The sequence below is a fragment of the Bradyrhizobium iriomotense genome, from assembly GCF_030160715.1.
Classification (GTDB): domain Bacteria; phylum Pseudomonadota; class Alphaproteobacteria; order Rhizobiales; family Xanthobacteraceae; genus Bradyrhizobium; species Bradyrhizobium iriomotense.
Genome location: NZ_BSOW01000016.1, coordinates 1 through 111,535, shown reverse-complemented (window position 1 = coordinate 111,535; position 111,535 = coordinate 1). Strand labels below are relative to the sequence as shown.

The following is a 111,535-nucleotide window of genomic DNA, read 5'->3' as shown; positions in this document are numbered from 1 at the left end:
CGTTGTCGGTCTCGTCCTCGCCGCCCTCGTCCTTGTCGTCCTCGCCTTCAGAGTCGTCGGCTTCGGTGACGTTGATGCCCATGTCCGAGAGCATGGACATGATGTCCTCGATCTGCTCGGGCGAGGTCTGGTCGGACGGCAAGACTTCGTTGAGCTGATCAAAGGTCACGAAGCCGCGCTTCTTGGCCTGCTTGATCATCTTCTTCACTGCCGCGTCGGACAGATCGAGCAACGGTGAGGGCGCGTCCTGGGAATCCTTCTCCGGAGCGTCCGCTGCCTTGTCGTCCTTTTCCTTGTCCTTCGCCTGCAGCGTCTTTGCCTTGGTGGCCATCCATTGCTCCTAAACGCGCTTCATACAGGCGGCTCGCATGGCGCCTGCCTGAATTCACTTGAACCTGTTTCGACGCTCTCGCTTCGTCAGCTCTCGACACGGAAAGGGCGGCGCAAACCTCTCTCGCCACCCCAGAACTTTCTCTCGCCGGAATTGCCTAACGCTTCGTGAGCCCCTTTGTCGCCGGCGAATGCAGGTAGAGTGCCAAACAGCGAATGCGCGGATTTATTCCTGACGCGTCTGTTATGCCTGCGGCCGCCTGTTGGCCAAAGTGCTACAAGACCGTTAAGCCTCGATTAACCCTGTTTCTGCCGCCAAACCTTGGATTTGGCGAGTCTTTTTGCGGTTCCGGCCCCGGCCGTCCGCATGATTCTTCGTCACACGCTCTTCTGAAACCGGCCCGACAGCTCGCCAAAACCCTCGATCAGGGCTTCGGTACCGTCGACCTCGGCCATCCTGGCCTTGACGTCACGCAGCCATGCCAAATTGGCCTCGCTGGGGTCTTCCCCCAAGGCCAGCTCGGCGTCCTTCAGCTCCCTAAGTAGTGAATGCCATTGCCGATGCAAGGCGACGAGCTGATTCCAGGTCGCAAGAACGTCATCCCGTGCCGCGCCCTCGCGCGCCCCGAACACCGCCTGGGTCGTGATGGCGCGCTCAACCCTTTGAAGTAGCGGGGAAAATCCGCCCCGATCGAGGTCGGCGCGCATCTTCTCGGCCTGCTCGGTCGGGTCCGGGCTGTGATGATGGTCGTTGGCGAAGGCCGCTATGATACCGGCGCGGAGCTTGTGGGCCTCGGGGTGGGCCAGCTCCAGCGCCGCCACCTCCTCCAGATGATCGTGCAGCAGCCAGGGGTGGTTGATCAGGCTTTGCAGGATCAGCGCCTCCCGGCGCGAGATGGCGCTGCGCTGTCCCCGCATGATCGGGCTTGCCGCAAGCTGCGGGCTCGCCGCCTGGTAGGGGCCGGAGGGGAGCGAGGTGGGAATCGGGCCGCCGCGGCGCCCAGGTGCGGCGAATCGATTCGGGCCGACCCCGCCGCGGGGCTGGAAGGTCCGGCCGGGTTGCGAGCGGAAATTGCCACGGCCGGCGAAACCGCCGCGGCCACCCCCTTCAGGTGCAAAGGTGCGCTGGAGGCGCTGGGCGAGGTCCTGGCGGTAATAACGGCGCACGACCTCGTCGCGGATGCCGTTGCTGAGCTCGTTGATGCGCGCTTCCAGCGCCGCGCGGCGCTCGGGCGTGACGAAGCTGCCGGCCTCTAACTCGCGCGACCAGATCACGTCCGCAAGCGGCCGTGCCGCCGCGATCACCTCCTCGACCGCGCCGCGGCCACCCGAGCGCACGAGATCGTCGGGGTCCTGCCCCTCCGGCAGCAACGCGAAGCGCAGGCTCTTTCCCGGAGCGAGGAAAGGCAAGGCAAGGTCAGCAGCACGATAAGCGGCCTTCTGGCCGGCCTTGTCGCCGTCGAAGCAGAGGATCGGCTCGTCCGCCATCTTCCAGAGCAGCGCGAGCTGGCTTTCGGTCAGCGCGGTACCGAGCGGCGCCACCGCACCGGCAAAGCCGGCGGTGACCATCGCAATGACGTCGACATAGCCTTCGACCACGATCAGCGCCGCGCCGTCATGCGTGGCTTTCCGCGCAGTGGCGTGGTTGTAGAGATTGTCGCCCTTGTGGAAGAGCGGCGTCTCCGGCGAGTTCAGGTACTTTGCCGGTACGTCCTTCTCCAGCGCCCGCCCGCCGAAGGCGATGACGCGGCCGCGCAAATCGGTGATCGGAAACATCACGCGATCGCGGAAGCGGTCATAGGGTACGGGGATGTCGTTGCCGGCGACCAGCAAGCCCGTCTCGATCATGTCCTCGACCGAGACGCCGAGCTTGCCGAGATGCTCCTTCAGCGCAAAACGATCGGGCGGCGGCGGCGCATAGCCGAGGCGGAACTGCAATTGCGTCGCCGGCGAGATCGCGCGATCGGCGAGATAGCCGCGTGCCTTGGCCCCGACGCGCGAGGCCAGCGTTTCCGCGAAAAACTTGGCCGCGAGCTCCATGACGTCGTGCAGCGACTTGCGCCGCTGCTCGTGCCGCGCCGCATCGGGCGTCACCGCAGGCAGCGGCAGCCCGGCCATGTTCGCGAGCCGCTCGACCGCTTCGGCAAACGGCAGGCCGTCGGTCTCCATCATGAAGTCGATGATGTCGCCGTGCTTGCCGGAGGAGAAGTCGTGGTAAAAGCCCTTCTGGTCGTTGACGTAGAAGGACGGCGTCTTCTCCTGCTGGAACGGCGAGAGCCCCTTCCACTCCCGCCCCGCCTTCTTCAGCTTCACGCGCTTGCCTACGACTTCGGAGACCGAAAGCCGGGCACGCAGCTCGTCGAGGAATTGGGGCGTGAAGCGCATACGGTGATTCTAGCGCGAACGATGTGAGTCGGGCGAAGGGTTAGGGATATAGGGACGCCCGGCCGGAAAGTCAGGTTTGTCGGGCTTATCCGAGTTATTCGACCTATTCACAGCCCTCACCCCATCGTCATTCCGGGGCGCGCGGCAGCGCGAGCCCGGAATGACGATGGCTGGAAAAGCGGCTTGAACAGCGCCCGGTTCCACGCTTCCATGGCGCCATGTTCAGGACGTTTCGCGGCGGCCAGAGCGGGGGCTGGCGCGTGACCTCGATGGCCCCCGTGAAGGGCGATCCCCTGCCATTCATGCCGGCGCTGTCGGTGAACGACAGCGAGGCCGTCGCGCTGCCGCTGGTGCCGTCGCGCAATTCCTGGCGGCTGGTCGGCGTCGCCAGCCATTTGCGCTACACCGAGCGCGCCGAGAAGCAGGAGCTCGTCGCCGTGCAGGCGGGGCTCGGCCGCGCCGAGGCGACTTGCGCGGCGCTGATCCCGATCCGCAAAACGCCCGCCTGGTGGGACCTGACGGCCGATGAGCGGCGCGCGATCTTCGAGGACAAATCGCACCATATCGCGAGCAGCCTGCGCTTCTTGCCGGCGATCGCGCGGCAGCTCTATCACTGCCGCGATCTCGGCGAGCCCTTCGATTTCCTGACCTGGTTCGAATTCGCGCCCGCTCACGCCTCGCTGTTCGAGGAGCTGGTCGCGATGCTGCGCACGACAGAAGAGTGGCGCTACGTCGAGCGCGAGGTCGACGTGCGCGTGGTCCGCGAGGTTTTGGCGGCCTAGTGCTCGAGGAATCGGCCTGACTCGATGCGCGGCAGCTCCGTGACCGGCCAGTTGTAGACGTAGGTCCAGGCCTTCTCGGTCGCGCCATCCGCAAGCGTGACGTCGACCAGCGCGCGCAGATATTCGGTCGGCTCGGGAAAGCCTTCGCCGCAGGCCTCGTACATGTCGAGCTCGCGCAAGAGCTCGTCGGGCGCGCGCAGGCGGAAGAGCTCACCGTGCACGATGTCGGACGCAACGTCCGACAGCAGGAGCCCCGGATAATGCTTCACGAGAACGAGCCGGCCGCAACAGGTCGCATCCCCAAGGAAATCCGCATGCGCCGCCAACAGCCGCGCCATCGGATGGTCGAAGCCGCGCATCAAGGTGCCGTAGACGAAAAGACGATCGGTGGTCATGGGGTGTCTATAGCCGTCAATCGTAGGGAACAACAGCGCCACACACTCGGTGTCGTCCCGGCGAAAGCCAGGACGACGATTGGGAGGGGCAGTGGGCCCAATAAACACCGTCATTGCGAGGAGCGTAGCGACGAAGCAATCCAGAGTCTTTCCGCGGAGACAGTCTGGATTGCTTCGCTTGCAATGACGAGGCGCGTTCGCTCACGCCACCTTCACCACCTCATCGCTGACGACCTCGAACTTCCTCAACTCCATCCGGCCGAAGCTCGTCGACAGCGCGACGTCGGCGGCATCGCGGCCCGTGGCCATCAGGATGCGGCCGATGCGCGGGACATTGTGGCGGGCATCGAAGGTGAGCCACTTGCCGGAGAGGTAGACCTGAAACCAGCCGGAAAAATCCATTGGGAACGGTTCGGGCGGAATGCCGATGTCGCCCATATAGCCGGTGCAGTAGCGCGCCGGAATGCCCATGCAGCGGCAGAAGGCGACCGCGAGATGCGCGAAATCGCGACAGACGCCGGAACGGCTTTCATAGACGTCGTGCGCGGACTTCATGTGATGGGCGTGTTCGTATCCGAAGGTGACGTGCCCATGCACGAACCCGGTGATCGCGCAAACGCGCTGCCAGCCAGGCTCAGTCTTGCCAAACAGCGACCAGGCGATGTCGGTGAGCTTGTCGGTCTCGCAGTAGCGGCTCGGCATCAGATAGAGCAGCAGCTCGTTGGGCAGCTGCTCGATCGGCAATTGCTGCGCTGAAGGCATCACCTCATCAGGCAGGCCGGTGTCGCGCACCAGCGCGCTGCCCTTGAGCGTGACGCCGCCCGCGGGCGCGACGAGACGGCCGCAGATATTGCCGAAGCTGTCGTGATAGAAGCGGATCGGCACGTCCGGCTCCGCCACCACCATCTCCCTGCCGACGATGTCGGCCTGACGCGAGGGGTGGATGTTGAGCATGATGACCATCGGCGTCGGCTGTGGCGCGGCGTAAGCGATTTCGAAGCCGACCTTGATGTCCATCTACAAAACCTCCGTCTCCAGCTTTTCGTCGTTCTCTTGGTCGTCCGAGACCACCTTGATGTTCACCTCCATGGCCTCGAACGCCTCGGCGGAACCGAGATAGACGCCATGCAGCGGGATCGCCTGGCGCGGTTCGCGCGCCACCGCGACGCGGATCAGGTCGCGCGTGCCGACGATGCCGTTGGTCGGATCGAACTCGATCCAGCCCGCGCTCGGCAGGTAAACCTGCACCCACGCGTGGGTCGAGCCGCCGCCGACATGGCGCGTCTCGAGATCCTCCGGCACGAAGATGTAGCCGGAGACGAATCGTGCGGCGATGCCGAGCCGGCGCAGCGCCTCGATCATGAACAGCGCATAATCGCGGCAGGTGCCGCCTCCGGTCTGCAGCGTGTCGAGCGGATGCTGCGTGCCCTGCTCGTGACGCTTGCGATATTTGAAGGCTTTGCGGATGCCGTGCGTCATGCCGCTCAGGATCTTGAACGTCGGCGTCGGCGCCTCCTCATCGAGGAAACTGCGCGCCCATTCCGACAGCTCGCCATCGGGATCGGTGTATTGCGGCGTGACGTAGTGCATGAGGTCGGGGAATTCCTCGTCGTCATAGACGAAGGGATAGAAATAGGCCGGATCGTCCGGCGTCAGCGCGAACTCCTCGACCGGATTGTGCTCGACGGTGACGTGCCAGTCGAACGTCAAGACCTCCGCGCGCTCGTCGAAATTCGCAATCGCGACCGAGTTGCCGAACACGTCGTGGATCCAGTGCAGCGACATCGGCTGGGGCGAGATGTGAAGACGGCTTTCGAGCACGCGCAGATCATGGCTGTCGCGCGGACGCAGCATGATGCGATGCTCGCCGAACGCCACCGGGCGGTTGTAGCGATATTCGGTCTTGTGATGAATCGTGAGCAGCGGCATCGTCAGGCAATCATGGTGATTCTGGACCGGCTAATCTATAGCGTTGGCTGCCCAATTTTAAGAGCAGAGTGCATTTTCCGTAGGCAATCAGGATGGTTTTAGAGGCGGCCGGCACGACGAATCGACTTCTCGGCAAAGGCGACATTTCGCCGGTGCATGAGACGAATGCAGCAGGAGGCGCCCCGTTTCTGCTCACTTGCGATCATTACGGGCGGGCGCTGCCGCATGCGCTTGGCGATCTCGGTGTCGCCGAGCGCGAGCTGACCCGGCACATCGCCTGGGACATCGGGATTGCCGGCGTCGCCGAGCGGCTCGCCGGGACGCTGGATGCGCATCTGATCGCGCAGCGCTATTCGCGGCTCGTGATCGACTGCAACCGCCCGCCGGGCGTTGGGAGCTCGATCCCCGTGATCTCGGAGGCGACAGCAATCCCGCGCAATGAGGGGATTTCCGCCGATGAGCGCGACGCCCGGCGCCGCGAGATCTTTGATCCCTATCACAACCGCATCAATGCGGTGATCGACGCGCGCGTTCACGCCCGGCGGCCAACGGTGCTGGTCGCGCTACACAGCTTCACGCCGGTCTATGCCGGCGTTGCGCGGCCCTGGCACATCGGCACGCTCTACCACCGCGACACCGTGCTGCCGCACCTGTTGCTGAAACATCTGCGCAGCGAAAGCGATCTCGTCGTCGGCGACAACGAGCCCTATGCGGTGAGCGACCTCACCGACTACACCATCCCCGTCCACGGCGAAGCCCGCGGCCTCCCGAACACCGGCATCGAGATCCGCCAGGATTTGATCACGGACCAATCCGGCCAGCAGCAATGGGCGGAACGGCTGGCGAGGATTTTTGGCGAGATCGAAACGGAGTTGAAGGCGGAGGGGCTGGCGTAGCCCTCACTTCGCCCGGGTCAACGCCAGCCAGATGCCGCCGCCGATCATGAAGCCGCCGGAGACGCGCGACATCATCCGCGTTCGGCGCGCCGAGAAGAATTTTCGCGCGCGGCCTGCGGCCGTGGCGTAGAGCGCGTCCGTCATCGCCGCGGTGACCATGAAGGTTGCGCCGAGCAGCGCGACCTGCGGGAAGTGGTCGCGGTTCATGTCCATGAACTGCGGAATGAAGGCGCCGAAGAACACCAGCACCTTGGGGTTCGACAGCAGCACCAGAAAGCCTTGCAGGAAGAAACCACCGCGCGGAGGCGCCGGCGGCTCGTCGACATTGACACCCTCGACCGGCGACCAGATCAGCTTGATGCCGAGCCAGATCAGATAGGCGGCGCCGGCAAAGCGCACCCAGTCGAACCAGTAGCCCATGGTCGCCATCAGCGAGGTCAGTCCGATCGCGACGACGCCGATCACGATCGCAAGACCGGCCTGCGCACCCGCGACATTGGTCAGCGCCGCCCGGGTTCCATGCCTCAGACCATTGGCAATGACGAGTGTCACGATCGGGCCAGGCAACAGCGCCAGCGCAATGCAGGCGGCGACGAAGGCGAGATAGGCTTGCAAGGACATCATGGGGGAGACTCGCTGAGGGAGTTGCGGGTTATTAATGCATGGCGGAGGCAGGAACGGAAGTCGGTTGAATGCAGCACATGCGCGCCTCAAACATCGGTGTCATACCCCGCGAAAGCGGGGTATCCAGTACGCCGCAGCCTTTCCGTATCCCACGACCGTCTCTGGAATACTGGAACACCCGCTTGCCGCCTACGCTACAGCTTCGGCGCGCCAAGACCGCACACCTCGGCGAAGCCTTGGCGTAGCCGGGTCGCGGGTGATGACGGCGGTGAGGGCGGCGCGATCGTGCCTCCCTCACCTTCCGTCCAGTGCTGCGACCACCCATCGCTTCATCTCCTGCGTTTGCAGAAACTCGATCGCCGCACGCTGCATTGTGCGCGCCTCACCCGCGCCCTGCACGACCGCAACCATGAGATCGCAGCGACGCGACAGGGCGATGCCGGTGGCCGCGTGGCGCGCGCCGTCGGGCATGTCGAGATCGTAGTGCCGGGCGCGTCCCTCCAGCTCGTCGACGCGCAACGGATCACCCGGAGCCGTCGCGGCGAAACGCGGGCTGATCAGGTCGAGATCGGCGACGCGATCGACCTCGTCGTCATCGGCAACGCCGCGGTCGCAATTGCAGAAGCCGAGCTTTGCGCGAACGTAGAGCTCGGCGCCGTCGCAGGCCCCATCGCAGCGGAACGCACGGCCCGCGGGCCAGCCGTCGCGCGGGAACGGCCAGGCGATCTCGCGCCAATGTGCGGACGTCTCCGCCGGCACTGGCGCGAGTTGATACGCGCCGACGCCCGATGCGCCGAGCGCCATCGCCGCAGCCACCATGGTCATAGCGCGCCGCATCGTCAGTTCTTCGGCAGGCCGGCGACGGCGCGCGCGGGTCCGGTCAGCTCCAGAATGTGCATTCCGGTGTTGGCGCGATCGACGATGTAGATGTAGCCGCGGTCATCGGTCTCGACGTTGTTGGTCTGGATCGCGACCTTGCAGCGCTCGCCGCCTTCGACGGGGATGCAGCGCTTGTCGGTCGCCGCCGTGATCGCCGGGATGAAATAGCCGACCTCCTTGGGGTGATAGGGATCGCGGATATCGAGCGCACGCACGCCGGCATTGAAGAAGGCGATGAAGGCCATCTTCTTGTAATAGACCGGCGCCATGCTCTCGTTCGACGAATGCGAGCCGAAGCGGCCGCCGCGCTGGCAGAACTGCCCGCTCGCCTCCGGCACCGTGTAGCTCGATATCATCATCGGCCGCGCTTCGGTGGTGACGTCGGCGAACCACACCATCTGCCGCGCCTCGCCGCATTCGTTCAGGATCGCCTCGTCGACGATCATCACGATGTCGCGGGTCTTGCCGTCCTTGTCCTCGGCAAACTCGGCGACGGGCATGTCGAGCATCGGAAACGTCGTATGCGCGCCGTTGAAGGCGGACATCGGCATGCGCGCGATTTCCGGATAGCGCAGGTTCTCCGGCGTCGGTTCCTTGCCGCCGCTCAAAAGCTTCTCGCGATCGACGATCTGCAAGATGCCGCCCTTGTTGGTGCCATAGCCGAAATAGACGCGGTTGCCCGTGGGCCCGGTCGAAATCGGCCCGTGCAATTCGGTCGGCACGGCGCCGGTCGCGCCAGGCTCCTGGCCGGGCAGGCCGAAGTCGCGGATCTTCTGCGGATGGGCGGGATCACTGAGATCATAGACCTGCGTCATGCGGCGCGTGCGCCAGTCCGGCGCACCCGAGACGAGATAGGCAATGCCGGTGTCGCATTCCCACCAGCTCTTGTGCGTGTCCTTCAAGCCGCCGATGCGCGTGACGAGTGCGGGATTGGCGGGGTCGGCGACGTTCCAGATCTCATGCGCCTCGCTGCCGAAGGTGCGCAGCATGTAGACGGCGTTGGCATCGCCCTTCGGCAACGACTTGCCGTCGCAGACCCGCACCATCTGCGCGCCGCCGGATTCATACTTGCCCTCCTGCCCCGGCAGGTGGCGCAGATACTTTGGATGCGCCGGGTCCGTGACGTCGACGATCGAAGTACCGTTCGGCTCGGCCTGCCCCGTCAAGGGATTGACGGGATTGGGCACGTCGTCGGTGCCGCCGTGATGGCCGATATAGGCGATCCAGCGATCGCCCTGGTGATGAATGGTCGGCTGATAGGCGCTGCGCGCCTGGAGGTCGTTGGTGCCGACCAGCTTCATGTTGGAAGCTTCGGGCGGCGCGCCGATTACCTGCTGCTTCTGGGCGTAAGCACTGCTGCAAGCAAGAAGGACGAGGTAGGCAGCAAGTTGGACGCGACGAGACATGTTTCCTCCCGGAACCAATCTCCGTTGGTTGAAGCGGGACGCTAACACAGCAAGAGGGCCAAAAACATGATGTCCAAGTCTTGGCAGTCATTCCCCATTGCGCAATGGGGGCGCACAAAGTGCGAACTATGGTGCGCAATTGCGCGCCTGAGAATCTCGAGATTCCGGATAACCCCTGCGCGGTTTCCGGAATGACGGAGCGGCTTGACATGCAACCATTTGGTTGCCTATTATCGCTGCCATGGATGAAGTCTTCAAAGCGCTCGCCGATGCGTCACGACGGTCGCTCCTGGACAGGCTTCACGCCAAAAACGGCCAGACGCTGAACGAACTCTGCGAGGGCCTGGAGATGACGCGCCAGGCCGTGACAAAGCACCTTGTCATTCTGGAAGAGGCCAACCTGGTCACGACCATCAGGCACGGCCGGGAGAAGCTGCACTACCTCAATCCCGTGCCGATCCACCAGATCGGGGAACGATGGATCAGGAAGTTCGAGCGCGGGAAACTTGCCGCGCTCAGCGAGTTGAAACGTCAACTGGAGAAGCGCGATGAGTAAACCGAGCTATGTCTACGTGACCTATATCGAGACCTCCGCCGAAAAGCTGTGGCAGGCCCTGACCGACGGCGCTTTCACCGAGCGCTACTGGTTCGGCCATCGCATCGCCTCCGACTGGGCGCCGGGCGCGCCCTACCGTTTCACCAACAATGGCAATCCGACGGTGGAGGGCGAGGTCATCACCTTCGATCCGACGCGGCGGCTCGCCTACAGCTGGCACAATCGCAAGCCCGAAGCCGCCGGCGAAGGGATCTCGCGCGTCACCTTCGATCTCGAACCGCGCGGCAAGGTGGTCAAGCTGACGGTCACGCATGACGAACTCGGCGAGGACGGCAAGACGCTGCGCGACATCTCCGGCGGCTGGCCGATGGTGCTGTCGAACCTGAAGAGCCTGCTCGAGACCGGCCGCACCATCGAGATCGTGCCGCCAGGCTATTCAAAGAAGGACGCCGCCTGATGCCGCGCCCCGAATTCGTCTCTGGGATTTGAGTGATGAACCTCGATCAGTTCAAGCCGCTCACGGTCTACACCATCTACATTGCATCCACGCCCGAGAAAGTGTGGGAGGCGCTGACCTCGGCGGAGTTCAGCCGAAAGTACTTCTCGGGCTTCGCGGTGGAAATGGAGCCGAAGCTCGGCGGCAGCTTCATCGTGCGGGCGCCGGACGGTTCGGAGCACATCCGTGGCGAAGTGTTCGAACATGATCCGCCAAACAGACTGACCGTGACCTGGAACGTCAATTGGCCGGACCTCGTCGAAAAGCTCGGCACCACACTCGTCACCTACGAGATCGAGCAGGCCGGCGAGGCCGTCCGGCTGACCATGAGCGAACGCCACGACCGACCCTTGAGCGATGACATCCTCTCCGGCGGACGTGCGGGCTGGCCCGCGATCCTCTCCGGCCTGAAGAGCCTGCTGGAGACGGGCAAGGCGCCACAGATCAAGATGGGCCCGCCGGCACAGATGCTCGCGGCGCTCAAGGCGATGGGCATTAGGGTGCCTTAATCTGGCTGTCGTCCCGGCGAAGGCCGGGACCCATAGCCACAGGATCAAGTTTGGCGAAGACTCGTCGTTCGATACTCCGACCGCTCGCAATCGAAGGATTCCGCGGTATGGGTCCCGGCCTTCGCCGGGACGACTCCGAGATTAAGGCACCGGCACCACGATGCGGCGATACAGATGCCACGTCGCGTGGCCAAGCACCGGCAGCGTCACGATCAGCCCCAGGAAGTACGGCAGCGCCGAGACGATCAGCAGCATCACGATGACCGCGGCCCAGCCGATCATCGGCAACGGGCTGGTGACTACGGCGCGCACGCTCGTCACCATCGCTGTGACGAAATCGACCTCGCGGTCGAGCAGCAGCGGAAACGACACCACCGTCAGCGAGAACAGGATCAGCGACAGCGCAGCGCCGACCGCGTTGCCGATCGCGAGGAACAGCAGGCCTTCATTGGTGGTGAGCACCATCGTCATGAATTCCTGCAGGCTCGAGAACGAAGCATGCAGGCCGAGCAGCAGCGCGATCAAGAGACGCACCTGGTACATCCAGACCACGAACACGAACAGGGTGACGAAGGCCATCCAGCCGATCTCGCCGCGCGAGCGTATCGTCGACCAGATCGCGCCAAAGGAGACGGGCTCACCTCGCTCGCGGCGCCGGCTGACTTCGTAAAGGCCGATCGCGACGAACGGTCCGATCAGCGCAAAGCCCGCCGCGAGCGGATAGACCAGATAGATCAGTCTGAAGGCGGTGAGGCAGAGCATGATGGCGATGCCGCCGGCGGCATAGAGCGCGCCGAAGCAAAGTCCGTAAAGCGGCAGCGCCTGGAAATCCCGCAAACCCTCGATCAGCGCTTCGGCGATGTCGTTCGCCACGACCGGACGCACGACAGGATCGACTTTGCCCGAGATCGACATGGCTTCCTCCCACGGGATCTCCTGCATTTCGCGCAGACGGCGTCGCCCACGCGTTGATCTGGGTCAATAGCAGCTCACAAATCGTCGCTGCGCCATGTTGCGAAAGCAACAGTCAGGCCCGCAAAGACCAGGGGTGAGCATCCCCTCGCCCGCAGTTCGCGCGCCGTAAGACCATCCGAGGACGAAGCATCAGGAACGCGACGCGAGCAGGAAGGCCACGACGAGATTTGCCATGAACAGGGCCGCGTCGATCACGAAGATCCTGAGCATCGGCCCCTTCAACACCGGCCAGTAGGCCACCCCGACGCGTCCTCCGCGCATCAGGACCGGAAGATTATAGGCGAACTGGCTGAAGTGGCAGGCGGCGAAGAACAGGAACAAAACGACCTGCGCTTCGATCGGCTGGAAGAAAGGCGGCCGAACGGCCAGAAGATAGAGCGAAAGAATTCCGATCGGCAGATTGATCCCACCCAGGAACGCTACGCTGGCGGCCAAGGTCGGCGCAATCGGGTTGCTGCGCTCTTCCCGCGGCAGCAATATCTTCAACGTATTGCGCTGGGCGATGCTGAACTGGATGAAAGCGCCGCCGAACCAGAGCGCGTTGAGCAGCAAGACGAAATCCGAAAGATGCATGGCTATTTTCCGTAGAAGGCCTCGCTACGCACGACAAGGCCGGCGTCATCGAAGTCCATGAATTCGCTGGCGCGCGTGTCGCCCAGTTGCCACCACACCGTCAGGCGCGCGATCGTGTCATCCCAGCTCCAATTCAGGATCTTCAGGTCGGCGCTTTTGATGCTGCCATAGGCTTTGCGCCAGTAGGCGCGGATGTTCTCGGCGCCGCTGACGATGGGGGAGTCGGTCAGTTTGAGCGCCAGAGGGCTACGCATCTGCGCATCGTCGGCGAAATGCGCAACGACCGCGTCGATATCGACCCTGCACCAGTTCGCGCACCATGCCGCGACAAACCGTTCGGCCGCGGCGCGATTCATTGCCTGTCCACTCATGACACGGGCCCTCCCCTGGCTCGCTGCCGGAAGAGTGGCAAAGCTGACCTTTCATGTCAACTATGTTGACTTGAAAAGCCGTCAGCTACTGTCGGCGATCGTCTCCATGACGGCCATCCATGCGGCCGCACCCGGCGCCCCGACGCGATCAAACGCCTCGCACATGACTTTGCGCTCGTAGTCGGAGGCCTTTTTCTCGATGCGTTGCCCCGCTTCCGTCAGGCGCAACAGTTTGGAGCGATGCTGCTCGGGCGACCGCCTCGACGTCAGGAGCTTGCGGTCCAGCAGCAGGTTGAGCGGCCGGTTCAAGGCCTGCTTGGAAATGCCGAGCGTCTCGATCAGCGTGCCGATCGCGATATCGGGCCGGCGGGCCACCACGTAGAGGATACGATGGTGCGGGCGCGACAGGCCCTGCTTCGCAAGATACTCGTCGGCCTGGAGCGTCATCCCGCGCCAGCCGTAATACATGAGCTCCAGCGCCGCATCCAGATCGTGCAGCTTCTCGAGTGAGGCGCGGTGAAGCCCCGCGGCGTGAGACGTCTTTGGCATCATCTGAATCTGACTGTGTCGAATTGACTTGATCCTACCGCACCGTCGCGAAAAACGTTCGCACCTCGCGCACAAACAGCTCCGGTTGCTCGAAGGCGGCAAAGTGGCCGCCCTTCTCCATCTCGGTCCAATGCGTGATGTTGTGAAAATTGGGCTCCATCCAGCGCCGCACCGGCGTGATGATCTCCTTGGGAAATACCGCAACGCCTGTCGGCACCTTGACGACCGGCGTCGTGCGGCGCGGGCCAAAGCTCTCCCAATAGAGCCGCGCCGAGGAGGTCGCCGTCTCCGTCGCCCAATAGAGCATGACGTTGTCGAGCAGCTCGTCCCTCGTGAAGATGTTTTCGGGATGGCCGTTGCAATCGGTCCAGGCCCAGAACTTTTCCAAAATCCAGGCCGCCTGCCCGCTCGGCGAATCCGTCAGGCCGTAGCCGAGCGTCTGCGGCCGCGTCGACTGCTGCTTGGAATAGCCGGAGTCGAGATCGACATAGTGCTTCAGCCCGGCGAGCGCCCGCTTCTCTTCCGCCGTCGGCTCGCCCTCGCCCTTCGGCGGCGAATTGAAGGCGAGCGTGATGTGGACGCCGGCGCAGTGCGCAGGATCCTGGGCGCCGAGCGAGGTCGTCACCGCCGAACCCCAATCGCCGCCTTGCGCGCCGTAACGCGCGTAACCGAGCCGATCCATCAGCTTGGCCCAGGTGGCAGCGATGCGGTCGACACCCCAACCGGTCGCTTTTGGTTTCGCCGAGAAGCCGAAGCCCGGCAGCGAAGGACAGATCACATGAAAGGCGTCAGTGGCCTTGCCGCCATGCGCGACGGGATCAACGAGCGGCGCAATCACCTTCTGAAATTCCACGATCGAGCCGGGCCAGCCATGGGTGATGATCAGCGGCAGCGCTGCAGGCTCTTTCGAGCGCGCATGGATGAAATGGATATCGAGCCCGTCGATCTCGGTGGTGAACTGATCGAAGCGATTGAGCTTCGCCTCGCGCGCCCGCCAGTCATATTCGTTGGCCCAATAGCCGCAGATCTCCTTGATCCATGTCAGCGGCGCGCCCTGGCTCCAGTCATCGACCAGCTCCGCCTCCGGCCAGCGCGTGCGCGCAAGGCGCGATTTGAGGTCGGTGAGGACGTCGTCGCCGATAGCGATGCGGAACGGCTTGATGGCGCTGGTCATCGGCGGCCTTCTCCTTCGTCATTCCACATTGCGCAATGGGGAATGACAACCTACCCAGTGAGTGCCGCCTTCACCAAACCACTCGCCTTGGCGAAATCCATCTGCCCGGCGTGCTTGGCCTTCAGCGCGGCGATCACCTTGCCCATGTCCTTCATGCCGGCGGCGCCGGTCTCGGCGATCACATCGGAAATCGCCTTCTTCACGTCGTCATCGGACATCTGCTTGGGCAGGTAGGCCGAGATCACGGCGATCTCGTCGCGCTCCTGCGCGGCGAGCTCGGCGCGGCCGCCCTTTTCATAGAGCTCGACCGCCTCCTGGCGCTGCTTGATCATCTTCTGGAGCACGCCAAGCAGCTCGGCATCGCTCAGCGGCGGCTTGCCGTTGCCGCGTGCCTCGATGTCGGCATTCTTGATGGTCGAATTGACCATGCGCAGCGTGCCGAGCTTGCGCTCGTCCTTGGCCTTCATGGCCTCTTTCACCGCAGCGTTGATGTCGTCGCGCATCATGGTCCTGATCCTCTTCAATCCGTGGCGTCTGATCTAAGCCGTTCGCGGGAAAGAGACCATACCGGACGTATTGCCGGATTAGTTCATTGTTTCCGCTTCGGCCGCCGAAATTGCCCAAAATTGCCAGTTTCAGGCCAGGAGCCCGAGGGGGCCTGTCAAATATGCAAAAACGCATGTGAATCCGCGCTTCTCCGCTTTGACGGCGGCGCCGCGCGGGACTATGTAGCGGGCTCATGACACAATCCGAAAACGATCCCGCCTGGCCGGACCATAAACCGACCGCGCTCCTGGTGCTTGCCGATGGCACGGTGCTCGAGGGCTTTGGCCTCGGCGCCGAAGGCCACGCCGTCGGCGAGGTCTGCTTCAACACCGCGATGACCGGCTACGAGGAGATTTTGACCGATCCCTCCTATGCCGGTCAGCTCATCACCTTCACCTTCCCGCATATCGGCAATGTCGGCACCAACGAGGAAGACATCGAGACGGTGAACATGGCCGCGACGCCCGGCGCGCGCGGCGTGATCCTGCGCACCGCCATCACCGATCCCTCGAACTACCGCGCCACCCGCCATCTCGACCAATGGCTGAAGGCACGCGGCATCATCGGCCTCTCCGGCATCGACACGCGCGCGCTGACCGCGCTGATCCGCACCAAGGGCATGCCGAACGCCGTGATCGCCCACGCGAAGGACGGCGAGTTCGATCTGCACGGGCTGAAGGAAGAGGCGCGCGAATGGCCCGGCCTCGAGGGCATGGACCTCGTGCCGATGGTCACCTCGGGCCAGCGCTTCACCTGGGACGAGACGCCCTGGGAATGGAACAAGGGTTTCGGCCACCAGGACAATCCTGCATTCAACGTCGTCGCCATCGACTACGGCATCAAGCGCAACATCCTGCGTCTGCTCGCCGGCGTCGGGTGCAAGGTGACGGTGGTGCCGGCGACGACGTCGGCCGACGACATCCTGGCGATGAAGCCCGACGGCGTGTTCCTGTCGAACGGTCCGGGCGATCCGGCCGCGACCGGCAAATATGCCGTGCCCGTCATCCAGCAGGTCATCAAATCCGGCACGCCGACATTCGGCATCTGCCTCGGCCACCAGATGCTCGGCCTCGCCGTCGGCGCGAAGACCAAGAAGATGCATCAGGGCCATCACGGCGCCAACCATCCCGTGAAGGACGAGACCACCGGCAAGGTCGAGATCACCTCAATGAACCACGGCTTTGCCGTGGACGAGAAGACGCTGCCGAAGGGCGCGACGCAGACCCATGTGTCGCTGTTCGACGGCTCCAATTGCGGCATCCAGCTCGACGGCAAGCCGGTGTTCTCGGTGCAGTACCACCCCGAGGCCTCGCCGGGCCCGCGCGACTCGCACTATCTGTTCCAGCGCTTTGCCGATCTGATGCGCGAGAGGAAGCGGGCGTAGGCTTTCGCGATCCTGCTTAACGAATTCGTCGTGCCCGGGCTTGTCCCGGGCATTTTTCGTCCCGTCATTCCGGGGCGCGCCAACGGGTCCGCGCGAAGCGCGGCCCGATGACAGGCTCCGCGCGAGCCCGGAATCCAATGAGCAGCGAGCGCTCGACGCTGCCGCGTCGCCCCGGAATGACGGGAAGGGCGCGATGAGGAACGTCAACTGACGTCGCTCGTTGAAGCCTGCTATCCTGATGCAGGAGAGCGCCATGTCCGTCGTCCACGACAATGCCGAGCCGCTTGCGATCGTCTTTGGGGATGACGGCCTCGTGCCGAACAATATCCTGCCGTTCCTGGTCTATCAGGGCGCGGTGAAGCTCGATTCCAGGCGTCCCGAAGAAACCATCGAAGACCTGTTCGCGGAGAACGGCTGGGGCGGCATGTGGCGCAACGGCGTCTACGATTATCTGCACTATCATTCGACCGTACATGAGGCGCTCGGCGTCGCGCGCGGCCACGCGCGGGTGTGCTTCGGCGGCGATCACGGCCGGGAACTCGACATCAAGGCGGGTGATGTCGCGATCCTTCCGGCCGGCACCGGACATCAACTCGTATCGGCAAGCCGCGATTTCTGCGTGATCGGCGCCTATCCACCGGGATCGAAGATGGAGGTCACGCGCCCGACGCCGGAGAATCACGCCAAGGCGCTGAAGACGATTCCGGCCGTGAAGCTACCGCCGAGCGATCCGGTGACCGGAAAGAATGGCGCGCTGATGCGACTGTGGCGACGCCACTAGAAATATTTGAATATAATGAGCAACTAAGATTTCTGAGGAGGCCCCCATGCCAACGACGTTCACGCCGCTGGCCTCGCTTGCGGGCGGGGTCCTGATCGGGCTTTCCGCGGTGATGCTGATGGCCGTCAGCGGCCGGATCGCCGGCGTCAGCGGCATCGCCGCGCGCCTGCTGCCGCCCTTCGGCGATAACGCAACTTCGGGCCGCTTCGCCTTCATCGCCGGGCTCGTCGCCGCGCCCGCGCTTGCGCGCATCGTCACCGGCGCGTTTCCACCGCAAGCCATCGAGACCGGCGGCGTGCTGCTGGCCGTCGCCGGCCTGCTGGTCGGCTTCGGCTCGGTGTGGGGCAATGGCTGCACCTCCGGGCACGGCGTCTGCGGCATATCGCGCCTATCGATCCGCTCGATTGTCGCCACCCTCGTCTTCATGACCACGGGCTTCGTGACGACCTTCGTCGTCCGGCATCTGGTGTGAGGCCAGCCATGTCCGTCCTGATTCAATTTGCCATCGGCCTGATATTCGGAGCCGGACTCTTGATCTCCGGCATGTCGAATCCCGCGAAGGTCCTCAATTTCCTCGATCTCGCCGCCATTCGCGCAGGATCCTGGGACCCGAGCCTGATGTTCGTGATGCTTGGTGCCGTCGCCACCGCTTTCATCGGCTTCCGCATGGTGCTGAAGCGGCAACGGCCGCTGCTCGGCGACACGTTCCATCTGCCGGCCAGCAACGATATCGATCCGCGCATCATTATCGGTCCGGCGATTTTCGGCGTCGGCTGGGGTCTTGCCGGCTTCTGTCCGGGCCCGGCCTTTGTGGCGCTCGGCTACGGCACCTTGGCTTCGGTCCTGTTCGTGATCGCGATGATGATCGGCATGGCCGCCGCCCGCGCGCTCGCGGAGCGGCAACCGACGCTAGCGACACCATCCTACGAGTAGCGGAGTTCCCAATGCCCTCCGCGGAGTGCGTCAGGCCGCGTTGCTGCCTTCCTGACGCGAGGCCTCGAACAGGAACCAGGTCCGCCGCTCGGTCTCGTCGATGAAAACTTCGAGCAGGCTTGCGCTGGCGACATCGCCGGCTTCGTCGCAGACCTCGTGGGCTTTGCGCATGGCGGTGGCGACGTGCTTGTTGTCCTGCATCAGTTCGCGCAGCATCTCGCGCGGCGGGACATAGTCCTCGTCATTGTCCTTGATGGTCTTGAGCTTTGCGACCTGGCCGATCGACTTCAGCGTGGCGCCGCCGATCTTGCGGACGCGCTCGGCGAGTTGGTCGGTGGTGGCGAAGATCGCATCCGACTGCTCGTCCAGCAGCAGGTGATAGTCGCGGAAGTGGCGGCCGCTGATGTGCCAGTGGAAATTCTTGGTCTTCATGTACAGCGCAAAGGCATCGGCAAGCAGCACGTTGAGCGCTTCCGAAACCTTGTCGACCGAGCCGGGCGCCAGATCGGTCGGGGTGTCGAGATCGGATGAGATCTTGTGGTTATCGGGCTTTTTGCTCACGGGAGACCTTCCTGTTAGGACGCGGACATTGACGGCGTGCCGTCGCACCCCTAACGCAGGCGCGCAGCGCCGGTTCCTACCCCGGAACCGCTTTGCCGGGACCTCTAAAGACCATGGACGATTGGATCGACTATTACGACTCCACGCACACGATCTATGTCAGCAAGCTGCATCGCGATTTGCACTTCCAGATCATCGCGCGGGACATCATCGGCTACATCTCCTCGCCCGACGCGACGGTGCTGGACTATGCCTGCGGCGAGGCGCTGTCGGCGAGCGAGGTGGCGAATGCCTGCGGCAAGCTGATCCTGGCGGAGCCCGCGCCGGGCGTGCGCGGCCGGCTGATCGCACGCTTTGCGCCGAACACCAAGATCCGCGTCCGCTCGCTCGAAGACGTGCGCAAAATGGCCGAGCAGTCCATCGACCTCGTAGTGATGAACTCGGTCGTCCAATACATGACGCCGGCGGAGCTGGACTCCGCGCTGATCGTGATCCGCCGGATCCTGAAACCCAAGGGCAAGCTCGTGCTCGGCGACATCCTGCGGCCGGAGGTCGGCATGTTCAGGGACGTGATGGCGCTGCTCAGCTTCGGCGCGCGTCATGGCTTCCTGAGGGATGCGCTGGTCGGACTGGTCTCGACCGCGCTGTCCGACTACCGGCACCTGCGCTCGCGCATCGGGCTCCAGCGCTACAGCGAGGACGAGATCACCGCCAAGCTCGCGGTGGCCGGATTTTCGGTGCAGCGCGCGCACACCAATATCGGCCACAACCGCTGGCGCATGACCTTCATCGCGCGCCCGCCCTTTGCGCGCGGTTAGGGTTAACGGGGAGTGGAGGTGGCCTGGTCGACTGCGATCGGTAATGATCCGGTCGGCCCGGTGGCGGAAGCGTCAACGCGAGAGCGGTGCATCGCTCTTTATCCTGGTTCAAATCCAGGCCGGGTCTCCACGCTTCGCCCCGATGGGGCTACGCGTGGCGCAGCCACGCTAGACCAGCGGGGCAAAGCGTGTCCGGCGTAGCTTGAGCAAAGCGAAAGCGTAGACGGACCGGATCTCCCACACGCAATCATCTCATCTTCAACCGACGTCAACCACTTCACATTCAGGCAGGAGCTGAAGCCGATCGGCATCCTTGGCTGCGGATTTGATCACGGCATCGAGCAGGCCCGGGAAGCGCGCCTCGAGATCTTCGCGGCGGAGCCTCGTCATCCGGCTAGTGCCGACAATGCGCGTCTGCGTCAGCCCGCATTCGCGCAGCTTGGCGAAGTGATAGGCTAGATTCGACTTGGCCCCGAGGCCGCTGAAGTCGCCGCAGCGCAGTTCGCTGCTGACACGTTCCTGCTGGGCGAGTTGATAGACGATCGCGAGCCGGATCGGATCGCTCAGGCAATCCAGAACCATCGGCAGCTCGATCTGCTCGCGGGTAGGGTGCAACGGGATGCGGCTCATGATCCGGATTATAGCGAGACGGGCCTAATGTTCAATAGTTCTTGAACCAATTGACATGGGCCCTTACGCCGATCAATAGTTCAATAAACATTGAACATCGGATTTTGGCGATGAGTATCCTCTGGCTGGCCCTTGCGGCCTTCGCTATCGGGACCGAGACCTTTGTCATTGCAGGGCTTTTGCCGGCAATCGCAGCGGACCTCGGGATTTCGGTCTCCGCCGCTGGCCAACTGGTGACGGCCTATGCCCTCACCTATGCCGTCGGATCTCCGATCCTGGCCGTGACACTGAACAACATCGACCGCCGCACCGTGCTGTCGCTGGCTTTGTCGACCTTCATCGCCGGCAATCTGGTCGCGGTCATAGCCTCCGGCTTTCCCCTGCTGCTCGCGTCGCGGATGCTGATGGCACTCGGCGCCGGCCTCTGCATGCCCACGGCACTCGGGGTCTCCGTTGCGGTTGCTTCACCCGAGCGTCGCGGACGCGCCGTGGCGCTGGTGACTTCGGGCCTTACGGTCGCGACCGTGATCGGCGTTCCCCTCGGCAATCTCATCGGCAGCGTCCTGAACTGGCGTGCGACCTTTGCCATGGTCGCCCTGCTCGGCGCCGTCGCACTTGCCGGCCTCCGGCTCGGCCTGCCGCGCGGCCTGCCGAAGAACACGGCCTCGCTTGGTGAGCGGCTGGCTGTGGCGCGGCATCGTAACGTCCTCGTCGCGCTGCTCATCACGATCTTGTGGGCGCTCGGCGGCTTTACGGTTTTCACCTATTTCGCCGTGCCCCTGCACGGCCTCGGCTTCAATGCCAACGACGTCAGCCTGGCGCTCCTGACCTTCGGCGTCGCGGCGGCCATCGGGAACATGACGGGCGGCCTGCTCGCCGACCGGCTCGGCACCATCGCCACCGCGGCGCTGGGCCTGGCCGGCATGGCCTCGGCGCTGATTCTCCATTCCCTGGTGTTGAAGATCATGCCGGACCATGCCCGCTATGCCGTGCTCGGCGCGATCTTCCTCTGGGGTATCTCGGGTTGGGCGTTCTATCCGGCCCAGGTCGCGAGCATCATCCGGATCGAGCCGCAGGCCTCGATGATCGCGCTCTCGCTCAATGCCTCGGCCATGTATCTCGGCTTCGCCTTGGGTGGCGCCCTGGGCGGGGCGGTGCTGACGGCGCTGAGCCCGACCGACCTCGGTTGGGTCGGTGGCGCCGGCGTATCGGCGGCACTTCTGGTGCACCTCGTCCGCGGCTGGCAGGGGCGGCCAAAACCCGTGAAAATTGCCGGTTGACGGGCATTTTTCGGGGTTTCGCCGCCCCGAAAACTGGTCTAAGACCCACCCGCGCGCGAGGGAAACCCGCGCACGCGCGTGATCCGCCAAAGTGTAGGCGGTTTGGCGCGAAGATCACGCGCCCGCTTAAAGTGGGAGCGCGATCGGACGCAAAACCGGGCGCCACTTTTGCTGATCGCGCTCCTGCTTAAGGGGACGCGCGGCAAGCGCGCCCTTTTTTTGTGCCCAAAATCCAGCCCGCGAGCGGTGATGCCTAAACGAACCGACATCTCGACCATCCTGATCATCGGCGCCGGTCCCATCGTGATCGGCCAGGCCTGCGAGTTCGACTATTCCGGCACGCAGGCCTGCAAGACGCTGAAGGAAGAGGGCTATCGCATCGTCCTCGTCAATTCCAACCCGGCCACCATCATGACCGACCCGGAATTGGCCGATGCGACCTATATCGAGCCGATCACGCCGGAGATCGTCGCCAAGATCATCGAGAAGGAACGGCACGTCATCCCCGGCGGCTTCGCACTGCTGCCGACCATGGGCGGCCAGACTGCGCTGAACTGCGCGCTGTCGCTGCGCCGCCAGGGCACGCTGGAAAAATTCGACGTCGAGATGATCGGCGCGACTGCCGATGCGATCGACAAGGCCGAGGACCGCCAGCTGTTCCGCAACGCGATGGAGAAGATCGGGCTGCAGACGCCGAAGTCGCGGCTCGCCAACGCATCCCAGTTGAAGAAGTCCTTCCGTGACAAATACCTCGCCGAACGCGAGAAGCTGTCCGGCGCGGCGCAGGAAGATCTCGACCGGCAATGGGCGCTCGGCGAGAACGAGCGTCGCAAGCGCTACCAGGAATATGCGCTGGGCCAGGCGATGATGGCGCTGTCCGAGATCGGACTGCCCGCGATCATCCGGCCCTCGTTCACGCTTGGAGGCACCGGCGGCGGCATTGCCTACAACAAGGAAGAGTTCCTCGACATCATCGAGCGCGGCCTCGATGCCTCGCCCACCAACGAAGTCCTGATCGAGGAATCCGTTCTCGGCTGGAAAGAGTTCGAGATGGAGGTGGTGCGCGACAAGAAGGACAATTGCATCATCGTCTGCTCGATCGAGAATTTCGATCCGATGGGCGTGCATACCGGCGACTCCATCACCGTGGCGCCGGCGCTGACGCTGACCGACAAGGAATACCAGATCATGCGCGACGCCTCGCTGGCGGTGCTGCGCGAGATCGGAGTCGAGACCGGCGGCTCGAACGTGCAGTTCGGCATCAACCCGGCTGACGGCCGCATGGTCGTGATCGAGATGAATCCACGTGTTTCTCGTTCGTCGGCATTAGCGTCGAAAGCGACGGGCTTCCCGATCGCCAAGGTCGCCGCCAAGCTTGCGATCGGCTACACGCTGGACGAGATCGCCAACGACATCACCGGCGGCGCGACGCCGGCCTCGTTCGAGCCGACCATCGACTACGTGGTGACCAAGATCCCGCGTTTCGCCTTCGAGAAATTCCCCGGCGCCTCCCACACGCTGACGACCTCGATGAAGTCGGTCGGCGAGGTCATGGCAATCGGCCGCACCTTCCAGGAAAGCCTGCAAAAGGCGTTGCGCGGGCTCGAGACCGGGCTGACCGGCCTCGACGAGATCGAGATCGAGGGGCTTGGCCAGGGCGACGACAAGAATGCGATCCGCGCCGCGCTCGGCACCCCGACGCCGAACCGTCTGCTCCAGGTCGCGCAGGCGATGCGGCTCGGCTGGTCCAACGAGGAGATCTTCAACTCCTGCAAGATCGACCCCTGGTTCCTCGCCGAGATGCGCTGCATCGTCGACATGGAGGACAAGGTCCGCAAGAGCGGACTGCCGCAAAACGCCTTCGGCATGCGCACGCTGAAGGCCATGGGCTTTTCGGACGCGCGGCTCGCGGTGCTTTCGGAGAGCACGGAAGCCGATGTGACGGCGAAGCGCCACGCGCTCGGCGTCCGCCCGGTGTTCAAGCGCATCGACACCTGCGCCGCCGAGTTCGCCTCGCCCACCGCCTATATGTATTCGACCTATGAGGCACCGTTCGCGGGCGCAGTTGCGGACGAAAGCGAGCCGTCGGATCGCAAGAAGGTCATCATCCTCGGCGGCGGTCCGAACCGCATCGGCCAGGGCATCGAGTTCGACTATTGCTGCTGTCACGCCTGCTTCGCGCTGCATGACGCCGGCTACGAATCCATCATGGTCAACTGCAACCCGGAGACGGTGTCGACCGACTACGACACCGCCGACCGGCTCTATTTCGAGCCGCTGACGGCCGAGGACGTGCTGGAGATCATCGCGACCGAACGCAGCAAGGGCACGCTGCATGGCGTGATCGTGCAGTTCGGTGGCCAGACCCCGCTGAAGCTCGCGCGTGCGCTGGAGGCCGCCGAAGTGCCGATCCTCGGCACCTCGCCCGACGCGATCGATCTCGCCGAAGACCGCGACCGCTTCAAGCGCGTGCTCGACAAGCTTCGTCTCAAGCAGCCGAAGAACGGCATTGCCTATTCGGTCGAGCAGGCGCGGCTCGTCTCCGCCGATCTCGGGCTGCCGCTGGTGGTGCGTCCGTCCTACGTGCTCGGCGGCCGCGCGATGCAGATCATCCGCGAGGAGAACCAGCTCAACGATTATCTGCTCGGCACGCTGCCGGAGCTCGTGCCCGCCGACGTCAAGGCGCGCTACCCCAACGACAAGACCGGGCAGATCAACACCGTGCTCGGCAAGAACCCGCTGCTGTTCGACCGCTATCTCTCTGACGCCACCGAAGTCGACGTCGACTGCCTCTGCGACGGCAAGGACGTCTTCATCGTCGGCATCATGGAGCACATCGAGGAAGCCGGCATCCACTCCGGCGACTCCGCCTGCTCGCTGCCGCCCTACTCGCTCGATGCCAAGACGATCGAGGAGTTGGAGCGGCAGACCCGCGAGCTCGCGCTCGGCCTCGACGTCGTCGGCCTGATGAATGTGCAGTACGCCATCAAGGACGGCGAGATCTACGTGCTCGAGGTCAATCCGCGCGCCTCGCGCACGGTGCCATTCGTCGCTAAGGTGATCGGCACGCCGGTCGCAAAGATTGCCGCCCGCATCATGGCCGGCGAGAAGCTCGCCGACTTCAAGCTGAAGAAGGCCCAGCTCAAGCATGTCGGCGTGAAGGAATCGGTATTCCCGTTCGCCCGCTTCCCCGGCGTCGACACGGTGCTCGGTCCGGAGATGCGCTCGACCGGCGAGGTCATGGGCATCGACCGCTCCTTCGAGGTCGCGTTCGCCAAGAGCCAACTCGGCGGCGGCACGCGGGTGCCGCGCAAGGGCACGGTGTTCGTCTCGGTGCGCGACAGCGACAAGAACCGCATCGCGGAGGCGGTGCGGCTGTTGCAATCCGTCGGCTTCAAGGTGCTGGCGACGTCGGGTACCCAGCGCTTCCTGACCGACCAGGGCATTCCGACCGAGAAGGTGAACAAGGTGCTGGAGGGCCGGCCGCACATCGTCGACGCCATCACCAATGGCGACATCCAGCTGGTCTTCAACACCACTGAAGGCCCGCAGGCGCTCGCCGACAGCCGTTCACTGCGGCGCGCGGCCCTCTTGCATAAAGTGCCGTATTACACCACTCTTTCCGGGGCCGTGGCGGCCGCGCAGGGCATCCGCGCTTATCTGGGCGGGGACCTTGAGGTTCGTACCCTGCAGAGCTACTTTTCGGAAACCTGATCGTTAGCGGCGGGCGAAGCCTCCGCTAAGTGATTGGCAATGAAGCCACAATGGCCGGAGGAACTGTCCGGCCATGTGGTTGTTCTGTTCCGGCGCCAGCCCCACATAACGTTCCGGTGGCTGCGTGTTCAGCCCCGGGATTACCGACGAATCAAGGTTGCATCGCCCTTTGTTTCCGAGGGCGCGCGACCCGAGAACGAGAGAAGAGATGGAAAAGGTTCCGATGACTTCGGCCGGATTTGCCGCGCTCGGGGAAGAATTGAAGCATCGCCAGTCCGTGGACCGTCCGCGGATCATCGAGCATATCGCCGAGGCGCGCTCGCACGGAGACCTGTCGGAGAACGCGGAATATCACGCCGCGAAGGAAGAGCAGTCCCACAATGAGGGCCGGATCGCCGAGCTTGAGGACAAGCTCGCGCGCGCCGATATCATCGACATCTCGAAACTGTCCGGCGATACCATCAAGTTCGGCGCCACCGTGACGCTGGTCGACGAGGACACCGAGAAGAAGACGGTGTGGCAGATCGTCGGCGAGGTCGAGGCCGACGCCAAGAAAGGCCGCATCTCCATCACCTCGCCGCTGGCCCGCGCGCTGATCGGCAAGAAGAAGGGCGCCTCCGTCGAGGTCAACACGCCCGGCGGCGCCAAGGCCTACGAGATCACCAAGGTCGAGTGGCGGTAATCCGTGCCGCAATAGCGAATGACGCAATAGCGAATGAAAAAGCCGCGCGGCAAGCGCGGCTTTTTTGTTTCCTTATCATTGCGCGATTGTGAACGGCTGCGATTGTGAACGACGACGTCCTCCGCCATGGTCTCCGGGCTGCATCAAGGGAGGACACGATGGACGTCGATCGTATCGCCGCGCAGAGCCAGCCCTATCTGCTCAGCCTGTTCCGCTTCATCACCGGACTTCTGCTGTTCCAGTTCGGCGTGGCAAAACTGTTCAAGTTTCCGCCCGTCGAGATGTTCGCCGACGTCACGCCGCTGTCGCTCTGGGGCATCGCCGGCATGATCGAGCTGGTGTTCGGCGGCCTGTTGATGCTGGGCCTGTTCACGCGCCTCGTCGCGTTCGTCCTGTCGGGCGAGATGGCTTTCGCCTATTTCATCGAGCATCTGCCGCACAGCTTCTTCCCGCTCGTCAATGAGGGGACGCTGGCGATCCTGTTCTGCTTTGCCTGCCTTTATCTTGCGGCCGCCGGCGGCGGCCCGGTCAGCGTGGACGCGATGCGGCGGGCTTGAGTAACACCACCGTCATTGCGCGCAATGACGGAGAAGACGGCAAGACCGGTAAGCGGGGAGAGGGAGAACTACCGCCGTCCCTTCACCTCGAGCGGCACGGCAGCCTCGAATTTCGAATTGTGCAGCACCAACGACGTCCGGACGTTGCGCACATGCGGGGCTGCGGTCAGGTGGGTGACGAAATCCTGGAACGTCGCCATGTCGGGTGCAACGCATTTCAGGATGAAGTCGACCTCGCCCGACAGCATCCAGCATTCGCGCACCAGGGGCTCGGCACGCACGAAGTCCTCGAAGGCGCGTAAGTCCGCCTCCGCCTGGCTCGACAAATGAACGGCGGCGAACACGGTGACGTCGAAGCCGAGCTTTCGCGAATCGAGCAGCCCGCGATAGCCGTGGATGTAGCCTTCCTCCTCCAGCGCCCGGACGCGGCGCAGGCAGGGCGGCGGTGAAATGCCGACGCGCTTGGCCAGCTCGACATTGGTGATTCGCCCGTCGGCCTGGATTTCGGCGAGAATTTTGAGATCGATCTCGTCTAGGTTCCGCGACACGTGATTGGAACTCCTGGCCTTATCGGCGGTATTGGGTGGCTTGGTCGCAATCCTCATAACCAGTCCCGCCAAGATGCGCAATTTTATTGCGCGTGCAGCGCAACGGTCTTTTGTTCCCGGGGGGAAAAATCCGCCGACATGGGCTGCAATTCTTGCATAGCTCGCAAGAAGGCTTAGATTAGCACTGACATTTCAGCGCCTCCGCGGCGCCTTCCCAGGCACTATCCGCGCCCGCGCTGCAACTCCCCCAAGAGAGAGGCACCGGTCCACATGCGCGCGCCCATCCATGCCAAGGTCGTCATCATCGGCTCCGGCCCCGCCGGCTACACCGCGGCGATCTATGCCGCGCGTGCGATGCTCGAGCCGATCCTGATCCAGGGCATCCAGCCGGGCGGCCAGCTCACCATCACCACCGACGTCGAGAACTATCCGGGCTTTGCCGACGTGATCCAGGGCCCCTGGCTGATGGAGCAGATGGAGAAGCAGGCGGTGCACATGGGCACCCAGATCAAGACCGATCTGGTCACCAAGCTCGAAACCGCGCAGCGGCCGTTCCGCCTCACCTGCGACAGCGGCGACGTCTACCTCGCCGACACCGTGATCCTCGCGACCGGTGCGCAGGCGCGCTGGCTCGGCATCCCCTCGGAAGAAACCTTCAAGGGCTTTGGCGTCTCGGCCTGTGCGACCTGTGACGGCTTCTTCTACCGCGGCAAGGAGGTCATCGTGGTCGGCGGCGGCAACACCGCGGTCGAGGAAGCGCTGTTCCTGACCAATTTCGCGAGCCAGGTCACGATCGTGCACCGCCGCGATCATTTCCGCGCCGAGCGCATCCTCCAGGACCGCCTGTTCAAGAACCCCAAGATCAAGGTGATCTGGGACAGCGCCATCGACGAAGTCTGCGGCGAGGCGAACCCCGGCAAGGTCACGCATGTTCGCCTGAAGAACGTCAAGACCGGCGCCCTCACCAACGTGAAGGCCGACGGCGTCTTCATCGCCATCGGGCACGCGCCGGCGACCGAGCTCGTGAAGGGCCAGGTGAAACTCAAACCGTCGGGCTATGTCGAGGTCGCCCCGAACTCGACCGCGACCTCGGTGCCCGGCCTGTTCGCGGCCGGCGACGTCGCCGACGAAACCTATCGCCAGGCCGTCACGGCCGCAGGCCTCGGCTGCATGGCAGCACTCGAAGCCGAACGTTTCTTGGCCCTGCGCGCCAGCGAGCGCGCGGCAGCGGAATAACGATCATGCCTCGAACACGCGACGGATTTACCGATATGGACTGGGACAAGCTGAAGGTGTTTCACGCGGCGGCGGAAGCGGGCAGCTTCACGCATGCGGGCGAGCAGCTCGGCCTGTCGCAGTCGGCCGTGTCACGCCAGGTCTCGGCGCTGGAGCAGGAGCTCTCGGTCTCGCTCTTTCACCGGCATGCCCGCGGCCTGATCCTCACCGAGCAGGGCGACCTCTTGTTCCGCACCGCGCATGACGTGTTCATGCAGCTCCAGGCGGCGCGCGCCAAATTGACCGACAGCCGCGAGCGGCCGAGCGGCGACCTCAAGATCACGACGCCGCCGGCGCTCGGCATCAACTGGCTGGTGCCGCGGCTCAACGAGTTCACCTCGCTGTATCCAGAGATCCGCATCTCCCTGATCGTCACCGACGAGGAGCTCGACCTGTCGATGCGCGAGGCCGACGTCGCGATCCGCACGCGCAAGCCGACCCAGCCGGATCTCATCCAGCGCAAGCTGTTCTCGATCGGCTTCCACGCCTATTGCTCGCCGGAATACATCAAGAGGTTCGGCACGCCGCGCACGCTCGACGAGCTCGACGCGCACCGCATCATCATGCTGAGCGACGCGCAGGTGCCTACGCATCTGCAAAACCGCAGCTGGTTGATCGAGGCCGGGCGCAACGGCTCCGGCGCGCGCGAGGCCTACTTCAAGGTCAACAACATCCTTGGCCTCGTACGCGCCTGTCAGCAGGGCCTCGGGATCGCGGCGCTGCCGGATTACCTCGTCGAAGAGAACAGTCGCCTCGTGCAGCTGTTCGGCGAATCGGACTCGATCCAGCTCGATACGTATTTCGTCTATCCCGAGGAGTTGAAGACGGTCGCGCGCGTGCAGGTGTTCCGCGACTTCGTGGTGAGCAAGGCGCAGCGTTGGCCGTCCTGATTTCCGCATGACTGACATGCGACCTCAGCTGTTGCTGCATGCACCTCGCCAAGCTCATAATGTTTGCACGCTGAGCCTTCGCGTTGCGCATTTGTCCCCCTCCTCCAGTGGCGCGGGAGTTCAGTAATCCCTCTTGGAAGGTGATTGTGTCGGCCTCACGTGGCCAATACCTAAGCCGGGCTCTTTCGGGCCCGGCTTTTTTTCTTGCCAATTTGGCCTTCGCTTTCCGCGTGTATTGACAGTTCCACATATCCCCCGCATCATTTGCACACCATGATCACGAATTCGTGCGCAATCTTCTCGAAGGCGATCGCCTCGAAAAAAGGCCCCCATCCGGGGCCCTCGGAGCTTTGTGCGCGCTAACGACTTCGTTATCGTTGCAATCCTCGAAAAACCCCGCCGTCTGGACGGGGTTTTTTCATGTGCCCTCCGTCTCAGGCGTCAACCGACAAGGAGATGGAACATGACAGACCTGAGACAACAATTGCAGGGCCTCTGGCTGCCTCTGGTGACGCCGTTTCGCGACGGCCGTCTCGACGAGCGCTCGCTGCGACAGCTCACGCGGCACTACGCGACCGAGGAGGCACGCAGCGTGGACGGCTTCATTCTGGGCGCAACCTCCGGCGAAGGCATGACGCTGAAGCCGGCAGAGCTCGAGCGCCTCGTCGCAATCGTGCGCGAGGAGCTCGCCGCGCACCGTCGCAGCATTCCGATCGTTCTCGGCCTCTCCGGTGCGGACACCGCGCGACTGAAGGAGAGCCTGGACGAGACCGCGGACTGGCCGATCGACGGCTATCTGATCGCGAGCCCCTACTATTTGCGGCCATCGCAGCGCGGCCTCTTGGCGCATTTCGAGGCGCTCGCCGATCACGCCGCCTGGCCGATCGTGCTCTACAACATTCCCTATCGCACTGGCGTCAATCTCACCAACCAGACGCTGCTCCGGCTCGCCGAGCATCCCAACATCGTCGGGCTGAAGGATTGCAGCGCGAGCCGCGAGCAATCGGTCGCGCTGCTCCGCGACAAGCCTGATCACTTTCGTGTGCTGACCGGCGAGGACGCGCACACCCATGAGGCGCTGAGCGATGGCGCCGATGGCGCGATCCTGCTCTCCGCCCACATCGAGACCGCAACCTTTGCCGCGATTCAAACCGAGCTGAAGCGCGGCAACGCCGACGCCGCGTCGGCGCGCTGGCAGGACGTCGCGGAGTTGACGCGGCTGCTGTTCGCCGAGCCGAGCCCGGCGCCGGCGAAGTACTGGCTGTGGCGATGCGGCCTCATCGACAGTCCCGAGGTGCGCCTGCCGATGGTCGAGATCGGAAGCGAGCTCGCCACTAGCCTCGATCGCGAGATCGCGCGACGGATGAAGGTCGCTGCGTAGCTCTTCGCCTCTCCCCGCGAAGAGCGGGGAGAGGGAGCGAGAGAGCGTGTTCGTGGTTAACCGCGCCTCAATCGCCTTCGCAGGCGCCGCATGGCGCATCCACGGCTCGTTTACGCATCGCGCCCTATCGTTTCCCGCAAGGACCAATCCATTGGGGGAAACCATGGGACATCGTACCCGGCCGACGGCCGCGAAAGACTTCGCGCCCGCCGATCTCATGCAAGGACTCTTGGTGATCTCGTCGTTCGGCTTCTGGGCCGTGATGCTCGGGCTGATGCCGGTGCTGCTGTTTCGCGTCTGGCTCGCGGGCTGACGCGAAGATGGTTAATCCGCGGTAGCGTCCGTGTTCGAATTGTGCGGGAACCCGCGAGGCGGATGTTAAAACGTTTCTAGTATCACTTGACGCCATAAGCGAAGAACTCGCGGGGGCGTTTTGTGAATACTCAGAATGAAATGGCGCCTGATTATCAGGCCGCCGAGCAGCAGGGCTTTACCACCGAGGACATCCTCTGGGCCGCCGGCATCTGGTCGGTGATCCTCACGATGTCACCGGTGATCGTGTTCTACATGCTGATGGTGGCGTAGCGCTGCTTCATTCCAGAAACGCAAAACGCGCGGGAACAGCCGCGCGCTTTTCGTACCAGGAAATGAACAATAAAAATTACGCAGCCTGCTTGTGCATTGCGCCGGATGCCGACGCCGTGCCACGGATCGCCTTGACCGAACGCTCGATCGCAGCCCACAGCCTCGCGATCTCCTGCGCGGCGCGGCTCTCCGCCTGATATTCCCGCGCGCCCTCGCCGTGGCTCAGCGCCATCAACAGATCCGAGCGGTTGGTGATCTGGCCGCCCCAGACCGGTGCGCGGAATTTGGCGAGCGCCTCGCGGGCGATGGTGACGATCGGGCTTTCGGCTTCGTCGCGGCGCGCGGGTGCGCCGTTGAGCACGACCGCGTAGGGCTTGCGCGCCGCGCGGCACATCTGGATGGTTTCCTGCACCGCGTTGACGTCGAACACGCCAGGCCGCGCCGGAATGACCACCATGGTTGCGTTCTTGATCGCGTCGTCGACCACGGCCGACAGGTTCGGCGGCGTGTCGATCAACACCCATTCATAGCCGTCGCGCTTGGCAGCGGCGACGATGCCGCTCACCGAGTTGACGGCCGCCTTGATCTGCGGCTCGTTGGTGCCACGCAGCTTGTGCCACAGCGTGAGCGAGCCCTGCGGATCCGCATCGACGAGCAGAACAGGCTTGGTCGCCTTGATCTGCGCGGCGAGATGAGCAGCAAGGGTACTCTTGCCCGAGCCGCCTTTACGCGATGCAAAAACAATAACGTTCATACCCTTGGCCTCCAGATTGACCCCAAGTACCGAAAATGAATCAGCGCGCTGATTCGTGAAAGAAAAATTTACCGGGAGTTGCGCCGCCGCCACGAAATAACAGTTCGTGTTGGCTTTTGAGTCACAGTGCATGCCGCGTCACGGACACGAACCGCATGAATAGCCGTTCGCGACGGTCAATCGTGCGTTTTCTGAGCAATCGTTCGGGAAAATGTGAAACGCAACCTGCCCGAGCAAATCGATTCCGGGCTCTTTTCCGGGCAGCAGGGCTGAAAATCTTGCAGCGTATCGCGGTGAGGGGTGAACAAAAGGAGTCCTGAGGAACATCGTCGTCCCCGGGGCGCGCTAAGCGCGAGCCGGGACCCATACCCCCAGGACTGTGTTTGGCGAAGAACTAGGCCGGGAATGACACCGAACAGCTAAGTATCGTCAGCCTTCGGCTTCTTCTTGGCCGACTTGCTGCTCGCCGTGGTCTTCTTCGCAGGCGGCTTGCTCGAGGTCTTCTTCTTCGCCACCGACTTGATGTTGACGGGCTGGCCGGCTGCCGCCTCGCCGGGTTCCGGCCCCTGGCGGAAGAACGCTGCGCACTGCGGCGAGAGCTGCGACTTCTTCTGGATCATGCAGGCGGTGATGGCATCGACGTTCGGAACGAACTCGCCGCACAGCCGCATCGCGTCGGGCGTGCAGGCCTGCTGCTGCTCCGGCGTGTAGGCGTGGCTGGTGGCGGGCTGGACGATAACGGCCAGAGCGATCGCGGACGCTGCGCCAGCCAAGAACTTCCGAAAGCGAAACGGCGGCATCGATCCCCCCAATCTTTCCGAGTCGGCGGGAATAGTGGGTGAAGGCTCAAGCGTTGGCAACCGAGCCGCGAGGCGAAAACCGCTGGCTGTGCGCTCCGGGCAACAGAAGGGTCAGCCCCGCACCAGGGCGCAGCGCCGGGTGGGGGCTCTCGCATTGGGAGTGTCCCATCGTGGAGACACCCTCTCCCCACCCCTCCCCCGCAGGCGGGGGAGGGAGCGCACCTTTCTTCGGGGTCAGCACGCAGACCTGATCTCCCGGGGCCGGCTCGAGGCTGTCGCGACGGCCAAACAAAAATTTCGAAAACAACCCCATGCAAAGGAGTCGACAAGACCGGCGCGGAGATTTTACGGATTTTACGAAATTAATTTGACACGTCGGGCAAATCAGGGGCATAACGCTATCGTCGAAAAGCGCGTGGGGTGGTCGGTGGATATCCCCGCGAGGTGAGGGCCGCATGGCCACGATGCCCGCGATCGCCTTCCTGCTGGCCAAGCTGTTGAACCTGCCGCGGCCGGCGTGGTCGTGCTGTTCGCGGCGATGCCGACCGGCGCGAACGCGTATATTTTTGCGGTTCAGTATCAGCGGCTGGTGAACCCGGTGTCGGGAGCGGTGGCACTGGGCACGCTGCTGGCCGCGGCGACGTTGCCGGTGGTGGTGCTGCTGGTGGCGGGGTTGAAGTAGCTCTCCCGCCCAATGAGTCACCTCATCGTGAAACTTGTGACTCGACACATGTTGTTCAGACTTCAGTAACCCAACGCCGCCACTCTTCTCATCAAGTATCGTTGCGTTGGAGTACCCCGACAGTGCTGGATTTTGACGAGCTGCGCGAGCTCGCAGCGGACGTTCGTGTTTTCGTTGATGTCGCCGAAGACAAGGCTGAGGCGCTCAGAGCCGTCATCGCGGCCTATGACGTGGTGCTGGCGATCTTCCCGTCCGGCGAGGATATGGGCCTGCACGTCATCAAGGGCAAAGAGATCCTGGATAAAATCGCCAAATCACGCACGCATGCGATCTACAGTCACACGGCCATCGCGGTTCCGGACCTGGAGCACGCAGAAGTGCTCAAGCACCTGACCGTTCCCGTCGAACAACGGATTGCGGCTTGATTGCAGGCAACGAGCTTGTCGGCCCGGCTATGGCCTTCACGACGTTCCCTCTTCAGTGCCCCAGCAAGGCGGCCGTCAAGCCGATCGCGATGAAGCCAAGGCCGATGATCGCCGTCGCGACCTCGGCGGCGTTCTCCACACCGAACAATTTGACGATGGCGGTCCCTACGGCACTCAGGACCATTTCGAAGATCGCGCTGAGCAAGGTGTCAAGCATAGCGGTTGGTCGCACCTGGCTTCGCCGGGGTTCAACGGCCGCAACCGTCTCACTTGGTTGAGGCCGGGCCCACTCATCCTGCGCTGCCTTGCCTCATGTCATGCACCGCTTCGCCGATGGTGCTTCCCGCGACAATCGCGGCGACGACAGGCCAACCAGCAGCCGCGATGAGGATAGCGCCGTAGCGCATGTCCTCGGACGAGCGCTGCACGCCGAGCATCGGGCAGGTCAACGCCAGATCAGCCAAAGCAGCGGCGCGAGGATGCAGAGGCTCAAGCCCACGCCGACCGATAACCGGCCGAACCTGTGCAGCAGCGAAAGCTGCGCGGGATCGATATTGGGCTGCAAATCCAGCCAGCGCCGAAAGCGCTCCAGCAGCCAGCCGATCAGATGAAAGAGGGCTTCGGCCAGCCGGACGACGAGTTCAAGGAGGAGTTCGAAGATGGGGCCGGCCAGATCATCGAGGATGAGGTCGAACAGGATCTCCATGCACATTCACCGAGCTGTCGGCCCATCCACCGGTCGTCGCTCGAACTTGACGTGGGGATTTCGGACGCAGGTCAACAGCAGCGGGCGCTTCACCTTTCGGGGAACACTCCGTGATGTCTGCTTGGATCATTGCCGCCGCTGCTACAGTTGGGTGGCACCGCCGCTGCCCAGTCTTCTCCTCGACAATCCCAGGTTATTTGCGCCTGAACACCTTTCTTTTGTAGCAGGCTTTTCTATTTGAAGTCGCGACAACCCGACTACGCGATTTTGAGAAGCAAGCTAAAGTCGAAACCAAGGCAGAGTGAGATAGACGCAAGCGATCATCGAGAGGACGGGAATGACCCAAATCCATCCCGGCCAAACGTATCGCGCCAGGCGTTCGGCGAACGATGCAGCAACGAGGGCGACGATCAGTGCCCCAAGCGCGGCCGTCGCGGCCCACCCGTACCAGTACATCGCTGGAGCGAGAAATCCCATCGCAGGGTCAGCAATGTCTCGCGAATGATGCGTGCCCGCGAGCACGATGCCGAGCGACGGGAAAACGGTGAAAAGAGCAAGGTCCTTTGCGAGTGCGACCACGTAGAGGACCGCGAACGTGGTCCCGAATGCGAATGCAAAGCGGCGGAACGGAGCCGATGATGTCATGAGCCGAAACCCATGATGTTGTTGGCGACGTGACCGCACAGAAAGCCCCACCAAATGATGAAGGCAAGTATCGAGGTGAGCGCCGTGCGCGTCTGAGGAGGTTCGTTGGCAAGCGGCGGTCGCCAGCAAACCCAGTAGGCGGGCAGCAACGCCAACCCGATTGCTACGAAATGCTCCTTGAGGTCGAAGAAGCCAAGGACATGCCAGTGACTCGCACGCTCCAATTCGGGCCTGACATCCACACGGAAAGTAAGGTAAATGATCCCGCCCAGCAGCGTGGAAACGGCATACAGGACCACCACGGCGTTGGCGAACGAGGCCGGCCGTATGGAACGAAAGCGGCCAAAGAACGAGCCGGGTCGCGCGTCCGCCGGTCCCCATGCCGCTAAAGTCTGGTGCGTTATCGCGCCAAGCAGCGCGACCGCGACCAAGCCGTGAATGATTAGAATACCTGTCGCCAGAACCTCACTCCTGTAAACAGCGGCATCCTGCTCACCTGAAGAGTTCCTCAGTCCCGAATGGCTCTGCCGACCACGGCCGGAAGCGATTGAGGGTGAATTTCGTCTTCTGGCCGGGTTCAACGTCCACCAGCACGTAGTTGTACTCCTCTTGCGGAGGCTGGCCCTTCCAGTAGAGGTCCTGCGGATAGTCAGCGGGCACCTTGATGCTGGTTCGCCCCGGCAGAATTGGGTCTTGTTCTGCGCCCCCACCGCCCAACATCAGATACCTTACCCCATCTACGTCGTAGATTTCCGTGGTGTGGACGTGCCCGTTCAATACGACCACCTCCATGTCCTTGGCATACGACGCAATCACCTTGTGCGGGTTATCGGGAGCCGGGATCGGGCCTAAGCCTGACCGCGCAAACACGGGATAATGGAAGACGATAAACGCCTTCCGAATGCCATTGGCCTTCGCCTCGTCCATCCACTTCTGAAGCTGGGTCATCTGCTCGGCATATTTTGGCCGATCAGCGTCCCACAGCGACGGCGAACGGTAATCGTACTTGCCACTCCAGAGATAGATGAAGCGGGTGCCCTTGAAGTCGAATTTGTAGATGAGGTTTTCCGGCGTGACGCCGAATTTCTTCAGATACGGCACAGCCGAAAGAACGCCCTCAATCTTTGGGTCGGCCCACACCTCATGATTGCCCACACTCATGAAAAAGCGCCCATCCAAGCCGGCTGCGCGCATCTCGTCATCCGGCGCGGGTAGCTTCCTCAACATCGTATCATTCACGCGCTTCCAGTATGGGCTGTCACTGACAGTCAAGCCCTGATTGCCCCACCAGACGGCGTCACCGCTATTGACCACGAATTTGGCGCGACCGGATTGAACGTCCTTCACGATTTCACGGGTCACCCATTCGCCCCCCTGAAGCCGGAACATCGTCCGATGCACGCCAGGAAGCAGTTTCAAGTCCTCAACGGATGCCTCAGTGACCCAACCTTTATCGACCGTCAGGGTCATCACTTCCGTCTTGGATGCGAACGGCATGACGACCTTGATCAGGTCCTTTGTGACCGGATCGAAGATCATCTTCACGTCCTTCGCTACGACGGCCTCGGCAACCTTTTCCGGCATGACCAACCCAAACATCTCGACGAAGAACTTGCTGAGGTCCGGTTGTCCCTCTTTCAACGGTAGGTACATCATCGGTCGGGTATCGCCGACCGCCGCGAATGAAAAGCCGCCCCCGGCGGGAACGGATGCTTGCGCGGTTGGTGTTTGCGCCTGCGCATTGGCAACCAGCGGCACGGAGAATGCCGGCAGCGCCGCAAGTGCGCTGAGAACAAGGCGACGACTTGGATCGTTAGGCCGGGAGTATGGCATGATGATCCCCGCTGATTGAGGGAGGGAATGCGCCAACGCACCGTTCGCGGCTCGTTGCCAGCATCAACGCTGTTTCTGTCACGCCCTTGATGCAAATCAACGCTGTTGCGTCCGCTGCCCACTTGGTGCCGCCAGCGCGCGGCGAATGACGCAGGGCGTCACGACGTTGGTTTCGGGGGAAATATGAGTGGTAGAGTTGGGTGGGCTTGAACCACTGACCCCCTGTTCCACCAGGCAGGCGCTCTAATCATCTGAGTTTCAAGTTGAATTCCGCGCGAGCCGCCTTTGGGTGCGGCCGGGAAAGGCCGATTGCGAGGGGGCGCTACCGCGTAGCGAGCACGGCCGATATCAGGAGATGGACCAACACCGGCCGTGATCGCATCACTCGATCACCTTGTTCGCAGTGGCAAGTATCGCGGCTGGAACACCGATGCCGAGTGCTTCGGCCGTCTTCAGGTTGATCGCGAACTATCGCGCTCAGGCGTCTTGGCCTTTTCACACAGCCAAGACCAAAAGCGGACTTCACAATTGCTGCACTCCGACTCACCTCATAAGCTACGAGAGCGTGCGAGCCAAGACGCGGGCAGGCGCTCCATCGCAACCTTCAATCGACAATGGGCAGAATAGAAACTCCACTCGTCGCCCCCCGAATTTGTGAAGGTTAGCTATTTGCTCCGAGATTAGGACGCCATCCTTGAGGAGCACACAGTGTACCGGAAATTGAAAATCCTTAGGACGCAGGTCATGAGGAAGATCCGGCGTTGCGGTGTCCACCGCGACCAACTTGACCTTCTGATCAACCAGCCATTGGGCGGCTTCAAGTGAAAGATATGGATGCCGATTCCACTCGGGCGTTCCCCAGCGTCCACTCCAGCCCGTGTCTATGGCGACGATATCGCCCGGTTCTATTCTCGGCTTCGCAGCAGCAAGATCGTCGACGCCGATCTCTTCGTTGACTGCTTTTTCGAGGCGAATGACGACCCCTTCGCCTATCATGCGCTCGAGTGGTATTTCGTCCATTCCTGGACCATCAATATAGAAGTGCCTCGGGGCATCAACGTGCGTGCCCATGTGTACGATTGTTTCCATGTAGGTGACATTCAGGGGCCGTTCCGGCATCTGCGCAAAATACGAAAATTTCGGCGGAGGAAACATTGCGGAACGTGGTACTGACGTTGAAAATGGGTGGGTGAGATCGACCCATTTTTCATCAGTTTTTTGAGTTGTCCTTGATGGAAGCTCCAACCAGCCGCGCCAACCAGTGCGACCTTTGATAGTAGGGCTTTCGCACATTTTCGTTCCCCGTTGATAATCATCAATCTCAACAATCATTGCATGAACGATCGCGTCGCATCTCTCCTTTGTTGACCGGAGCGCTCGTCAGCTGCCCTCACCTCGTCGCAGTCGATGGTTGTCATTCAGTGGACTTGCGGCCACGGGCCAACACTGGCTCATCACAAGCTCTTTCCTGGTAGCGACGGCCACCGCGGCATTCAAGCACGTTTGCCGGTTTGCATCCAGACAAGGACAGAGTCGCGGTGGGCCAGCACCGGACGTGATCGCATCACTCGATCACCTTGTTCGCAGTGGCGAGTATCGCGGCCCTCTCCCCTGCTTAAGCAATTTTTGTCTCGTGCCAATGAGTTGGTTGAAAGCGTTCGAAAGCAAGGCATCCTCAGATACGTCGAAGCTCGGTAACACCTATGGTCGCCTTTCATCGGCCTCGGCGTGCGCCCCGTCGTCGACCGGACGATCGAACTGCTCGCCCAGGCGGGATCGCCGTCGGCGCTCGGAATGAATCCGTTCCGCTTCGAGATCAAGGGCGAGAAGCTCGGCATCGTCGTGATGTGCGCTGGCGATGCCATCGCCTGCTCGGCCGCGCGATGCTACGATGACCGCACCCGGTTGAAATCGACCCGGCCTGTGGTTCACTACGCGCCGTTTCATGTCCCCCGAGTCCGCGATGCCCGACGATCCCCTCGCCTTCTACACGCGCCCTGCCGTCATGACCGATCCCGGTCCGGCGGCCGCCTTTGCGAGGCAGCCGGCCGACATCCCGGCCCTGTGCGGGCTCGTCCACGGCGTCCTGCTGCACCAGCATTGGGCGCGCGCCTATGGACAGCAGTTGACGCCGGAGCGCATCGAGACGGCCCATCTCCGCCGCGTTCGTGACCTGTGCGGGGCGATCCGGGCACTCGATCCTTCGCCGCTGACCGTCGCGCGTCCGCCCGAACGCCGCGTCGTCGGGGTCTGCCAGCATTTTACCGTGCTCGCCTGCGCTGCCCTCCGCGCCGCGGGCATCCCGGCTCGCGCCCGCTGCGGCTTCGGCACGTACTTCGAGCCCGGCAAGGGCGTCGACCATTGGATCGCCGAGTACTGGGACGGCCGCCGCTGGGTCGCCGCCGATTTTCAGATCGACGCCGTGCAGGCCGCGGCGCTCCATCCCGATTTCGACGTGCTGGACCAGCCGCGCGGAAAATTCCTGCGCGCCGGCGAAGCCTGGCGGGCCTGCCGCCGCGGCGAGCGCGATGCCAACGCCTTCGGCATCTTCGGCGAGGGCGGCTTCTGGTTCATCGCCCAAAACCTCATCCGCGACGTCGCGGCCCTCAACAACATGGAGATGCTGCCCTGGGACGTCTGGGGCGCCATGCCCAAGCCCGACGACGAGATCACCCCGGCGCTCTTCACCCTGTTCGACCACCTCGCCGAGCTGACCGCAGACCCGGACGCCGGTTTCACCGAGCTCCGCCACGCCTACGAAAAAGACATCCGCCTGCATGTCCCCGCTGAAGTGTTCAACGCCGTCCGCCGCCGCGTCGAGCCGGTGGTGGCGGGCGGCTGAGGAAACTCGGCGCGTGCCGACAGAAGCGCGCGCTTCACCTTTCGGGGATCGCTTCGTGATGACTTCTTAAATCATTGCTCGCGCTGGCACAGTTGGTGGGTACTGCCGCCACCTACGGCGTGTAGTCATTAAGCGACTGGCCGACTTATATCCGCTCAACCCCCAACAGTGGTGGAAGAGCGGACCTTGCCCGAGGTCGCAGAAGGACCATAAGCCGGCATCGCGACGGCGCGAGCGGGCTACGTTCTGTTGGCCGCTATGTCGATAACTCCAAATCGTCAGATGGTCCTGCGCCATCCGAATTGCCGGTATCGGAATGCTGTGATACAACTCTGAGCTGTCGGGATTGCATTTACGTCCATTTGGGAGGCACCTTATGAGATTCTCGTTAGGCTTCGCCGTGCCGTCAGTCGTCACCACCTTGGCAACTGTCTTGCTGTGCAGCACAAGCGGCACCGCAATGTCGCAACCCACACCAAGCTCCACGCTGCCCGCCGTCTCGGTGGAAGCGCCGAAGGCAAGACCAACTGCTGTGCCGCGGCAGGGGCCGACGACCGCGACATCCCACCACCGGACATCAGGCTCATCAACCGCTCAAACGCCGTCGTTCGCGCCGAATACAGTCTTGGGGAGGCTTGCCAAGCTGGAGAGAGAAGCCCGCAGCTGCAACGGTGGTTGCGAAACAAGTTTCAGGGTCGGCAACGCTCCCTGGGTTGGATGTAGCCTTGCCGGCCAGGGAGGGGTTGATGGGAGCATGTTCTCGCCAACGTGCACAGACACGCTCAGCTACAACACTTACGCGCAGTGCGTAGAGACCAAGGCTTTCCTTGGGGCGCAACCCAGAGAATCTCGGTGGATTTGCACCAGCCTGCTGGCCGGGGGCAAGTTGCCCGGCGAAAAGCAATTCGCCGAGCAATCGGGCCGCCGCTAGTCCACGCCGCCCGCTGGCTGTATCGGTGACATAGGATAGCATGGCTCGAACGTTTCGAGCCATGCGGAATGCCCGCTTCGGGTCATTCGCCTCGTTTTTCTGTAAGCCAATTACTTCTGATCTACCCCCAACTTCATGGGACATTCGCGAGTGAGCTAAACCAAAGCGCGATGAGATTGAGATCAATCGTCATCGCGCTTTAGGTTGTTGTTTGAGCATGATCTTTTCGGAAAACCGCTTCGCACTTTTCCGGATCATGCTCTAGCAGCCCGCAGCGAGCACGGCCGATGTCAGGCCGCGCCCGCCACACCGAGCGATGCATTCAGTTCTGCATCAGCTGCTTCGCGTTGTCGGGCGTGATCGCGGTGGTCGGCACGGTCACCACGGTCGCCACCTTGTCGGCGCAATCGAGCAGGATCGACTTCGCCATCTCGATCGCCTCCGGGCCTCCGGTCGGATAGGTGAAGGTTGCCGCCCACTCGCCTTCGGCAACCGCGCGGATGCCGCCGGCCGGCCCGGGCAGGCCATCCGTGCCAAGGATCTTCACCTGATCGAGCTTGCCGGCGCCCTTGGCCGCGAGGCGCGCACCGGCGGCCATCATGTCGTTGCTGGCATAGACGGCCTTGATGTTCGGATGAGCCTGGAGCATCGCGGCGAACGCCGTCTGCGCCTTGTCCGGCAGCCAGTCGGCGGCCTGCTCGGCGACGACCTGGACCTTTGGATTGTCCTTCACGCCGGACTTGAAGCCGTTGAGCCGTTCGACGGCGGGCGTCGAGCTCGGCAGGCCCTGCAGCACCGCCACTTCGCCGCCTTGCGGCAGCAGCTTGTCGGCGACGTATTTGCCGGCCTCCTCGGCGATCTTGAAATTATCGCCGCCGATGAACGCCGTATATTCCTTGCCGGCCTCGCCGACCGTCTTGCGGTCGAGCTCGATGACGGGAATGCCGGCCTTCATGGCGCGCGCGACGACCGGCGTCAGGGGCGCGGCCTCGAACGGCGAGATCAGGATCAGGTCCACCTTCTGGGTGATGAAATTGTCCATCTGCGAGGTCTGCGTGTTGACGTTGCCGGCGCCGTCGGCGATCTGCAGCTTGAATTGCGGCACCTTCTTCGCCGCAGCGGTGAGCTGGTCGTTGACGTGCTGGCGGTAGGGCTCGGCATTGTTGGCCTGCGAGAAGCCGATGACGAACTCCCCGGTCTTGCTGCACTCCTTGACCAGCGGTGCCGCCTGCGCTGCACCGGCAACGAGCGTCGCCGTGCCGGCGCCCAGCACCAGATTGGACCAGAACCTTGCTCTTGTAGATACGCGTCGCATGATTTCACTCCCCTGTTTGCCTACTTGCCTTGAACATTCCGCTGCTGATGAGCGGTCCCTTCCCGGCAGTCGCTGGTCACCGCCAGGTCTTCACGCCGCCCTCTTCACGTTGCCCTTGGGGGTCAACGACCCAATCCCTCGCGGCGACGAACGAGAGATTGAAGAACCGCGGCCACGACGATGATCGCGCCGGTCGCGAGCAGTTGCAGCGCGGCATTGATGTTGTTGAGCTGAAGGATGTTGGCCAGTGCGCCGAGCATGATCGCACCTGCGATCGTGCCGATCATCGAGCCGGCGCCGCCGAACAGGCTGGTGCCGCCGATCACCACCGCCGCGATCGCAGTCAGTTCATAACCCGTGCCGTCATTGGCGCTGCCGAAATTGAACTGGCCGGCGTGCACGATGCCGGCGATGGCCGACACCAGACCCGTGATCGCGTAGACCGAGATCTTGACCAGCGTGACCGGCACGCCGGAAAGCCGCGCCGCCCGCTCATTGCCGCCGACCGCGAAGACATAGCGGCCAAAGCGCGTGAAGTTCAGCACGAAGATGGCCACGATCGCGACGACGAGAAACACCAGCGTCGCGACCGGAACCGTGTTGTTGAAGAGCCGATCGCCCAGCACCGAGAAGATCGGCGGCGCAAGACCCGGACCATTGCCGTAGGAGATGTTGATGTACTGGTTGTTGGAGATCACCAGCGCCAGGCCGCGCGCGACCTGCAGGCCCGCCAGCGTCACGATGAAAGCCTCGAGGCGGAAGCGGGTCGAGATCGCGCCCTGCGTGCAGCCGAAAAGGGCGCCGCAGGTCATGACGAACAGCAGGGTCGGAACAAGTCCCCAGCCCCAGGTCGTCATGATGGTGGCGGTGAGCACGCTGCACAGGCTGAGCAGCGCGCCGACCGACAGATCGATGCCCGCGGTGATGATGACGAAGGTCATGCCGACGGCGATGATGCCGGTCTCGGAGATCGCCCGCACGATGTTCGCGATGTTGTCCGGCGCCAGGAACAGGATGGAGCCGTGCCGCCGCGGCGAGAAGATGACGCCGCCGATCGCGACGAGGATGAGGCCGATGACGCTCTGAAAGCGGACTGCGATGGCGAAGAAATCGAGACGGCGCCTCGGCGTGGACTGCACGGGTGTGGATTTCACGAGCGTTGCGGCGTCATTCATCGCTGTCGTCCTGACTGGATTCGGCTACCGCGAGGATGTCGTCCTCCGCGGCGCCGGCGGGAAACTCGGCTACCGTGCGCCCGCCCCTCAGCACGATGATGCGATCGCACAGGCCGATCAGCTCGGGCATTTCGCTAGAGGCGACGAGAATGCCGACGCCTTGCGCGGCGAGCTCGCGAATCCGGGCGTAGATTTCGCCCTTCGCGCCGACATCGACGCCGCGCGTCGGCTCGTCGAGCAGCAGCAGGCGCGGCTCGCCAAGCACCTCCTTGGCGAGCGCGACCTTCTGCTGGTTGCCGCCGGAGAGCGCGCCGACCGCAAGCTCCGGCCGCGGGGGCCGCACGTCGAAGGCCTTGATCGCCTGACGGGCGAGCCTTGCCTGGCGCACCTGCGACATCAGAAAGAACGGCGACACGCGCCGCAGCACCGAGGCGACGAGATTGCGTTCGACGCTGTCGCGCAGCATCAAGCCGGCGCCCCGGCGATCGTCGCTGACGAAGGCGACGCCGGCGCGGCGCGCCTCCGGGATCGAGGTCAGCCTCGCCGGCCGTTCCTCGACCTCGACGCGGCCCGACCAGGCGCCGGGACCGCCCGCGCCATAGAGCACCGAGAGCAGCTCGGTCCGTCCCGCGCCCATGAGGCCGGCGAGACCCACGACCTCGCCGGCGCGCACGTCGAGCGAGACCTCGCGCGGCGCACGCCAGCCGGCGCGCGGCCGGCGCGGACGCCAGGCGGCCCGCTCCAGATTCAGCACGCGGCGGCCGAATGCGCCGCTACGGCGCGGATAGAGCTCTGTCAGCGGCCGTCCGACGAGCAACGCCACGAGATCGGATTGCGGCGCGGTCGGCGGCGCCGTCCCTGCGATCCTGCCATCGCGCAGGACCGTCACGCGGTCGGCGACGCGCGGCACCTCTTCGAGCCGATGCGAGATATAGACGATGCCGACACCGCGCCTTGCGATCTCGCGCATCACATGAAACAGCCGCTGTACTTCCGCGGCAGTCAGTGCGGCCGTCGGCTCGTCCATCACGAGAATGCGCGAGGCGTAAGTGAGCGCCTTGGCGATCGCGACGATCTGCCGCCGACCGACCGACAATTCACCGACCGGCTGATCGACATCCACATCGAAGCCGATCTCATCAAGCCGAGCCCGCGCCGCGCGGCGCATCGCGCCGCCATCGAGCACGCCTGCCCGCGTCAATTCCCGGCCGAGGAACAGGTTGGCGGTCACATCGAGGCTCGGGACGAGATCGAGCTCCTGAAAGATCGTCGCGACGCCCGCGGCCTGCGCGGCGCGTGGATCGGTGAAGCGGACGGCGGCGCCGTCAATGCGGATCTCGCCCTGATCCGGCGCGATCACGCCGGAGAGAACATTCATCAGGGTCGACTTGCCCGCGCCGTTCTCGCCAAGCAGCGCGTGGATCTCCCCGCTCTCGAGATCGAAATCGACGCCGCGCAGCGCCTGTGCGCCGCCAAAGCTCTTGACGATGCCGCGCATGGCGAGCAGCGGGGTCTGGGAGCCCGTGTTCATTTCGGCCTCCCGCAGGATTCGCGCTCGATGATCGCAGCATCAAGTTGAATGGTGCGCCGTGCCCCCTCCGGCGCGGCGATCCGCTCCATGAGCAGGAAAGCGGCGCGCCGGCCGATCTCCGCGCAGGGCTGCGCCACCAGCGTCAGGCGCGGCTCGAAGCAATCGGCCCATTCGAAATCGTCGAAGCCGACGATCGAGATATCCTTCGGCACCCGCAATCCGCGCCTGTGGATCGCTTTCATGATGCCGATCGTTGCGAGATTGTTGCCGCCGACCATTGCGGTTGGCGGCTGATCGAGATCGAGGAGCCTTTCTGCCGCCTGCATCGCGCTGTTCGTCGTCGCACTGCCGGTGACGAGAAGACGTTCGTCGACCACGCCGCCGGCGGTGGCCAGGCCCTCGCGATAGCCGGCAATGCGCTCGAGCGTGGTCGCAAATCCGGGATTGCCGCCGACATAGCCGATGCGGTGATGACCGTGCGCTGCGACCCGCGCGACGAGATTGCGCATCGCCTCGCGGTTGTTGATGCCGACCTGATCGAAGGCCGGGTCGGGCATGCGATCCACCAGCACACAGGGCAGCCCGACCTCGCGCAGATAGGCGAGCGCGCGACGCCCGGGGTCGGGGCTCGGCGCGAGGATGATGCCGTCGACGCGCCGCTGATGCAGCGCCATGACGACGTCGAGCTCCCGGCCCGGGTCGTCCTCGGTGTCGGACAGAAACACCATCATGCCGAGGCGCGCGCACTCGGTCTCGATCGCACAGATGATGTCGCTGAAATAGGGATTGGAGATCGAGGAGATGGCGATGCCGACCGAGCGGGTCGAAGCGGCCTTCAGGCTCCGCGCCATGATGTTGGGGCGGTAGCTCAAGGAGGCGATCGCCGCCTCCACGGCGCGCGCCGTGTCCGGCGCAACCCGCCGCGTGCCGTTCACGACATGCGAAACGGTCGAGACCGAAACGCCCGCCTTGCGGGCCACATCGGCGATGGTCGCCACGTCCCCTCCCGTGCCTGGATTTTGTTCAGTGATCCAAGTTTTGCGGGATTATGGCATGCGAAAACGTTTGCGCAATCGTTTTTCTAAGTTTTTATCAAACGCCGCGCGATGGCTCGTTTGCTGCCGCGCACGTTGCTTTTAAGGGCGCAAGCCGCCGCGCAAGCGAACCCAGATCATTGATTTCGGATTTCGCTGGTACAGTTGGGTGGGCTCGAACCACCGACCTCCTGTTCCACAGACAGGCGCTCTAACCAACTGAGCTACAACTGCATTTTCGCGCATGCCGCCTTTGGGCCTGCCTGAGAGGCTTGAAGCGCCGAGGGGGCTGAACGGGCCGGAAACTAGGTGCAACGGCCCTGTTTGGCAAGGCCGCAGCGAAGCTAAAATCCGGCGTAAATCACCTTACTCCAAAACAAAACCCGGGCCCTCAGGCCCGGGTTTCTTATTCTTTGGGCATGATCTTATCGGAAAACCGCTGCACACTTCTCCGGATCATGCCTCGGGCCGATCGGCTCAGGCGGCAGGCTTGTAGAACTTGGCGGCGCCGGCCTTGATCGGCTCGACGGTCTCGTTCGCGACGCGCTGGCCGAGCTCGGCGAGCTCCTTGGCCTGGGCCTGGAAGGTCTCGAGCTGCTTGCGGCTGTGGGTGGTCCACAGCTCCATCGCCTCCGTCGGCGACTTCGAGCCGAGCAGCTCCTGGGCGAAGTCCAGGTGCGCGCTGGTGTTGGCCTTCATGAATTCCATGAGCTTGGCGGTGTACTCGCCGATGCCCTTGTTGGCAGAGGTGAACACCGCCTCGATGGTGCCGTTCTGGCTCTCGGCGGCATCCTTGAACTTGGCGTAGCTTTCGCGGGCCTGTGACACGCCCTTTTCAGCAAACGCACGCACCTGCTCCGGGACCTCGAACGGAATGATCGAGGCGGAGAATGGATCAGTCGCACCTGTCATGGTTATCCCTCACAATGGTCGAAGAATGAGTGAGCCGTCTGGCGCGCCCGCCAGCCAAGGTGGCGGGTACGATAGAGGTCGAAACGCTAAAAACGAGATGGCTCGCCCAGCGCCTCCGATATTCTACGGATATCATGTCAAGATTGTGCAGCGCAAAGCAATCTGAGCTGCGTCGCCGCAATTTAATCTCGGCGAGGACGTAGTTCCTGGCCGGGGAACCCTGGGGTTGCGAGCCCGACCGCGAACCACGACGACGGTCCGCCCCCTCTCCCGCGTGCGGGAGAGGGATGAGGAGAGGGTGCCTCCGCATCGGGAGTCTTTGAGCGGAGAGAGCCCCCACCCGCGCCTTCGGCGCGACCTCCCCCGCAAGCGGGAGAGGTCGAGCGAGCCCGCGGCCCCCGCAATGACATCCTCGAAGGGTTTCAATGCTTCGGCCTGGTCGCCTCCATCGCGGCGCGGCTGACGGTCTGGCCCATTTCGCTGGCCTGCTCGGCGAGCGCCTTCATCTGCGCCTGCACGTATTCGCCGTGCAGCCGCATGATCTCGGACAGATCCTTGGCGTGGATCAGCGACTGGGCGTAGTCGAGCGAGGCCTGCACGTTGGTCTCGGCGAACGAGAGCGCCTTGGTAGAGATGTCCTTGGCGCCGGCGCGCATGCTTTCGCCCCGCTCCTCGATCGAGCCGGCCGCAGCCTGGGCGCCGCCAAGGAATTTCTCGAACGCATCACGCGCCTGCTTGAAGCTCGTCTCCGCCATGGATCGCATCTCCTGCGGAATCTCAAAACGTTCATGGGCTGGTTCGCTCATGCTGCCACTCCTGTTGCTTTGGTCTTTCTTAAGCCTTGGCCGCCCTTCATTGGGCCGCCGTTTTTTTGGAAGCGCCGCCAGCGTCGCGGCGGATGGCCTGGTCGCTATGACACGGACACGGCGCGATGGCCCGCTTCCGTAACGCCCCACAGCCGATTGCCCACATGCAACGCACGGGCGGGCTTGCGGGTTCAGCAAGATTAAGGTTATCGCGGCTTATGGTCGCTCTGCGTGGCCGGCGGAAGTGGACCTGCCGGCGCGCGCAGGCGATACTAACCTTTTCTTAACGCTGCCGTTCCCGCGGCAAGGACGACGATCAAGAGTTGCGTGACCACGAGAACAAGCCGGTTGGATGAATAGTTCGGATTTCCAGTTGCGAGGCGTGGGCGATCCGCGGCTGGCCGTGCATGCGACCTCCGTCTTGCCGGCGTGGCTGTGGTCGATCGACGGCGCGCGCGTGGTCTGGGCCAATCCGGTCGGCGCAAAACTGTTCGGCGCGGCCAATGCCGTCGAGCTCGCCAAAAAGACCTTCGGGCCGGCCGATCCGCACCGCCGCCAGGTCGCGCAGCTCGGCCGCCGCCTGGTGCCCGGCGGCGCGGTGCGGCTGGAGCGGCTGCGCGGCTTTGGCAGCGCGCTCGGCACGCTGATGACCTGCGCCTGCGCGCGGCTCGAATTTCCCGACGGCAGCCAGGGCGTGCTGGTCGCTGCGATGTCGACGAGCGGCCGCGTCATGCCGCTGGTCGAGCGGCTCCGGCGCCTCGTCGAAGGCGCTGATGTGCCGATGGCGGCCTTCGCACCGGACGGCCTGTTCATCGGCGCGAGCGAGACCGCGCGCGTCCTGCTCGGCTTTCCCGATCTCACCGCGGCAGGCCTCGATCAGCTGCGTCGCGCTGCGCTCGCGCAAGGGCGGGCCGAGACGCCGCTCGGCATCGGCCACATGGTGCTGCAACGGGTTGGCCTCGGGGCCGATACCGGCCTCGTCGCGCTGTACGAGCCCGGCGCAGCGCAAGGCGCGCAGGAGCCGCGAGATATCGTACCGGAGACGACGTCCGAGCCGCCTGCCGTCGAGCCGCCCGCAACGCCGCCGCTGCCCGACTACGAGCAGCCGGCGCTGGTCAACGAGGCACCGGCCGAATTCGCGCTGTTCGACGCTTTTGCCGAGCCGCCCGAAGCCGAGGCGCCCACTGAGGAGGCGCCGGAGACGCCCGCAGCCGAAACTTCTGCGAGCAAAGAAGCGGTTGATAACCCGGCCGAAGACATTGTCTCGCCAAAAGCCGAGCCGATCAGCGCGGCGATGGACCAGCCGCCCCAACTTGCGGACGCGCCCGCCACGCCGCGCAATCAGCCGATGCGCTTCCTGTGGCAGATGGATACGGTCGGCCGCTTCGTGCTCGGCTCGGACGATTTCACCCGCCTGATGGGCGCGCACACTGCCGCCGGCTTCGGCCGCCTGTGGTCGGAGATCGCGCAAGAATATGCGCTCGATCCGGAGGGGCGCGTCGCCAAGGCCCTCGCCACGCGCGACACCTGGGCCGGCATCATCGTGAACTGGCCGGTCGATGGCGGCGAACGCCTGCCGGTCGAGCTCGCCGGCATTCCGATCTACGACCGGCTGCGCAATTTCGCGGGCTTCAAGGGCTTTGGCGTCTGCCGCGATCTCGACGGCCTCAACCGGCTCGCTGCCTTGCGGCGCTTCGAGCTGTTCACCGATCCGCCCACGCCGCAAAGCCTCTCGGCCGACACGATCGAGCCCGTCACGGAGCCGGAGCCCGAGCCGCCGCCGGCCGCATCCGACATTCCAGAGCCCATTGCCGAACAGCCCGAACCTTTCACCGACGCGAATTCACAACAAGCCGATTTGGATAAGCAAGTGGAAACGCCCCCCAACGTCGTGCCGTTCCGCCCGCTCGGCGACACGAAATCGCCGGTGCTGACGCCGGTCGAGAACTCCGCCTTCAACGAGCTCGCGCGGCAATTGTCCGAACGGCTCGAGCGCGAGCGGGACGCGGCCGCAGCCTCCGTCGAGCCGCAAGAGACAACGAAGGCGACCATCGAGGAGCCGCCTGCCCCGCCCGCAGAGGAAGCGCCGCGCGCGCAGGCCGAGTGGCTGACCGAGCCCGAGCCGCCGCCGCGCGGCGAACCCTTGCGCGACCGCGCGCTGCTCGATCTCGTGCCGACGGGTATCCTGATCTACCGGCTCGACCGCCTGCTCTACGCCAACCCCGCCTTCCTCGCGCGCGTCGGCCATGCCAGCCTGAATGCGCTGGAGGAAGCCGGCGGGCTGGACGCGCTCTACGTCGCGCCGGGCGTCTCCTCCGAAAGCAGCACGTCCGAGGCCGGCACGCCGGTGACGATCAGCACGACCGAAGACTCCGATGCGACCGACGCCCGCCTGCACACCATCACATGGGACGGCGACAGCGCGCATGCGCTGATCTGCGAGCTGCCGCAGGCAGCGCCCGTCGTCACCGAATCCGTCGTCGCTACGGAAGAGCCCGAGCCCGCGTTCGAGGAAGAGCCGGAGTATGAGGCCGGCCAGGCCAATGCGGAAGATCTCGCCGCGATCCTCGACACCACCGCCGAGGGCATCATCATGTTCGATGCCGAAGGCAACATCCACGCCTGCAACCGCAGCGCCGAGGCGCTGTTCGGCTATGACGGCGAGGCGCTGCTGCAGCAGAACCTCACTACGCTGTTCGCGCCGGAAAGCCAGCGCGTGGTCATCGACTATCTCGACAGCATCAGGGGCGGCAACATCGCGAGCCTGCTCGACCACGGCCGCGAAGTGCTGGGCCGCGAAAGCAAGGGCGGCGTCATTCCGCTCGCCATGATCATGGGCCGCACCCAGCCCGACGGCCCGAACTTCTTCGCCGTGTTCCGCGATCTCTCCCAGAGCAAGAAGGGCGAGAGCGAATTGAAGCAGGCACGGCGCCTCGCCGACGGCGCGGCGAGCGCCAAGGCCGACATGCTGGCGCGCATCAGCCACGAGATCCGCACCCCGCTCAACGCCATCATCGGCTTTGCCGAGGTGATGATCTCCGAGCGCTTCGGCTCGCTCGGCAACGAGCGCTACGGCGACTACATGAAGGACATCCGCGCCTCCGGCGAGCGCGTGATCGCGATCATCGCCGATCTCTCGGAGCTTTCGCGGATCGAGACCGGCAAGCTCGATCTCACCTTCGGCAATGTCAATCTCAACGATCTCGTCGAGGCGTGTGTGACGGTGATGCAGCCGCAGGCCAACCGCGAGCGCATCATCATCCGCACCTCGCTCGCGCATGCGCTGCCGCAGGTCTCGGCCGATGCCCGCGCGCTGCGGCAGATCACCATGAACCTGATCGGCAATTCGATCCGGCTCGCGAGCGCCGGCGGCCAGGTCATCGTCTCGACCGCGCTCACCGACCGCGGCGAGGTCGCACTTCGCATCCGCGACACCGGCCATGGCCTTTCCGAGAGGGAAGTCGCCGCCGCCATGGAGCCGTTCCGCACCCCGCCGCCCTCGGACGCCTCGGAAAGCGCCGGCCTCAGCCTGTCCCTGACGCGGGCGCTGGTCGAAGCCAACCGCGCCAGGTTCAACATCAAGAGCGCGGCGAACACCGGCACGCTGATCGAGGTCGTGTTCGCCCCGTCGCTGGCAAGGGCTTAACGCCAATAGCTTGAGTTGCATCGATCGGGCCGCGGGCTCGTTCAACCTCTCCCGCTTGCGGGGGAGGTCGCGCCGTAGGCGCGGGGGGCTCTCTCCACTTGAAGACTCCCGATGCGGAAACACCCTCTCCCCAACCCTCCCCCGCAAGCGGGGGAGGGAGCGCATCTCCTTCGTAGCAACAGCCGGACTCATCCTGCTTTACCGCGCCGGCACCGCCGCGCGCGGGATTGCCAGCGCGCGCCAGCGGCTGCCGACGAGCAGCGGGCCGAAGGCTATCGCAAACCCCGCGAACGCCGCGATCCAGCCGAATGCCGCAACATGCAGCAGCACCTCGCCATGCGCAGGCGAGACCGCCGCACAGACCCGCGCCAGCGCCGCCACGATGATCGCGGCGTAGATCGCTTGCGTCGCGACGGAGGCCGTCAGCGCCTGTCCGGTATGGCCGAGGCTTGCGCGCGTCATCACCGCGAGCGTCATCACACCGGCCGCCCCCGCCATCCAGGCGTGAATGCCCGCGCTTGCCGGCAGCGCGCCGAAGCTGGCTGCCGCATGTAAGAGGAAGCCGAGCGGCACGAAGGCGTAACCGATGTGCAGGATCAGCAGCAGCCGCTCGCGCGTGGTGCGGTCGCCCGCCCAGCGAACGAGGCGCACGATATGCAGCACGCCGGCGAGCGCCATAGCGATACCGGTGATCGCGCTCAGCGGGCTCGCGATCCAGCACAGCAGCGCCAGCGCGCTCAAGGCGATCACGCCGCCGTCGAAGCGGCCGAACGGCACCGGCAGGCGGCCGGGATTCATCTTCACCAGCCAGTTGCGCGTGAAGCTCGGAATGATGCGGCCACCGATCAGCGAGAGGAGCAGCACGACTACGCTGATGCCGATGCGGATGCTGTAGTCCGCGGCGCCCTCAAGATGCGCCTCCAGATGGAACGCGGCGTTGCCAGCGAGCAGCAGCGCCACCAGCATCACTACCGGCAAATTGCGCCAGTTCTTGCCCGCGGCGATCTCGCGCAAGGCGGCGGCGACGACCAGCGCCAGGAACGCGGCATCAATCGCAAGCGCAAAGCCCCAACCGAGCCCGGCCGAGCACGTCACCGCGATACGGCCCGCGAGCCACACGATCGCCAGTGCCGCGAGCGGCGTGCCCTGGATCGGCAGCCGCCCAGTCCAGTTCGGGATCGCCGTGAACAGAAATCCGGTGATGACCGCCGGCAGGAAGCCGTAGAGCATCTCATGCACATGCCAGTCGCGCGGCGCAAATGCGGAACTCAGCGACAGCTCGCCGTAGAAGAGCGGCAGCCAGACCAGGATCGAGATTGCGGCCTGGATCGCGGCCAGCAGGAAGAACGGGCGAAAGCTGTGCGCCAGCAGCGGCCAGCCTTGGTGGGTACGGGAACGGGCGCCAGCCATGTGACAAAAACTCCGGTTCGATCAGGCTTTGCACACAAAAATACCGGCACGGGGCGGCCGAGTTTTGCGCTAACGCAAATTGCCGGCCGAATGGCGTGCAATCACAAAATCCTGAAAAGTTCGCGCCATGGAGGCAGAATGGCCAAGGTCGACCCGTCGCTGGTTGCGCATTTGCCGCTGTTTGCCGGCTTCACGAACGAGGAGCTCGAGGAGATCCTGCGCGAGGCGCGCTCGTCGCGTCATCCGAAGAACAGTGCGGTCTTCGTGCAAGGCGAGGACGCCCATTCCTTCTTCCTGCTGCTGCACGGCCATGTCCGCGCCGCCAAGACCACGCCGACCGGCGAGCAGATCGTGGTGCGCTATGTGGCGCCCGGCGAGACCTTTGGCCTCGCGATGGCGATCGGGCTCACGCAATATCCGGCGACCGCCACCGCGGTGGACGACAGCGTCGTGCTGGCCTGGCCAACCGGTGCCTGGCCGCGGTTGGTACAAAAGTTTCCGGCCCTCGCGACCAACACGCTGCAAACGGTCGGCACGCGCTTGCAGGAGAGCCACACCCGCATGCTGGAAATGTCGACCCAACAGGTCGAGCAGCGCGTCGCCCATGCGCTGCTGCGGCTTGCCAAGCAATCCGGCAAGAAGCTCGACCACGGCATCGAGATCGATTTTCCGATCAGCCGCCAGGACATCGCGCAGATGACCGGCACCACGCTGCACACCGTGAGCCGCATCCTGAGCGGCTGGGAGAGCCAGGGCCTCGTCGAAAGCGGCCGCCAGCGCATCATCCTGCGCGAGCCGCACAAGATCTTTGTGCTGGCCGAGCAGAGCGCGGATAGCGGCTCGGCACGCTGATCACGCCGGAACGCTTTCGCACAGCGCGGCGAGGAATTTTGCGCGATCGATGCCATGCTCGCGGCAGGCATCGTCGACGGTGTGGAAGCAGGCGATCGGACAGCCGACGCACGCCATCCTGAACTCAAGGAACACGCGGATCGTATGTGGCGCCGAGCGCATGATGTCGTCGACGAGATCGTCAGATCGGAAGGGCATGAGGGACTCCGTTCCGATGAGAAGGTAGCGGCTTTGTCGAGATGCTCTTTGTCGAGGCGCAAGCTCGCGCCGGTTCCTCCGCCCTCATTCCAGGGGGCGCGTCAGCGCGAGCTCGCAATCGATCGTGCAGCGAGCTAAACGGAGCAATGGATTCCGGGCTCGCGCCAAGTGGCGCGCCCCGGAATGACGAGAGGTGAGTCACACCGCCCGGCTATGCAGCTGCTTGGCGGCGTCCAGATGCGCGTCGAAGGCGGCAGCGACGCTGCGGACGAGGAAGCGGGAATCCCCGGTGACCGCGAGCCGGTTGCCGTCGAGCCTGACCACGCCATCGGAGATCAGCGTCTTCAGCCGCGGCGCGGATTGCAGCATCGCATCGGCTCTCGCGCCATGCCGGGCGCAGATCGCGCCGAGATCAGCGCCGTAGTCGCACATGATGCGCTCGATGATGTCGGCGCGCAGCCGGTCGTCGCCGGTCAGCGCGTAGCCCTTGACGGTTGCGAGGCGGCCGGCCTCGATGGCCTTCGCATACGAGACGATCGAGACCTCGTTCTGGACATAGCCCTGCGGCACATGGCCGATGGCGCTGGCACCAAAGCCGAGCAGCACGTCGCTCACATCGGTCGTGTAGCCCTGGAAGTTGCGGCGCAGCGTCCGGCTCGCGAAGGCCAGCGCCATGGCATCGTCCGGCCGCGCGAAATGGTCGAGCCCGATCTGCACATAGCCGGCCTCCTTGAGCGCATTGGCGATCGCGCAGGCCTGGTCGTGACGCGCCGGGCCTGTGGGCAGAACGGCCTCGTCGATCTTGCGCTGGTGCTTCTTGAAGTTCGGCACATGGGCATAGCCGAACACCGAGAAGCGATCCGGCTCGAGCTCCAGGCTGCGCCGCACGGTGTCCAGACACGAGGCGATGGTCTGGTGCGGCAGCCCGTAGATCAGATCGAAATTGACGCCCTTGATGCCGGCGCGCCGCAAGTTCCGGGTAACGGCTGCGGTCTGCTCGAAACTCTGCACGCGGTTGATCGCAAGCTGAACGCGCGGATCAAAGCTTTGCACGCCGAGGCTCGCGCGGTTGACGCCGGCGAGCGCCAGCGCGTCGGTCATCTCCGGCGTCAGTGTCCGCGGATCGATCTCGATCGCGATCTCAGCCGACGGCAGCACGAAGAACGCCTGCCGGATCGCCGCCATCAATTCGGTGAAGGCCTCCGGCGCCATGATCGTCGGCGTGCCGCCACCGAAATGGATGTGCGCGACCTTGATGCGGCGGCCGATGGTGTCGGCCACCAGCTCGACCTCGCGGCACAGCGTCCGCTGATAGGCGGCGATCAGATCGTCGCGACGGGCGATCTGGGTATGACAGCCGCAATACCAGCACATCTTTCGGCAGAACGGCACGTGCAGATAGAGCGAGGTGCTGACATTGGTGGGAAGCCCGGCGAGCCATTGGCCGTAAGCCTCGGCGCCGACCGCGGGCGAGAAGTGCGGAGCAGTCGGGTAGCTCGTATAGCGCGGCAGACGTTCGTCGCCATAGCTCGCCGCGAGATCCGCTCTCATGTCCTGATTCAATCCTGGTTTTGGACGGGACGCGCGCCCCGCAAGTCCTTGGCTAGCCCGGATTTGGCCGGTCCACCTTGCGCTCGCTCAAAGTACAGCGGCAATCACCGATCCTGCTGCGGTAACCAACCTAAGGACTGCTCCGGAGGCAAATCAGGCGGAAGGTTGTCGCAGCACAAACTCCCTTGCACCAGGAAGCGCAGAGTGGGTCCCGTCATCAAGACCTTTTCAGATGAAGGATGCTTCCGATGTTAACCCGCAGAGCCGCATTGATCAGCGCCGCCGCGACCGCCCTCATGCTGGCGACACCCGCCTTTGCCGCCAATGATCTCAAGCTGCCGCGGCAGAAGGTCGAGCTGGTCGCGCCGCCCTTCGTGCACGCTCACGAGCAGGCCACGACGCAGGGCCCGAAGATCGTCGAGTTCACGATGACGATCCAGGAGAAGAAGGTCGTCATCGACGACAAGGGCACCACCTTCCAGGCCATGACCTTCAACGGCTCGATGCCCGGGCCGCTGATGGTCGTGCATGAAGGCGACTATGTCGAGCTGACGCTGGTCAACCCCGCGACCAACACCATGCCGCACAACATCGACTTCCATTCCGCGACCGGCGCGCTCGGCGGCGGCGAACTCACGCTGGTCAACCCGGGCGAGCAGGTCGTGCTGCGCTGGAAGGCGACCCGTACCGGCGTGTTCGTCTATCACTGCGCGCCCGGCGGCCCGATGATTCCCTGGCACGTCGTCTCCGGCATGAACGGCGCCGTGATGGTGCTGCCGCGCGACGGGCTGAACGACGGCAAGGGCCACGCGCTGAGATACGACAAGGTCTACTACATCGGCGAGCAGGACATGTATGTGCCGCGCGACGAGAAGGGCAACTTCAAGTCCTATGACTCGCCGGGCGAAGCCTACACCGACACCGAGGAGGTGAAGAAGAAGCTGATTCCCTCCCACGTCGTGTTCAACGGCAAGGTCGGCGCGCTCACCGGCAAGAACGCGCTGACTGCCAAAGTCGGTGAGAACGTGCTGATCGTGCACTCGCAGGCCAATCGCGATAGCCGGCCGCATCTGATCGGCGGCCATGGCGACTACGTCTGGGAGACCGGCAAGTTCTCCAATGCTCCGGAGACCGGGCTCGAGACCTGGTTCATCCGCGGCGGCTCGGCGGGAGCGGCGATGTACAAGTTCCTGCAGCCCGGCATCTACGCCTACGTCACGCATAATTTGATCGAGGCCGCCGACCTCGGCGCCACCGCCCACTTCAAGGTCGAAGGCAAATGGAACGACGACCTGATGACCCAGGTGAAGGCGCCTGCGGAAATCCCGGCCCCGACCAACTGATCGCGGCAAGGGGCCGGCGATCACCGGCCCCTTCTTCTTTCGGGGGTTACCATGCTGATTGCATTCAAACTCAAGCTGGCGCTCGCCTGCGTCGCCGGATTCGCAACGCCGCTGGCCGTTGCGCCTCTGGTCGGCGATGTCACGACGCGCGGCGCGCCGGGCGAACCGGCGATCGTCGAGATCGCCGCCGGCAGTTTCACCTACCGCGCCGCCGGCGATTTCACCCGCGCGGGGCACCAGGCGGAGGCGCCGTTGCGCAACATCCGCTTGGCAAGGCCGCTTGCGATCATGCAGCAGCAGGTGTCCTCCGCCGACTATCAGCTCTGCGTGCAGGACGGCGCGTGCCGGGCGCTCGACCGCGACGTCGTGGTCGCACCCGATCGCCCCGCGGTGCAGGTGAGCTGGCACGATACGCAAGCCTATGCCGGATGGCTGTCGCGCAAGACGGGCAGGACCTGGCGTCTGCCGAGCGATGAGGAATGGGCCTTTGCCGCCGGCAGCAAGTTCAGGGATGACGGATCGCCGGTCGATGCCGCCGATCCCTCAAGGCGCTGGATCAGCCGCTACGATCGCGAATCCGAGCGCGACCTCTCGGACACCGCGACTTATCCGTTCGGCAAGTTCGGCCTCAACGAGCACGGCGTGTCCGATTTCGCCGGCAATGTCTGGGAATGGACCTCGACCTGCTTCGTGCGCGAGCGGGTCGACGAGAACGGCAAGCCGGGCCGACAGACCACCAATTGCGGCGTGCGCATCGCCGAGGGCGCTCACCGTGCCTACGTCACCGACTTCATCCGCGACGCCCGCGCCGGCGGCTGTGCGCAAGGCGTCCCGCCCGCCAATCTCGGCTTTCGCCTGGTGCGCGAGCAGACGTCGTGGGTGGCGAGCGTGTCGCAGCGGTTGGGCAAGGGGTTAGCGGCGAGGTCGTAGCCGCGATCATCGCCGTGTAGCCCGGATGGAGCGAGATTGGGGCACGCTCGCACCATACCCTCGGTGTCATCGCCCGCGAAAGCGGGCGATCCAGTATTCCAAAGGCGGCGATAGGATACGGATAAGCCGCGGCGCACTGGATGCCCCGGTCAAGCCGGGGCATGACAGTCTCAGGCATGAAAACCGCGCGGCCCTGGACCATGCAAGCCGAGTCAGCGACGACACAAACAAAAGCGGCCGGAACATGCCCGGCCGTTTAGCTATTTCTTGAAGCGCCCGCTTACGTATTCTTCAGCGCAACACGAAACTCGGCTTCGGTCTTGGACTTGACCTCGTCGAGCGTGACGCCGTCGGCGAGCTCGATCAGGGCCATGCCGCCGTCGCCGTGCTTATCGATGGTGAAGACGGCGAGATCGGTGACGACCATGTCGACGACGCGCTCGCCGGTCAGCGGCAGGCTGCACGTCTTCAGGAGCTTGGCGCCATCCTTGGCGGAATGCTCCATCACCACCACGACGCGCTTGACACCGGCGACGAGATCCATCGCGCCGCCCATGCCCTTGACCATCTTGCCGGGGATCATCCAGTTGGCGAGGTCGCCGTTCTGGGCCACCTGCATGGCGCCGAGGATCGACAGGTCCATGTGGCCGCCGCGGATCATGCCGAAGGAATCCGCGCTCGAGAAATAGCTGGTCGAGGGCAGCTCGCTCACGGTCTGCTTGCCGGCGTTGATGAGGTCGGCGTCTTCCTCGCCCTCATAGGGGAACGGTCCCATGCCGAGCATGCCGTTCTCGCTCTGGAGGCTGACGTCCATGCCGTCGGGGATGTAGTTCGAGACCAGCGTCGGAATGCCGATGCCGAGGTTGACGTAGTAGCCGTCACGCAATTCCTTCGCGGCGCGCGCGGCCATCTGTTCACGGGTCCAGGCCATCGTTGTGCTCCTGTCGATTCTTTAGTGGCGCATGATCTGATCGGAAAACCGGTGTCCACTTTTCCGGATCATGCGCTCGGGCGCGGGCGCGTGTTGCGGAATTCGATGCGCTTCTTGGCCGTGCCGACCTCGACGATGCGCTTCACGAAAAGACCGGGCGTGTGGATGTGGTCGGGGTTGAGCTCGCCGGCCGGCACCAGATGCTCGACCTCGGCCACGGTGATCTTCGCGGCGGTCGCCATCATCGGGTTAAAGTTGCGCGCGGTCTTGCGGTAGATGAGGTTACCGGCGGTATCGCCCTTCCAGGCGTGGACGATGGCGAGGTCGGCGAACAGGCCGCGCTCCATCAGGTACTTCTGGCCGTCGAATTCCTTCACTTCCTTGCCTTCGGCGATCAGCGTGCCGACGCCGGTCTTGGTGTAGAAGGCCGGGATGCCCGCGCCGCCGGCGCGGATGCGCTCGGCGAGCGTGCCTTGCGGGTTGAATTCGAGTTCCAGCTCGCCCGCGAGGTACTGCTGGGCGAACAGCTTGTTCTCGCCGACATAGGAGGAGATCATCTTCTTGATCTGGCGGGTTTCCAGCAGGCGGCTGAGCCCGATGCCGTCGACGCCGGCATTGTTGGAGACCACCGTCAGGCCCTTGACGCCGGAGTCGCGGATCGCGTCGGACAGCGCCTCGGCGATGCCACAGAGGCCGAAACCGCCCGACATGATCATCATGCCGTCCTTGAGAATGCCATCGAGAGCCGACTTGGCGTCGGGATAGACCTTGTTCATGCGGGAAACCTTGGGTGTGAGGCGTTACGCCCGTTGTTGGCCGGGATTATTAGGCGAAATGGTCTTGAGCCGTCAATGATACGGGGTTTCGCCCGCCTGGGCCCGATGATAGAGCTGCCCACGCGGTGGGCATAACCGCCTCCCCGGCCTTGAAAGCGACAAGAAAACCCATCAAGTTGCGGAACTTGTGCGTGGGGCGCGTTTGGCTCCCGGTTGAGCACCCGACAACAACCCGATCAGGACATGCCATTGACGATGGCCCAAGGAATGAAGCGCCTGGGGACGCCGATTGCGGCGCTGCTCGGCATCGTGCTGATCGCCCTGGTCGCGACCTCCTGGCTGATCAACCGCGACGCGCTGCGCAAGGCGGTCGAGGGCCAGATCCGCGCCGTCACCGGGCTTGAGCTCAATGTCGCAGGGGCCATCGACATCTCGGTGCTGCCGGCGAGCTATGTCTCCTTCCATGACGTCAGCCTGAAGGGCCCCGGCGGGCACAGCGATCCGGCTCTGCATGTCGAGGTGCTCACCGCGAATTTGCGGCTGCTGCCGCTCCTGCTCCAGCGCTTCGAGATCGCCGATCTGATGCTGCTGCGGCCGCATATCCACGTCAGCCTCGAGGCCAATGGCGACAGCAACTGGACCCCCTTCATCCAGACCATCGCGCGCACCATGAAGCCGGGCGCCGACAACCAGGTGTCGTTTTCCGAGATCAGGGTCCAGGACGGCGTGCTCGACTTTGAGGACCTCGCCAGCCACGGCAGCGAAAAGTTCGAGGACATCGACCTCTCACTGGCCTGGCCCTCGATCTCGCGCTCCTTTGCCGCCACCGGGCAGTTCGACTGGCGCGGCGAGCGCGTCGACGGCTCGATCAGCTTCTCTGATTTCGTCGCAGCGCTGTCCGGCGACCGCTCGGGCCTGAAGGCGCGGATCACCAGCCCGCCGCTCAAGCTCGCCTTCGACGGCAGCGTCGCCAACCGCACCAGCCCGATGATGGAAGGCACGCTCACGATCGACAGCCCCTCTTTACGCAACGCGCTGCGCTGGGCCGGCCAGCCGCAGCCGGCCAGCGGCGGCTTCGGCCGCTTCGCGCTCAAGGCACGCGCCAACGTGGTGGGCGCGTCGATCGCGCTCACCAACGTCAATGTCGAGCTCGACGGCAACGTCGCCGAAGGCGTGATGACCTACGCCAACAACGGCCGGCAGACGCTCCAGGCAACGCTCGCCGCCGACGCGCTCGACTTCACGCCCTACATCTCGACCTTCCGCCTGCTGGCGAGCGGCGCGCGCGACTGGAACAGGCAGCTGTTCGACCTCAACGGTCTGTCGACCACCGATCTGGACATGCGCTTGTCGGCGGCGCGGTTGACGGTCGGGCCGTCGAAGCTCGGCCGCACCGCGATCGGCGCGAATTTGCGCAACGGCACGCTGGCGCTCTCGGTCGGCGAGGCGCAGGTCTATGGCGGCATTGCGAGGGGCTCGTTCGGCATCGCGCGCTCCGACACGGTCGCCGACGTCAAGGCGCAATTCCAGTTCACCGACGTCGATTTGCAGGCCTGCACGTCCGAGCTGTTCGGCATCAACAAGCTGTCCGGCCGCGGCAACATCAACGTGTCGCTGATCGCCTCCGGCTCGAGCCCGTTCGGCCTCGTGCAATCGCTCGACGGCACTGCCTCGGTGATCGGGCACGACGGCGCGATCTCCGGCTTCAACGCCGAGCAACTGTTGAAGCGGCTGGAGCGGCGGCCGCTGTCGGGCGGCGGCAATTTCCGCAACGGCTCGACGCCCTACAACAATCTCACGGTGGCGGTGAAATTCGCCGAGGGAATCGCGACCGCTGACGACATCCACATCGAGGGACCGACGGCGAAGATCACGCTGACCGGCACCGCCTCGGTGCCGACGCGCGAATACGACATGAAGGGCGTGGCGAGCCTGAACGGCACGAGCGGCTTCGAGCTGCCCTTCGTGGTGCAGGGGCCCTGGGACGATCCGCTGATCTTCCCCGATCCGGAAAGCCTGATCCGCCGCTCGCCGGCGTCAGCTCCGCTGCTCGAATCCGTGCGCAATCCCAAGACGCGCGACGCCGTGCGCTCGGTGCTCGAGCGCTTCACCGGCGCCAAGCCCGCCGCACCCGATGCCGCGCCGACGGCGGAGAACGCGAAGGAAGGCGCCAAGGACGGCGCCAAGGACGGCGCGAAATCCAATTAGCGTTGTGACTCCGACAGCCCATTCCTTCATTCCGGGGCCCGAGCAGAGCGAGGGAGCCCGGAATCCGTCGGACCCCAGGGTACGTGGGTGAATGGATTCTCAGATGCGCAATCGCGCATCGTAGCTCGCGACTTCGTCGCGCCCCGGAATGACGTTGCGTGAATCAGACGTCAGAGACACAGGGCGCGAATTGATGGCCGTGAATTGATGCGTCGATTGGATCGATGCGCGGCGTTAAGACTGTTCGCGACGAAATCCCCCTCGACCTAGGTCTGACAAGATGCCGCTAGATCGGGCCACGCCCATGCGCTAGTGTTTTAGCCAACCGGTTAAAACACCGGCGCTTTGAGGGAGAAAAACGTGAAATCAAGGGTTATTGGCGCACTATCACTCGCGGTCGCTGCGGTTGGGCTGTTTGCAGCCACTGCACCCGCGTTTGCCCAGCAGAAGACCATCACGGTCTGGTGGGGCAAGGGCTTCTATCGCTCCGAAGACGACGCGCTCATCGATACGATCAAGAAGTTTGAAGCCAAGACCGGCATCAAGGTCGAATTGTCGCAGTATGCGATCCAGGACATGATTCCGAAGACGGTGGCCGCGCTCGATGCCGGCACCGTGCCGGATGTCGCCTATTCCGATTCCTACGACGTGCAGGCGCAGGGCAAGTGGGCCTATGAGGGCAAGCTCGAAGATCTGTCCGACGTCATGGAGCCGATCAAGGACAGGTTCGCACCGAACACGCTGGAAGCCTCGATCCTCTACAACGACGTCGCCAAGAAGAAGGCCTATTACGGCTTTCCGCTGAAGCAGCAGAGCATGCACGTCCAGATCTGGGGCGACATGCTGGACAAGGCCGGCTTCAAGCAGAGCGACATCCCGACCGACTGGGAAGGCTATTGGTCGTTCTGGTGCGACAAGGTGCAGCCGGCGATCCGCAAAGCCACCGGCCAGCGCATCTATGCCGTGGGCCAGCCGATGGGCGTGGAATCCACCGACGCCTTCCAGTCGTTCTACACCTTCATGGACGCCTACCACGTCAAGCTGGTCGACGACGACGGCAAGCTGCTGGTCGACGATCCCAAGGTGCGCGAGAACCTCATCAAGGCGATGAAGGACTACACCGACACCTACATCAAGGGCTGCACGCCGCCCTCCTCCACGACCTGGAAGGATCCGGACAACAACGTCGCGTTCCACAACAAGACGATCGTGATGACCCACAACTTCACGATCTCGATCGCGGCGAAATGGTTCGAGGACTCCACCAACCAGAACCTGACGCCGGAACAGCGCGCGGCCGGCAAGAAGGCCTATGAGGAGGACATCATCACCGCGTCCTTCCCGAAGGCGCCGGATGGATCGACCATCCGCTACCGCTCCGACGTCAAGACCGGCTTGATCTTCACCGCGGCCAAGAACAAGGCGGAGGCCAAGCAGTTCATCAGCTTCCTGCTCCAGGAAGAGAACGTCCGCCCCTACATCGAGGGCGCGCTCGGGCGCTGGTTCCCGGTGACGAAGGAAAGCCAGGCGAGCCCGTTCTGGCAGGCTGACCGGCACCGCAAGGCGGTCTACAATCAGTTCATGGGCGGCACCGCGCCGTTCGACTTCACGAAGAACTGGAAGTTCACGATCCTGAACAACGAGAACGTCTGGGCCAAGGCGATGAACCGGGTGGTCAGCGAGAAGGTCCCGGTCGACAAGGCCGTCGACGAGCTCATCGCCCGTATCAAGCAGGTCGTGGGTTAAGTGATCCTCACCTCTCCCCGCTTCGCGGGGAGAGGTGCAAGAACAGCACCGGCCGCGTTTCGCGGCCGGCATCTCTTTCAAGAGTTCGAAAAGAGAAGAGTTCGAGAAGAATGGCGATCACGCTCTCTGGCGATCAATCGATAGCTTCGCCGCCTTTGTCGTCGCGGCTGACCCCGGCGCAGGTCTGGGGCATCGTGCTGCTCGCGCCCTATTTCCTGGTCTTCCTGGCCTTCGTCGTCTATCCCGTCTGCTACGGCCTGTGGCTGGCGCGCCACCCGGCAAGCTATGTCGCGCTCTACAACGACCCGATCTTCGCGCGCGCCGCGGTCAACACCCTGATCTTCCTGGTCATCGGCATCAACATCAAGATGCTGATCGCGCTGTTCCTGTCCGGCTTCTTCGCGCAGCAGCGCACCTGGATCAAATGGCTCTCGGTGATCTTCATCCTGCCCTGGGCGGTGCCGTCGATCCCGACCATCCTGTCGGTGCGGTTCATGCTCAATCCCGAATGGGGCATGGTCAATCATTTCATCTTCTCGCTCACCGGCGATGACGGCCCGAACTGGCTGAACGATCCGACCGTCGCGCTGACCATGGCGATCGGCGTGCACATCTGGAAATCGCTGCCGTTCTGGACGCTGATCCTGATCACCGGACGCCTCGCGATCTCGCACGATCTGTTCGAGGCGGCCGAGGTCGACGGCGCGAGCTGGTGGCAGAAATTCCGCTACATCACCTGGCCGTCGATGCAGACGCTCTACGTCACCTGCACGCTGCTCTCGATGATCTGGACGTTAGGGGACTTCAATAGCGTTTACCTGCTGACCGGCGGCGGCCCGGCCGACCTCACGCATGTGCTGTCGACGCTCGGCATCCGCTATCTCCGGCTCGACCAGCTCTCGCTCGCGATGGCTTCCATCGTCTGCGCCATGCCGTTCGTCCTGCCGCTCGTGTACTTCATGATGAAACGGTTGTCGCGATGAAGCTCCCTACCCTGCGCGAAGTCGCGACCGAAGCAAAGTTGCTGCTGATCGGCATTCCGGTGTTCATCTGGACGATGGTGCCGATCTATCACATGTTCCTGTTCGCGATCTCCCCGAAGGAGGACGCGTTCTCCGGAAAGCTGTGGCCGGACCACCCGACGCTGCACAACTTCTCGATCGTGTTCAACCAGCAGCACTATTTCCTGCGCGACTTCTACATCCAGTTCTGGAATTCGGTGGTGATCGCGGCGTCCGTCGGCGCGCTGACGCTGTTCATCGCGACCGCGGCGGCGTTCTCGATCTCGCGGCTCAAGGTGCCCGGCGGGCGCGTGGTGATGAATCTGGCGCTCTTCACCTACTTCATCCCGGCGGCCTTCCTCGCTGTGCCGATGTACCGGACCATGGGCAATTACGGCCTGCTCAACAATCACTGGTCGCTGATCCTGGCGATGGTGACGATCGCCAGCCCTTACGCGATCTGGGTGTTGAAGCAGGCCTCCGACAAGCTGCCGGTCGAGCTCGATGAAGCCGCGGTGATGGACGGCGCCACCACGCTGCAGATTTTCCGACTGGTCTATCTTCCCCTGATGATGCCCTCGCTGGTCGCGATCGGCACCTATGCGGTGCTGCTGGCATGGAACGAATATCTCTACGCGTTCCTGCTGCTGTCGAATGACAAAGAGATCACGCTTCCCGTCGCGCTCGGCAACTTCCTCGCCGCCGACGACTCGCCGTGGGAGCTGTTGATGACGACCGGCTTCATCTACGCGCTGCCGCCGGCCGCGATCTACTACGCCTTCCGCCGCTACATGGTGGGCGGGCTCACCGCAGGTGCGGTGAAGTCTTAACTATCCGCCGCGCGCTTCCTGCGATAGGCGACCAGGAGCGCGATCGTCGAGCCGATGAAATAGCCTGCGGTCGCGCCCGAAACGGCGCGGCCGACGATGATCGCGAGCGCGCGGTCGCTCGCATCGATCGCCGAGATCACGCCGACCGCATATTGCAAACCGAACACGATGAGATTGCGGACCAGCGGGAACACGCTGCCCGCCCGGATGATCTCGCCGCTCTTGTGGTCCACCTCGAACGGACGCGGCGTCAGGATGCCGGGCGGCAGCAGCGCCAGCGCCGCCGCGATCCAGGCAACCAAGGGCCACGCGCTGTCCTGATGCCCGAAGCCGATCCGCGAGATACCCCAGACGATGAACACCACCGGCACGATCAAGGCGCGCCAGATCGGCGTCGTGCGCGGCTGCATGGCCTTGATGCCCTGCCACACCAGAAAGGCGAGCAGCGCGAACACCCAGACCGGGGTGTGGATCACGATCTGATAGGCAAAGGTCATGATTGCTTCCTGCTCACAGCGGCGCCGCGCTCTCGCCTTGCGAGCTCGACAGTTTCGAGGCGAGCGAGGCAATGACGATGACAATGGCGATCAGGCCGATCACCAGCGTGCAGATGGCGTTGATCTCGGGCTTCACCCCGAGCCGCACCTCGGAATAGATCCGGATCGGCAGCGTCGCCGACCCGGGGCCGGTGGTGAAGCTCGCGATCACGAGATCGTCCAGCGACAGCGTGAACGCCAGCATCCAGCCGGCCACGATCGCGGGCGCGATCAGCGGCAGCGTAACCAAAAGGAAGGCGCGGACGGGATTGCAGCCGAGGTCCATCGCGGCCTCCTCGAGCGAGCGATCGAGCGAGCCGAGGCGCGACTGCACCACGACCGCGACGAAGCACATGGTGAGCGTGGTGTGCGCGATCGTCACCGTCCAGAAGCCGCGCTCCGCGTTCAGCGCCACGAACAGCAGCAGCAGCGACAGGCCCGTGATCACCTCGGGCATCACCAGCGGCGCATAGAGCATGCCCGAGAACAGCGTGCGGCCGCGAAATCCTTCGCCGCGCGACAGCGCCACCGCGGCCAGCGTTCCAAGCACGGTCGCGATGCTGGCGGAAGCGACAGCGACGCGCAGGCTCATCCAGGCGGCCTCGATCATGGCGCCGTCATTGAAGAACTCGCGATACCAGCGCAGCGACCAGCCGCCCCACACCGTCACCAGCCGCGAGGCATTGAAGGAATAGATGACGAGAATGAGGATCGGCAAGTAAAGGAACGCGAGCCCCAGCGCCAGCGAGGCGACGTTGAAGCGGGAGAGGCGAGCGAGCTTGCGCATCTCACCGCTCCTCCAATTGCCGGCGCTGGACCCGCTCGTAGAGCAGCAGCGGTGCGAGCAGCACGACCAGCAGGATGATGGCGGCCGCGGACGCGACCGGCCAGTCCTTGTTGGTGAAGAACTCGAGCCACAGCGTCTGGCCGATCATCAGCGAGTTGGAGCCGGCCAAGAGGTCCGGGATCACGAACTCGCCGACGATCGGAATGAAGCAGAGCAGCACACCGGCGCCGACGCCGGGCAGCGACAGCGGAAAGGTGACCAGCCAGAACACCGCCCCCGGCGGCGCGCCGAGATCGGCGGCCGCCTCCTCCAGCGCCGGCTCCATCTTGGCCAGCGTCGCATAGAGCGGCAGGATCATGAACGGCAGGTAGGAATAGACGATGCCGAGATACATCGCGCTGTCGGTGGAGAGCCACACCACCGGCTGGCTGACCAGATGCAAAGCGAGCAGGATTTTGTTCAAGAGCCCGTCATGCTGCAAGATGTTGATCCAGGCGTAGATGCGGATCAGGAACGAGGTCCAGAACGGCACGATCACCAGCACCATCGCCACCGCCTGCCAGCGCGTCGGCAGCCGCGCCATGCCATAGGCGATGGGGTAGCCGATCACGAGCAGGATCGCGGTCGCCGTGATCGCGACGGTGAGGCTTCTTACGTAGGCGAACACGTAGAGGTCGTCGGAGACCAGCAGCTTGAAATTGTCGATCGACAGTGCGCCGAAGGCGGCCTTGATCGCCGCCCATCCCGCCGTCAGGTCGAACACCGGCTCGTAGGGCGGCTGCGCGATCGCGGTCTGCGACAGGCTGATCTTCAGCACGAAGCCGAACGGCACCAGGAAGAACAGCGCCATCCAGAGGTAAGGCGCGATCGCGGCGAAGCGCGCGGGCCTTGCGAAGATGCGGCGCGCGCTCATTGCTCGAGCACCACACAATCATTGGACGTGAACCAGGCCACCACGCGCTGGTTCACGCCGTAGGCATCGGCGTCGCGGCGCACGGTATTCGCGATCGCGGACTGCACCGTGCCACCCGCATCGAGCTTCACCGTGTAGGTGGTGCTGCCGCCGAGATAGCAGACGTCGCTGACCGTGCCTTCCAGCCGGTTGATCGCAGGCCCCTGGTCCGCATGACCACCGGACTCACGGCGCGAAAGTTTGACCTTCTCGGGACGGATTGCGACCGACAATTTGGCCTTGCCGACCGGCACGCGAGGCTCGACGACCACGAGCGGACCGGCGTCGCGGGTCACAATGGTCAGGCGATGACCATCATACGATTGCAGCTCGCCTTCGAACAGATTGATGTCGCCGACGAACTGCGCGATCCAGCGCGAGCGCGGCGCCTCGTAGAGCTGGCGCGGGGTCGCGACCTGGACGAGCTTGCCGGCGTCCATCACGCCGATCCTGGTTGCCATCGTCATCGCCTCCTCCTGGTCGTGGGTGACGATGATGAAGGTCATGCCGAGCCGCCGCTGCAGCTCCATCAGCTCTGCTTGCGTGCTCTCGCGCAGCTTCTTGTCGAGCGCCGCCAGCGGCTCGTCGAGCAGGAGCAGCTGCGGGCGGCGCGCCAGTGCACGCGCCAGCGCGACGCGCTGCCGCTGACCGCCGGAGAGCTGGTCCGGCTTGCGCTTCTCCATCCCCTCCAGCTTCACCAGCGCGACCATCTCGGCCACGCGCGCGGCGATATCGCCACGCGCCATGCCGGCGCGCCTCAGGCCGAAAGCGATGTTGTCCCGCACCGACAGATGCGGAAACAGCGCGTAGCTCTGGAACATCATGTTGATGGGCCGCTCATGCGGCAATGCCTGCGCGATGTCGTTGCCGCCAAGCAGGATGCGCCCCTGGTCGGGCGCCTCGAAACCGGCCAGCATCCGGAGCAGCGTGGTCTTGCCGCAGCCGGAGGGACCGAGCAGCGCAAAGAACTCACCGGCCCCGATGTCGAGCGACACGCCGTCAACGGCGCGGAACGCGCCGAAATCCTTCACCGCGCCGTCAATGCGCAGCAGCGGCTGGTCCGCAGCCAAATGAGGCTTGGCCGCAGCGGCCACCTTGATCCCCTCGCGTTCGTCAGCCATGTTCCCTGCCGGCCCCAATGCCGCCGCACGCTAAAGCGCGATGAGATTAGGATGAATTGTCATCGCGCTTTAGGTTGTTGTTTGCGCATGATCTTTCCGGAAAACCGCTTCACACTTTTCCGGATCATGCTTTAGCGGCGGAACGCCGCCGGCTCAACCGGTTCGATGCCCATCATTCACACCGCATTCGCCATGAACGCGGCCAGTGCGTCGCGATCGCCGGGCGGCATGGTCAGGCCGAGCTTGGAGCGGCGCCACAGGATGTCGTCGGGGAAACGGGCCCATTCGGTCTGCATGAGGTAGCGCACCTCGGCTCCCGTCAATTCGGGACCGAAAGCCGGCCCCAGCTCGGCACGGCTCGTCGCCTCGCCCAGCACGGCCGGCAGCCGCGAGCCGTAGGCACCGACCAGGCGCTGCGCCTGCGCCTCGGAGAGAAAGCGCCAGCGGTCGCGCGCGGCATCGACTTCCGCCTCGAAGCCCTGCCAGGGAAAGTCCCCGCCCGGAAGCACCGCCGCCGCCGTCCAGGGCCGCGACATCGGATAGAACGGCGTCAGCCTGGTCACCGCGCGCTCCGCGCGCCACCGCGCGGTCGTGACGTCGCCACCGAACATCGTGAGCAGCGGCGCCTTGCGCCGCCGCGCATCGAACGCGAGCTCCCGCCGACGCCCCGCCTCGGGCGCCAGATTGACGCCCGATAGCGTCCGCACCACATCGACCGGCGCGACAGGCTCGCGGAAATAGCGACCGGCGGCCTCGCAGAGATAGGCCACGTCGGCCGCCGGCATGGCAACGATCGCGGGATCGCCCTTGAAGGCATGCGTGACGGTGCCGATCAGGGTGAAATCACGCTCGAAGGGGCTTGCGAAGATCAGCCGGCCATCGCTGTTCTGGAAGACGTAGACATTGTCGGACTCGAACAGCCGCGGCACGACGATCTGACTGATCTGCACGGCAGCGCCCGCGCGCGGTGGCGGCTGTCGGAGCACGGTCTCGGCAACGCTCACGCTCCATCCGCCGCTGGTGTTCGCCAGCGCGCGGGTCGTGACGACCCTGCGGTGGCCGCGATCGACGACGGCGAGCCGCCAGGTATTGGTGCGATCGGCCCGCACGCAGCGCGCGCCGGTACAGATCACCGCGCCACGCTCCGCCGCATCCAGCGCGGTGACGACTGTGAGCCTGGAATCATCGACGACGCAGTCCGAATACTCAAAGGCGGTGCCGAACGGCCGTTTCAGGGCATTGCCGACCGGATGATGCGTGATGTCGATGGTCGCGGAGGGCGGCAGGCCGCCGCGCCCTGCGAGGCGGTCGTAGAGCAGCAGGCCGGCGCGCAGCAGCCAGGGCGGACGTTCGTCGGAATGCGCGGGGATCACGAAGCGCATCGGGCGGACCAGATGCGGGGCAATCGCGAGCCACACCTTCCGCTCGGCCAGCGCCCGGCGCACGCGACGGAAGCCGCGACGCTCCAGCACCGAGAGATCGCCATGGATCAGGTGCGGCGTTGCCGAGGAGGCCCCACCACCGAGATCGCCCTGCTCGAACAGAATGACGCGAAGGCCGCGTCCGGCGGCGTCGCGCGCGATGCTGACGCCGTTCAGGCCACCGCCGATGATCGCGAGGTCGTAATCCGCCATGAAGCCGTCGTGAGCGAACGAAGCAGGGACTTCGCCATCACTAGCGCATGATCCGGAAAAGTGTGTAGCGATTTTCCGACGAGACTATGCGCAAACAGCCGACTGAAGCGCGATCAGCGCTTTAGCCGGTCTTGAGCGCAAGCTCGATCGTCTCGGCGCGGCCGATGAGGCGGGCATATTGCCCGATCGGCAAGGGCTTGCCGAGCAGATAGCCCTGCACGCCGTCGCAGCCCTCCTTGGCGAGGAAGGCGAGCTGCTCGATCGTCTCGACGCCTTCGGCGATGATCGACATTTCGAGGCCATGACCGAGATCGATCACGGCGCGCACGATCGCGGCCGATTGCGGATTACGGCCGAGATTGATCACGAAGGCGCGGTCGATCTTGATCTTGTCGAACGGGAACGCCTGGAGATAGCTCAGCGAGGAATAGCCGCTGCCGAAATCGTCCATCGAGATGCGCACGCCCAGCGCCTTCAGGCGGCGCAGCAGCGCGAGGCCGCGATCAAAATCCTCGATCAGCACGCCCTCGGTGATTTCGAGCTCGAGCCGGCCGGGGGAAAGCCCGGTCTCCAGCAGGATCGAGTGGACGAGGCCGACCACGTCGCCATGGGCAAACTGCGCCGGCGACAGGTTGACCGCAACCTGGAGCGGCTTGGCCCAGGAGGCTGCCTCGCCGCAGGCCTGGCGCAGGATCCACTCGCCCATCTCGACGATCAGGCCGCTCTCCTCCGCGATCGGAATGAACTCGGCCGGCGAGACCTGGCCGCGGACCGGATGCTGCCAGCGCGCCAGCGCCTCGAAGCCGATGATCTCGCTCTCGGCGACGGTGTGGCCGGCGACGCCCTGCGGCTGGAACGCGAGCGAGAGCTCGCCGTTCTTGATCGCCTTCGACAGATCCTGGTGCAGCACGCGGCGGTCGCGGATCTGCTGGTCCATCTCGGGCTGGTAGAGGCTGATCGTGCCGCGCGACTTCTGCTTGGCACGGAACAGCGCCGCCCCGGCATTGGCGAGCAGCGAGGCACCTTCCGCGCCGTTGTGCGGGAAGACCGACATGCCGGTGGTGACGCCGGCGCGCACCGCGCGGCCGTCGATCTGGAATTCCTGGGCAATGGCTTCACCAAGCTGGTGCGCCAGCGCCAGGCCTGCGTCCGGCTGCTTGCCGTCGATGATCAGGCCGAACTCGTCGCCGGACAGCCGCGCGACCACGCCGCCGCGGGCAGCGTTCTGGAGCCGCTGGGCGACTTCGACCAGGAGCTTGTCGCCGAGCGCATGGCCGAAGACGTCGTTGACCTCCTTCAGCCCGTCGAGATCGATGCAGAGCACGGCGAACTCCTCGTCAGTGCCCTCGCAGGCCTCGATCATCTGCGTCAGCGCCTGGAGGAAGGCGGCACGATTGGGTAGGTCGGTCAGGCCGTCGTGATAGGCCATGTGCGCCATGCGCGACTCGGTCTGGCGGCGGTCGGTGACGTCCTCGTGGGTCTTGATGAGATATTCCGGCTCGCCGGCATCGCTGAGCACGGTGGCGCGCCGGGTGAGGAACAGCCGCAGGCCATCCTTGGTCGAGATCGGATGCTCCTCGGTGATCATCCCCCGCTTCTTGATCGCGGCCTCGTCGCGCGCGATGATCAGCTTGGCCTCTTTGGCGTTGAAGATATCGGAGGCGGTGAGGCCCGTGGCATCCTCGCGCTTGCGGTTGAGGATCGCCTCCGCGCTGCGATTGGCAAGCAGATAGCGGCCGTCTTTGACCTGCTCCACGATCAGCGCGACCGGAATGTTGTCGACCACGAGCTCGAGGAATTTCTTGGTGCTCTCCAATTCCTCCGAGAGCGAGCGGCGATCGGTGACGTCATCGAACAGGGCGATGAGGAATTCGGGCTGGTTGTTCTCGTCGCGGGCGATCACGCGGACCGAGGACAGTATGCGGCTCTCCGCGCCCCGCTCGACCTTGATCTCGCTGCGGTACTGCCCCTCGGTCGACGCCAGCGCCGCGCGATCCGCCGCCGCGATGCTAGCCGCGGTGGCAGGGCGGAAGATCTCGTCGGCGCGCTTGCCGACGATGCGGTCGCGCGAGTAGCGCGAAAAGCGCTCGAAGGCGCGGTTGGCGAAGATGTAGCGGCCGTCCTCGATGTTCTTCGCGGCCACGCAGACCGGGACGTTGTCGAGCACCGATTCCAGGAACTGCTTGGTGGAGGCAAGCTGCCGCGACAGGGTGCGCTGCTCGCTGACGTCGAGATGCGTCGCCACCGAGCCGCCGTTCGGCAGCACGAAATATTTCACCAGGATGGCCCGCCCGTCGGGCAGCTCGGTGATCAGGCCGTTCGAGCTTGCGGCCTTCTCGTAGAACTCGTTGTCGCTCACCCCGAGCACGCCGCGGTCGCGACGAATCCTGAGGAGATCCGCTCCGCCCATGTCGGTCCAGAGATCCGACCGCGCCAGCCCGTAGATCTCGAGATAGCGGTCGTTGCAGAAGATGATCCGCGCTTGCGCATCGGTCATCACCACGCCCTGGTTCAGATTGTTCAGCGCCGACGAGACGAAGGCATTGCGCCTCAGCTGCGTGCGCCTGGCCCGTCGCAATGCCGAGTGGATCCACAGCACGATGGCCGCCAGGAACGAGCACACGGCGATGCCGCCGAGCAGCGCCTCCCAGACCAGATTGGGATCGAGCCTGCCGAGATAGCCCTGCGGGGCGAAATGGTCGGACAACGCAAAGGCGCGCGCGGGCGCAGCCGTGCAGGCCAGGCACACCAAGGCCTGCACAGATGTCGTGCCGCTCGCGTGCCAGTTCTTGTCAGCCATCAGCCACCCGCGATTTCAACTCCGGATTGTCTGGCCTCACGGGTTGGGATCGGGTAAACGCCTGTCAGCACGACAGAAAAATGTGATGCCAGATACGGCAATTGGCCTGACATGATAAATTCTTCCTTAACGGACAACCGCCTTGGGTGCGGTTTCCCGGGTCTCTCGGCCCTGCCGCTCACGGACCTGTCGCGCCACCATGGATAGAGTTGACTGCGTCGTCATCGGAGCGGGCGTGGTCGGGCTCGCGGTCGCACGGCGGCTCGCCCAGGCCGGGCGCGAGGTGATCGTGCTGGAAGCGGCGGAGGCCATCGGCACCGTCACCTCCTCGCGCAACAGCGAGGTGATCCATGCCGGGATCTACTACCGGGCCGGGAGCTGGATGGCGCGGCTGTGCGTCAGCGGCAAGCATGCGCTCTACCGCTACTGCGCCGAGCGCGACATCCCGCACAAAAATTGCGGCAAGCTGATCGTCGCGACCAATCCGAAAGAGACCGAGAAGCTGCAATCGATCAAGGCGCATGCCGAGGCCAATGGCGTGCTCGACATGCAGATGCTCGCGGGCGATGCCGCGCGCGCGCTGGAGCCGGCGCTGGCTTGCGATGCCGCGTTGCTCTCGCCGTCGACCGGCATCATCGACAGCCACGCCTACATGCTCTCGCTGCGCGGCGAGGCCGAAGCGGCTGGAGTTGCGTTCGCGTTTCACACGCCGCTGATCCGCGCCAAGGCGTCAGGCGGCATCATCGAAATCGATGCCGGCGGCGAGGCGCCGATGACGCTGCAATGCAGCCTGCTGGTCAACGCGGCAGGTCTTTCGGCGACGACGGTGGCGCGCAACATCGACGGCATGCCGCTCGACCGGATTCCGCCGGCCTATCTCGCCAAGGGCAACTATTTCAGCTGTAGCGCCAAGGCGCCGTTCTCGCGGCTGATCTATCCCGTGCCCGAGCCCGGCGGGCTCGGCGTACACCTGACGCTGGACATGGCGGGCCAGGCGCGCTTCGGCCCCGACGTGGAGTGGATCGAAACGATCGACTATGCCGTCGATCCCGCGCGCGCAGAGCGATTCTACCCGGCGATCCGCAGATACTGGCCGGACCTGCCTGATGGTGCGTTGATGCCGAGCTATGCGGGCATACGGCCGAAGATCGTCCCGCCGGCGGTAGCCACGCAGGATTTCCTGATGCAGGGCGAGCGCGACCACGGCGTGGACGGCCTGATCAATCTCTTCGGTATCGAATCGCCCGGCCTGACATCATCGCTTGCGATCGCCGACCATGTCGCCGAGCTCGCAAACATCTAGACGTCGTCGCGCGAAGTTAATCGCACAACGCTTCGCACCTCGACGCGGGATGAGCGCAACAGCTCTCATCCCTGCGCGAAGGGTGCGAGATCAGGCCAACGCTTGTACGGGGGTTATTAGTGGAGCGTGTCGTCAGCGCCGTGCTTCAACCGCTCGATCTGGTCCTTGACCATCAACTTCCGTCGCTTCAACTCAACAATTTGCAGGTCGTCTGTTGAAAGGTGCACAAGAGCTTCGTGCAATTCGTTTTCGAGAAGTTTGTGTTTCCGCTCCAATTCAACAAGATGTGCCTGAATTGTCATTCGAAACCTCCTCGGTAGGGTTGAACCTCAGAATTCGATCCGGACAAACAAGTCTACATCACCGATTCGTTCTGTCGATGGGTATCCGTGGTCGTACTGTCATTTTTGAAAATTCATATGTAATGAACCGTGAGTACGGAACTGCGACTGGAATTGTCCATGATTTCAATGCCGCTTCCGCGACGGCGCCGCGATCCACTCAAATATCTTGCGAGAGAACGTTGATAGAGGACCCAGATCGCTTGCGATCACGTCGCGCAAGGACGATACTTTCCACAGGCCTTCCACAGGCTTTCGCAACCTCATCGGGTTTTCCGGCTACCGCACATCATGACCAATGAAGACGAGCGCGAACTCGAATCCGAGCTCGCCCGGTTGCAGCAGGAACACCGAGATCTCGATGCGGCGATCGATGCATTGCATCAATCGCCCGCCCCCGACCTGTTGCGGTTACAGCGCCTGAAGAAACGCAAGCTGTTGTTGCGCGACCGTATCGCCTTCATCGAAGACCAGATCACGCCCGACATCATCGCCTGAGCGCCGCCGGCATGCCCAATGCGTTTTCCGCGCCCCGGATTCCTCTTGACTCAAAAAGAACAAAGAGAGAACATTCGGCCATCAACCGCTTCCGGGGAAATGCCATGTCCGCAGCCGCCTTCGACAACAGCCATTATGAGCAAGCCTGCGATCAGGCGATCGCGATGTGTGACGGCAATCTGCGCAGCACCATCAAGGCGCTGATCATGGCCAACGAATATCTGGAAGCGGAGCTCGAGGAGTTGCAGGCGGCAATTTCGGCCGGCTGCATTCCCGAGACGTCGCGCAACAAGATGCGGAGCACCTCCAGCGCCGCGTGAGCCAACGAGCACTCGGAGCCGATCATGTCCGATGTCACCTATTACGTTGCACTGCCTTTCCTCACCGACGAAGACGGATCGCCGGTCGCGGGCGCAGCGGAGGAATGCCAGACCTCGGCGGCAGCGCTGCGGCGCGCCGAGATCCTGGCGCACGGCGCCGGCCATATCGGCGCGATCGCGTTCAGCCGCAGCGGCGATCCCATGACCGGCGAGTTCGGCGACGCCAAGCTGCTACGCAAGTTCGGCAACGTGCCGGAGGACCTCAGCGCGCTGTAGGGTTAGCTGCTGAAGCCTAACTGCTGATCAGCCTGATCCGCGGCTCGTGCCGCCGCTGCGCCTTGCGCACGTACATGGCTGCGTCGGCTTCCTCCAGCGCGCGGCCTGCCTCGGCGTGAGAGCCGAGCAGAGCGACGCCGGCGGAGGCACCCGCATTCACGCGTTGGCCACGAAAGACAAAGGACAGATCGTCGATCGCCTGCTCGAAAGCCGCGGCCTTGGCCTTGGCATCGGTCTCGCTGAGATTCCACAACAAGAGCGCAAACTCGTCGCCACCGAGACGGCCGACTACGTCAGAGGCACGTACCTGTCGCGTCAGCGTGGCGGCAATCGCCTTGAGCACCTCGTCACCGGCGGCGTGACCAAAGCTGTCGTTGATGGGCTTCAGGCGATCGACGTCGAGCACGATCAGCGCGCCGCGGGCGGCGTAGCGCGTCATGTAGGCGATCGCGCGGTGCAGCTCGCGCTCGAAGCCGCGCCGGTTCGGGATGCCGAGCAGGAAGTCGGTATCGGCGGCAGCCTCGAGTTCGTCGATGCGCCGCTGGGCCTGGGCAAGCTTGGTGCGCAGGCTGCGGATGGTCGCCTTTGCCTCGTTCTTGGCATTGTTCTTGGCCCCGTCAGCGGTCGCGGCGGGCTGCTTGGCCGGCCGCCTCGCGCGGCTGGCCGCGGGTTTGGATCGGCTCCCGCTGCTTTTCCGGCCCTTTTTTGCCTTCGCAGCGATCGCCCTTTTTGGTTTCTTCATGGGCATCCTGCTCAATGAAGGCTTGCGGGGATTCACCAAGACAGGATAGTGCATTCCCTTCTCCTTGCCACCGCCTTGCGAGCCGCCGGCCGGAACCGTTAATCTGGCCTATGTTTCTGTATTCCCGAGCACAATTGACGTCATGACCGCGCCGATCGCCATCATCATGGGAAGCCAGTCGGATTGGGACACCATGCGGCATGCCGCCGATACGCTCACAGCGCTCGGCGTCGCCTGCGAAAGCCGCATCGTCTCGGCCCACCGCACTCCGGAACGGCTGTTTGCCTTTGCCAAGGGCGCCAAGGCCGAAGGCTTCAAGGTCATCATCGCCGGCGCCGGCGGTGCCGCGCATCTGCCCGGCATGACGGCGGCGCTGACGGAACTGCCGGTGTTCGGCGTGCCCGTCGAATCCAAGGCGCTCAGGGGCGTCGATTCGCTCCACTCGATCGTCCAGATGCCCGCCGGCATCCCGGTCGGCACGCTCGCCATCGGCAAGGCGGGCGCGATCAACGCGGCGCTCCTGGCCGCGGCCGTGCTGGCCCTGTCCGATCCGGCGCTGTCCGATCGCCTCGTGGCCTGGCGCAAGGCGCAGACCGACGCCGTGGCCGAGCGCCCGGAGGACAAGGCGTGACTGGCACCAAACGGGTGAAGCTGAAGCCCGGCGACACCATCGGAATCCTCGGCGGTGGACAATTGGGGCGGATGCTCGCGATGGCAGCGGCGCGGCTCGGCCTGCGCTGCCAGGTGTTCTCGCCCGACCCGGACTCACCCGCCTTCGATGTCGTGCTGAACGCGACCTGCGCGGAATATGCCGACGTCGAGGCGCTCGAGCTGTTCGCGAACGACGTCGACGTCATCACCTACGAGTTTGAGAACGTGCCGGCCGCAGCCGCGCTGGTGCTGGACGCACGCCGCCCCGTGCTGCCCAACCGCAAGATCCTCGAGACCACCCAGGACCGGCTCGCCGAGAAGGATTTTGTGACCCGGCTCGGGATCGGCACCGCCGCCTATGCCGACGTCACCTCGGTCGCCTCGTTGCGGGAGGCAATCGTCAGGATCGGCCTGCCTGCCGTGCTGAAGACGCGCCGCTTCGGCTATGACGGCAAGGGCCAGGCGATCATTCGCGAGGGCGACGACATCGCGAAAGTGTGGACCAGCCTCGAAACGAAAGCCGCGATCCTCGAAGCCTTTGTGCCGTTCGAGCGCGAGATCTCCGTGATCGCCGCGCGCTCGGCCGAAGGCCAGGTCGAATGCTTCGACGTCACCGAGAACGAGCACCGCGATCACATCCTCAAGGTCTCGCGCGCACCGGCAGCGATTCCGGACGCGCTTGCCGAAGAGGCGCGCAACGTCGCCGGCAAGATCGCCGACGCGCTCGATTATGTCGGCGTGCTGGCGGTCGAGATGTTCGTGCTCGCCAACGGCACGGGGCCGAAGGTGCTGGTGAACGAGATTGCGCCGCGCGTGCATAACTCCGGGCACTGGACGCTCGACGGCGCGTCCGTGTCTCAGTTCGAGCAGCACATCCGCGCCATCGCCGGCTGGCCGCTCGGCAAGCCGGTGCGGCACGGCGAGGTCGTCACCATGACCAATCTCATCGGTGAAGAGATCAACCGCTACCAGGAATGGCTGACCGTTCCGGGTGCAACCATCCACATCTACGGCAAGGGCACGCCGCGGCCGGGCCGCAAGATGGGCCACATCACCGAAGTGCTTCCGGCCCGCGACAAGTGAGGGGACCGCGGCGCTTCGCGATCCCCCACATGGATCACGCGGTCTTCACACCGGCGACGACGCCGGCCGGCTCTTCGCTGAGCCAACGATAGATCGCGCCGCCGAGCGCGCCGCCGATCAGCGGCGCAAGCCAGAACAGCCACAGTTGCGCGAGCGCCCAGCCGCCGACGAACAAGGCAGGCCCGGTGCTGCGCGCCGGGTTCACCGACGTGTTGGTGACGGGAATGCTGACGAGATGGATCATCACCAGCGCGAGCCCGATCGCGAGCGGCGCGAAACCCGCAGGCGCCCTTCCGTGCGTGGCGCCCATGATGATGAACAGGAACATCATGGTCATCACCACCTCGGTGATGAAGCACACCACCATGCCGTACTGGCCGGGCGAATGCGCACCATAGCCGTTCGACGCAAAGCCCTTGGTGACGTCGAAGCCCGGGGCGCCGCTGGCGATCACATAGAGCAGCGCGGCCGCGACGATCGCGCCGACGACCTGCGCCACGATATAGGGCAGGATCTGTCCGGTCGGGAACCGGCCGCCCGCGGCAAGACCGACCGTGACGGCCGGGTTGAGATGGCAACCCGAGATGTGGCCGATGGCGTAGGCCATGGTCACCACGCTGAGGCCGAATGCCAGGGACACGCCGAGCAGGCCGATCCCGACCTGCGGAAATCCGGCTGCGATCACCGCGCTGCCGCAACCTGCGAATGTGAGCCAAAAGGTGCCGATTGCCTCGGCGGCGTATTTTTTCATATCCATGGGCGTCTCCCCTGATTTCCAAGTTCTCCGGATCAAAGCTCCGGGAACGGCCCCGCCATTGGCGCCGAATCACCCAAATCGAGGCCGTACGAGGGCATTTTTGCCCCATTTAATGGCTTATCTTGGCCCGAAAGACCGCTTGCCCGGTGGACATCTCAGGTTTTGTCTGATACATCCGCGCGCTCAAGGTTAAGGGCTTGCGCTTTCTGCCATCCCCTTTGACTTACCAGAATTCAAATCCGATCCACTGAAGAGGATGCCGCGTGCAGGTTCTCGTTCGCGATAACAATGTCGATCAAGCCCTCAAGGCGCTGAAGAAGAAGATGCAGCGCGAGGGTATTTTCCGCGAGATGAAGCTCCGCGGTCACTACGAAAAGCCCTCCGAGAAGAAGGCTCGCGAAAAGGCCGAGGCCGTGCGCCGCGCGCGCAAGCTGGCCCGCAAGAAGCTGCAGCGCGAAGGCCTGCTGCCGATGAAGCCGAAGCCGGTGTTCGGCGCTGGCCCCGGTGGCGAGCGTGGCGCTGGCGGCCGTGGCGGCCCGGGTGCTGGTCCGCGCGGACCGCGCTGATCTTGCCGCGCTTGATTTTACCAGACTTGCAAGACTGAGTTTTCGATGACGCGGGCCCCGGGCCCGCGTTATTGTTTTGTGAGCGGTGCCTTTTCTGGGACGGGGCACTACCGATGCGGCACCAGCGCGAGCGAACCCGTAGATGGCTTCCCCTTTCCCCGAGCACAGCCCGGCACGGTCGTGCCGACCCTGGCGGCGCTCAATCACACTCTCACTGATCGCGATCGCACTGTCCGGCTGCTCGTTCGACCTGGGATCGCTGATGCCGGAGAAGGAGAAGCCGCAGGACGCGCCCAAGGCCGCTCCTGCGCCCGTCGAGAGCGCGGTCAGCGCCGGCAACGTCGCCGAGGCCCAGAGCCATACGGCAAAGGGCCAGGCGCTTGCGAAATCGGGAGAGACGGCGGCGGCGCTCGAAGAGTTCAACCGCGCGGTCGCGCTCGATCCCTACAATGCACAGGCGCTCTATGGACGCGCCCTGATCTATCAAGGCAACAACGAGCACGAGTTCGCGATCGCGGATTTCAGCGCGGCGAGCGGGCTCAATCCGCAGAAGCCGGAGCCGCTGCTCGGCCGCGCCATCAGCTATCTCGCGGTCGGCAAGGTCAAGGAAGCCGCAGCCGACCTCGACGAGGCCGCCGAGGCCGATCCGCACAATGCGCAGGTCTGGACCACGCGCGGGATCGCCTATGAGCGCCTCGGCGACAGGGCCAAGGCGGCGGCGTCCTACACAAAGGCGGTCGCGCTACGTCCACGCGACGATGCCGCCCGCAGCGGGCTTGCCCGCGTCGGTGGCTAAGAACGGGATCGCAGGCGCGAGCCGCGCTAAAGCGCGATGAGATTGGGATGAATCGTCATCGCGCTTTAGGTTATTGTTTGAGCATGATCTCCGCGCAAACGCGTCCCGCGTTTGTCGCGAGGGAAAACCGCTCCACACTTTTCCGGATCATGCTCCAGGTCAGTCCGGGGTGACGCCCTTCGGCAGGACCGCGTGGAACATCGACTTCATGCCTGACAGCATCTCGTCGGCGACATTGGTCTTTGCCTTCGGCATGGGGCCGGCCGCATCGGCCCGCAGGTCGAGCGGCGGCGCGACCACCACCGGGACCGGGATGTCGGCCGGTGGCGTCAGCCGATTCGCATCATCCGAGCCGACTGACGCGGTGTAGGGCGGATTCGACGTCGTCGGGGAGCCGTAGGCCTCGGGGCCTGGCGTCGACACCGTGATCGGCGGCGGCAGCGGCTGTATGGCCGGCGGAGCCGCAGTCACCAGGCGCGGAGCTTCGTGAACGCGCGGAGCCTCGGGCGCACGGGCCGCCTCCTGCGAGCCGGCCTCGGGCGACTTGCGCAGCCGCTCGATCGCGGCACGGGCGAGATCGTTGGCGTCAGGGGTGGCGGCATTCGACGCCGGAGCCTGAGTGGTCTCAGAGGCCGGCGCGGTGACGACCGGGGCACTGCCGGCCGGGGCAGGCGTTGCCTTGGCCATCGCCTTGCTGTCGCGGGAAGGCGTCGGCCGGCCGCGCGACGTGGCGGGAGCGGCGGCGGTCTCGGCGGGCGCAGTCTCGGCCGGCTTGGCCTCGGCCGGCTGGTCAGCAGCCTTGTCCGCAGGCTTCTCGGCCGCCGGCTTGTCCGTCACGGTCTTCTCGGAAATGCCCTTCTCGGAGACGCTCTTTTCGGAGACACCCTTGGCCTTCACTCCGGGCGCGGGGAGATTCGCGACCTCGGCAGGCTTGGCATCCTTCTTGGTCTGGGCAGGGGCGACCGCGGCGGCGGGAGTGTCGGGGGCCGGCCGAGCGTTGATGTAGTGATTAACGATGTACGCCCCGATGATCGTCGCGAGCACCGAGGGGAAGATATCCATGGAGATTTTAGTCAGGTATTTCAGCATTCCGGCCACTCCCCACACGATCTGATGCGGGAACTTTGAGGCAATAGTAAGGGGTTCAACTGCGACGGATCGGTGGCAATTGGCACAGCCGCCTTTACGGTTTCAGTTCAATCTCAAGGAACACGATCTCCGTTGCGGTTTCGTTAAGCACGTCGTGCGCGACACCGGCCTTGCGGAAGTAGGACTTGCCCGCCGCAAGCTGCGCCTTGGAGCGTTCCCCGCCGGGCGCCACGATGGTCATCTCGCCGGCCGTGACGGGAACGATCACATAGTCCATCCCGTGAATGTGATGGCCGGTCGCGCCGCCCGGCGGCAGCCGCCACTCGGTGACCCGGACCTCGTCGTTGTCGACCTGAACCTCGGATTTGGCGGCCAGCATTCCCATTCCCCCCCGCTACGGCACGAACACCATGAACACGTAGACGGCAAATACCACCATATGGACCAGCCCGAACAGAACGTTGGTCCTGCCGGTGCCGAAGGTCAGCATACTCAGCAAGAATGTCAGGAACATCAGCGCGGTGTTCGGGGGATTGAGGCCCAGCACGAGCGGCTGATCGAGCGCATAGGTGGCGAGCCCGACGGCCGGAATCGTCAGCCCGATGGTGGCGAGCGAGGAGCCGAGGGCCAGGTTAATGCTTTTCTGGAGATCGTTCTTGCGCGCCGCGGCGATCGCCGAGACCCCCTCCGGCATCAGGATCAGGAGCGCAACTAGGAGGCCGGCAAATGCCGGTGGAGCACCAATCATGGCCGCAACCGCGTCGACCACCAGCGAGAATTTCTTGGCGAGCAGAACGACGGCAAGGAGCGAGACCAGCAGCAGGACGACGCTGAGAACCAGCATCGTGCCTGACAGATGGCTTTCGCCGCCCTTCCCGTCATCAGCCTGATTGATGAAATAATCGCGGTGCAGCACGGTCTGCGTGTAGAGAAACACGCCATAGAGCACGATCGTCACGAGATCGACGAAGCCGAGCTGGAGCGTCGAATAGATCGGGCCCGGCGTCGTCAGCGTATAGTTGGGCATGATCAGCGTGATGGTCGCCAGCGCGATCAGCATGCTGAGATAGACGTTGGCGCCCGAGACCTGGAAACCCTGCTCGCGGTAGCGCAGGCCGCCGATGAAGACGCACAGGCCGACGAGCCCGTTGCAGACGATCATCACCACCGCAAACACGGTATCGCGCGCAAGCTCCGGCGCCGGCTTGTCGCCGAGCATGATGGTGGTGATCAGCGCGACCTCGATGATGGTCACCGCGAGCGTGAGCAGCAAGGTGCCGAACGGCTCGCCGATCCGCTCCGCAATCACCTCGGAATGGTGAACGGCAGCGAACACAGTTCCGAACAGGATCACCAGCAGGACGATCGCAAACACGTAGCCGCCGACGGACAGGGTGAAGCCGTACCCCGTCGCGGCGACGATCAAGAACAGCAGCACCGCCAGGGCCGGAAATAGCCATGACGACCGCGGCATCGGTCCGTGTGCGCTCATGCAGGCGATCCCTTCAAGCAAGCCCCACCGATTATGCGCGAGAAGATTGCGCCCGTCAGCCCTTAGCTGCCATCGATGAAATGCCGCGCAATCTCATGGGCTCCAAAGCTGTCGAGATTGTCGTGCCCTCCTCCGGGAACGCGAACGAGCTGCTTCGGCTGATGCGCGAGCGCAAAGAGCCGCTCGCCGAACGCGATCGGGATCACCGGATCCTCCGTGCCATGCATGAGGAGCAGCGGCGCCGTGACGCGCGCGATCCGCTCGTCCGAGCGAAACTGGTCGCGCATCAAGAGGCGCACCGGAACGAAGGGAAAGGCCGAGGCGGCGACGTCGACCGTCGACGTGTACGGCGCTTCCAGGATCAGCTTGCCAACCGGTTGCTCGGATGCGACGGCGACCGCCACGCCGGTCCCGAGCGAAAAGCCCCAGACGACAATCCGTTGCGCCGCATAACGCGCGGTCGTGAAGGCATAGGCGGCTGCGGCATCCCGCAGAATCCCCTCCTCGCTCGGCGCCCCGCTCGAGCCGGCATAACCGCGATAGGACAGCGCGACGAGGCCGGTGCCACCGGCCGTCACGGCCTTGAAGCGTCCGGCAAGGCCGGCGAGAAAATCGCCATTGCCGGGAAAATAGAGGATCACGGGACGTCCGGGCTTTGCCGGCACGTGCCAGATGATGACCTTCTCGCCGTCCGACGTGGTGAGCACGTGCTCTTCCGCCTCGGAAAGGCCTGCAGCATCCGGCAGCGTTCGACCAACCGGCGGGATCGGGAACAGCATGTCGCGCTGCCTCACATACAGCACGACGAGACCGGCGAGATAGCCGGCGGCGACGACGATGGCGATCCACTTCAGGAATGTCATGGGCTGCACAGCCGGTCCGCGGCTCAAGCCTTGCGACGGCTTCGCAGCAATTTCAGGACGTCGGAGCGGATGCTTGCCGGAATCTCGCGGCAAGCGCACGCAGCCCTGTGGGCCGCGTGCCATGTAATCCGCTGCGCCCGTGTCGCTTTGGGCGACATGCGATTGGACCGGTGCCATTCCTTGTTGATGGCCACGATCCGCTCCTTACCGCGTTGTTACATCGCCTTGACGATGTTCTCGGTGACCTTCTTGGCGTCGCCGAGCAGCATCATGGTGTTGTCGCGATAGAACAGCGGATTGTCGATGCCGGCGTAACCCGAAGCGAGCGAGCGCTTGATGAACATCACGGTGCCGGCCTTCCAAACCTGGAGCACCGGCATGCCGTAGATCGGCGAGGTCTTGTCCTCTTCGGCGGCGGGGTTGGTGACGTCGTTGGCGCCGATCACGAAGGCGATGTCGGCCTGCGCGAATTCGGAGTTGATGTCCTCAAGCTCGAACACCTCGTCATAGGGCACGTTGGCCTCGGCCAGCAGCACGTTCATGTGGCCGGGCATGCGGCCCGCGACCGGGTGGATGGCGTACTTCACCTCGACGCCTTCCTTCTTCAGCATGTCGGCCATTTCGCGCAGCGCGTGCTGCGCCTGTGCCACCGCCATGCCGTAGCCGGGCACGATGATGACCTTGGAGGCGTTCTTCATGATGAAGGCGGCATCGTCGGCCGAGCCGAGCTTCGCCGGCTTCTGCTCGCCGGTCGCCCCGCCCGCCGCCGCGGTCTCGCCGCCGAACCCGCCGAGAATGACCGAGATGAAGGACCGGTTCATCGCGTGGCACATGATGTAGGACAGGATCGCACCGGACGAGCCGACCAGCGCGCCGGTGATGATCAGCGCGGAGTTGCCGAGCGTGAAGCCGATGCCGGCCGCCGCCCATCCCGAATAGGAGTTCAGCATCGAGATCACGACCGGCATATCGGCGCCGCCGATCGGGATGATCATGAGCACGCCGAGCAGCAGCGCCAGGATGACGTTGAGCCAGAAGAACACCGGGCTGCCGGTGACGACGAGCCCGACGATGCAGGCGACCAGTGCGACTGCGAGCGAGATGTTGATGAGGTGCCGTGCCGGCAGGATGATCGGCGCACCGCTCATGCGGGCCGACAGCTTCAGGAACGCGATCACCGAGCCGGTGAAGGTCAGCGCGCCGATGGCGACGCCGAGCGACATTTCGACCAGGCTCTGGGTATGGATGTTGCCGGGGGTGCCGATGTCGAAGGCTTCCGGCGCATAGAACGCGCCAGCGGCGACCAGCACCGCGGCCATGCCGACCAGCGAGTGGAAGGCGGCGACCAGCTCCGGCATCGAGGTCATCGGCACGCGGCGCGCGATGACGGCGCCGATCGCGGCACCGATGGCGATGCCGACGATGACGAGCAGCCAGGCAAGGCCATCGGCCGGCGGATGGTTGGCAAGCGTGGTGGCGACCGCGATCGCCATGCCGATCATGCCGAACAGGTTGCCCTGGCGCGAAGACGCCGGGCTGGAAAGGCCGCGCAGCGACAGGATGAACAGCACACCCGCCACGAGATACAACAATGCAGACAGATTAGCGTTCATCTCAGGTCCCCATTCGCCTCTTCACCCCGAGGTGCCGCTTACTTCGCCTTCTTCTTGTACATCGCCAGCATGCGCTGGGTGACAAGGAAGCCCCCGAAGATATTGATGCAGGCAAAGATCAGCGCGATGAAGCCGAAGCCCCGGGCCCAGCCCGAGCCGCTCGACACGTTCGCGACGCCGCCCGCGAGCAGCGCGCCGACCACGATCACCGAGGAGATCGCGTTGGTGACCGACATCAGCGGCGTATGCAGCGCCGGCGTCACCGACCACACCACGAAATAGCCGACGAACACCGCCAGCACGAAAATCGACAGCCGGAAGATGAAGGGATCGACGACCTGTGCAACATGCTCCATGGCTTCTCTCCTCTAGGCCCAATTAAGCCGACTTGGGCTGGAAGTTCGGGTGAATGACGGCGCCGTCCTTGGTGAGGGCGGTTGCCTTCACGAGTTCGTCGTCCCAGTTCACGGCAAGCTTCTTCTCTTTCTTGTCGATCATGGTCTCGATGAAGGAGAACAGGTTGCGCGCATAGAGGCCGGAGGCCGACGCGGCGACGCGGCCGGCAACGTTGGTGTAGCCGACGATCTTGATGCCATCGAGATCGACGACCTCGCCCGGCTCGGCGCCCTCGACATTGCCGCCGCGCTCGACGGCGAGGTCGACCAGCACCGAACCCGGCTTCATCGACTTGACCATCTCGGCGCTGACGAGCTTCGGCGCAGGCCGGCCTGGGATCAGCGCTGTCGTGATCACGATGTCCTGCTTCTTGATGTGCTCGGCGGTGAGAGCGGCCTGCTTGGCTTGGTATTCCTTGGACATTTCCTTGGCGTAGCCGCCGGCGGTCTGCGCGTTCTTGAACTCCTCGTCCTCGACGGCGAGGAATTTGGCGCCGAGCGATTCGACCTGCTCCTTGGTGGCGGGGCGCACGTCGGTCGCGGTGACGATGGCGCCGAGACGGCGCGCGGTCGCGATCGCCTGGAGGCCGGCGACGCCGACGCCCATCACGAACACTTTTGCGGCGGGCACGGTGCCGGCCGCGGTCATCATCATCGGGAAAGCGCGGCCGAAGGCTTCGGCGCCCTCGATCACGGCACGGTAGCCGGCCAGGTTCGCCTGCGACGACAGCACGTCCATCACCTGCGCGCGCGTGATGCGCGGCATCAGTTCCATGGCGAAGGCGGCGATACCGGCATCGGCCATCGTCTTCAGCGCGGCATCATTGCCGTAGGGGTCCATGATGGCGACGACCAGCGCGCCCCGCTTGTACTGGCCAAGCTCGGACGCCTCGGGGCGCTTCACCTTGATGATGATGTCGGCGTCAGCGAGCGCATCGGCGCTGACGGTCGCGCCGGCGGCGGTATAGTCGGAATCGAGCAGACCCGACTTCACGCCGGCACCGGGCTCGACGGCGATCTCGGCGCCCAGAGCCTTGAACTTCTTCACCGTATCCGGCGAAGCGGCGACCCGCGGCTCGGACGGATCGATTTCCTTGGCAACGGCAATCTTCATGAGGCCTCCGGCGGCGCGGGACAGCGCGCATGCGAATTTAGCGTTACTCCCGCAACGTTGGATACCGGTTTTGGAACCGGCTTGTATGCAAATTTTCTAAGCAGCCGCCGTCGTTGGCGGTGCCGCCGACGGTGGATCAGGTCAGGAAGATCGCCATCAGGATGACGATGAGCGCGACCGCGGCCGTGCCGTACTTCACCAGCTTGATGAAGCCCTCATAGGTCTGCTCGTGGGCAACATAGTCGTTGCCGTCGGCGGTGGTGTACGCCACTTCGCTATGGTCAGCCATGGATGTCCCCAGTCGAAAGTCGAATTCCCGGCTGGCATTACCGCAATCCGCCCGGCAGGGCAACGGCACAGCTGCGCAGTTTTCCCGCAAATCGGCTGATTTGGAATCTCGATTGGCGGGGCACACGGTGCGCGGGCGGCCCGCCCACCCAAGCGATGACCGGAATCGGCGCGTCGCCGGCTACGATGAAACGGCAAGCCCCAGCGCGGTACGAATCGTTCCGATCGGCTCGATGTCGTCGGCACTGATGCGCTTCCGCACGCACTTGCCGTGCTTGTCCTTCACGGACACGTCGTCGAGGCCGGCGAGGAATCGGTGCGCGATGTGGAAACCAAGCGCGCGATAGACCTCGAACTGCTCCTCCGAGAAGAACTGGTCGCCCGTGGACTCGTGTGGAAAGCGCTCGTAGCGGCGTGCATAGTCGCGGACGTAGTCGTTCTCGTCGCCGGTGAGCGAGGACTTGATATAGACGAGATAACCCATGTCTCCCCCGCCATAGTCGATCGTGCCGATCGCGACGTGGGGGCCGACTGACGATTCGGGCGGCGGCGTCGGCGGCTTTCCGGCGTTGCAGGCCATCCAGCCCAGCGTAGAGGTCCGAATCGGCGACCATGGCAGGTCGATGATGATGCCAAGATCGATGCGCGCGTATCTCTGCAGCGTGACGAGCGAGGAGAGGTTCATCGGCGCATCGGCCTCGGCGTCGACGGCAATGATGATCCTGCAACGACGCCGCAACAGCTCGTAGACGCCGAGATTCTCGATGTGCCCTCCGTCCGTCAGATAGACGGCGTCGCTGTTCTCGTAGAGCCGGCCCGATATTTCCGACCAGAGATAGAACGGCGACGGCCGTCGCTGCACCTCGCCGTTGTTCTCCGCGTAGCGCGGATTCTTGAGCCAGAAGCCGAGACGCACGTTCAGCAAGGCGAGCGTCGGCGTCAGCGCCTTGATGGAATCCGATCCCATGTTGGACGAAGCGGCCGCGCCGGAGATCGCCAGTGCCGTCGCCAGATCGAGGCCGCGATCGCCGCTCTCGAATTTCAGCGTCGGCGCGTAGCCGGTCGCCTCGCTTCCCACCCACAATGGCGCGAACACGAAGAAATCGGCGTTGCGGCCCCTGCGGTTGGCGAAGTCGGAGCCCTGGATGTTCAATGCCGTGTTGATCAGGTGATAGGGAGCATGGAGCTTTCCATGGGCGCAGAGCGAGCTGAGCTTGAGCTCGTCCAGAGGTTCGAGGTCACGCCCCTGGTCGATGCTCGCGACGTTCCGGGCCGGTTTGTGGTGGACGTCCGTTTCCGGCGCGTGCTCGCTTCGCGGCAGCGGCTTGAACAGGAATGCCTTGCTCAGGCGATCCCGATAGAGACGATGCAGCGAATTGGCGTTCGGCGCGAGGCACCACGAGCCGCGGAACAGCAGGATCGCGAAAATGAGATACAGCGCGATCACCGACCAGCGCACGTTCGCGCCGAGCCAAAGCTTGACGGTATCGATGGTGCTGCCGAGGCCGAGCCAGCGAAGCGCCTGGGATAGGGTGCCGGCGGCCGAATTCACCCAGCCCGGCGCATGCTTGATCTGCCGCTGCTCGATCTGCCGCCCTTCGCGGTTTTTTCCGGTGTGTGTACGCTTCGTCGTCCGGTCTTTTATCTCGGCGCTCAGAGTTCCGGCGTCGGAATCGAATTGAAGCGTTCCGGTCAGGCGAGTCTTCGATCTCCTGACCGTGTCGATCTGGTCGAGCGAGGGCCATTCGGTCACCGCGTTCGGACAGAGGCGCTGCGGCAAGAGCTTGTCGTTGGTGATGCCCCAGAAGGTCAGATAGAGATAGGCGATCCAGATCAGCAGCGGCAACGCCGCGCCGGCGATCCAGATCGCCAGGTTGGCGGAGCGGGCCAGCGCGATCGCCAGCATGTCGGAGGTCCCCTTCCCCTTCAGCAAGTCCGCGAATTGCTGCCTGAACAGGGTGACGGCGGCGGCGATCGGCGCGGTAATCGCGGCCAGCGACTTCAGCCATGTCACGGCGACGCCTGCGACGTCGCCGAGCCCGGTATCCGAGGCTGCGTCCGCATTGTCGAACATTTCAGCGATCATGAACGGCTGAAACTCGAAGAAGGCGATCAGGAAGAGCAGCACGAGATAGGTCGCGGCGATCGTCGGCAAACGACTGAACAGCACCGCGGCTGTGCCGGTGTCCTGCTGCGTTCTCAGGCCGCGGAATTCCTGCAACCTGTTCGCCGGCAGGTACGATCGCCGGATCGCCCACCAGAAGAACATGACAAGCCCGGTGATGCTCGCCGTCAGCGTGAGGCCGAAATGATCGACCGGCACGAACCGCGCCAGATCGCAGATCAGCCCCAGCGTGAGCACGACTCCTGCGGCATAGGCCAGAAACTCACGGCGATCCCGTCTGATATCGTCAAACCCGTCGCCATATTGCCGCGAGGGCGCCCCGTAGCGGTACCGGCTGACGGCAAGGATCGCCAAGGCGAGAAGCAGGCCAACCGAGAAGAAGAAGCCGATCGTGTCGGAAAACCAATGCAGGCGGTCGCAGTCGTTGCTGACGGAAACGCCAAAGAAATTCGCGGCATAGAGCGCCGACCGGGCGGGGTTCGAGACGATGGTGATGACCGCCAGCAGCAGAACGATCGGCAGGGTAAGACCGACATTGGCCACGAGCCCACGGACCACGATCGCCAGTCCGGTCAAAAGATCGCGCACGCCGGCCGGAACGAGATAGTTCGAATAGTTGCGGATATGGCCGACCTCAGGCGTGTCGCTGACTTCGCCCGCCTTGAAGCTCTTCGCGCCGGGATTGGGTGGCTGGCCGAACACGAAGCGCTTTGCGACCGTCATTGTCGCCGTCAACGAGCTGCCGATATAACCTCCCCCCGAAACCGTGGAGAGATAGTCGATCCGCTTGATCACGTCGTGATGGTTCAGCGCCTGAAGCACGCCGAGACAGACCGCAGAGGAACGGATGCCGCCGCCGGAAAGCGCCAGCCCGACGACCTCGATGGTCTGCCCGGGCTTGAGCTGCGCCGTCTCGATCTGGCGGCCGGCCTCCCGACGCGTATTGATGGCCTCGATCTCGCTCTTGACGAGGGCGTTGTGTTTCTCGCCCCAAGGCCGGAAGTCGATCGCCCCCGTGCTCGGCGCGTGATCCTCGCCAGACGCATGCACATGCTCGGCCATGGCTGCATTCCCCGGGCGCCCAGCCTAGATCAATCAATAGTTGCAATATGAGGGGCGGGTGCCGCACAAGATTAGTCTTGCCGGTTTCGGCGAACGTTCAATCGCACGTAGCAGGACCTCCAGACCCGTCTCGAAGGTGGCCTGGACATGCGCCGGCGCGAAGCAAGGCGCCGCGGCCGCGAGGTGCTTCAAATTGGCGACAATGACCTCGTTCGGGACCGGATTCGCCGAGGACGGCCCCTTGGCGTCGCCCGCGGTCTCGTCCCAGCGCCGAGCCGGTGACGATCTCGCGAAAAAGTGTCGCAGCCGCAGCCGACCGCTTTGGCGCGATGTTCGGCTTCGTCGACGCCGCGGTGCCGGGCCGAACAGGTCTCGGCCGCGGCGCAGGCAAGCCAGACCGACGCCGCTTCAGCCCATCGCCTCCAGCTCGTCGATCATGCCGGCAATGACGGAAAGGCCGCCGTCCCAGAATTTGGGGTCCTTGGCATCGAGCCCGAAGGGGCGCAGCAGCTCCGAATAGTGCTTGGTGCCGCCGGCAGCGAGCATGTCGAGATAGCGCTCGGCGAAGCCCTCAGTGGCATTCTCGTAGACCGCGTAGAGCGAGTTCACGAGGCAGTCGCCGAAGGCATAGGCGTAGACATAGAACGGCGAATGGATGAAGTGCGGGATGTACATCCAGTAGTTCTCGTAGCCCGCCTTGATCTCGATCGCGGGCCCCAGGCTTTCGCTTTGCACCGAGAGCCAGATCTCGCCGAGCCGCGTCGCGGTGAGCTCGCCGTTCTTGCGCTCGGTATGGACGGCGCGCTCGAAGGAATAGAACGCGATCTGCCGCACCACGGTGTTGATCATGTCCTCGACCTTGCCGGCGAGCAGGGCCTGGCGCTGTTTTGCATTCTTGGTCTGCGCGAGCAGACGCTTGAACGTCAGCATCTCGCCGAACACGCTCGCGGTCTCGGCGAGCGTCAGCGGCGTCGGCGCCATCAGCGCGCCGTTCCTGGCCGCCAGCACCTGGTGCACGCCGTGGCCGAGCTCGTGCGCAAGCGTCATCACGTCGCGCGGCTTGCCCTGATAGTTCATCAGCACGTAAGGATGCGCCGACGGCGTGGTCGGATGCGAGAAGGCGCCCGGCGCCTTGCCGGGACGGACCGGCGCATCGATCCAGCGATCAGTGAAGAAGCGCTCGGCGATGTCGGCCATGTCAGGCGAGAAGCCGCGATAGGCCGTCAGCACCATATTCCTCGCCTCGGGCCACGCGATGGTGTCGGTCGCGGCAAAGGGCAGCGGCGCGTTGCGATCCCAATAAGCGAGCCGCTTCTTCTTGAACCAGCGCGCCTTCAGCGCGTAATAGCGATGCGACAGTCTTGGATAGGCCGCGCGCACCGAGGCGACCAGCGCATCCACCACCTCGCGCTCGACGCGGTTGTTCAGATGGCGGGAATCCGCGACGTCCTTGAAGCCGCGCCAACGGTCGGAGATGTCCTTGTCCTTGGCGAGCGTGTTGGTGATCAGCGCGAAGGTGCGCTCATTGGCCTTGAAGGTTTTTGCCAAGGCTTCCGCCGCGGTCTTGCGCTTCGCGCCGTCGCGGTCCTGCAAGAAATTCAGCGTCGGCTCGATCGCGAGCTCCTTGGCGCCGACCTTGAAGCGCAGGCCGGAGATGGTCTGGTCGAACAGCCTGTTCCAGGCCGAATAGCCGGTCTGCGCCTTTTCCAGGAAGAGCTGCTCGAGCTTGTCGTCGAGCTGATACGGCTTCTCCTTGCGCAGATCCTCGATCCAGGGGCGATAATGCGCGAGCTCGGCAGCCTGCATCGCGCGGGTCAAAATATCGTCATCGATCCGGTTGAGCTCGAGCGCGAAGAACAGAAGATGGGTGGAGGCAGCCGTCAGCCGTTCTGACACATCTCCGTAAAACTTTGAAATCTTGGGATCAACGCTGTCGCCGGCGTGGACGAGCCCGGCATAGGAGCCGAGCCGGCCGGCGAGATCGTCGATCGCCTCGTAACGCCGCACGGCCTCCGCGAGCCATTTTCCGCCATCTTCCTTTGCTGTCCCTGTCGCGAGCTTGCCCTTGTAGTCGGTCTCGAACGCGACGCAATCGGCATCCATCTTCTCGAGATCGCGCGCCACTTCCGGCGCGGTGATCCCGGAATAGAGATCGGCGAGGTTCCACTCCGGAAGCTTGCCGGCTTTGCTTGCGGCTTTGCCGGAGGGTTTTGCTTTGGCGGCGGCTTTCTTGGTGTTCGGCTTGCGGAGAACAGACGTGCTGAGAGCAGACTTGGAGCGCGAAGTCATTGTGCTGGAAACCTGTGTTCAACGTTCGCAATGGATGGGGGCAGCAAGGTTTAAGAGTGCGTTAATCGGCTTCGGCCAGAGTGCCCCGATTCGAGACAGATAGTTGTAGCGTGCGGGGAACACCATGGCTGCCAGTATTTTGATTGCCGATGACGACGCCGTCGCGCGCCGCCTGGTCGAGAACATGGTGCAGAAATGCGGCTATGAAACGATCATCGTCGATTCCGGCGATGCCGCGCTCGCCGCCCTCACCGCGCCTGACGCTCCCGCGGTCGACGCCGTCATCCTCGACCTCGTGATGCCCGGCCTCGACGGCATGGGCGTCCTGGCAAAGATTCGCGAGGCCGGCCTCAGCGTCCCCGTCATCGTACAGACCGCGCATGGCGGCATCGACAACGTGATCTCGGCCATGCGCGCTGGTGCCGCCGACTTCGTGGTCAAGCCGGTCGGCATGGAGCGGCTCCAGGTCTCCTTGCGCAATGCGCTCAACGCGTCCGCGCTCAAGGGCGAATTGCAGCGCATCCGGCACAGCCGCGAGGGCCGGCTGACGTTCTCGGACATCATCACGCGCAGCGACGCGATGGCGCATGTGATGCGCGCCGCTCAGAAAGCGGCGAATTCCTCGATTCCCGTCCTGATCGAAGGCGACTCCGGCGTCGGCAAGGAGATGTTCGCGCGCGCCATACATGGCAGCGGCGAGCGCAAGGCAAAGCCGTTCGTCGCGGTCAATTGCGGCGCGATCCCCGACAATCTCGTCGAGTCGATCCTGTTCGGCCATGAGAAGGGCGCCTTCACCGGCGCGACCGAGCGGCACGCCGGCAAGTTCGTCGAGGCCCATGGCGGCACGCTGTTTCTGGACGAGGTCAGCGAGTTGCCGCTGACCGCGCAAGTGAAGCTGCTGCGCGCGCTCCAGGAGGGCGCGGTCGAGGCCGTCGGCGGCCGCAAGCCGGTGAAGGTCGACGTCCGCATCATCTCCGCGACCAACCGCAAGCTGCTGGATCGGGTGAAGCAGGGCCACTTCCGCGAGGACCTGTTCTACCGCCTTCACGTGCTGCCGCTGACGGTCCCGGCGCTGCGCGCGCGGCGTGAGGACATTCCTCATCTCTTGCGGCATTTCCTGGCGCGGTTCGCCGCCGAGGAGAACCGCCCGATCACCGGCATCAGCGGCGAGGCGATGGCGCATCTCGCCACGCTGGACTGGCCCGGCAACATCCGCCAGCTCGAGAATGCGGTCTATCGCGCGGTGGTCATGAGCGAGGGCGACCAGCTTGGTCTCGACGATTTCCCGCTGCTCGCCGGGCAGGCGCATCAGGTGAGCGACGTTCCGACCGCGCCGCTGATCCTGGAGCCGGTCGCGCCCACGGTCCCCGCCATGATCTCAGGTAACGAGATACCGATCGCCCCGTTGCCTGCCGCCGGCTCGCTCGCGATGCTGACCAGCACCGGAGAAGTACGGCCTCTGGAGGAGATGGAGAACGAAATCATCCGCTTCGCGATCTCGCATTACCGCGGGCAGATGTCGGAGGTCGCGCGCCGCCTCAAAATTGGCCGCTCCACGCTCTACCGCAAACTCGACGAAGCCGGCGTCCACGGAGATGGCGGCAAAAGCGGTGAGGAGACGCACTGAGCCGGGACTGCGGAACGACATTCCCTTTATGGCCTAAACGGGGCGCAAGTCCTTCGCATTGCGGACGATTTGAACCGTGACCGGGAAGTGACAGACAAAGGGAAAAGCGCGTGGCAGAGGCGCACAATCCGTTGCCAAGAGGCTTCCTTGAAGTCAGTTTGTCGTGAGTTGTCCCGGGTGGCGCTGGCTGCAAAAACGGGGCCTGTATATCGTCTGCGTAAGAATCGTTGCGTGCAGGCGTGCAACTTTCGAGAAGCCGGCGCGATTGGCCGAAGCTGTTAGACGATAACGAATCTGTTCCGTGGGGGACGGTTCACCCGAGGGGTGTGACACGATGCGAGACTGTTTGAACAACCGTGCAGGCTTTGACCGCGTGCTGATGACGGTCGCGGCGACCTTCCTCACGGTGTCGGCCACATCGGCGCTGGCCCAGGACCAGGCGCGCAGCAGCGCCGCGGAGCTCGCGATCGAAGCCGCGATCCCGCGCCCCGAACCGGCCAACGTCCCGCCGCCGACCGCCGCCGACATCAAGCTCGACACCACCGCCACGGTGCAGGAGCCGGCCAAGGATGCGACCAGCAAGGAGCCCGTGAAGGCGGAAGCCTCACCCGCCCCCGAGAAGGTCGAGACCAAGCCTTCCGACGTCGCCACGACGCCCGCCACCGAGGCACCGAAGAGCGAGACGGCCAAGACCGAACCTGCAAAGATCGAACCCGCCAAGACTGAGCCCGCAAAGACCGAGGCTGCAACCGCGCCGGCCGCTGCAGCTCCCGCTGAGCCGCCGAAGGATGTCGCGAAGCAGCCGGCCACCGAGCCGGTGAAGGCCGCGAGCAACGTTCCCGCCGCCGACCAGCCGGTTGCCGACAAGATCAAGGACGCGCTCGGCGCCAAAACCTCGCGCTATTTCGATCGCAAGAACGAGCGCGCCGCCGTCGAGAAGTTTTACGGCGCACGCGACTTCGCGCCGGTCTGGACGCAAGGCGGCAGCCTTTCCGCTTCGGCCAAGGGCGTGATCGCACGGCTGAAGGATGCCGCATCCGACGGTCTCAACGCCGCCGACTATCCGGTGCCGGATTTCGCCGCGGCCACGACGCCCGATGCGCTCGCCGAAGCCGAGCTCAAGCTCACCGCCAGCATGCTGGACTATGCGCGTCAGGCGCAGAGCGGCCGCATGCACTGGTCGCAGGTCAGCGCCGATATCCTTTATCCCGAGCATCCGATCGACCCGAGCGAGGTGCTCGCCAAGATCACGACCGCGGCCGATGCGTCGGCGGCGCTCGACAGCTACAACCCACCGCAAAAGCTCTACAAGGAGCTGAAGGCGAAGCTCGCTCAGCTCCGCGGCCAGGGCGAAGGCCCGGTGATCGAGATCACCGACGGCCCGGCGCTGAAGTACACGCCCGCCAAAGGCAAGAAGCAGGCGGAAGTCGTGGTGCAGGATCCGCGCGTGCCGCAGCTCCGCGCCAAGCTCGGCATCGCCGAGAACGCCAGCGACGACCACTATGACGCCACGGTGGCGGAAGCCGTGCGGAAATTCCAGGACGGCGCCGAGATGAAGGTGACCGGCGTGCTCGACGCGCCGACCGTGAAGGCGCTGAACAGCCCGAAGCGCGACAAGCAGATCGACACCGTGCTCGTGAACATGGAGCGTTGGCGCTGGCTGCCGCGCGATCTCGGCGTGCCCTCGCTCGGCGATGCCTATGTCATCCTCAACATTCCCGACTACACGCTGAAGGTGATGCAGCGCGGCCAGCAGGTCTGGACCACGCGCGTGGTCACGGGCAAGCCGGGCACGCACGCCACCCCGCTGCTCAGCGAGACGATGAAGTACATCACGGTCAACCCGACCTGGAACGTGCCGCCGTCGATCGTCTACAACGAATATCTGCCGGCGCTGCAGCAGGACCCGACCGTGCTCCAGCGCATGGGGTTGCGCCTCGAGCAGAACCGCGACGGCTCCGTGCACATCTCGCAGCCGCCGGGTGAGGCCAACGCGCTCGGCCGCATCCGCTTCAACTTCCCGAACAAGTTCCTGGTCTATCAGCACGACACGCCGGACAAGCATCTGTTCGCCAGGGAAGACCGTGCCTTCAGCCATGGCTGCATGCGGGTGCAGAATCCGGATCAGTACGCCTCGGTGCTGCTCAACATCGCGATGCCGAACGAACACTACACGCCGGAGCGCGTCCGCAGCATGTACGGCTCGAGCGAGGTCGACCTGAAATTCCCCACCCCGATCCCGGTCAACATCACCTACCAGACCGCGTTCGTGGATGACGGCGGCAAGCTGCAATTCCGCAAGGATGTCTATGGCCGCGACGCGACCATGATCAACATCCTGAAGAACAGCCGCGGCAAGGACCTCGAGAACGTCGTCGCCCACTCCCAGCCGAGCTACTCGCGGCCGGCCACCACCCTGCCCTCCGGCGTTGCGGTGGCCAACAATGGCGGCGGCTTCTCGTCCGGCCCGTCGTTCTTCGAGCGGCTGTTCGGACCGCCGACCCCGCCGCCGGCTCCGATCGGCCGGCGCCAGCAGCGCGTCTTCACCCGCTGATCCCTTTCAGCCGCGCCCCTGCGAGCCCAGATTATTCAATGAAATCAGCGATCCCGTCCCCCGACGGGATCGCTTAACGTTAACCATTGTCCACCAGAGCCGCGGCGGAGGGCCTTTTTTCGCCACACTCGACCGGTTAGGTCTGCAGCTCTACTTGGGATTTCTCTTGGGGGCGGGAAGGTAAACCTCAAATTAACCTTCTCGCTTTAAGAAAGCGTTCATCCTCTTTCGCGCGCTAGCGGGGTTGGCGGGAGAGTCCATTTGAACGCTCGTCGACTGGGTGGGCTCATTCGTGCTGGCTGGTTTCGCACGCCAATTCAAAGTGCTGTCGTTGTCCCATGCGGGAGTGAAGGCCGGATCGCGGATCGGCCTGACCTCGCTGCTGTTGCTTGCCGGCGCCGGCTCCGTTCATGACGCGACCGCGCTGAACGAGACCCGCACCCTCTCCTTCCACCACACTCATTCCGGCGAAGACCTCACCGTCACCTTCAAGCGCGACGGGCGCTATGACGAGGCGGCGCTCAAGCAGCTCAATCATTATCTGCGCGACTGGCGCTCCCAGGACGAGACGGTCATGGACCGTCACCTCTTCGATATCCTCTGGGAAGTCTATCGCGACGTCGACGGCAAGCAGCCGATCCAGATCATCTCCTCCTACCGCTCCCCCGCCACCAACGCCATGCTCCGCCGCCGCTCCTCAGGGGTGGCCCGCTTCAGCCAGCACATGCTGGGCCATGCGATGGACTTCTACATTCCGGGCGTGCCACTGGAGCAGATCCGTTTCGCAGGGCTTCGCCTGCAACGCGGCGGTGTCGGCTTCTACCCGACCTCCGGCTCGCCTTTCGTGCATCTGGACACCGGCAGCATCCGGCACTGGCCGCGCATGACGCATGACCAGCTCGCCCGTGTCTTCCCGGACGGCCGCACCGTGCACCTGCCGACCGATGGCACGCCGCTGAAGGGCTATGAGCTCGCCAAGGCCGACATCGAGCGGCGCGGTAATGGCGATGACGCCGCGACGATCGGCAAGCCGGGCTTCCTGGCGGCGCTGTTCAAGGGCAAGTCGGCCCCCAGCAGCGACGAGGATGACGAGGGCGCACCGGCCGTTAGTGCGAAGCCGGCGGCGCCGACCGTGGTTGCGGCAGCCGCGCCTGCCAAGAACTCTGACAAGACCGCTGAAAAGTCCGCCGATCCGGTGCCGACGCCGCGCGCCAAGCCGCAAGTGGCAGCCGCGATCCAGCTCGCCGCGGCCGACATGCAGGTCGTGCAGCCGCCCAAGCCGAAGCCCGCTCCCGCCGCCGACAAATCGGCTGAGGCCAAACCGCAGACGCCCGCCGACATCATCAACGCCCGCGGCTTCTGGGATGATACGCCGACGGCTCCGCAGCAGGCGACGCCGGCCCAGGTCGCGGCGCTCAGGGCACGCCAGGCACTGGCCTCGGCGACCGATCCACAGGCAACCGCTAGCGTCTCCTCCTCGGCCTACCAGGCGCTGGCCTTTGCGCCGGCCGCCGCCTCGCCGGTCGACCGCGCCAACGTCGTCGCCGCCTCCGCGCCGATCCCGCGCACGGCCCGTCCCGGTGCCGCGACCCGTAGCCTTGCGCAGGCCACCGAGATCAACACCGTCGTCGCCAAAGGCGCGCAGGGCATGATCGCGACCTCGACGCGGCTCTCCGCCGCCAAGGGCGAGAGCATGTGGCTCAAGATCGTGATGCTGGCGCCGAGCGCCAGCCGCTCGATGTCGGTGACGCTGATGGGCGATATCGACATGACCGCGATGCGCGCCTATTTCGTCAAGCCGCAAGCGGTGATCGCGATGGGCTTCACCGACGATCCGATGCAGGGCATGTCCTGCGACAGCTTCTCGGGCTCGGCGACCACGAAGCTCGAGACCACGTCCTTCGTGGTCCGCACCGCGGCGCTGCGCTGATCGCGCCGGCTTAGTCGCTCCCAAGACTCCGCAACCTCCAGCGTCGTCCTGGCGAAGGCCAGGACGCATACCGCGCAATCTATCGATGACGCGCGGTGCCAATCCCAAACGACGATGACTGCCAGCCTTCGTTACAACTGCCCCCTGGGGTAATGGGCTCCGCCAGGACGACGTGCGGGGTCATCTCCGGCCGCGGCGGTCGAGATGATATGTGAGCGCCAGCGACAGGCAGACCGCGAGCGGCTGCTTCGCCAACGTGCCCGCCACCGGCAACAGCAGCGCACGGTTCTGCCGATATTCGAACTGGTCCGGAAAACGCTCGCGAAACGTTTCGACCAGCGTCGTCTTGCAGTTGAACAGCACGGCCGCATGCGTCTCGGAGTCCTTCACACGCCCGAGCCGGATCGTGCTGCCGCTTCCGCTTCGCTCCGTCAGATAGGACGGCTCGCCCCATTTCAACGTCTCGGTCAGCGGACCGACGTCATCATCCGCCCTGGCCGTTGCGAAGATCAGCTTGCGGACGTCGAGGAGGCGCCGGCGGACCGGCGGCGGAAACGCCTCGAAGGCCCGGCGCACCTCGCGCGGCAACGGCGACTCACTCACGGAGTCCTCCTGGAAGGATCGACGATCAGGCCGGCAGGCCGGCGCCGCGAAGGCCCGCCTCGTAGCGCTGACGATCAACCTCGCGCTTATAGTGCTGGGTGGAGAGATGATTGGCTACCGAAAATGCCGGCTCGCGCTTGAGAACCTCGGCTGCGTGAGCGCCGGCCGCAACCGCGTTGCCCATCTGCGCGAAGATCGCGGCGAGGAACGCGTGATGAGTATGATCGGGCCGCGTGATCCGCGAAAAGGCTTCGGCGGCTTCGGCGTATTTCTCGGCACAATAATAGGCACGCCCGAGATGGCTCCAGAAACGTTCGGGGTGATAGGGGTTGAGCCGCATCGCCTTCTTGATCCAGTCGATGCCTTCCTCCGGCCGGCCTAGCCAGGTCAAGAGCTCGCCCTGCTGCACCACCACGAGATCGTAGTTCGGGTTGAGCGTAAGCGCCCGCTCCTGATGGTAGGTCGCCTTGTCATGATCGTCGCGGTTCAGATTGAGCGCGGCGAGGATGCGGTGGACGTCACTGTCATTGTCGTCGAGCGCCAGCGCGGTCTCCAGCTCCGATGACACCTTTTGAAAGGTCGCGTCGCGATCGGCGCACCAGCTATAGACCCAGGTCTGGCCGAGGACGCAGGCCTTCCAGGCGTGCGCATGCGCATAACTCGCATCGAGTTCGAGCGCGCGGTCGAGCAGAACCTGCGCCCGCGCATTGTCGTCGCGATTGGAGCGGTGATGCAAGACCTTCGCGGCGAGCACGCATTCATAGGCCGCCATGTTGTCCGTCGGCTTCCGGTTCGCCCGATCGTGCGTGGCGGCCTCCACGCGGCCGGGCAATGTCGCGGCGATCGCGCGGGTCATCTCGTCCTGGATGGCGAAGATGTCCTTGAGCTCGCCGTCGTAGCGTTCGGCCCAGATATGCCGGTCGGTCTCCGCATCGATCAATTGCACGGTGACGCGGACGCGATCTCCCGCCTTTCGCACGCTTCCCTCGATGACATAATCGACAGCGAATTCGCGGCCGATATCCTGCACCTTTACCGCCTTGCCCTTGTACACGAAGGTCGAGTTGCGGGAGATCACCAGCAGGTCGTGGAAGCGTGAGAGCTCCGTAATGATGTCCTCGGTCAGGCCGTCCGCAAAGAACTCCTGCTCCGGATCACCGCTCATGTTGGCGAAGGGCAGCACCGCGATCGACGGCTTCTTCGACTTGCCGGCCGCCCTTGCCGTATCCTTGGTGCCGTCTGGCGCGGTTGCTGAACTCTCCTCCAGCCTGATCCGGTAGACGCGGATCGCACGGGCGATGTTCTTGACGTTCTGCTCGCCGATATCCTCGAAGAAAACGCCATCGAGCCGCTCACCGAGCTGGTCGCGCACCGCGCTCGAGATGCAAATGCCTCCGGGCTCGGCCAGCGCCTCCAACCGTGCCGCGACGTTCACTCCGTCGCCGAAAATATCGTTCTGGTCGACGATCACATCGCCCAGATTGATGCCGATGCGAAATTGGATCCATCGCGGCGGCGAGACGTCGGCATTGCGTCGCCCCATCCGGCTCTGAACCTCGGCAGCGCAGAGCACGGCGTCGACGACGCTATGGAATTCGACGAGCAAGCCGTCGCCGGTTGTCTTGATGATGCGGCCGCGATTCTTCGCGATGGCCGGATCGATGAGCTCGATCCGGTGGGCCTTGAGGCGCGCGAGCGTGCCAGCCTCGTCGACCTCCATGAGCCGACTAAAGCCGACCATATCAGCCGCGAGGACCGCAGCGAGCCTACGCTCTGGTCCAGGCACATCCATTGCTCGGTCCCTTTACCGAGCAGTCTAGCAGACGAGCGGATTTTGCCCAAGTTTGGGGGGCTGCAATTACGGGTATGCGCGCCAGGGTACTCCTACCGGCGCAGCCTGGGCCTCCTCGCCTCAGAGCATCCCCAGCGCCTGCATGTAGGTCTCGAGGATCGTTTCGGCCTCGGCGCGCTCGTTGGGGTCCTGCTTGCGCAGGCGCACGATGGTGCGCAGCGCCTTCACGTCAAAGCCATTGCCCTTGCTCTCGGCATAGACGTCGCGGATGTCGTCGGAGATCGCCTTCTTCTCTTCCTCCAGCCGCTCGATGCGCTCGATGATGGAGCGCAGTTGATCCTTGGCGAATTTCGTGGCGGGCGCTTCTTCGTTGACGGCGGTGGCAATGGCCATCTCGTACTCCTGATGGAACTGGCAAGGTGAGGTAACGCCGGCGCCCTCGCACCGCGCGTGCTGGCTTGACCCTTCAGGTTTGGCGGCCGTTCCGTCAAGGCAGCATCGCGCTCGTCCACAGCGCACCCACATCTTCGTGTCGCGGGGGCCAAAAACCGGTTGTGCTGCGAACGACGTTAGCCCCTCAAGGCGGGGCTCAATGTCCGGGATGGACCTTCTTCATGGCTTCGAGCTGCTCAGGCGTGGCCTTGCCCTGGTACTTCGACTTCCAGGTCTCATAGGGCATGCCGTAGACCGCCTCGCGGCTCTCGTCCTTGCTGAGCGGCACCCCTTGCGCGTCGGCGGCGTCCTTCAGCCAGTTCGACAGGCAATTGCGGCAGAAGCCGGCGAGATTCATCAGATCGATGTTCTGGACGTCGATCCGGGTCTTGAGATGCTCGACCAGGCGACGAAAGGCTGCCGCCTCGAGCTCTGTTCTGGTTTTGTCGTCGATTGCCAAGACGATGACCTCACTGTCCGGACTGCCGTTTACGGGACTAGGTAGGCCTTTGTCACAGATTTTGCCATATCCCGGTGCAAACGGGACCCTTGGGCGGTCCTCAGGCAGTTCCCGCGCCCTCTACGCCAAATCGTCAATGATCTGATATAGCTTCCCGCGACGATGATCGCCGAATCTCCCGCCTTCCAGCGCCTCTCCTCATGGCTCGTCCGCCTCGCCCCGGCGCTGGCGATCGCCTTGCTATGCCTGTCGACGAGCCCCGCCTCGGCCGACTTCCGCCTCTGCAACAACACCTCGAGCCGGGTCGGGATCGCGCTCGGCTACAAGGATGCCGAAGGGTGGACCACGGAGGGCTGGTGGAATATCTCGTCGCGCTCCTGCGAGACGCTGCTGCGGGGCACGCTGGTCGCCCGCTATTATTACATCTACGCGATCGACTATGACCGCGGCGGCGAATGGTCGGGCCAGGCCTTCATGTGCTCGCGGGACAAGGAATTCACCATCCGCGGCACCGAGGACTGCCTCGCCCGCGGCTACGACCGGACCGGCTATTTCGAGGTCGATACCGGCGAGCAGCGCGCCTGGACGGTGCAGCTCACCGACGCCAACGAACAGCCCTCGCAACAGCGGGTGCCTGGACTGCCGGGCCCGGTTGGCCCGGGTGGCGGCGTTCCGGGTTTGCCCAATAGCCCGCCGGGTGCTACGCCCCCGGGCTCGCCTGGCCTTGCGCCAGCCCCCCCGCCCCCGCCTGGAAATAAGCCATGAGGCGACTTCGCCGTATCAAGATTCTCGCGACCCTTGGACCTGCCTCCTCGGACCTCGCGACAATCCGCCGCCTGTTCGAGGCCGGTGCCGACATCTTCCGCATCAATATGAGCCACACCCCGCATGACAAGATGCGGGAGCTGGTGGCGACGATCCGCAACGTCGAGTCCAGCTACGGGCGGCCGATCGGCATCCTGGTCGATCTCCAGGGGCCGAAGCTCCGGCTCGGCTCGTTCGCCGAAGGGGCCGTGCAGCTCCAGAACGGCCAGACCTTCACGCTGGACTCCGACAAGGCGCCGGGCGACACGACCCGCGTCTACCTTCCGCATCCGGAGATCCTCGCCGCGCTCCGGCCCGGCCATGCGCTGTTGCTCGATGACGGCAAGGTGCGGCTGATCGCGGAGCAGACCTCGAAAGAGCATGCGGTGACGCGTGTCGTGGTCGGCGGCAAGATGTCCGACCGCAAGGGCGTCAGCCTGCCCGATACCGACCTGCCGGTCTCGGCGATGACCCAGAAGGACCGCGCCGACCTCGAGGCCGCCGCGACCACGGGCATCGACTGGATCGCGCTGTCCTTCGTGCAGCGCGCCGATGACGTGCTCGAAGCCAAGAAGATGATCCGCGGCCGTGCCGCCGTGATGGCCAAGATCGAGAAGCCGCAGGCGATCGATCGCCTCGCCGACATCATCGAGGCCTCCGACGCGCTGATGGTGGCGCGCGGCGATCTCGGCGTCGAGCTGCCGCTGGAGCGCGTGCCGAGCCTTCAGAAGCAGATGACGCGGATGGCGCGCCGCGCCGGCAAGCCGGTGGTGATCGCCACCCAGATGCTGGAATCGATGATCCAGTCGCCGGTGCCGACGCGCGCGGAAGTCTCCGACGTCGCGACCGCCGTCTATGAGGGCGCCGACGCCATCATGCTGTCGGCTGAATCGGCTGCCGGCAAGTTCCCGGTCGAGGCAGTCTCGACCATGAATCGGATCGGCGAGGAGGTCGAGCGCGACCCGACCTATCGCTCCGTGATCATGGCGCAGCGGCCGGACCCGGAGTCGACAGTCGGCGATGCGATCGCGGACGCCGCGCGCGTGATGGCCGAGACGCTCGACCTGCCGGCGCTGATCTGCTGGACCAGCTCCGGCTCGACCGCGATCCGCGTGGCGCGCGAACGTCCGAAGGCGCCGATCGTGGCGATCACGCCGAACATGACGACGGGGCGCAAGCTCGCGGTGGTCTGGGGCGTGCATTGCGTGGTGGCGGAAGACGCACGCGACCAGGACGACATGGTCAGCCGCGCCGGCCAGATCGCGTTCCGCGATGGCTTTGTCCGCGCCGGCCAGCGCGTCATCATCGTCGCCGGCGTTCCGCTCGGCATCCCCGGCACGACCAACATGGTGCGGATCGCGTCCGTCGGCCCCGAGGGCGACGCCAATATGTGAGGGGCGTTAAGCTCCCTCCAACGCCTTCGCCGGCAACACCGTCTGCTGCACCACGAGACCACGGGCGCGGGCATCCATGACGCCGACGGCACGCAGCGCCAGCAGCGTGACCGTCTGAACGGCGTCGCGCAGCTTGACCGGATCCTCGAGATTGTCGGGCGCGAGCGGCCCGACCAGCGCCTCGTGCAGCGCGCCGAGCAGCGCCGTTGCAGCAAGCGCAGTGTCCTGCGCCGGCAAATGGCCGGCCCGCACGGCGGCGTCGATCCGGGAAGCGATCTCACCCGCGATCTCGCGACGGCTCGCAAGCCGCGAAGCGCTGACATCGACGTCGACGGGCTCGGCCAGGATGCCCCAGGCGAGCTTGCGCTGGGACAGCGTGTGCACCGCAACCGTGGTGACGGCGGCCGCCAGCGCCGAGGACGGCCCCGGAGCGGCGTCGGCGGCCCGGCGGATCGCGGCGAGCTCGTCGCGCGACACTTCGGCGATCAGCTCGGAGATCAGGTCGGCTTTTGAAGGGAAATAGCGGTAGACCGTTCCCGCCGCGACGTTGGCCCTGACCGCGACCGGGGCGATCTGCACCGCCACCATGCCGCCTTCCGCTGCCGCCTCCCGCGCCGCCGCCAGAATGGCGCTGCGCCGGGCGGCTAGGCGTTTCACCACTTGATGGGTCCGCCGGTAAACCATGGCGCGCTTCCTGTCCCACGCGCCTGGCCGCGCGTTTCGGCCGAACGCTTCTTCACTGTTTTCGCTGCAAATCGCCCCGCAAGAACTGAACAACTATTCAGAGCAGATGACAAGACCTCAAATGTGCGAGGCTGATCTGCCGGCTCAGGACGAGGCAAGGGACAAGGTAAGGCCCGGCCGGGACGCCGGCAGCTCACGCCGATGAGCGACCGCACGGGCGACGATGAGCGCGGCAACGATCAGCGTCGCCGCAAGCCCGACGGGGATTTTCAGAAACGGGAAGCTCGCAAGCAGTGCGAGGACGAAGCCGAGCGCACAAGGCTCGTAAGCACGGAAGCCGTCATCGTATCCAGCGCCTAGAGCATGATCCGGAAAAGTGTGAATCGGTTTTCCGAAAAGATCATGCTCAAACAATAACCTAAAGCGCGATGATGATTCATCCCAATCTCATCGCGCTTTAAGCGCCAGGCGACATCGCGCGCAGTGGCTCAAATGAAAGAGCCCCGGAATCCCGGGGCTCTCTGAATTCACGTCGATCGTCCGAACTTACTTCAGGCTGGACGAGATCGAGCCGAACTTGGAGTTCAGCGAGGTGCCGAGGTTATTGACGACGGTGATGATGGCCAGCGCGATGCCGGCGGCGATCAGACCGTATTCAATAGCGGTGGCGCCGGATTCATCCTTCACAAAGCGCGCAACGAGGTTCTTCATAGTGTGCTCCAAAGTGTACACAAGGCTACAACTAGTCTGGTCTGACCGGCTTCCCAGCGCCCGTGCGACCATGGAACGGACCGTAGCGACAAAGACTTGCACCGCAGTTAATTCGCTCGCGGAAACCTGCAGCGGTTTGCGTGTATTCCGCGATGGTAAACCGAAATTGAAAACAATCGGTTAAATTGCCCGGAAACATGCTCGCCGCATCTGTGCCGGTTTACTCGAAGTTATGACCGTCATGATCCAATGCCGCCCGCAACGGCCGGCAGGATCAACGTCCGGCAGAACGACGAGGCGGAATGTCCATCTCCTCTACTTACAGCATGGCGATGCAGAGCCGCGCGCGAGTCCTGGTGCCGCTCTGCGTCGGCGCGGGCGCCTATCTCTGCTTCCTCTTCATCGGCGACACGCTGCTCCAGGATTCCGACTCGTTCTGGCAGATCAAGATCGGGCAATGGATCCTCGATCATCGCGCGCTGCCCTATACGGACATCTATTCATTCACGCGATCGGGCCAGCCCTGGATATCCACCTCGTGGCTGTCGCAAGTGCTGTTCGCGAGCTCCTATGCGCAATGGGGCTGGGCGGGACCGGTGATCCTCACGACGATTGCGATCGCGCTCACTGTCGCGATCTTCGTCTATCTGCTCGATGCGCATCTCGAGCTTCCGCGCTCGGTGCTGTTTGCGATGCTGGCGCTGCTGTTGTCGCTGCATCATCTGCTGGCGCGTCCGCACATCCTGGCGCTGCCCGTCATGGTGCTGTGGGCCGGCGTGTTGATGGCGGCCGCCGATCGCAGGAGCGCGCCGTCATGGCTCTGGCTGCCGTTGATGGCGTTGTGGGCGAACCTGCATGGCGGCTTCGTTCTGGGTCTGGCGTTGATTGGTCCGATCGCGCTCGAGGCGGTCGAGCATGCCGAGAAAGGACGACGGATTCAATTATTCCTGCGCTGGGTGCTGTTCGGCATCGCGGCGCTGATCGCAAGCTGCGCCACACCCTACGGCTGGAGGACGCTGTGGGGCGCGACCAACATCCTCAACCTCGGCGAACTGCTGACGGTGATCTTCGAGTGGATGCCGGCGAATTTCGCCTCGTTCTCAGCGTTCGAAGGCGCGCTGCTCGGCCTCATCGCCATCGGCTTCTATCGCGGCCTCGTGCTCTCGGCGCCGCGGATTTTCCTGATCCTGTTCCTGACCTGGAGCGCGCTCACGCATGTCAGGAGCATCGAGGCATTTGCGTTCCTGGTGCCGCTGGTGCTGGCAAAGCCGCTCGGCGGATTGTCACCACGCACTGAGCCGGACGCAGCAGGCGCCAACGGCTGGCCGGCCCGCTACGTCACCGCACTGGGCGCGCTGATGATCGTGGCAGCAAGCTGGACCTCGACTTCGATCTATATGGGACATCACCGCTTCACGTTCACGATGCTGCAGACGCCGGTCGCGGCGGTCGATGTGCTCGAGCAGCGCAAGGCGCAGCGCATCTTCAACGCCTACCAGTTCGGCGGCTATCTGATCTCGCGCGACGTCCCGGTCTTCGTCGATGGCCGCGCCGAGCTCTATGGCGAGAAATTCGTCATGGACTTCTTCAAGGCGACCGAGGGGAAGCAGCCCGAGATTCTGCCGCGCCTGCTCGACGAATATAAGATCGACGCGACGCTCTTGGTCGCCGATGCGCCGGGCCCGCAGATCCTCGATCACCTCAAGGGCTGGAAGCGGATCTATGCCGACGACATCGCGGTGATCCATGTGCGCGACAATGGGCAAGTGGCTGACGCACCCTCATCCGCGATATCGAAATGATCTCCCGATTCAGAGAGAACGCTATTTCCGCTGCCTCACGCGCGAACAGATGTACGAGGTCGAGCGGAGCCTTGGCGGCCTTCATGAGCCGCACGTCGGCGGGTAATTCTCCGACGAGATCGCCATAGGCGACCGACAAGCCGTCCACAAAAATGCGAAAGCCCGGATTGATGCCGGGCTTTTGCGAGAGCGGTTTGCCGGAATAGCCGGCCGTGGCACGTAGGCTTACGCCTGCGGCTGCGGCTCCAGGCCGGGATCCGGATCGGGCCGCGGGCGCGACTTGCCGGCCGGCGGCACCGCGGAAGCGCGCGGCGTGCTCGGCTCGAGCACGGACTCGCGGTTCGGCTTCTTGCCCTTGAGGAGATCGACGATCTCATCTCCCGTCAGCGTTTCGAACTCAAGCAGGCCCTTGGCCAGCGTCTCGAGGTCGGCATGCTTCTCGGTGAGAATGCGGGTCGCCTCCTTGTAGCCTTCCTCGACCAGACGCTTGATCTCGGAGTCGATCTTCTGGACCGTTGCTTCGGACGCGTTCTGCGTCCGCGACACCGACATGCCCAGGAAGACCTCGTCCTGGTTCTCGCCGTAGGAGACCGTGCCGAGCTCCTCCGACAGGCCCCAGCGCGTCACCATCATGCGGGCGAGGCGCGTGGCCTGCTCGATGTCGGAGGCGGCACCCGAGGTCACCTTCTCGCGGCCGAAGATCAGCTCTTCGGCAACGCGGCCGCCCATCATGATGGCAAGGCGCGAAGTCATCTGCTCCAGCGACATCGACAGCTTGTCGCGTTCGGGGAGCTGCATGACCATGCCGAGCGCGCGGCCGCGCGGAATGATGGTCGCCTTGTGGATCGGATCGGTCGCCGGCACGTTCAGGCCGACGATGGCGTGGCCGCCCTCGTGATAGGCCGTCAGCAGCTTCTCTTCCTCGGTCATGACGAGCGACTTGCGCTCGGCGCCCATCATCACCTTGTCCTTGGCTTCCTCGAACTCGGCCTGGGTCACCATCCGCTTGTTGCGGCGGGCGGCCGTCAGCGCCGCCTCGTTGACGAGGTTCATCAGGTCGGCGCCGGAGAAGCCGGGCGTGCCGCGCGCGATGGTCTTGAGGTTGATATCGGGGGCCAGCGGCACCTTGCGGACGTGAACCTTCAAAATCTGCTCGCGGCCGACGACGTCCGGGTTGGGCACCACGACCTGGCGGTCGAAGCGGCCGGGACGCAGCAGCGCGGGATCGAGCACGTCGGGACGGTTGGTCGCGGCGATCAGGATCACGCCCTCGTTCGCCTCGAAGCCGTCCATCTCGACCAGCAACTGGTTCAACGTCTGCTCGCGCTCGTCATTGCCGCCGCCGAGGCCGGCGCCGCGGTGACGGCCGACGGCGTCGATTTCGTCGATGAAGATGATGCAGGGCGCATTCTTCTTGGCCTGCTCGAACATGTCGCGGACGCGGGAGGCGCCGACGCCGACGAACATCTCGACGAAGTCGGAGCCGGAAATGGTGAAGAACGGCACGTTGGCTTCGCCCGCGACCGCGCGCGCGATCAGCGTCTTGCCGGTGCCGGGCGGGCCGACCAGGAGCACGCCACGCGGAATACGGCCGCCGAGCCGCTGGAATTTGCCGGGATCGCGCAGGAATTCGACGATCTCCTGGAGGTCCTGCTTGGCCTCGTCGACGCCGGCGACGTCCTCGAAGGTGACGCGGCCATGCGCCTCGGTCAGCATCTTGGCGCGCGACTTGCCAAAGCCCATCGCCTTGCCGGCGCCGCCCTGCATCTGGCGCGACAGGAAGATCCACACGCCGATCAGCGCGATGAAAGGCAGCCAGGAGACCAGCAGCGAGACGAACCACGGCACGTTGTCGCCCGGCGGCTTCGCCGTGATCTGGACCTTGCTGTCATAGAGGCGCTTCACCAGCGTCGGGTCGTTGGGCGCATAGGTCTGGAAGCTGGAGCCGTTGGTGAAGGTCCCGTGAATCTCCGGTCCCTGGATCACGACGTCGCGCACATTGCCCCGGTCGACCTCACTCAGGAGCTGCGAGAAGGCGATGTCCTGGGAGGAAGCGCGCTGGCCGGGATTCTGGAAGAGCGTGAACAACGCCAATAGCAGCAAGACAATGATGACCCAGAGGGCGAAATTGCGCAGATTGGCGTTCATCGATCTTCCTTCGTGGTCGCGCGGATCGCGGCCCTAATCCTTGGGCAAGCTAGAGAAAATCCCCAAGGAATCCTCTCGGTTGGACGCATACAATTTAGGTGCCGCCCCGGTCGCTGCCAAGGGAACGAGATGGGACTATTTATCCCATCTTAGCCCGATTCCCGCGCAAATAATGGCGGGGCAGTCTGGGTTTTTCCGGCCTGGTTAAGGTGTCCTGAGGGGACAAGGGCCGCGCGGCCGGTGTCATGATCCGCCCCTGATGCGCCGGGGCGGCGCCGGCTCGATCAGGATACGCCCCCGGGACAGGCTGATGAGGGCTCCCGCCAGCGTCTGCTTGACCTGAGGCCGACCGGTTCCGGCGGCGCGCCGGCCCGCGCCCGCGATGCCGCGGTCGAGGACCGCCAAGAGGGCCTCGACCTTGCCAAGTTCCGCCGGCCCCTCGTGCCCGACGGCGTCGATCGCCCGCATCAGGAGCCGCAAGCGCACCTCCTCCGGCAGTGTGGCGAAGGCCGAGGCTTCGAAGCTTCGCGCAGGCGCATCGGGCGGCAGGCGATCGCGATCCCTCAGCGCGAGGAAGCGCTCGGCGCCATTGGCCAGCACGTCGATGGCGGCATTGGCGCGGGCGAGCCGCGCCGCGAGCCGCGCCAGGTTGCGCGCGCTGCCGCCTTCGGCAGCAAGCTGCGGCAAAAGCGCCCGCAGCCGCGGGCGCGTGAAGACGGTGTCGCGGTTGGTCGGATCGTCAGCGAAAGCGATATTGGCGCGTTTCAAGGTCGCGATCAGCTGCGCCTTTGGCACGTCGAGCAGCGGACGCGCCAGCGCGATCCCGTCCCGCTCCGTGACGGGTGCCATCGCGGTCAGACCGGCGATGCCGCTGCCGCGCAACAACCGCATCAGCAAAGTCTCGGCCTGGTCGTCACGGGTGTGCGCGGTGAGGACATGGGTCGCTCCGCTCGCGCGCGCGGCCTGCGTCAGCAGGCGGTAGCGCGCGGCGCGCGCTGCGGCGGGAAGACCGGTCTTCGGCTTGGCGCCGGTCCAGCGCATCGTCCGATGCGGCAAATCGAGCGAACGCGCCAGGTGCTTGACGTCGCGCGCCTCGCGCGCCGCTTCCGGTCGCAGGCCATGATCGACGGTGACAGCGATGAGCTGCGGGCCGTGCGTGAGGCTCCTGCGCCAGCGCGCGGCAAGCCACATCAGCGCGACGGAATCCGGCCCGCCCGAAACAGCCAGCACGAGCGCCGGCGCGCGTCTCAGATCGGCGAAGAGCAGCTTCGCCTCACGCGCCGAGATCGGAGAATTGTCGTCGTCTGACATGACGCTGCCCGCAGGATGGCGCGCCTATTTAGCGCAGCGCCATCGGCATTGTCAGCGTTCAAAGAGGTGGAGCGGCTAGCACTTCACCCGCTTCTGCTCGCGATCGACGGCGGCTTTGACGCCGGCGGAAGCACGCGGATATTTGCGGCCCACCTCGCCGAATGCGGCGCAGGCGGCTTCCTTCTCCTTCAGCGCAGCCAGCGACTGGCCGAGCCGCAGCAGGGAGTCCGGCGCCTTTGCGGACTTGTCATACTTCGTGGTGACGGCGAGGAAGGCCTCTGCCGCATCACGATATTGCTGACGCTGGAAGTAGCTCTCGCCGAGCCAGTACTGGGCGTCGCCGAGCAAGGGATCGCTCGGATATTTCTGCGTGAAACTCTTCATGGTCTGCTCGGCCAGCGCATAGTCCTTGCGCTGCATGTAGCCGATGCCGAGGTCGAACTCGTCGCGCGGCGATTGCGAGGGCGGCTGGGTCGCCGGACCGCCGCCCGGCGCCGGATAACCGGGCTGCGCCGCAGGATAGCCGGGCTGCGCGGCCGGCGCGGCCGCTTGCGGATAGCGGCCGCCGGTATTGGAGAGATCG

111 protein-coding genes and 1 tRNA gene (1 of these 112 cut by a window edge) are annotated in these 111,535 nt (G+C 64.5%); 45 read left to right on the top strand and 67 right to left on the bottom strand.

Annotation, left to right across the window (positions count from 1 at the left end):
• Together rpoD and dnaG are read right to left on the bottom strand one after the other, a co-directional pair.
• A protein-coding gene (rpoD, locus tag QQL28_RS23170) for an RNA polymerase sigma factor RpoD (protein ID WP_284268958.1) crosses the window boundary here: on the bottom strand, window positions 1-331 show its 5' portion. The gene continues 1,829 nt to the left of window position 1, outside the view; the window shows 331 of its 2,160 coding nt (coding positions 1-331); its start codon is at window positions 329-331; its stop codon lies off the left edge, out of view.
• A gap of 377 nt (window positions 332-708) precedes the next feature.
• On the bottom strand, window positions 709-2,715 hold the full coding sequence (gene dnaG, locus QQL28_RS23165; protein ID WP_284268957.1) for a DNA primase: 2,007 nt from the start codon (window positions 2,713-2,715) through the stop codon (window positions 709-711).
• A 218-nt stretch (window positions 2,716-2,933) separates the two neighbouring features.
• Here dnaG and QQL28_RS23160 point away from each other — a divergent pair, with 218 nt between their 5' ends.
• Entirely contained in the window at window positions 2,934-3,497 is a 564-nt protein-coding gene (locus tag QQL28_RS23160) for a chlorite dismutase family protein (protein ID WP_284268956.1), read from the top strand.
• Here QQL28_RS23160 and QQL28_RS23155 read toward each other — a convergent pair.
• The 3 genes from QQL28_RS23155 to QQL28_RS23145 form a co-directional block, all read right to left on the bottom strand.
• Window positions 3,494-3,892, bottom strand: a complete 399-nt coding sequence (locus QQL28_RS23155) for a gamma-glutamylcyclotransferase family protein (RefSeq protein WP_284268955.1) — start codon at window positions 3,890-3,892, stop codon at window positions 3,494-3,496. The two genes, QQL28_RS23160 and QQL28_RS23155, sit on opposite strands and share 4 nt — an antisense overlap.
• A 201-nt stretch (window positions 3,893-4,093) precedes the next feature.
• Window positions 4,094-4,909 (bottom strand): transglutaminase-like domain-containing protein, encoded by an 816-nt coding sequence (locus QQL28_RS23150; RefSeq protein WP_284268954.1) that lies wholly within the window; start codon window positions 4,907-4,909, stop codon window positions 4,094-4,096.
• A complete protein-coding gene (locus QQL28_RS23145; protein WP_284268953.1) occupies window positions 4,910-5,821 on the bottom strand; it encodes a transglutaminase family protein in 912 nt (303 codons plus the stop codon).
• Window positions 5,822-5,913: 92 nt separating this feature from the next.
• On the opposite strand from QQL28_RS23145, the gene QQL28_RS23140 reads away from it, so the two are divergent.
• Window positions 5,914-6,717, top strand: coding sequence for an N-formylglutamate amidohydrolase (locus QQL28_RS23140; RefSeq protein WP_284268952.1), 804 nt, complete (start codon window positions 5,914-5,916; stop codon window positions 6,715-6,717).
• A gap of 3 nt (window positions 6,718-6,720) precedes the next feature.
• On the opposite strand, the gene QQL28_RS23135 is transcribed toward QQL28_RS23140, so the two are convergent.
• The 3 genes from QQL28_RS23135 to QQL28_RS23125 form a co-directional block, all read right to left on the bottom strand.
• Entirely contained in the window at window positions 6,721-7,341 is a 621-nt protein-coding gene (locus QQL28_RS23135; RefSeq protein WP_283039786.1) for a LysE family translocator, read from the bottom strand.
• A 294-nt stretch (window positions 7,342-7,635) separates the two neighbouring features.
• Window positions 7,636-8,178 (bottom strand): hypothetical protein, encoded by a 543-nt coding sequence (locus tag QQL28_RS23130; RefSeq protein ID WP_284268951.1) that lies wholly within the window; start codon window positions 8,176-8,178, stop codon window positions 7,636-7,638.
• A 2-nt stretch (window positions 8,179-8,180) separates the two neighbouring features.
• Window positions 8,181-9,626 carry an LVIVD repeat-containing protein gene (locus QQL28_RS23125; RefSeq protein WP_284268950.1) on the bottom strand — a complete coding sequence of 482 codons (1,446 nt, stop codon included), beginning with the start codon at window positions 9,624-9,626 and terminating at the stop codon, window positions 8,181-8,183.
• A 241-nt stretch (window positions 9,627-9,867) separates the two neighbouring features.
• On the opposite strand from QQL28_RS23125, the gene QQL28_RS23120 reads away from it, so the two are divergent.
• Genes QQL28_RS23120 through QQL28_RS23110 form a run of 3 tightly spaced genes read left to right on the top strand, consistent with a single transcriptional unit; the run spans window position 9,868 to window position 11,187 of the window.
• On the top strand, window positions 9,868-10,182 hold the full coding sequence (locus tag QQL28_RS23120) for an ArsR/SmtB family transcription factor (protein ID WP_212446487.1): 315 nt from the start codon (window positions 9,868-9,870) through the stop codon (window positions 10,180-10,182).
• Window positions 10,175-10,639, top strand: coding sequence for an SRPBCC family protein (locus QQL28_RS23115; RefSeq protein WP_284268949.1), 465 nt, complete (start codon window positions 10,175-10,177; stop codon window positions 10,637-10,639). Before QQL28_RS23120 ends, QQL28_RS23115 begins: the two co-directional genes overlap by 8 nt.
• Window positions 10,640-10,674: 35 nt before the next feature.
• Window positions 10,675-11,187, top strand: coding sequence for an SRPBCC family protein (locus QQL28_RS23110; protein WP_284268948.1), 513 nt, complete (start codon window positions 10,675-10,677; stop codon window positions 11,185-11,187).
• Window positions 11,188-11,328: 141 nt separating this feature from the next.
• Here QQL28_RS23110 and QQL28_RS23105 read toward each other — a convergent pair whose 3' ends face one another.
• From QQL28_RS23105 to QQL28_RS23080, 6 genes are all read right to left on the bottom strand, one after another.
• Window positions 11,329-12,102 (bottom strand): DUF2189 domain-containing protein, encoded by a 774-nt coding sequence (locus QQL28_RS23105; RefSeq protein WP_284268947.1) that lies wholly within the window; start codon window positions 12,100-12,102, stop codon window positions 11,329-11,331.
• A 189-nt stretch (window positions 12,103-12,291) separates the two neighbouring features.
• The gene (locus tag QQL28_RS23100; RefSeq protein WP_284268946.1) at window positions 12,292-12,735 is read right to left on the bottom strand and encodes a hypothetical protein; all 444 of its coding nucleotides are present in this window, start codon (window positions 12,733-12,735) and stop codon (window positions 12,292-12,294) included.
• 2 nt (window positions 12,736-12,737) lie between these two features.
• On the bottom strand, window positions 12,738-13,091 hold the full coding sequence (locus QQL28_RS23095; RefSeq protein WP_431309633.1) for a nuclear transport factor 2 family protein: 354 nt from the start codon (window positions 13,089-13,091) through the stop codon (window positions 12,738-12,740).
• A gap of 96 nt (window positions 13,092-13,187) precedes the next feature.
• Window positions 13,188-13,655 carry a MarR family winged helix-turn-helix transcriptional regulator gene (locus QQL28_RS23090; RefSeq protein ID WP_284268944.1) on the bottom strand — a complete coding sequence of 156 codons (468 nt, stop codon included), beginning with the start codon at window positions 13,653-13,655 and terminating at the stop codon, window positions 13,188-13,190.
• 34 nt (window positions 13,656-13,689) lie between these two features.
• Window positions 13,690-14,829, bottom strand: coding sequence for an epoxide hydrolase family protein (locus QQL28_RS23085; RefSeq protein ID WP_284268943.1), 1,140 nt, complete (start codon window positions 14,827-14,829; stop codon window positions 13,690-13,692).
• A gap of 50 nt (window positions 14,830-14,879) precedes the next feature.
• The gene (locus QQL28_RS23080) at window positions 14,880-15,335 is read right to left on the bottom strand and encodes a GatB/YqeY domain-containing protein (protein WP_284268942.1); all 456 of its coding nucleotides are present in this window, start codon (window positions 15,333-15,335) and stop codon (window positions 14,880-14,882) included.
• 233 nt (window positions 15,336-15,568) lie between these two features.
• Between QQL28_RS23080 and carA the strand changes: the two genes are divergently transcribed.
• The 4 genes from carA (at window position 15,569) to QQL28_RS23060 (ending at window position 18,473) form a co-directional block, all read left to right on the top strand.
• On the top strand, window positions 15,569-16,759 hold the full coding sequence (gene carA / locus QQL28_RS23075; RefSeq protein WP_284268941.1) for a glutamine-hydrolyzing carbamoyl-phosphate synthase small subunit: 1,191 nt from the start codon (window positions 15,569-15,571) through the stop codon (window positions 16,757-16,759).
• A 253-nt stretch (window positions 16,760-17,012) separates the two neighbouring features.
• Complete coding sequence (locus QQL28_RS23070) at window positions 17,013-17,540, top strand: cupin domain-containing protein (RefSeq protein WP_284268940.1); 528 nt, start codon at window positions 17,013-17,015, stop codon at window positions 17,538-17,540.
• A gap of 46 nt (window positions 17,541-17,586) precedes the next feature.
• Window positions 17,587-18,012 (top strand): YeeE/YedE family protein, encoded by a 426-nt coding sequence (locus tag QQL28_RS23065; protein WP_284268939.1) that lies wholly within the window; start codon window positions 17,587-17,589, stop codon window positions 18,010-18,012.
• Between the two features lie 8 nt (window positions 18,013-18,020).
• Window positions 18,021-18,473 carry a YeeE/YedE family protein gene (locus tag QQL28_RS23060; RefSeq protein ID WP_284268938.1) on the top strand — a complete coding sequence of 151 codons (453 nt, stop codon included), beginning with the start codon at window positions 18,021-18,023 and terminating at the stop codon, window positions 18,471-18,473.
• 30 nt (window positions 18,474-18,503) lie between these two features.
• On the opposite strand, the gene QQL28_RS23055 is transcribed toward QQL28_RS23060, so the two are convergent.
• A complete protein-coding gene (locus QQL28_RS23055) occupies window positions 18,504-19,034 on the bottom strand; it encodes a Dps family protein (protein ID WP_284268937.1) in 531 nt (176 codons plus the stop codon).
• A 113-nt stretch (window positions 19,035-19,147) separates the two neighbouring features.
• Between QQL28_RS23055 and QQL28_RS23050 the strand changes: the two genes are divergently transcribed.
• Window positions 19,148-19,852 (top strand): class I SAM-dependent methyltransferase, encoded by a 705-nt coding sequence (locus QQL28_RS23050; protein WP_284268936.1) that lies wholly within the window; start codon window positions 19,148-19,150, stop codon window positions 19,850-19,852.
• A gap of 258 nt (window positions 19,853-20,110) precedes the next feature.
• Here QQL28_RS23050 and QQL28_RS23045 read toward each other — a convergent pair whose 3' ends face one another.
• Window positions 20,111-20,482: an ArsR/SmtB family transcription factor gene (locus tag QQL28_RS23045; RefSeq protein WP_284268935.1), complete on the bottom strand. Its 372-nt coding sequence runs from the start codon at window positions 20,480-20,482 to the stop codon at window positions 20,111-20,113.
• Window positions 20,483-20,592: 110 nt separating this feature from the next.
• Between QQL28_RS23045 and QQL28_RS23040 the strand changes: the two genes are divergently transcribed.
• From QQL28_RS23040 to QQL28_RS23025, 4 genes are all read left to right on the top strand, one after another.
• Window positions 20,593-21,762 carry an MFS transporter gene (locus QQL28_RS23040; RefSeq protein WP_284268934.1) on the top strand — a complete coding sequence of 390 codons (1,170 nt, stop codon included), beginning with the start codon at window positions 20,593-20,595 and terminating at the stop codon, window positions 21,760-21,762.
• Window positions 21,763-22,011: 249 nt separating this feature from the next.
• Window positions 22,012-25,476 carry a carbamoyl-phosphate synthase large subunit gene (carB, locus tag QQL28_RS23035; protein WP_284268933.1) on the top strand — a complete coding sequence of 1,155 codons (3,465 nt, stop codon included), beginning with the start codon at window positions 22,012-22,014 and terminating at the stop codon, window positions 25,474-25,476.
• Between the two features lie 208 nt (window positions 25,477-25,684).
• A complete protein-coding gene (gene greA / locus QQL28_RS23030; RefSeq protein WP_027525218.1) occupies window positions 25,685-26,158 on the top strand; it encodes a transcription elongation factor GreA in 474 nt (157 codons plus the stop codon).
• 158 nt (window positions 26,159-26,316) lie between these two features.
• Window positions 26,317-26,715, top strand: a complete 399-nt coding sequence (locus tag QQL28_RS23025; protein ID WP_284268932.1) for a DoxX family protein — start codon at window positions 26,317-26,319, stop codon at window positions 26,713-26,715.
• 68 nt (window positions 26,716-26,783) lie between these two features.
• Here QQL28_RS23025 and QQL28_RS23020 read toward each other — a convergent pair whose 3' ends face one another.
• Complete coding sequence (locus tag QQL28_RS23020; RefSeq protein ID WP_284268931.1) at window positions 26,784-27,263, bottom strand: Lrp/AsnC family transcriptional regulator; 480 nt, start codon at window positions 27,261-27,263, stop codon at window positions 26,784-26,786.
• Between the two features lie 270 nt (window positions 27,264-27,533).
• On the opposite strand from QQL28_RS23020, the gene trxB reads away from it, so the two are divergent.
• The 5 genes from trxB (at window position 27,534) to QQL28_RS22995 (ending at window position 31,394) form a co-directional block, all read left to right on the top strand.
• Window positions 27,534-28,499 carry a thioredoxin-disulfide reductase gene (trxB, locus tag QQL28_RS23015; protein ID WP_284268930.1) on the top strand — a complete coding sequence of 322 codons (966 nt, stop codon included), beginning with the start codon at window positions 27,534-27,536 and terminating at the stop codon, window positions 28,497-28,499.
• Window positions 28,500-28,504: 5 nt separating this feature from the next.
• Window positions 28,505-29,428 carry a LysR family transcriptional regulator gene (locus QQL28_RS23010; RefSeq protein WP_284268929.1) on the top strand — a complete coding sequence of 308 codons (924 nt, stop codon included), beginning with the start codon at window positions 28,505-28,507 and terminating at the stop codon, window positions 29,426-29,428.
• A gap of 463 nt (window positions 29,429-29,891) precedes the next feature.
• Window positions 29,892-30,809, top strand: a complete 918-nt coding sequence (locus QQL28_RS23005; protein ID WP_284268928.1) for a 4-hydroxy-tetrahydrodipicolinate synthase family protein — start codon at window positions 29,892-29,894, stop codon at window positions 30,807-30,809.
• Between the two features lie 163 nt (window positions 30,810-30,972).
• Window positions 30,973-31,122: a hypothetical protein gene (locus QQL28_RS23000; RefSeq protein WP_284268927.1), complete on the top strand. Its 150-nt coding sequence runs from the start codon at window positions 30,973-30,975 to the stop codon at window positions 31,120-31,122.
• 140 nt (window positions 31,123-31,262) lie between these two features.
• Entirely contained in the window at window positions 31,263-31,394 is a 132-nt protein-coding gene (locus QQL28_RS22995; protein ID WP_284268926.1) for a hypothetical protein, read from the top strand.
• A gap of 76 nt (window positions 31,395-31,470) precedes the next feature.
• Here QQL28_RS22995 and QQL28_RS22990 read toward each other — a convergent pair whose 3' ends face one another.
• Both QQL28_RS22990 and QQL28_RS22985 read right to left on the bottom strand, forming a co-directional pair.
• On the bottom strand, window positions 31,471-32,148 hold the full coding sequence (locus QQL28_RS22990) for a ParA family protein (RefSeq protein ID WP_284268925.1): 678 nt from the start codon (window positions 32,146-32,148) through the stop codon (window positions 31,471-31,473).
• Window positions 32,149-32,567: 419 nt separating this feature from the next.
• On the bottom strand, window positions 32,568-32,948 hold the full coding sequence (locus tag QQL28_RS22985; protein WP_284268924.1) for a hypothetical protein: 381 nt from the start codon (window positions 32,946-32,948) through the stop codon (window positions 32,568-32,570).
• A 517-nt stretch (window positions 32,949-33,465) separates the two neighbouring features.
• On the opposite strand from QQL28_RS22985, the gene QQL28_RS22980 reads away from it, so the two are divergent.
• Together QQL28_RS22980 and QQL28_RS22975 are read left to right on the top strand one after the other, a co-directional pair.
• Window positions 33,466-33,630 (top strand): hypothetical protein, encoded by a 165-nt coding sequence (locus QQL28_RS22980; protein ID WP_284268923.1) that lies wholly within the window; start codon window positions 33,466-33,468, stop codon window positions 33,628-33,630.
• A gap of 122 nt (window positions 33,631-33,752) precedes the next feature.
• The gene (locus QQL28_RS22975) at window positions 33,753-34,055 is read left to right on the top strand and encodes a hypothetical protein (RefSeq protein WP_284268922.1); all 303 of its coding nucleotides are present in this window, start codon (window positions 33,753-33,755) and stop codon (window positions 34,053-34,055) included.
• 52 nt (window positions 34,056-34,107) lie between these two features.
• On the opposite strand, the gene QQL28_RS22970 is transcribed toward QQL28_RS22975, so the two are convergent.
• From QQL28_RS22970 to QQL28_RS22935, 8 genes are all read right to left on the bottom strand, one after another.
• A complete protein-coding gene (locus QQL28_RS22970) occupies window positions 34,108-34,272 on the bottom strand; it encodes a hypothetical protein (RefSeq protein ID WP_284268921.1) in 165 nt (54 codons plus the stop codon).
• 73 nt (window positions 34,273-34,345) lie between these two features.
• Window positions 34,346-34,492: a hypothetical protein gene (locus tag QQL28_RS22965; RefSeq protein WP_284268920.1), complete on the bottom strand. Its 147-nt coding sequence runs from the start codon at window positions 34,490-34,492 to the stop codon at window positions 34,346-34,348.
• A gap of 8 nt (window positions 34,493-34,500) precedes the next feature.
• The gene (locus QQL28_RS22960; RefSeq protein ID WP_284268919.1) at window positions 34,501-34,761 is read right to left on the bottom strand and encodes a hypothetical protein; all 261 of its coding nucleotides are present in this window, start codon (window positions 34,759-34,761) and stop codon (window positions 34,501-34,503) included.
• Between the two features lie 279 nt (window positions 34,762-35,040).
• Window positions 35,041-35,406 (bottom strand): hypothetical protein, encoded by a 366-nt coding sequence (locus QQL28_RS22955; protein ID WP_284268918.1) that lies wholly within the window; start codon window positions 35,404-35,406, stop codon window positions 35,041-35,043.
• Complete coding sequence (locus tag QQL28_RS22950) at window positions 35,403-35,837, bottom strand: hypothetical protein (protein WP_284268917.1); 435 nt, start codon at window positions 35,835-35,837, stop codon at window positions 35,403-35,405. Before QQL28_RS22950 ends, QQL28_RS22955 begins: the two co-directional genes overlap by 4 nt.
• A gap of 61 nt (window positions 35,838-35,898) precedes the next feature.
• Window positions 35,899-37,275, bottom strand: coding sequence for a metallophosphoesterase family protein (locus tag QQL28_RS22945; RefSeq protein ID WP_284268916.1), 1,377 nt, complete (start codon window positions 37,273-37,275; stop codon window positions 35,899-35,901).
• Window positions 37,276-37,794: 519 nt separating this feature from the next.
• Complete coding sequence (locus QQL28_RS22940) at window positions 37,795-38,571, bottom strand: cyclase family protein (protein WP_284268915.1); 777 nt, start codon at window positions 38,569-38,571, stop codon at window positions 37,795-37,797.
• Between the two features lie 369 nt (window positions 38,572-38,940).
• Complete coding sequence (locus tag QQL28_RS22935; protein WP_284268914.1) at window positions 38,941-39,186, bottom strand: hypothetical protein; 246 nt, start codon at window positions 39,184-39,186, stop codon at window positions 38,941-38,943.
• On the opposite strand from QQL28_RS22935, the gene QQL28_RS22930 reads away from it, so the two are divergent.
• Window positions 39,185-40,081, top strand: a complete 897-nt coding sequence (locus QQL28_RS22930) for a transglutaminase-like domain-containing protein (RefSeq protein ID WP_284268913.1) — start codon at window positions 39,185-39,187, stop codon at window positions 40,079-40,081. The two genes, QQL28_RS22935 and QQL28_RS22930, sit on opposite strands and share 2 nt — an antisense overlap.
• A gap of 1,253 nt (window positions 40,082-41,334) precedes the next feature.
• Here the strand turns inward: QQL28_RS22930 and QQL28_RS22925 are convergent.
• From QQL28_RS22925 to QQL28_RS22895, 7 genes are all read right to left on the bottom strand, one after another.
• On the bottom strand, window positions 41,335-42,327 hold the full coding sequence (locus QQL28_RS22925; RefSeq protein WP_284268912.1) for a substrate-binding domain-containing protein: 993 nt from the start codon (window positions 42,325-42,327) through the stop codon (window positions 41,335-41,337).
• 122 nt (window positions 42,328-42,449) lie between these two features.
• Window positions 42,450-43,502 carry an ABC transporter permease gene (locus tag QQL28_RS22920; RefSeq protein ID WP_284268911.1) on the bottom strand — a complete coding sequence of 351 codons (1,053 nt, stop codon included), beginning with the start codon at window positions 43,500-43,502 and terminating at the stop codon, window positions 42,450-42,452.
• Window positions 43,495-45,033, bottom strand: a complete 1,539-nt coding sequence (locus QQL28_RS22915) for a sugar ABC transporter ATP-binding protein (protein WP_284268910.1) — start codon at window positions 45,031-45,033, stop codon at window positions 43,495-43,497. The genes QQL28_RS22920 and QQL28_RS22915 overlap by 8 nt, the downstream gene beginning before the upstream one ends.
• On the bottom strand, window positions 45,030-46,031 hold the full coding sequence (locus QQL28_RS22910) for a LacI family DNA-binding transcriptional regulator (RefSeq protein WP_284268908.1): 1,002 nt from the start codon (window positions 46,029-46,031) through the stop codon (window positions 45,030-45,032). The genes QQL28_RS22915 and QQL28_RS22910 overlap by 4 nt, the downstream gene beginning before the upstream one ends.
• A gap of 193 nt (window positions 46,032-46,224) precedes the next feature.
• Window positions 46,225-46,301, bottom strand: a tRNA-His gene (locus QQL28_RS22905).
• 243 nt (window positions 46,302-46,544) lie between these two features.
• Window positions 46,545-46,979 (bottom strand): phasin, encoded by a 435-nt coding sequence (locus QQL28_RS22900; protein WP_284268906.1) that lies wholly within the window; start codon window positions 46,977-46,979, stop codon window positions 46,545-46,547.
• 422 nt (window positions 46,980-47,401) lie between these two features.
• The gene (locus QQL28_RS22895; RefSeq protein WP_284268905.1) at window positions 47,402-47,785 is read right to left on the bottom strand and encodes a phasin; all 384 of its coding nucleotides are present in this window, start codon (window positions 47,783-47,785) and stop codon (window positions 47,402-47,404) included.
• 352 nt (window positions 47,786-48,137) lie between these two features.
• On the opposite strand from QQL28_RS22895, the gene QQL28_RS22890 reads away from it, so the two are divergent.
• The gene (locus QQL28_RS22890; RefSeq protein ID WP_284268903.1) at window positions 48,138-51,431 is read left to right on the top strand and encodes a PAS domain-containing protein; all 3,294 of its coding nucleotides are present in this window, start codon (window positions 48,138-48,140) and stop codon (window positions 51,429-51,431) included.
• A 198-nt stretch (window positions 51,432-51,629) separates the two neighbouring features.
• Here the strand turns inward: QQL28_RS22890 and QQL28_RS22885 are convergent, their stop codons facing one another.
• Window positions 51,630-52,841: an NnrS family protein gene (locus QQL28_RS22885; RefSeq protein ID WP_284268901.1), complete on the bottom strand. Its 1,212-nt coding sequence runs from the start codon at window positions 52,839-52,841 to the stop codon at window positions 51,630-51,632.
• A 138-nt stretch (window positions 52,842-52,979) separates the two neighbouring features.
• On the opposite strand from QQL28_RS22885, the gene QQL28_RS22880 reads away from it, so the two are divergent.
• Window positions 52,980-53,693 carry a Crp/Fnr family transcriptional regulator gene (locus QQL28_RS22880; RefSeq protein WP_284268900.1) on the top strand — a complete coding sequence of 238 codons (714 nt, stop codon included), beginning with the start codon at window positions 52,980-52,982 and terminating at the stop codon, window positions 53,691-53,693.
• On the opposite strand, the gene QQL28_RS22875 is transcribed toward QQL28_RS22880, so the two are convergent.
• Both QQL28_RS22875 and hemN read right to left on the bottom strand, forming a co-directional pair.
• Window positions 53,694-53,891: a DUF1858 domain-containing protein gene (locus tag QQL28_RS22875; protein ID WP_027525198.1), complete on the bottom strand. Its 198-nt coding sequence runs from the start codon at window positions 53,889-53,891 to the stop codon at window positions 53,694-53,696.
• Window positions 53,892-54,089: 198 nt separating this feature from the next.
• Window positions 54,090-55,442: an oxygen-independent coproporphyrinogen III oxidase gene (gene hemN, locus QQL28_RS22870; protein WP_284268899.1), complete on the bottom strand. Its 1,353-nt coding sequence runs from the start codon at window positions 55,440-55,442 to the stop codon at window positions 54,090-54,092.
• Between the two features lie 248 nt (window positions 55,443-55,690).
• Between hemN and nirK the strand changes: the two genes are divergently transcribed.
• Both nirK and QQL28_RS22860 read left to right on the top strand, forming a co-directional pair.
• The gene (nirK, locus tag QQL28_RS22865) at window positions 55,691-56,785 is read left to right on the top strand and encodes a copper-containing nitrite reductase (protein WP_284268898.1); all 1,095 of its coding nucleotides are present in this window, start codon (window positions 55,691-55,693) and stop codon (window positions 56,783-56,785) included.
• 51 nt (window positions 56,786-56,836) lie between these two features.
• Entirely contained in the window at window positions 56,837-57,715 is an 879-nt protein-coding gene (locus tag QQL28_RS22860) for an SUMF1/EgtB/PvdO family nonheme iron enzyme (RefSeq protein WP_284268897.1), read from the top strand.
• A gap of 280 nt (window positions 57,716-57,995) precedes the next feature.
• Here QQL28_RS22860 and QQL28_RS22855 read toward each other — a convergent pair whose 3' ends face one another.
• Together QQL28_RS22855 and QQL28_RS22850 are read right to left on the bottom strand one after the other, a co-directional pair.
• Complete coding sequence (locus tag QQL28_RS22855; RefSeq protein WP_284268895.1) at window positions 57,996-58,646, bottom strand: CoA transferase subunit B; 651 nt, start codon at window positions 58,644-58,646, stop codon at window positions 57,996-57,998.
• A 68-nt stretch (window positions 58,647-58,714) separates the two neighbouring features.
• Complete coding sequence (locus QQL28_RS22850) at window positions 58,715-59,422, bottom strand: CoA transferase subunit A (protein WP_284268893.1); 708 nt, start codon at window positions 59,420-59,422, stop codon at window positions 58,715-58,717.
• Between the two features lie 255 nt (window positions 59,423-59,677).
• On the opposite strand from QQL28_RS22850, the gene QQL28_RS22845 reads away from it, so the two are divergent.
• The 4 genes from QQL28_RS22845 to QQL28_RS22830 all read left to right on the top strand — a co-directional run bounded on the left by QQL28_RS22845 (window position 59,678) and on the right by QQL28_RS22830 (window position 65,207).
• Window positions 59,678-61,630: an AsmA family protein gene (locus QQL28_RS22845; protein WP_284269127.1), complete on the top strand. Its 1,953-nt coding sequence runs from the start codon at window positions 59,678-59,680 to the stop codon at window positions 61,628-61,630.
• Window positions 61,631-61,990: 360 nt separating this feature from the next.
• On the top strand, window positions 61,991-63,376 hold the full coding sequence (locus tag QQL28_RS22840; RefSeq protein ID WP_284268891.1) for an ABC transporter substrate-binding protein: 1,386 nt from the start codon (window positions 61,991-61,993) through the stop codon (window positions 63,374-63,376).
• Window positions 63,377-63,486: 110 nt separating this feature from the next.
• Window positions 63,487-64,359, top strand: coding sequence for a carbohydrate ABC transporter permease (locus QQL28_RS22835; RefSeq protein WP_284268889.1), 873 nt, complete (start codon window positions 63,487-63,489; stop codon window positions 64,357-64,359).
• Complete coding sequence (locus QQL28_RS22830; RefSeq protein ID WP_284268887.1) at window positions 64,356-65,207, top strand: carbohydrate ABC transporter permease; 852 nt, start codon at window positions 64,356-64,358, stop codon at window positions 65,205-65,207. Before QQL28_RS22835 ends, QQL28_RS22830 begins: the two co-directional genes overlap by 4 nt.
• Here the strand turns inward: QQL28_RS22830 and QQL28_RS22825 are convergent.
• The 6 genes from QQL28_RS22825 to QQL28_RS22800 all read right to left on the bottom strand — a co-directional run bounded on the left by QQL28_RS22825 (window position 65,204) and on the right by QQL28_RS22800 (window position 73,037).
• Window positions 65,204-65,704: a DUF6622 family protein gene (locus QQL28_RS22825; protein WP_284268885.1), complete on the bottom strand. Its 501-nt coding sequence runs from the start codon at window positions 65,702-65,704 to the stop codon at window positions 65,204-65,206. The genes QQL28_RS22830 and QQL28_RS22825 overlap by 4 nt on opposite strands.
• A gap of 13 nt (window positions 65,705-65,717) precedes the next feature.
• Window positions 65,718-66,530: an ABC transporter permease gene (locus QQL28_RS22820; RefSeq protein WP_284268884.1), complete on the bottom strand. Its 813-nt coding sequence runs from the start codon at window positions 66,528-66,530 to the stop codon at window positions 65,718-65,720.
• A gap of 1 nt (window position 66,531) precedes the next feature.
• A complete protein-coding gene (locus tag QQL28_RS22815) occupies window positions 66,532-67,443 on the bottom strand; it encodes an ABC transporter permease (protein ID WP_284268883.1) in 912 nt (303 codons plus the stop codon).
• Entirely contained in the window at window positions 67,440-68,603 is a 1,164-nt protein-coding gene (locus QQL28_RS22810; RefSeq protein WP_284268882.1) for an ABC transporter ATP-binding protein, read from the bottom strand. The genes QQL28_RS22815 and QQL28_RS22810 overlap by 4 nt, the downstream gene beginning before the upstream one ends.
• 176 nt (window positions 68,604-68,779) lie before the next feature.
• On the bottom strand, window positions 68,780-70,237 hold the full coding sequence (locus tag QQL28_RS22805) for a glycerol-3-phosphate dehydrogenase (protein ID WP_284268881.1): 1,458 nt from the start codon (window positions 70,235-70,237) through the stop codon (window positions 68,780-68,782).
• A 121-nt stretch (window positions 70,238-70,358) separates the two neighbouring features.
• Window positions 70,359-73,037 carry a sensor domain-containing protein gene (locus QQL28_RS22800; RefSeq protein WP_284268880.1) on the bottom strand — a complete coding sequence of 893 codons (2,679 nt, stop codon included), beginning with the start codon at window positions 73,035-73,037 and terminating at the stop codon, window positions 70,359-70,361.
• Between the two features lie 199 nt (window positions 73,038-73,236).
• Here QQL28_RS22800 and QQL28_RS22795 point away from each other — a divergent pair, with 199 nt between their 5' ends.
• Entirely contained in the window at window positions 73,237-74,340 is a 1,104-nt protein-coding gene (locus tag QQL28_RS22795; protein WP_284268879.1) for an NAD(P)/FAD-dependent oxidoreductase, read from the top strand.
• A 116-nt stretch (window positions 74,341-74,456) separates the two neighbouring features.
• Here the strand turns inward: QQL28_RS22795 and QQL28_RS22790 are convergent, their stop codons facing one another.
• Window positions 74,457-74,642 carry a YdcH family protein gene (locus tag QQL28_RS22790; protein ID WP_283039728.1) on the bottom strand — a complete coding sequence of 62 codons (186 nt, stop codon included), beginning with the start codon at window positions 74,640-74,642 and terminating at the stop codon, window positions 74,457-74,459.
• Window positions 74,643-74,972: 330 nt separating this feature from the next.
• Between QQL28_RS22790 and QQL28_RS22785 the strand changes: the two genes are divergently transcribed.
• From QQL28_RS22785 to QQL28_RS22775, 3 genes are all read left to right on the top strand, one after another.
• Window positions 74,973-75,179 carry a YdcH family protein gene (locus tag QQL28_RS22785; protein ID WP_247319678.1) on the top strand — a complete coding sequence of 69 codons (207 nt, stop codon included), beginning with the start codon at window positions 74,973-74,975 and terminating at the stop codon, window positions 75,177-75,179.
• Between the two features lie 104 nt (window positions 75,180-75,283).
• Entirely contained in the window at window positions 75,284-75,499 is a 216-nt protein-coding gene (locus QQL28_RS22780) for a hypothetical protein (RefSeq protein WP_254099836.1), read from the top strand.
• Between the two features lie 24 nt (window positions 75,500-75,523).
• On the top strand, window positions 75,524-75,775 hold the full coding sequence (locus QQL28_RS22775) for a hypothetical protein (protein ID WP_254099838.1): 252 nt from the start codon (window positions 75,524-75,526) through the stop codon (window positions 75,773-75,775).
• Between the two features lie 16 nt (window positions 75,776-75,791).
• Here the strand turns inward: QQL28_RS22775 and QQL28_RS22770 are convergent, their stop codons facing one another.
• Window positions 75,792-76,517: a GGDEF domain-containing protein gene (locus tag QQL28_RS22770; protein ID WP_284268877.1), complete on the bottom strand. Its 726-nt coding sequence runs from the start codon at window positions 76,515-76,517 to the stop codon at window positions 75,792-75,794.
• A gap of 142 nt (window positions 76,518-76,659) precedes the next feature.
• Between QQL28_RS22770 and purE the strand changes: the two genes are divergently transcribed.
• Together purE and QQL28_RS22760 are read left to right on the top strand one after the other, a co-directional pair.
• A complete protein-coding gene (purE, locus tag QQL28_RS22765; RefSeq protein ID WP_284268875.1) occupies window positions 76,660-77,148 on the top strand; it encodes a 5-(carboxyamino)imidazole ribonucleotide mutase in 489 nt (162 codons plus the stop codon).
• A complete protein-coding gene (locus QQL28_RS22760; RefSeq protein ID WP_284268873.1) occupies window positions 77,145-78,251 on the top strand; it encodes a 5-(carboxyamino)imidazole ribonucleotide synthase in 1,107 nt (368 codons plus the stop codon). The genes purE and QQL28_RS22760 overlap by 4 nt, the downstream gene beginning before the upstream one ends.
• A gap of 34 nt (window positions 78,252-78,285) precedes the next feature.
• Here the strand turns inward: QQL28_RS22760 and aqpZ are convergent, their stop codons facing one another.
• Window positions 78,286-79,008, bottom strand: coding sequence for an aquaporin Z (gene aqpZ, locus QQL28_RS22755; protein ID WP_284268872.1), 723 nt, complete (start codon window positions 79,006-79,008; stop codon window positions 78,286-78,288).
• 263 nt (window positions 79,009-79,271) lie between these two features.
• On the opposite strand from aqpZ, the gene rpsU reads away from it, so the two are divergent.
• Window positions 79,272-79,574: a 30S ribosomal protein S21 gene (gene rpsU / locus QQL28_RS22750; RefSeq protein ID WP_027525171.1), complete on the top strand. Its 303-nt coding sequence runs from the start codon at window positions 79,272-79,274 to the stop codon at window positions 79,572-79,574.
• Between the two features lie 142 nt (window positions 79,575-79,716).
• Entirely contained in the window at window positions 79,717-80,370 is a 654-nt protein-coding gene (locus QQL28_RS22745) for a tetratricopeptide repeat protein (protein ID WP_284268865.1), read from the top strand.
• Window positions 80,371-80,529: 159 nt separating this feature from the next.
• On the opposite strand, the gene QQL28_RS22740 is transcribed toward QQL28_RS22745, so the two are convergent.
• From QQL28_RS22740 to QQL28_RS22695, 10 genes are all read right to left on the bottom strand, one after another.
• Window positions 80,530-81,459 carry a hypothetical protein gene (locus QQL28_RS22740; RefSeq protein WP_284268864.1) on the bottom strand — a complete coding sequence of 310 codons (930 nt, stop codon included), beginning with the start codon at window positions 81,457-81,459 and terminating at the stop codon, window positions 80,530-80,532.
• Window positions 81,460-81,553: 94 nt separating this feature from the next.
• Window positions 81,554-81,838: a cupin domain-containing protein gene (locus QQL28_RS22735; RefSeq protein WP_284268863.1), complete on the bottom strand. Its 285-nt coding sequence runs from the start codon at window positions 81,836-81,838 to the stop codon at window positions 81,554-81,556.
• 15 nt (window positions 81,839-81,853) lie between these two features.
• The gene (locus QQL28_RS22730; protein WP_284268862.1) at window positions 81,854-82,951 is read right to left on the bottom strand and encodes a calcium:cation antiporter; all 1,098 of its coding nucleotides are present in this window, start codon (window positions 82,949-82,951) and stop codon (window positions 81,854-81,856) included.
• Between the two features lie 62 nt (window positions 82,952-83,013).
• On the bottom strand, window positions 83,014-83,814 hold the full coding sequence (locus tag QQL28_RS22725; protein ID WP_284268861.1) for an alpha/beta hydrolase: 801 nt from the start codon (window positions 83,812-83,814) through the stop codon (window positions 83,014-83,016).
• Between the two features lie 215 nt (window positions 83,815-84,029).
• Complete coding sequence (locus tag QQL28_RS22720; protein WP_284268860.1) at window positions 84,030-85,427, bottom strand: NAD(P)(+) transhydrogenase (Re/Si-specific) subunit beta; 1,398 nt, start codon at window positions 85,425-85,427, stop codon at window positions 84,030-84,032.
• A gap of 38 nt (window positions 85,428-85,465) precedes the next feature.
• On the bottom strand, window positions 85,466-85,783 hold the full coding sequence (locus tag QQL28_RS22715; RefSeq protein ID WP_254099863.1) for a proton-translocating transhydrogenase family protein: 318 nt from the start codon (window positions 85,781-85,783) through the stop codon (window positions 85,466-85,468).
• 22 nt (window positions 85,784-85,805) lie between these two features.
• Entirely contained in the window at window positions 85,806-86,936 is a 1,131-nt protein-coding gene (locus QQL28_RS22710; RefSeq protein ID WP_284268856.1) for a Re/Si-specific NAD(P)(+) transhydrogenase subunit alpha, read from the bottom strand.
• Between the two features lie 136 nt (window positions 86,937-87,072).
• Window positions 87,073-87,225, bottom strand: coding sequence for an aa3-type cytochrome c oxidase subunit IV (locus QQL28_RS22705; RefSeq protein ID WP_166813382.1), 153 nt, complete (start codon window positions 87,223-87,225; stop codon window positions 87,073-87,075).
• A 180-nt stretch (window positions 87,226-87,405) separates the two neighbouring features.
• Window positions 87,406-90,411, bottom strand: a complete 3,006-nt coding sequence (locus tag QQL28_RS22700; protein WP_284268853.1) for a patatin-like phospholipase family protein — start codon at window positions 90,409-90,411, stop codon at window positions 87,406-87,408.
• 408 nt (window positions 90,412-90,819) lie between these two features.
• Window positions 90,820-92,700, bottom strand: coding sequence for a M3 family oligoendopeptidase (locus QQL28_RS22695; RefSeq protein ID WP_284268851.1), 1,881 nt, complete (start codon window positions 92,698-92,700; stop codon window positions 90,820-90,822).
• A 124-nt stretch (window positions 92,701-92,824) separates the two neighbouring features.
• Here QQL28_RS22695 and QQL28_RS22690 point away from each other — a divergent pair, with 124 nt between their 5' ends.
• From QQL28_RS22690 to QQL28_RS22680, 3 genes are all read left to right on the top strand, one after another.
• Complete coding sequence (locus QQL28_RS22690; RefSeq protein ID WP_284268849.1) at window positions 92,825-94,327, top strand: sigma-54-dependent transcriptional regulator; 1,503 nt, start codon at window positions 92,825-92,827, stop codon at window positions 94,325-94,327.
• A gap of 334 nt (window positions 94,328-94,661) precedes the next feature.
• Window positions 94,662-96,881, top strand: coding sequence for a L,D-transpeptidase family protein (locus QQL28_RS22685; protein ID WP_284268848.1), 2,220 nt, complete (start codon window positions 94,662-94,664; stop codon window positions 96,879-96,881).
• 292 nt (window positions 96,882-97,173) lie between these two features.
• Window positions 97,174-98,811, top strand: coding sequence for a peptidoglycan L,D-endopeptidase MepK (locus QQL28_RS22680; RefSeq protein WP_284268846.1), 1,638 nt, complete (start codon window positions 97,174-97,176; stop codon window positions 98,809-98,811).
• A gap of 180 nt (window positions 98,812-98,991) precedes the next feature.
• On the opposite strand, the gene QQL28_RS22675 is transcribed toward QQL28_RS22680, so the two are convergent.
• The 4 genes from QQL28_RS22675 to QQL28_RS22660 all read right to left on the bottom strand — a co-directional run bounded on the left by QQL28_RS22675 (window position 98,992) and on the right by QQL28_RS22660 (window position 102,098).
• On the bottom strand, window positions 98,992-99,414 hold the full coding sequence (locus QQL28_RS22675) for a DUF1801 domain-containing protein (RefSeq protein WP_284268845.1): 423 nt from the start codon (window positions 99,412-99,414) through the stop codon (window positions 98,992-98,994).
• Window positions 99,415-99,439: 25 nt separating this feature from the next.
• On the bottom strand, window positions 99,440-101,206 hold the full coding sequence (locus QQL28_RS22670; protein WP_284268843.1) for an adenylate/guanylate cyclase domain-containing protein: 1,767 nt from the start codon (window positions 101,204-101,206) through the stop codon (window positions 99,440-99,442).
• 120 nt (window positions 101,207-101,326) lie between these two features.
• Window positions 101,327-101,599, bottom strand: a complete 273-nt coding sequence (locus tag QQL28_RS22665) for a DUF2312 domain-containing protein (RefSeq protein ID WP_283039703.1) — start codon at window positions 101,597-101,599, stop codon at window positions 101,327-101,329.
• 196 nt (window positions 101,600-101,795) lie between these two features.
• Entirely contained in the window at window positions 101,796-102,098 is a 303-nt protein-coding gene (locus QQL28_RS22660; protein WP_284268838.1) for a DUF1244 domain-containing protein, read from the bottom strand.
• 162 nt (window positions 102,099-102,260) lie between these two features.
• Here QQL28_RS22660 and QQL28_RS22655 point away from each other — a divergent pair, with 162 nt between their 5' ends.
• Window positions 102,261-102,863, top strand: a complete 603-nt coding sequence (locus QQL28_RS22655) for a DUF1036 domain-containing protein (protein WP_284268836.1) — start codon at window positions 102,261-102,263, stop codon at window positions 102,861-102,863.
• Window positions 102,860-104,296, top strand: a complete 1,437-nt coding sequence (pyk, locus tag QQL28_RS22650; RefSeq protein WP_284268834.1) for a pyruvate kinase — start codon at window positions 102,860-102,862, stop codon at window positions 104,294-104,296. Before QQL28_RS22655 ends, pyk begins: the two co-directional genes overlap by 4 nt.
• A 6-nt stretch (window positions 104,297-104,302) precedes the next feature.
• Here the strand turns inward: pyk and QQL28_RS22645 are convergent, their stop codons facing one another.
• On the bottom strand, window positions 104,303-104,980 hold the full coding sequence (locus QQL28_RS22645) for a TetR/AcrR family transcriptional regulator (RefSeq protein ID WP_284268832.1): 678 nt from the start codon (window positions 104,978-104,980) through the stop codon (window positions 104,303-104,305).
• Between the two features lie 201 nt (window positions 104,981-105,181).
• Between QQL28_RS22645 and QQL28_RS22640 the strand changes: the two genes are divergently transcribed.
• Window positions 105,182-105,340 (top strand): hypothetical protein, encoded by a 159-nt coding sequence (locus QQL28_RS22640; protein ID WP_284268830.1) that lies wholly within the window; start codon window positions 105,182-105,184, stop codon window positions 105,338-105,340.
• A gap of 186 nt (window positions 105,341-105,526) precedes the next feature.
• On the opposite strand, the gene QQL28_RS22635 is transcribed toward QQL28_RS22640, so the two are convergent.
• A complete protein-coding gene (locus QQL28_RS22635; RefSeq protein ID WP_027521915.1) occupies window positions 105,527-105,691 on the bottom strand; it encodes a Flp family type IVb pilin in 165 nt (54 codons plus the stop codon).
• Window positions 105,692-105,993: 302 nt separating this feature from the next.
• Here QQL28_RS22635 and QQL28_RS22630 point away from each other — a divergent pair, with 302 nt between their 5' ends.
• Window positions 105,994-107,493 (top strand): hypothetical protein, encoded by a 1,500-nt coding sequence (locus QQL28_RS22630; RefSeq protein ID WP_284268827.1) that lies wholly within the window; start codon window positions 105,994-105,996, stop codon window positions 107,491-107,493.
• Window positions 107,494-107,718: 225 nt separating this feature from the next.
• Here the strand turns inward: QQL28_RS22630 and ftsH are convergent, their stop codons facing one another.
• The 3 genes from ftsH to ybgF all read right to left on the bottom strand — a co-directional run.
• Window positions 107,719-109,641, bottom strand: coding sequence for an ATP-dependent zinc metalloprotease FtsH (ftsH, locus tag QQL28_RS22625; protein ID WP_284268825.1), 1,923 nt, complete (start codon window positions 109,639-109,641; stop codon window positions 107,719-107,721).
• Window positions 109,642-109,884: 243 nt separating this feature from the next.
• Window positions 109,885-110,952, bottom strand: coding sequence for a tRNA lysidine(34) synthetase TilS (gene tilS / locus QQL28_RS22620; protein WP_284268822.1), 1,068 nt, complete (start codon window positions 110,950-110,952; stop codon window positions 109,885-109,887).
• Between the two features lie 75 nt (window positions 110,953-111,027).
• Window positions 111,028-111,535 (bottom strand): tol-pal system protein YbgF (gene ybgF / locus QQL28_RS22615; protein ID WP_284268820.1); only part of this gene is annotated, 508 nt, incomplete at its 5' end.

Excerpts from the sequence above, each read along its gene's own strand:
- QQL28_RS23115 (WP_284268949.1), top strand. The coding sequence starts at position 10,175 with ATGAGTAAACCGAGCTATGTCTACGTGACCTATATCGAGACCTCCGCC.
- QQL28_RS22825 (WP_284268885.1), bottom strand. The coding sequence starts at position 65,704 with ATGACCTTTGCCTATCAGATCGTGATCCACACCCCGGTCTGGGTGTTC.
- QQL28_RS22740 (WP_284268864.1), bottom strand. The coding sequence starts at position 81,459 with ATGCTGAAATACCTGACTAAAATCTCCATGGATATCTTCCCCTCGGTG.
- QQL28_RS22815 (WP_284268883.1), bottom strand. The coding sequence starts at position 67,443 with ATGAGCGCGCGCCGCATCTTCGCAAGGCCCGCGCGCTTCGCCGCGATC.
- QQL28_RS22635 (WP_027521915.1), bottom strand. The coding sequence starts at position 105,691 with ATGAAGAACCTCGTTGCGCGCTTTGTGAAGGATGAATCCGGCGCCACC.
- QQL28_RS23110 (WP_284268948.1), top strand. The coding sequence starts at position 10,675 with ATGAACCTCGATCAGTTCAAGCCGCTCACGGTCTACACCATCTACATT.
- QQL28_RS22710 (WP_284268856.1), bottom strand. The coding sequence starts at position 86,936 with ATGAAGATTGCCGTTGCCAAGGAAATCGATCCGTCCGAGCCGCGGGTC.
- QQL28_RS23000 (WP_284268927.1), top strand. The coding sequence starts at position 30,973 with ATGGGACATCGTACCCGGCCGACGGCCGCGAAAGACTTCGCGCCCGCC.
- aqpZ (WP_284268872.1), bottom strand. The coding sequence starts at position 79,008 with ATGGATATGAAAAAATACGCCGCCGAGGCAATCGGCACCTTTTGGCTC.
- QQL28_RS23010 (WP_284268929.1), top strand. The coding sequence starts at position 28,505 with ATGCCTCGAACACGCGACGGATTTACCGATATGGACTGGGACAAGCTG.
- QQL28_RS22690 (WP_284268849.1), top strand. The coding sequence starts at position 92,825 with ATGGCTGCCAGTATTTTGATTGCCGATGACGACGCCGTCGCGCGCCGC.
- QQL28_RS22810 (WP_284268882.1), bottom strand. The coding sequence starts at position 68,603 with ATGGCTGACGAACGCGAGGGGATCAAGGTGGCCGCTGCGGCCAAGCCT.
- QQL28_RS22790 (WP_283039728.1), bottom strand. The coding sequence starts at position 74,642 with ATGACAATTCAGGCACATCTTGTTGAATTGGAGCGGAAACACAAACTT.
- QQL28_RS22955 (WP_284268918.1), bottom strand. The coding sequence starts at position 35,406 with ATGACATCATCGGCTCCGTTCCGCCGCTTTGCATTCGCATTCGGGACC.
- QQL28_RS22990 (WP_284268925.1), bottom strand. The coding sequence starts at position 32,148 with ATGAACGTTATTGTTTTTGCATCGCGTAAAGGCGGCTCGGGCAAGAGT.
- QQL28_RS22820 (WP_284268884.1), bottom strand. The coding sequence starts at position 66,530 with ATGCGCAAGCTCGCTCGCCTCTCCCGCTTCAACGTCGCCTCGCTGGCG.
- QQL28_RS22645 (WP_284268832.1), bottom strand. The coding sequence starts at position 104,980 with ATGGTTTACCGGCGGACCCATCAAGTGGTGAAACGCCTAGCCGCCCGG.
- QQL28_RS22655 (WP_284268836.1), top strand. The coding sequence starts at position 102,261 with ATGATCGCCGAATCTCCCGCCTTCCAGCGCCTCTCCTCATGGCTCGTC.
- QQL28_RS23040 (WP_284268934.1), top strand. The coding sequence starts at position 20,593 with ATGAGTATCCTCTGGCTGGCCCTTGCGGCCTTCGCTATCGGGACCGAG.
- hemN (WP_284268899.1), bottom strand. The coding sequence starts at position 55,442 with ATGAGAGCGGATCTCGCGGCGAGCTATGGCGACGAACGTCTGCCGCGC.
- QQL28_RS23005 (WP_284268928.1), top strand. The coding sequence starts at position 29,892 with ATGACAGACCTGAGACAACAATTGCAGGGCCTCTGGCTGCCTCTGGTG.
- QQL28_RS22895 (WP_284268905.1), bottom strand. The coding sequence starts at position 47,785 with ATGAGCGAACCAGCCCATGAACGTTTTGAGATTCCGCAGGAGATGCGA.
- QQL28_RS22835 (WP_284268889.1), top strand. The coding sequence starts at position 63,487 with ATGGCGATCACGCTCTCTGGCGATCAATCGATAGCTTCGCCGCCTTTG.
- QQL28_RS23060 (WP_284268938.1), top strand. The coding sequence starts at position 18,021 with ATGTCCGTCCTGATTCAATTTGCCATCGGCCTGATATTCGGAGCCGGA.
- tilS (WP_284268822.1), bottom strand. The coding sequence starts at position 110,952 with ATGTCAGACGACGACAATTCTCCGATCTCGGCGCGTGAGGCGAAGCTG.
- QQL28_RS22785 (WP_247319678.1), top strand. The coding sequence starts at position 74,973 with ATGACCAATGAAGACGAGCGCGAACTCGAATCCGAGCTCGCCCGGTTG.
- QQL28_RS22695 (WP_284268851.1), bottom strand. The coding sequence starts at position 92,700 with ATGACTTCGCGCTCCAAGTCTGCTCTCAGCACGTCTGTTCTCCGCAAG.
- QQL28_RS22890 (WP_284268903.1), top strand. The coding sequence starts at position 48,138 with ATGAATAGTTCGGATTTCCAGTTGCGAGGCGTGGGCGATCCGCGGCTG.
- QQL28_RS22830 (WP_284268887.1), top strand. The coding sequence starts at position 64,356 with ATGAAGCTCCCTACCCTGCGCGAAGTCGCGACCGAAGCAAAGTTGCTG.
- QQL28_RS22845 (WP_284269127.1), top strand. The coding sequence starts at position 59,678 with ATGGCCCAAGGAATGAAGCGCCTGGGGACGCCGATTGCGGCGCTGCTC.
- QQL28_RS23155 (WP_284268955.1), bottom strand. The coding sequence starts at position 3,892 with ATGACCACCGATCGTCTTTTCGTCTACGGCACCTTGATGCGCGGCTTC.
- QQL28_RS23130 (WP_284268951.1), bottom strand. The coding sequence starts at position 8,178 with ATGCGGCGCGCTATGACCATGGTGGCTGCGGCGATGGCGCTCGGCGCA.
- QQL28_RS22940 (WP_284268915.1), bottom strand. The coding sequence starts at position 38,571 with ATGATTGTTGAGATTGATGATTATCAACGGGGAACGAAAATGTGCGAA.
- QQL28_RS22700 (WP_284268853.1), bottom strand. The coding sequence starts at position 90,411 with ATGGCCGAGCATGTGCATGCGTCTGGCGAGGATCACGCGCCGAGCACG.
- QQL28_RS23070 (WP_284268940.1), top strand. The coding sequence starts at position 17,013 with ATGTCCGTCGTCCACGACAATGCCGAGCCGCTTGCGATCGTCTTTGGG.
- QQL28_RS22935 (WP_284268914.1), bottom strand. The coding sequence starts at position 39,186 with ATGAAACGGCGCGTAGTGAACCACAGGCCGGGTCGATTTCAACCGGGT.
- QQL28_RS22640 (WP_284268830.1), top strand. The coding sequence starts at position 105,182 with ATGAGCGACCGCACGGGCGACGATGAGCGCGGCAACGATCAGCGTCGC.
- QQL28_RS23100 (WP_284268946.1), bottom strand. The coding sequence starts at position 12,735 with ATGCATCTTTCGGATTTCGTCTTGCTGCTCAACGCGCTCTGGTTCGGC.
- QQL28_RS23150 (WP_284268954.1), bottom strand. The coding sequence starts at position 4,909 with ATGGACATCAAGGTCGGCTTCGAAATCGCTTACGCCGCGCCACAGCCG.
- nirK (WP_284268898.1), top strand. The coding sequence starts at position 55,691 with ATGTTAACCCGCAGAGCCGCATTGATCAGCGCCGCCGCGACCGCCCTC.
- QQL28_RS23090 (WP_284268944.1), bottom strand. The coding sequence starts at position 13,655 with ATGCCAAAGACGTCTCACGCCGCGGGGCTTCACCGCGCCTCACTCGAG.
- QQL28_RS23045 (WP_284268935.1), bottom strand. The coding sequence starts at position 20,482 with ATGAGCCGCATCCCGTTGCACCCTACCCGCGAGCAGATCGAGCTGCCG.
- QQL28_RS22960 (WP_284268919.1), bottom strand. The coding sequence starts at position 34,761 with ATGGAGATCCTGTTCGACCTCATCCTCGATGATCTGGCCGGCCCCATC.
- QQL28_RS23025 (WP_284268932.1), top strand. The coding sequence starts at position 26,317 with ATGGACGTCGATCGTATCGCCGCGCAGAGCCAGCCCTATCTGCTCAGC.
- QQL28_RS22775 (WP_254099838.1), top strand. The coding sequence starts at position 75,524 with ATGTCCGATGTCACCTATTACGTTGCACTGCCTTTCCTCACCGACGAA.
- greA (WP_027525218.1), top strand. The coding sequence starts at position 25,685 with ATGGAAAAGGTTCCGATGACTTCGGCCGGATTTGCCGCGCTCGGGGAA.
- QQL28_RS22630 (WP_284268827.1), top strand. The coding sequence starts at position 105,994 with ATGTCCATCTCCTCTACTTACAGCATGGCGATGCAGAGCCGCGCGCGA.
- QQL28_RS23095 (WP_431309633.1), bottom strand. The coding sequence starts at position 13,091 with ATGAATCGCGCCGCGGCCGAACGGTTTGTCGCGGCATGGTGCGCGAAC.
- QQL28_RS22725 (WP_284268861.1), bottom strand. The coding sequence starts at position 83,814 with ATGACATTCCTGAAGTGGATCGCCATCGTCGTCGCCGCCGGCTATCTC.
- QQL28_RS22920 (WP_284268911.1), bottom strand. The coding sequence starts at position 43,502 with ATGAATGACGCCGCAACGCTCGTGAAATCCACACCCGTGCAGTCCACG.
- QQL28_RS22780 (WP_254099836.1), top strand. The coding sequence starts at position 75,284 with ATGTCCGCAGCCGCCTTCGACAACAGCCATTATGAGCAAGCCTGCGAT.
- QQL28_RS22770 (WP_284268877.1), bottom strand. The coding sequence starts at position 76,517 with ATGAAGAAACCAAAAAGGGCGATCGCTGCGAAGGCAAAAAAGGGCCGG.
- dnaG (WP_284268957.1), bottom strand. The coding sequence starts at position 2,715 with ATGCGCTTCACGCCCCAATTCCTCGACGAGCTGCGTGCCCGGCTTTCG.
- QQL28_RS22855 (WP_284268895.1), bottom strand. The coding sequence starts at position 58,646 with ATGGCCTGGACCCGTGAACAGATGGCCGCGCGCGCCGCGAAGGAATTG.
- QQL28_RS23050 (WP_284268936.1), top strand. The coding sequence starts at position 19,148 with ATGGACGATTGGATCGACTATTACGACTCCACGCACACGATCTATGTC.
- QQL28_RS22685 (WP_284268848.1), top strand. The coding sequence starts at position 94,662 with ATGCGAGACTGTTTGAACAACCGTGCAGGCTTTGACCGCGTGCTGATG.
- QQL28_RS22665 (WP_283039703.1), bottom strand. The coding sequence starts at position 101,599 with ATGGCCATTGCCACCGCCGTCAACGAAGAAGCGCCCGCCACGAAATTC.
- QQL28_RS22995 (WP_284268926.1), top strand. The coding sequence starts at position 31,263 with ATGGCGCCTGATTATCAGGCCGCCGAGCAGCAGGGCTTTACCACCGAG.
- QQL28_RS22970 (WP_284268921.1), bottom strand. The coding sequence starts at position 34,272 with ATGCTTGACACCTTGCTCAGCGCGATCTTCGAAATGGTCCTGAGTGCC.
- pyk (WP_284268834.1), top strand. The coding sequence starts at position 102,860 with ATGAGGCGACTTCGCCGTATCAAGATTCTCGCGACCCTTGGACCTGCC.
- QQL28_RS22915 (WP_284268910.1), bottom strand. The coding sequence starts at position 45,033 with ATGAACACGGGCTCCCAGACCCCGCTGCTCGCCATGCGCGGCATCGTC.
- QQL28_RS22705 (WP_166813382.1), bottom strand. The coding sequence starts at position 87,225 with ATGGCTGACCATAGCGAAGTGGCGTACACCACCGCCGACGGCAACGAC.
- QQL28_RS22925 (WP_284268912.1), bottom strand. The coding sequence starts at position 42,327 with ATGCGACGCGTATCTACAAGAGCAAGGTTCTGGTCCAATCTGGTGCTG.
- ftsH (WP_284268825.1), bottom strand. The coding sequence starts at position 109,641 with ATGAACGCCAATCTGCGCAATTTCGCCCTCTGGGTCATCATTGTCTTG.
- QQL28_RS23160 (WP_284268956.1), top strand. The coding sequence starts at position 2,934 with ATGTTCAGGACGTTTCGCGGCGGCCAGAGCGGGGGCTGGCGCGTGACC.
- QQL28_RS23065 (WP_284268939.1), top strand. The coding sequence starts at position 17,587 with ATGCCAACGACGTTCACGCCGCTGGCCTCGCTTGCGGGCGGGGTCCTG.
- QQL28_RS22850 (WP_284268893.1), bottom strand. The coding sequence starts at position 59,422 with ATGAACAAGGTCTATCCCGACGCCAAGTCGGCTCTCGATGGCATTCTC.
- purE (WP_284268875.1), top strand. The coding sequence starts at position 76,660 with ATGACCGCGCCGATCGCCATCATCATGGGAAGCCAGTCGGATTGGGAC.
- QQL28_RS23140 (WP_284268952.1), top strand. The coding sequence starts at position 5,914 with ATGGTTTTAGAGGCGGCCGGCACGACGAATCGACTTCTCGGCAAAGGC.
- QQL28_RS23135 (WP_283039786.1), bottom strand. The coding sequence starts at position 7,341 with ATGATGTCCTTGCAAGCCTATCTCGCCTTCGTCGCCGCCTGCATTGCG.
- QQL28_RS23145 (WP_284268953.1), bottom strand. The coding sequence starts at position 5,821 with ATGCCGCTGCTCACGATTCATCACAAGACCGAATATCGCTACAACCGC.
- QQL28_RS23085 (WP_284268943.1), bottom strand. The coding sequence starts at position 14,829 with ATGACCAGCGCCATCAAGCCGTTCCGCATCGCTATCGGCGACGACGTC.
- trxB (WP_284268930.1), top strand. The coding sequence starts at position 27,534 with ATGCGCGCGCCCATCCATGCCAAGGTCGTCATCATCGGCTCCGGCCCC.
- QQL28_RS22735 (WP_284268863.1), bottom strand. The coding sequence starts at position 81,838 with ATGCTGGCCGCCAAATCCGAGGTTCAGGTCGACAACGACGAGGTCCGG.
- QQL28_RS22900 (WP_284268906.1), bottom strand. The coding sequence starts at position 46,979 with ATGACAGGTGCGACTGATCCATTCTCCGCCTCGATCATTCCGTTCGAG.
- QQL28_RS22885 (WP_284268901.1), bottom strand. The coding sequence starts at position 52,841 with ATGGCTGGCGCCCGTTCCCGTACCCACCAAGGCTGGCCGCTGCTGGCG.
- QQL28_RS22805 (WP_284268881.1), bottom strand. The coding sequence starts at position 70,237 with ATGGCGGATTACGACCTCGCGATCATCGGCGGTGGCCTGAACGGCGTC.
- QQL28_RS23120 (WP_212446487.1), top strand. The coding sequence starts at position 9,868 with ATGGATGAAGTCTTCAAAGCGCTCGCCGATGCGTCACGACGGTCGCTC.
- QQL28_RS22730 (WP_284268862.1), bottom strand. The coding sequence starts at position 82,951 with ATGAGCGCACACGGACCGATGCCGCGGTCGTCATGGCTATTTCCGGCC.
- QQL28_RS22795 (WP_284268879.1), top strand. The coding sequence starts at position 73,237 with ATGGATAGAGTTGACTGCGTCGTCATCGGAGCGGGCGTGGTCGGGCTC.
- QQL28_RS22985 (WP_284268924.1), bottom strand. The coding sequence starts at position 32,948 with ATGCCGCCGTTTCGCTTTCGGAAGTTCTTGGCTGGCGCAGCGTCCGCG.
- carB (WP_284268933.1), top strand. The coding sequence starts at position 22,012 with ATGCCTAAACGAACCGACATCTCGACCATCCTGATCATCGGCGCCGGT.
- QQL28_RS22720 (WP_284268860.1), bottom strand. The coding sequence starts at position 85,427 with ATGAACGCTAATCTGTCTGCATTGTTGTATCTCGTGGCGGGTGTGCTG.
- QQL28_RS23105 (WP_284268947.1), bottom strand. The coding sequence starts at position 12,102 with ATGTCGATCTCGGGCAAAGTCGATCCTGTCGTGCGTCCGGTCGTGGCG.
- QQL28_RS23125 (WP_284268950.1), bottom strand. The coding sequence starts at position 9,626 with ATGTCTCGTCGCGTCCAACTTGCTGCCTACCTCGTCCTTCTTGCTTGC.
- QQL28_RS22930 (WP_284268913.1), top strand. The coding sequence starts at position 39,185 with ATGTCCCCCGAGTCCGCGATGCCCGACGATCCCCTCGCCTTCTACACG.
- QQL28_RS22860 (WP_284268897.1), top strand. The coding sequence starts at position 56,837 with ATGCTGATTGCATTCAAACTCAAGCTGGCGCTCGCCTGCGTCGCCGGA.
- QQL28_RS22670 (WP_284268843.1), bottom strand. The coding sequence starts at position 101,206 with ATGGATGTGCCTGGACCAGAGCGTAGGCTCGCTGCGGTCCTCGCGGCT.
- QQL28_RS22880 (WP_284268900.1), top strand. The coding sequence starts at position 52,980 with ATGGCCAAGGTCGACCCGTCGCTGGTTGCGCATTTGCCGCTGTTTGCC.
- QQL28_RS22715 (WP_254099863.1), bottom strand. The coding sequence starts at position 85,783 with ATGGAGCATGTTGCACAGGTCGTCGATCCCTTCATCTTCCGGCTGTCG.
- QQL28_RS22745 (WP_284268865.1), top strand. The coding sequence starts at position 79,717 with ATGGCTTCCCCTTTCCCCGAGCACAGCCCGGCACGGTCGTGCCGACCC.
- QQL28_RS22875 (WP_027525198.1), bottom strand. The coding sequence starts at position 53,891 with ATGCCCTTCCGATCTGACGATCTCGTCGACGACATCATGCGCTCGGCG.
- QQL28_RS22965 (WP_284268920.1), bottom strand. The coding sequence starts at position 34,492 with ATGCTCGGCGTGCAGCGCTCGTCCGAGGACATGCGCTACGGCGCTATC.
- QQL28_RS22800 (WP_284268880.1), bottom strand. The coding sequence starts at position 73,037 with ATGGCTGACAAGAACTGGCACGCGAGCGGCACGACATCTGTGCAGGCC.
- carA (WP_284268941.1), top strand. The coding sequence starts at position 15,569 with ATGACACAATCCGAAAACGATCCCGCCTGGCCGGACCATAAACCGACC.
- QQL28_RS23080 (WP_284268942.1), bottom strand. The coding sequence starts at position 15,335 with ATGATGCGCGACGACATCAACGCTGCGGTGAAAGAGGCCATGAAGGCC.